This window comes from Acinetobacter pittii (assembly GCF_034064985.1).
Taxonomy (GTDB): domain Bacteria; phylum Pseudomonadota; class Gammaproteobacteria; order Pseudomonadales; family Moraxellaceae; genus Acinetobacter; species Acinetobacter pittii_H.
This window is the reverse complement of record NZ_CP139249.1, coordinates 2,701,680-2,817,022: the sequence shown is the minus strand read 5'-3', so window position 1 is coordinate 2,817,022 and position 115,343 is coordinate 2,701,680. Positions and strand designations below refer to the sequence as shown.

At 38.4% G+C, this 115,343-nt stretch carries 106 protein-coding genes, 2 tRNA genes, 1 other RNA gene and 3 pseudogenes (2 of these 112 cut by a window edge); 62 read left to right on the top strand and 50 right to left on the bottom strand.

All coding sequences use genetic code 11. The features are described from left to right. Positions 1-42: the start of an alpha/beta fold hydrolase gene (locus SOI76_RS13540; RefSeq protein ID WP_104079336.1), read on the bottom strand. The gene continues 984 nt to the left of window position 1, outside the view; only the first 42 of its 1,026 coding nucleotides appear in the window; the start codon lies at positions 40-42; its stop codon lies off the left edge, out of view. Positions 43-326: 284 nt separating this feature from the next. Here SOI76_RS13540 and cynT point away from each other — a divergent pair, with 284 nt between their 5' ends. Continuing rightward, entirely contained in the window at positions 327-941 is a 615-nt protein-coding gene (gene cynT, locus SOI76_RS13535; RefSeq protein WP_032054910.1) for a carbonic anhydrase, read from the top strand. A gap of 31 nt (positions 942-972) precedes the next feature. Here cynT and tesA read toward each other — a convergent pair whose 3' ends face one another. Beyond that, positions 973-1,596: an arylesterase gene (gene tesA, locus SOI76_RS13530; protein WP_016144624.1), complete on the bottom strand. Its 624-nt coding sequence runs from the start codon at positions 1,594-1,596 to the stop codon at positions 973-975. Positions 1,597-1,640: 44 nt separating this feature from the next. Here tesA and ybbA point away from each other — a divergent pair, with 44 nt between their 5' ends. Both ybbA and SOI76_RS13520 read left to right on the top strand, forming a co-directional pair. Next, positions 1,641-2,333: an ABC transporter ATP-binding protein gene (gene ybbA, locus SOI76_RS13525; RefSeq protein ID WP_005802976.1), complete on the top strand. Its 693-nt coding sequence runs from the start codon at positions 1,641-1,643 to the stop codon at positions 2,331-2,333. 3 nt (positions 2,334-2,336) lie between these two features. Further along, positions 2,337-4,796: an ABC transporter permease gene (locus SOI76_RS13520; protein ID WP_104079337.1), complete on the top strand. Its 2,460-nt coding sequence runs from the start codon at positions 2,337-2,339 to the stop codon at positions 4,794-4,796. 1 nt (position 4,797) lies between these two features. On the opposite strand, the gene aarA is transcribed toward SOI76_RS13520, so the two are convergent. Then, positions 4,798-5,607 (bottom strand): rhomboid family intramembrane serine protease, encoded by an 810-nt coding sequence (aarA, locus tag SOI76_RS13515; protein WP_104079338.1) that lies wholly within the window; start codon positions 5,605-5,607, stop codon positions 4,798-4,800. A gap of 76 nt (positions 5,608-5,683) precedes the next feature. On the opposite strand from aarA, the gene mtgA reads away from it, so the two are divergent. Together mtgA and ppk1 are read left to right on the top strand one after the other, a co-directional pair. After that, positions 5,684-6,361 carry a monofunctional biosynthetic peptidoglycan transglycosylase gene (gene mtgA, locus SOI76_RS13510; RefSeq protein ID WP_104079339.1) on the top strand — a complete coding sequence of 226 codons (678 nt, stop codon included), beginning with the start codon at positions 5,684-5,686 and terminating at the stop codon, positions 6,359-6,361. A 104-nt stretch (positions 6,362-6,465) separates the two neighbouring features. Further along, the gene (gene ppk1, locus SOI76_RS13505; RefSeq protein ID WP_032054904.1) at positions 6,466-8,544 is read left to right on the top strand and encodes a polyphosphate kinase 1; all 2,079 of its coding nucleotides are present in this window, start codon (positions 6,466-6,468) and stop codon (positions 8,542-8,544) included. Between the two features lie 59 nt (positions 8,545-8,603). Here the strand turns inward: ppk1 and SOI76_RS13500 are convergent. Continuing rightward, a pseudogene (locus SOI76_RS13500) lies at positions 8,604-8,732 on the bottom strand (hypothetical protein). Between the two features lie 57 nt (positions 8,733-8,789). Here SOI76_RS13500 and SOI76_RS13495 point away from each other — a divergent pair. Continuing rightward, positions 8,790-9,379: pseudogene (locus SOI76_RS13495) on the top strand (SPOR domain-containing protein). Between the two features lie 30 nt (positions 9,380-9,409). Here SOI76_RS13495 and oxyR read toward each other — a convergent pair. The 4 genes from oxyR to rubA all read right to left on the bottom strand — a co-directional run bounded on the left by oxyR (position 9,410) and on the right by rubA (position 12,762). After that, entirely contained in the window at positions 9,410-10,318 is a 909-nt protein-coding gene (oxyR, locus tag SOI76_RS13490; RefSeq protein WP_005070616.1) for a LysR family transcriptional regulator OxyR, read from the bottom strand. A 6-nt stretch (positions 10,319-10,324) separates the two neighbouring features. Further along, positions 10,325-11,269 (bottom strand): esterase EstB, encoded by a 945-nt coding sequence (gene estB, locus SOI76_RS13485; RefSeq protein ID WP_104079340.1) that lies wholly within the window; start codon positions 11,267-11,269, stop codon positions 10,325-10,327. A gap of 52 nt (positions 11,270-11,321) precedes the next feature. Next, positions 11,322-12,503: a rubredoxin reductase RubB gene (gene rubB, locus SOI76_RS13480; protein ID WP_104079341.1), complete on the bottom strand. Its 1,182-nt coding sequence runs from the start codon at positions 12,501-12,503 to the stop codon at positions 11,322-11,324. Between the two features lie 94 nt (positions 12,504-12,597). Further along, positions 12,598-12,762, bottom strand: coding sequence for a rubredoxin RubA (rubA, locus tag SOI76_RS13475; RefSeq protein WP_000760495.1), 165 nt, complete (start codon positions 12,760-12,762; stop codon positions 12,598-12,600). 444 nt (positions 12,763-13,206) lie between these two features. Between rubA and SOI76_RS13470 the strand changes: the two genes are divergently transcribed. Further along, positions 13,207-13,647, top strand: coding sequence for an SRPBCC family protein (locus tag SOI76_RS13470; protein ID WP_032054901.1), 441 nt, complete (start codon positions 13,207-13,209; stop codon positions 13,645-13,647). 15 nt (positions 13,648-13,662) lie between these two features. Here SOI76_RS13470 and SOI76_RS13465 read toward each other — a convergent pair whose 3' ends face one another. Beyond that, the gene (locus SOI76_RS13465) at positions 13,663-14,151 is read right to left on the bottom strand and encodes a YqiA/YcfP family alpha/beta fold hydrolase (RefSeq protein ID WP_032054900.1); all 489 of its coding nucleotides are present in this window, start codon (positions 14,149-14,151) and stop codon (positions 13,663-13,665) included. A 257-nt stretch (positions 14,152-14,408) separates the two neighbouring features. Between SOI76_RS13465 and lysS the strand changes: the two genes are divergently transcribed. The 5 genes from lysS (at position 14,409) to cysN (ending at position 20,497) form a co-directional block, all read left to right on the top strand. After that, positions 14,409-15,938, top strand: coding sequence for a lysine--tRNA ligase (gene lysS, locus SOI76_RS13460; RefSeq protein ID WP_002117806.1), 1,530 nt, complete (start codon positions 14,409-14,411; stop codon positions 15,936-15,938). A gap of 185 nt (positions 15,939-16,123) precedes the next feature. Further along, positions 16,124-17,566, top strand: coding sequence for a capsule assembly Wzi family protein (locus SOI76_RS13455; protein WP_104079342.1), 1,443 nt, complete (start codon positions 16,124-16,126; stop codon positions 17,564-17,566). Between the two features lie 254 nt (positions 17,567-17,820). After that, positions 17,821-17,952 (top strand): hypothetical protein, encoded by a 132-nt coding sequence (locus SOI76_RS13450; protein ID WP_002117520.1) that lies wholly within the window; start codon positions 17,821-17,823, stop codon positions 17,950-17,952. Further along, positions 17,945-18,853, top strand: a complete 909-nt coding sequence (gene cysD, locus SOI76_RS13445) for a sulfate adenylyltransferase subunit CysD (RefSeq protein ID WP_000140408.1) — start codon at positions 17,945-17,947, stop codon at positions 18,851-18,853. The genes SOI76_RS13450 and cysD overlap by 8 nt, the downstream gene beginning before the upstream one ends. Before the next feature lie 30 nt (positions 18,854-18,883). Then, positions 18,884-20,497 carry a sulfate adenylyltransferase subunit CysN gene (cysN, locus tag SOI76_RS13440; RefSeq protein ID WP_104079343.1) on the top strand — a complete coding sequence of 538 codons (1,614 nt, stop codon included), beginning with the start codon at positions 18,884-18,886 and terminating at the stop codon, positions 20,495-20,497. A gap of 51 nt (positions 20,498-20,548) precedes the next feature. On the opposite strand, the gene SOI76_RS13435 is transcribed toward cysN, so the two are convergent. Then, positions 20,549-21,097: a DUF2239 family protein gene (locus tag SOI76_RS13435; RefSeq protein WP_104079344.1), complete on the bottom strand. Its 549-nt coding sequence runs from the start codon at positions 21,095-21,097 to the stop codon at positions 20,549-20,551. A gap of 222 nt (positions 21,098-21,319) precedes the next feature. Here SOI76_RS13435 and SOI76_RS13430 point away from each other — a divergent pair, with 222 nt between their 5' ends. After that, positions 21,320-21,832: a hypothetical protein gene (locus SOI76_RS13430; RefSeq protein WP_057074120.1), complete on the top strand. Its 513-nt coding sequence runs from the start codon at positions 21,320-21,322 to the stop codon at positions 21,830-21,832. A gap of 46 nt (positions 21,833-21,878) precedes the next feature. Here SOI76_RS13430 and citN read toward each other — a convergent pair whose 3' ends face one another. The 3 genes from citN to nahR all read right to left on the bottom strand — a co-directional run bounded on the left by citN (position 21,879) and on the right by nahR (position 26,223). Beyond that, complete coding sequence (gene citN, locus SOI76_RS13425; protein WP_032054895.1) at positions 21,879-23,216, bottom strand: CitMHS family transporter; 1,338 nt, start codon at positions 23,214-23,216, stop codon at positions 21,879-21,881. Positions 23,217-23,784: 568 nt separating this feature from the next. Then, the gene (gene ytfL, locus SOI76_RS13420; RefSeq protein WP_032054894.1) at positions 23,785-25,110 is read right to left on the bottom strand and encodes a hemolysin family protein; all 1,326 of its coding nucleotides are present in this window, start codon (positions 25,108-25,110) and stop codon (positions 23,785-23,787) included. 123 nt (positions 25,111-25,233) lie between these two features. Continuing rightward, positions 25,234-26,223, bottom strand: a complete 990-nt coding sequence (gene nahR / locus SOI76_RS13415; protein WP_004703082.1) for a LysR family transcriptional regulator — start codon at positions 26,221-26,223, stop codon at positions 25,234-25,236. A 587-nt stretch (positions 26,224-26,810) separates the two neighbouring features. Here nahR and aceA point away from each other — a divergent pair. Further along, positions 26,811-28,415 (top strand): isocitrate lyase, encoded by a 1,605-nt coding sequence (gene aceA / locus SOI76_RS13410; RefSeq protein ID WP_002117581.1) that lies wholly within the window; start codon positions 26,811-26,813, stop codon positions 28,413-28,415. 57 nt (positions 28,416-28,472) lie between these two features. Here aceA and cutF read toward each other — a convergent pair whose 3' ends face one another. Then, on the bottom strand, positions 28,473-28,943 hold the full coding sequence (gene cutF, locus SOI76_RS13405; protein WP_032054893.1) for a copper resistance protein NlpE: 471 nt from the start codon (positions 28,941-28,943) through the stop codon (positions 28,473-28,475). 187 nt (positions 28,944-29,130) lie between these two features. Next, positions 29,131-29,454, bottom strand: a complete 324-nt coding sequence (locus SOI76_RS13400) for a hypothetical protein (RefSeq protein WP_005070594.1) — start codon at positions 29,452-29,454, stop codon at positions 29,131-29,133. A 201-nt stretch (positions 29,455-29,655) separates the two neighbouring features. Here SOI76_RS13400 and SOI76_RS13395 point away from each other — a divergent pair, with 201 nt between their 5' ends. From SOI76_RS13395 to ureJ, 8 genes are all read left to right on the top strand, one after another. After that, a complete protein-coding gene (locus SOI76_RS13395) occupies positions 29,656-30,531 on the top strand; it encodes an urease accessory protein UreD (RefSeq protein ID WP_205668391.1) in 876 nt (291 codons plus the stop codon). 101 nt (positions 30,532-30,632) lie between these two features. Further along, positions 30,633-30,935: an urease subunit gamma gene (ureA, locus tag SOI76_RS13390; RefSeq protein ID WP_002117495.1), complete on the top strand. Its 303-nt coding sequence runs from the start codon at positions 30,633-30,635 to the stop codon at positions 30,933-30,935. A gap of 11 nt (positions 30,936-30,946) precedes the next feature. Further along, positions 30,947-31,255 carry an urease subunit beta gene (gene ureB, locus SOI76_RS13385; protein WP_104079345.1) on the top strand — a complete coding sequence of 103 codons (309 nt, stop codon included), beginning with the start codon at positions 30,947-30,949 and terminating at the stop codon, positions 31,253-31,255. Between the two features lie 37 nt (positions 31,256-31,292). Further along, positions 31,293-32,993 (top strand): urease subunit alpha, encoded by a 1,701-nt coding sequence (ureC, locus tag SOI76_RS13380; RefSeq protein WP_104079346.1) that lies wholly within the window; start codon positions 31,293-31,295, stop codon positions 32,991-32,993. 70 nt (positions 32,994-33,063) lie between these two features. Continuing rightward, positions 33,064-33,546, top strand: coding sequence for an urease accessory protein UreE (gene ureE, locus SOI76_RS13375; protein WP_014206085.1), 483 nt, complete (start codon positions 33,064-33,066; stop codon positions 33,544-33,546). Further along, the gene (ureF, locus tag SOI76_RS13370) at positions 33,533-34,198 is read left to right on the top strand and encodes an urease accessory protein UreF (RefSeq protein ID WP_104079347.1); all 666 of its coding nucleotides are present in this window, start codon (positions 33,533-33,535) and stop codon (positions 34,196-34,198) included. The genes ureE and ureF overlap by 14 nt, the downstream gene beginning before the upstream one ends. A 24-nt stretch (positions 34,199-34,222) precedes the next feature. Then, on the top strand, positions 34,223-34,837 hold the full coding sequence (ureG, locus tag SOI76_RS13365) for an urease accessory protein UreG (RefSeq protein WP_002117800.1): 615 nt from the start codon (positions 34,223-34,225) through the stop codon (positions 34,835-34,837). 9 nt (positions 34,838-34,846) lie between these two features. Further along, on the top strand, positions 34,847-35,416 hold the full coding sequence (gene ureJ / locus SOI76_RS13360; protein WP_104079348.1) for a HupE/UreJ family protein: 570 nt from the start codon (positions 34,847-34,849) through the stop codon (positions 35,414-35,416). 41 nt (positions 35,417-35,457) lie between these two features. Here the strand turns inward: ureJ and rsmD are convergent, their stop codons facing one another. Together rsmD and mrdA are read right to left on the bottom strand one after the other, a co-directional pair. Beyond that, positions 35,458-36,009 carry a 16S rRNA (guanine(966)-N(2))-methyltransferase RsmD gene (gene rsmD / locus SOI76_RS13355; RefSeq protein WP_104079349.1) on the bottom strand — a complete coding sequence of 184 codons (552 nt, stop codon included), beginning with the start codon at positions 36,007-36,009 and terminating at the stop codon, positions 35,458-35,460. Continuing rightward, positions 36,009-38,027 carry a penicillin-binding protein 2 gene (mrdA, locus tag SOI76_RS13350; RefSeq protein WP_068529201.1) on the bottom strand — a complete coding sequence of 673 codons (2,019 nt, stop codon included), beginning with the start codon at positions 38,025-38,027 and terminating at the stop codon, positions 36,009-36,011. The genes rsmD and mrdA overlap by 1 nt, the downstream gene beginning before the upstream one ends. A 236-nt stretch (positions 38,028-38,263) precedes the next feature. Between mrdA and SOI76_RS13345 the strand changes: the two genes are divergently transcribed. The 4 genes from SOI76_RS13345 to SOI76_RS18710 all read left to right on the top strand — a co-directional run bounded on the left by SOI76_RS13345 (position 38,264) and on the right by SOI76_RS18710 (position 41,106). After that, on the top strand, positions 38,264-38,782 hold the full coding sequence (locus SOI76_RS13345) for a hypothetical protein (protein ID WP_104079350.1): 519 nt from the start codon (positions 38,264-38,266) through the stop codon (positions 38,780-38,782). Positions 38,783-38,843: 61 nt separating this feature from the next. Next, a complete protein-coding gene (locus SOI76_RS13340) occupies positions 38,844-40,157 on the top strand; it encodes a hypothetical protein (RefSeq protein WP_104079351.1) in 1,314 nt (437 codons plus the stop codon). 86 nt (positions 40,158-40,243) lie between these two features. Beyond that, positions 40,244-40,897, top strand: coding sequence for an adenylate kinase (gene adk, locus SOI76_RS13335; protein WP_002117671.1), 654 nt, complete (start codon positions 40,244-40,246; stop codon positions 40,895-40,897). A 71-nt stretch (positions 40,898-40,968) separates the two neighbouring features. Beyond that, entirely contained in the window at positions 40,969-41,106 is a 138-nt protein-coding gene (locus tag SOI76_RS18710; RefSeq protein WP_335340275.1) for a hypothetical protein, read from the top strand. 37 nt (positions 41,107-41,143) lie between these two features. Here SOI76_RS18710 and nth read toward each other — a convergent pair whose 3' ends face one another. Further along, positions 41,144-41,833: an endonuclease III gene (gene nth, locus SOI76_RS13325; protein ID WP_205668392.1), complete on the bottom strand. Its 690-nt coding sequence runs from the start codon at positions 41,831-41,833 to the stop codon at positions 41,144-41,146. Next, on the bottom strand, positions 41,834-42,625 hold the full coding sequence (gene rnfB, locus SOI76_RS13320) for an RnfABCDGE type electron transport complex subunit B (RefSeq protein ID WP_057074132.1): 792 nt from the start codon (positions 42,623-42,625) through the stop codon (positions 41,834-41,836). It abuts the gene before it with no gap. Positions 42,626-42,897: 272 nt separating this feature from the next. Here rnfB and gdhA point away from each other — a divergent pair, with 272 nt between their 5' ends. Continuing rightward, positions 42,898-44,301, top strand: coding sequence for an NADP-specific glutamate dehydrogenase (gene gdhA, locus SOI76_RS13315; protein WP_104079353.1), 1,404 nt, complete (start codon positions 42,898-42,900; stop codon positions 44,299-44,301). 53 nt (positions 44,302-44,354) lie between these two features. Here gdhA and hslJ read toward each other — a convergent pair whose 3' ends face one another. The 5 genes from hslJ to SOI76_RS13290 form a co-directional block, all read right to left on the bottom strand. Further along, positions 44,355-45,464, bottom strand: a complete 1,110-nt coding sequence (gene hslJ, locus SOI76_RS13310) for an META and DUF4377 domain-containing protein (RefSeq protein ID WP_104079354.1) — start codon at positions 45,462-45,464, stop codon at positions 44,355-44,357. Positions 45,465-45,632: 168 nt separating this feature from the next. Further along, the gene (locus SOI76_RS13305) at positions 45,633-46,409 is read right to left on the bottom strand and encodes a DODA-type extradiol aromatic ring-opening family dioxygenase (RefSeq protein WP_104079355.1); all 777 of its coding nucleotides are present in this window, start codon (positions 46,407-46,409) and stop codon (positions 45,633-45,635) included. Positions 46,410-46,521: 112 nt separating this feature from the next. After that, the gene (rlmH, locus tag SOI76_RS13300; RefSeq protein ID WP_033848647.1) at positions 46,522-47,001 is read right to left on the bottom strand and encodes a 23S rRNA (pseudouridine(1915)-N(3))-methyltransferase RlmH; all 480 of its coding nucleotides are present in this window, start codon (positions 46,999-47,001) and stop codon (positions 46,522-46,524) included. Between the two features lie 309 nt (positions 47,002-47,310). Then, positions 47,311-49,740, bottom strand: coding sequence for an endopeptidase La (lon, locus tag SOI76_RS13295; RefSeq protein ID WP_104079356.1), 2,430 nt, complete (start codon positions 49,738-49,740; stop codon positions 47,311-47,313). A gap of 442 nt (positions 49,741-50,182) precedes the next feature. After that, the gene (locus SOI76_RS13290) at positions 50,183-50,767 is read right to left on the bottom strand and encodes a 5-formyltetrahydrofolate cyclo-ligase (protein ID WP_104079357.1); all 585 of its coding nucleotides are present in this window, start codon (positions 50,765-50,767) and stop codon (positions 50,183-50,185) included. Between the two features lie 241 nt (positions 50,768-51,008). Here SOI76_RS13290 and SOI76_RS13285 point away from each other — a divergent pair, with 241 nt between their 5' ends. The 3 genes from SOI76_RS13285 to SOI76_RS13275 all read left to right on the top strand — a co-directional run bounded on the left by SOI76_RS13285 (position 51,009) and on the right by SOI76_RS13275 (position 51,992). Next, complete coding sequence (locus SOI76_RS13285) at positions 51,009-51,353, top strand: hypothetical protein (protein ID WP_032054876.1); 345 nt, start codon at positions 51,009-51,011, stop codon at positions 51,351-51,353. A 111-nt stretch (positions 51,354-51,464) separates the two neighbouring features. Then, on the top strand, positions 51,465-51,578 hold the full coding sequence (locus tag SOI76_RS13280) for a hypothetical protein (protein WP_079284308.1): 114 nt from the start codon (positions 51,465-51,467) through the stop codon (positions 51,576-51,578). 93 nt (positions 51,579-51,671) lie between these two features. Further along, complete coding sequence (locus SOI76_RS13275) at positions 51,672-51,992, top strand: hypothetical protein (RefSeq protein WP_104079358.1); 321 nt, start codon at positions 51,672-51,674, stop codon at positions 51,990-51,992. A 141-nt stretch (positions 51,993-52,133) separates the two neighbouring features. On the opposite strand, the gene ssrS is transcribed toward SOI76_RS13275, so the two are convergent. The 3 genes from ssrS to SOI76_RS13260 form a co-directional block, all read right to left on the bottom strand. After that, positions 52,134-52,318: non-coding RNA, 6S RNA (ssrS, locus tag SOI76_RS13270), on the bottom strand. Positions 52,319-52,508: 190 nt separating this feature from the next. Beyond that, positions 52,509-52,793 (bottom strand): cell division protein ZapA, encoded by a 285-nt coding sequence (locus SOI76_RS13265; protein ID WP_016141863.1) that lies wholly within the window; start codon positions 52,791-52,793, stop codon positions 52,509-52,511. Beyond that, positions 52,790-53,350, bottom strand: a complete 561-nt coding sequence (locus SOI76_RS13260) for a hypothetical protein (protein ID WP_032054874.1) — start codon at positions 53,348-53,350, stop codon at positions 52,790-52,792. Before SOI76_RS13260 ends, SOI76_RS13265 begins: the two co-directional genes overlap by 4 nt. 64 nt (positions 53,351-53,414) lie before the next feature. Between SOI76_RS13260 and SOI76_RS13255 the strand changes: the two genes are divergently transcribed. The 5 genes from SOI76_RS13255 to SOI76_RS13235 all read left to right on the top strand — a co-directional run bounded on the left by SOI76_RS13255 (position 53,415) and on the right by SOI76_RS13235 (position 58,362). After that, positions 53,415-54,044, top strand: a complete 630-nt coding sequence (locus SOI76_RS13255; RefSeq protein WP_032054873.1) for a UPF0149 family protein — start codon at positions 53,415-53,417, stop codon at positions 54,042-54,044. Positions 54,045-54,111: 67 nt separating this feature from the next. Then, positions 54,112-55,434: a Xaa-Pro aminopeptidase gene (gene pepP / locus SOI76_RS13250; RefSeq protein WP_104079359.1), complete on the top strand. Its 1,323-nt coding sequence runs from the start codon at positions 54,112-54,114 to the stop codon at positions 55,432-55,434. A gap of 31 nt (positions 55,435-55,465) precedes the next feature. Further along, positions 55,466-56,674: a 2-octaprenyl-6-methoxyphenyl hydroxylase gene (gene ubiH / locus SOI76_RS13245; RefSeq protein ID WP_104079360.1), complete on the top strand. Its 1,209-nt coding sequence runs from the start codon at positions 55,466-55,468 to the stop codon at positions 56,672-56,674. Next, positions 56,671-57,903: an FAD-dependent monooxygenase gene (gene ubiF, locus SOI76_RS13240; protein WP_104079361.1), complete on the top strand. Its 1,233-nt coding sequence runs from the start codon at positions 56,671-56,673 to the stop codon at positions 57,901-57,903. The genes ubiH and ubiF overlap by 4 nt, the downstream gene beginning before the upstream one ends. A gap of 207 nt (positions 57,904-58,110) precedes the next feature. Beyond that, a complete protein-coding gene (locus SOI76_RS13235) occupies positions 58,111-58,362 on the top strand; it encodes a hypothetical protein (RefSeq protein WP_002117665.1) in 252 nt (83 codons plus the stop codon). Positions 58,363-58,400: 38 nt separating this feature from the next. Here SOI76_RS13235 and SOI76_RS13230 read toward each other — a convergent pair whose 3' ends face one another. After that, a complete protein-coding gene (locus SOI76_RS13230; RefSeq protein ID WP_104079362.1) occupies positions 58,401-58,802 on the bottom strand; it encodes a MerR family transcriptional regulator in 402 nt (133 codons plus the stop codon). A gap of 65 nt (positions 58,803-58,867) precedes the next feature. Here SOI76_RS13230 and SOI76_RS13225 point away from each other — a divergent pair, with 65 nt between their 5' ends. Continuing rightward, positions 58,868-59,509: a cation transporter gene (locus tag SOI76_RS13225; protein WP_104079363.1), complete on the top strand. Its 642-nt coding sequence runs from the start codon at positions 58,868-58,870 to the stop codon at positions 59,507-59,509. A 55-nt stretch (positions 59,510-59,564) separates the two neighbouring features. Here the strand turns inward: SOI76_RS13225 and SOI76_RS13220 are convergent, their stop codons facing one another. Beyond that, complete coding sequence (locus tag SOI76_RS13220) at positions 59,565-60,167, bottom strand: LysE/ArgO family amino acid transporter (RefSeq protein WP_104079364.1); 603 nt, start codon at positions 60,165-60,167, stop codon at positions 59,565-59,567. Positions 60,168-60,272: 105 nt separating this feature from the next. Here SOI76_RS13220 and iciA point away from each other — a divergent pair, with 105 nt between their 5' ends. Beyond that, complete coding sequence (gene iciA, locus SOI76_RS13215; protein ID WP_104079365.1) at positions 60,273-61,163, top strand: LysR family transcriptional regulator ArgP; 891 nt, start codon at positions 60,273-60,275, stop codon at positions 61,161-61,163. A gap of 2 nt (positions 61,164-61,165) precedes the next feature. Here the strand turns inward: iciA and SOI76_RS13210 are convergent, their stop codons facing one another. Continuing rightward, the gene (locus SOI76_RS13210; RefSeq protein ID WP_104079366.1) at positions 61,166-61,552 is read right to left on the bottom strand and encodes a hemin receptor; all 387 of its coding nucleotides are present in this window, start codon (positions 61,550-61,552) and stop codon (positions 61,166-61,168) included. A 99-nt stretch (positions 61,553-61,651) separates the two neighbouring features. Then, positions 61,652-62,488 carry a 16S rRNA (cytidine(1402)-2'-O)-methyltransferase gene (rsmI, locus tag SOI76_RS13205; RefSeq protein WP_057066815.1) on the bottom strand — a complete coding sequence of 279 codons (837 nt, stop codon included), beginning with the start codon at positions 62,486-62,488 and terminating at the stop codon, positions 61,652-61,654. Positions 62,489-62,696: 208 nt separating this feature from the next. On the opposite strand from rsmI, the gene SOI76_RS13200 reads away from it, so the two are divergent. From SOI76_RS13200 to afmiD, 3 genes are all read left to right on the top strand, one after another. Beyond that, positions 62,697-63,098, top strand: a complete 402-nt coding sequence (locus tag SOI76_RS13200; protein ID WP_104079367.1) for a YraN family protein — start codon at positions 62,697-62,699, stop codon at positions 63,096-63,098. 79 nt (positions 63,099-63,177) lie between these two features. After that, positions 63,178-63,885: a BON domain-containing protein gene (locus SOI76_RS13195; RefSeq protein ID WP_002117601.1), complete on the top strand. Its 708-nt coding sequence runs from the start codon at positions 63,178-63,180 to the stop codon at positions 63,883-63,885. A gap of 3 nt (positions 63,886-63,888) precedes the next feature. After that, positions 63,889-64,752, top strand: a complete 864-nt coding sequence (gene afmiD, locus SOI76_RS13190) for an alpha/beta hydrolase (protein ID WP_104079368.1) — start codon at positions 63,889-63,891, stop codon at positions 64,750-64,752. A gap of 28 nt (positions 64,753-64,780) precedes the next feature. On the opposite strand, the gene nudC is transcribed toward afmiD, so the two are convergent. The 3 genes from nudC to dnaQ form a co-directional block, all read right to left on the bottom strand. Beyond that, the gene (gene nudC, locus SOI76_RS13185) at positions 64,781-65,524 is read right to left on the bottom strand and encodes an NAD(+) diphosphatase (protein WP_005070517.1); all 744 of its coding nucleotides are present in this window, start codon (positions 65,522-65,524) and stop codon (positions 64,781-64,783) included. Continuing rightward, positions 65,524-67,167: a chemotaxis protein gene (locus SOI76_RS13180; RefSeq protein WP_104079369.1), complete on the bottom strand. Its 1,644-nt coding sequence runs from the start codon at positions 67,165-67,167 to the stop codon at positions 65,524-65,526. The genes nudC and SOI76_RS13180 overlap by 1 nt, the downstream gene beginning before the upstream one ends. Positions 67,168-67,297: 130 nt before the next feature. Further along, positions 67,298-68,677: a DNA polymerase III subunit epsilon gene (dnaQ, locus tag SOI76_RS13175; protein ID WP_104079370.1), complete on the bottom strand. Its 1,380-nt coding sequence runs from the start codon at positions 68,675-68,677 to the stop codon at positions 67,298-67,300. Positions 68,678-68,910: 233 nt separating this feature from the next. On the opposite strand from dnaQ, the gene mltD reads away from it, so the two are divergent. The 6 genes from mltD (at position 68,911) to noxB (ending at position 79,074) form a co-directional block, all read left to right on the top strand. Further along, positions 68,911-72,126 carry a LysM peptidoglycan-binding domain-containing protein gene (mltD, locus tag SOI76_RS13170; RefSeq protein ID WP_104079371.1) on the top strand — a complete coding sequence of 1,072 codons (3,216 nt, stop codon included), beginning with the start codon at positions 68,911-68,913 and terminating at the stop codon, positions 72,124-72,126. Positions 72,127-72,141: 15 nt separating this feature from the next. Further along, positions 72,142-73,977 (top strand): extracellular solute-binding protein, encoded by a 1,836-nt coding sequence (locus SOI76_RS13165; protein ID WP_205668393.1) that lies wholly within the window; start codon positions 72,142-72,144, stop codon positions 73,975-73,977. Between the two features lie 31 nt (positions 73,978-74,008). Further along, positions 74,009-75,061, top strand: a complete 1,053-nt coding sequence (gene yejB, locus SOI76_RS13160) for a microcin C ABC transporter permease YejB (protein ID WP_205668394.1) — start codon at positions 74,009-74,011, stop codon at positions 75,059-75,061. After that, positions 75,061-76,071, top strand: a complete 1,011-nt coding sequence (gene yejE / locus SOI76_RS13155; RefSeq protein WP_104079372.1) for an ABC transporter permease — start codon at positions 75,061-75,063, stop codon at positions 76,069-76,071. The genes yejB and yejE overlap by 1 nt, the downstream gene beginning before the upstream one ends. Beyond that, positions 76,046-77,641 (top strand): ABC transporter ATP-binding protein, encoded by a 1,596-nt coding sequence (gene yejF, locus SOI76_RS13150; protein ID WP_104079373.1) that lies wholly within the window; start codon positions 76,046-76,048, stop codon positions 77,639-77,641. Before yejE ends, yejF begins: the two co-directional genes overlap by 26 nt. 188 nt (positions 77,642-77,829) lie before the next feature. After that, positions 77,830-79,074, top strand: coding sequence for an NADH:flavin oxidoreductase/NADH oxidase family protein (noxB, locus tag SOI76_RS13145; protein WP_104079374.1), 1,245 nt, complete (start codon positions 77,830-77,832; stop codon positions 79,072-79,074). A gap of 42 nt (positions 79,075-79,116) precedes the next feature. Here noxB and fhuA read toward each other — a convergent pair whose 3' ends face one another. The 4 genes from fhuA to pyrC all read right to left on the bottom strand — a co-directional run bounded on the left by fhuA (position 79,117) and on the right by pyrC (position 83,181). Next, positions 79,117-81,231 carry a TonB-dependent siderophore receptor gene (gene fhuA, locus SOI76_RS13140; protein WP_104079375.1) on the bottom strand — a complete coding sequence of 705 codons (2,115 nt, stop codon included), beginning with the start codon at positions 81,229-81,231 and terminating at the stop codon, positions 79,117-79,119. 174 nt (positions 81,232-81,405) lie between these two features. Next, positions 81,406-81,481 (bottom strand) — tRNA-Glu (locus SOI76_RS13135). Positions 81,482-81,499: 18 nt separating this feature from the next. Beyond that, positions 81,500-82,162 (bottom strand): ribonuclease T, encoded by a 663-nt coding sequence (gene rnt, locus SOI76_RS13130; protein WP_032054854.1) that lies wholly within the window; start codon positions 82,160-82,162, stop codon positions 81,500-81,502. Next, entirely contained in the window at positions 82,147-83,181 is a 1,035-nt protein-coding gene (gene pyrC / locus SOI76_RS13125; RefSeq protein WP_005070491.1) for a dihydroorotase, read from the bottom strand. The genes rnt and pyrC overlap by 16 nt, the downstream gene beginning before the upstream one ends. A gap of 149 nt (positions 83,182-83,330) precedes the next feature. On the opposite strand from pyrC, the gene SOI76_RS13120 reads away from it, so the two are divergent. Continuing rightward, entirely contained in the window at positions 83,331-84,593 is a 1,263-nt protein-coding gene (locus SOI76_RS13120) for a GGDEF domain-containing protein (RefSeq protein WP_104079376.1), read from the top strand. 59 nt (positions 84,594-84,652) lie between these two features. On the opposite strand, the gene argG is transcribed toward SOI76_RS13120, so the two are convergent. Next, positions 84,653-86,011 carry an argininosuccinate synthase gene (gene argG / locus SOI76_RS13115; protein ID WP_014206117.1) on the bottom strand — a complete coding sequence of 453 codons (1,359 nt, stop codon included), beginning with the start codon at positions 86,009-86,011 and terminating at the stop codon, positions 84,653-84,655. Positions 86,012-86,235: 224 nt separating this feature from the next. On the opposite strand from argG, the gene SOI76_RS13110 reads away from it, so the two are divergent. From SOI76_RS13110 to SOI76_RS13080, 7 genes are all read left to right on the top strand, one after another. Continuing rightward, positions 86,236-86,577, top strand: coding sequence for a hypothetical protein (locus tag SOI76_RS13110; protein ID WP_228149114.1), 342 nt, complete (start codon positions 86,236-86,238; stop codon positions 86,575-86,577). Positions 86,578-86,705: 128 nt separating this feature from the next. Continuing rightward, positions 86,706-88,736 (top strand): NADPH-dependent 2,4-dienoyl-CoA reductase, encoded by a 2,031-nt coding sequence (locus SOI76_RS13105; RefSeq protein ID WP_104079377.1) that lies wholly within the window; start codon positions 86,706-86,708, stop codon positions 88,734-88,736. An 85-nt stretch (positions 88,737-88,821) separates the two neighbouring features. After that, positions 88,822-88,911 (top strand) — tRNA-Ser (locus tag SOI76_RS13100). 443 nt (positions 88,912-89,354) lie between these two features. Then, positions 89,355-90,233, top strand: a complete 879-nt coding sequence (gene plpA / locus SOI76_RS13095; RefSeq protein ID WP_033847952.1) for a MetQ/NlpA family ABC transporter substrate-binding protein — start codon at positions 89,355-89,357, stop codon at positions 90,231-90,233. Between the two features lie 190 nt (positions 90,234-90,423). Next, on the top strand, positions 90,424-91,362 hold the full coding sequence (locus SOI76_RS13090) for a bifunctional helix-turn-helix transcriptional regulator/GNAT family N-acetyltransferase (RefSeq protein WP_104079378.1): 939 nt from the start codon (positions 90,424-90,426) through the stop codon (positions 91,360-91,362). 415 nt (positions 91,363-91,777) lie between these two features. After that, a complete protein-coding gene (locus SOI76_RS13085; protein ID WP_104079474.1) occupies positions 91,778-92,518 on the top strand; it encodes a hypothetical protein in 741 nt (246 codons plus the stop codon). Between the two features lie 586 nt (positions 92,519-93,104). Next, a complete protein-coding gene (locus SOI76_RS13080) occupies positions 93,105-93,656 on the top strand; it encodes a TetR/AcrR family transcriptional regulator (protein WP_205668395.1) in 552 nt (183 codons plus the stop codon). Positions 93,657-93,787: 131 nt separating this feature from the next. On the opposite strand, the gene SOI76_RS13075 is transcribed toward SOI76_RS13080, so the two are convergent. After that, positions 93,788-94,258 carry a hypothetical protein gene (locus SOI76_RS13075; RefSeq protein WP_000735016.1) on the bottom strand — a complete coding sequence of 157 codons (471 nt, stop codon included), beginning with the start codon at positions 94,256-94,258 and terminating at the stop codon, positions 93,788-93,790. A gap of 299 nt (positions 94,259-94,557) precedes the next feature. On the opposite strand from SOI76_RS13075, the gene SOI76_RS13070 reads away from it, so the two are divergent. The 3 genes and pseudogenes from SOI76_RS13070 (at position 94,558) to SOI76_RS13060 (ending at position 96,292) form a co-directional block, all read left to right on the top strand. Then, complete coding sequence (locus tag SOI76_RS13070) at positions 94,558-95,229, top strand: CsgG/HfaB family protein (RefSeq protein WP_104079380.1); 672 nt, start codon at positions 94,558-94,560, stop codon at positions 95,227-95,229. Positions 95,230-95,246: 17 nt separating this feature from the next. Continuing rightward, positions 95,247-95,615: pseudogene (locus tag SOI76_RS13065) on the top strand (DUF4810 domain-containing protein). Then, positions 95,612-96,292, top strand: a complete 681-nt coding sequence (locus SOI76_RS13060; protein WP_104079381.1) for a DUF799 domain-containing protein — start codon at positions 95,612-95,614, stop codon at positions 96,290-96,292. The pseudogene SOI76_RS13065 and the gene SOI76_RS13060 overlap by 4 nt, the downstream one beginning before the upstream one ends. A gap of 157 nt (positions 96,293-96,449) precedes the next feature. Here SOI76_RS13060 and SOI76_RS13055 read toward each other — a convergent pair whose 3' ends face one another. The 9 genes from SOI76_RS13055 to SOI76_RS13015 form a co-directional block, all read right to left on the bottom strand. After that, positions 96,450-96,809: a hypothetical protein gene (locus tag SOI76_RS13055; protein ID WP_002120526.1), complete on the bottom strand. Its 360-nt coding sequence runs from the start codon at positions 96,807-96,809 to the stop codon at positions 96,450-96,452. A 364-nt stretch (positions 96,810-97,173) separates the two neighbouring features. Further along, complete coding sequence (locus SOI76_RS13050; protein ID WP_104079382.1) at positions 97,174-98,532, bottom strand: amino acid permease; 1,359 nt, start codon at positions 98,530-98,532, stop codon at positions 97,174-97,176. 146 nt (positions 98,533-98,678) lie between these two features. Then, the gene (puuB, locus tag SOI76_RS13045; protein WP_104079383.1) at positions 98,679-100,124 is read right to left on the bottom strand and encodes an NAD(P)/FAD-dependent oxidoreductase; all 1,446 of its coding nucleotides are present in this window, start codon (positions 100,122-100,124) and stop codon (positions 98,679-98,681) included. Between the two features lie 18 nt (positions 100,125-100,142). Then, entirely contained in the window at positions 100,143-101,474 is a 1,332-nt protein-coding gene (gene puuP, locus SOI76_RS13040) for an APC family permease (RefSeq protein ID WP_104079384.1), read from the bottom strand. 186 nt (positions 101,475-101,660) lie between these two features. Beyond that, complete coding sequence (locus SOI76_RS13035) at positions 101,661-102,368, bottom strand: cache domain-containing protein (RefSeq protein ID WP_104079385.1); 708 nt, start codon at positions 102,366-102,368, stop codon at positions 101,661-101,663. Positions 102,369-102,433: 65 nt separating this feature from the next. Next, positions 102,434-103,153 carry a FadR/GntR family transcriptional regulator gene (gene rmpR / locus SOI76_RS13030; RefSeq protein ID WP_014206133.1) on the bottom strand — a complete coding sequence of 240 codons (720 nt, stop codon included), beginning with the start codon at positions 103,151-103,153 and terminating at the stop codon, positions 102,434-102,436. A 55-nt stretch (positions 103,154-103,208) separates the two neighbouring features. Beyond that, positions 103,209-103,979: a nuclear transport factor 2 family protein gene (locus tag SOI76_RS13025; RefSeq protein ID WP_032037932.1), complete on the bottom strand. Its 771-nt coding sequence runs from the start codon at positions 103,977-103,979 to the stop codon at positions 103,209-103,211. 28 nt (positions 103,980-104,007) lie between these two features. Further along, entirely contained in the window at positions 104,008-105,438 is a 1,431-nt protein-coding gene (locus tag SOI76_RS13020) for a gamma-aminobutyraldehyde dehydrogenase (protein WP_104079386.1), read from the bottom strand. Positions 105,439-105,766: 328 nt separating this feature from the next. Beyond that, complete coding sequence (locus SOI76_RS13015) at positions 105,767-106,189, bottom strand: Lrp/AsnC family transcriptional regulator (protein WP_002120489.1); 423 nt, start codon at positions 106,187-106,189, stop codon at positions 105,767-105,769. Positions 106,190-106,324: 135 nt separating this feature from the next. Between SOI76_RS13015 and SOI76_RS13010 the strand changes: the two genes are divergently transcribed. The 3 genes from SOI76_RS13010 (at position 106,325) to SOI76_RS13000 (ending at position 110,514) form a co-directional block, all read left to right on the top strand. Then, positions 106,325-107,560 (top strand): aspartate aminotransferase family protein, encoded by a 1,236-nt coding sequence (locus tag SOI76_RS13010; RefSeq protein WP_104079387.1) that lies wholly within the window; start codon positions 106,325-106,327, stop codon positions 107,558-107,560. Further along, a complete protein-coding gene (gene astA / locus SOI76_RS13005; RefSeq protein WP_104079388.1) occupies positions 107,557-108,651 on the top strand; it encodes an arginine N-succinyltransferase in 1,095 nt (364 codons plus the stop codon). Before SOI76_RS13010 ends, astA begins: the two co-directional genes overlap by 4 nt. A gap of 399 nt (positions 108,652-109,050) precedes the next feature. Continuing rightward, positions 109,051-110,514, top strand: a complete 1,464-nt coding sequence (locus SOI76_RS13000; RefSeq protein ID WP_205668396.1) for an amino acid permease — start codon at positions 109,051-109,053, stop codon at positions 110,512-110,514. Between the two features lie 82 nt (positions 110,515-110,596). On the opposite strand, the gene SOI76_RS12995 is transcribed toward SOI76_RS13000, so the two are convergent. Beyond that, complete coding sequence (locus SOI76_RS12995; RefSeq protein WP_104079389.1) at positions 110,597-112,057, bottom strand: coniferyl aldehyde dehydrogenase; 1,461 nt, start codon at positions 112,055-112,057, stop codon at positions 110,597-110,599. A 129-nt stretch (positions 112,058-112,186) separates the two neighbouring features. Here SOI76_RS12995 and SOI76_RS12990 point away from each other — a divergent pair, with 129 nt between their 5' ends. Then, the gene (locus SOI76_RS12990) at positions 112,187-113,257 is read left to right on the top strand and encodes an AraC family transcriptional regulator (protein WP_104079390.1); all 1,071 of its coding nucleotides are present in this window, start codon (positions 112,187-112,189) and stop codon (positions 113,255-113,257) included. 403 nt (positions 113,258-113,660) lie between these two features. After that, on the top strand, positions 113,661-115,343 hold the 5' portion of the coding sequence (locus tag SOI76_RS12985) for an RHS repeat domain-containing protein (protein WP_146065066.1). 2,736 nt of this gene lie beyond the right edge of the window; only the first 1,683 of its 4,419 coding nucleotides appear in the window; its start codon is at positions 113,661-113,663; its stop codon lies beyond the right edge, outside the window.

The window sequence follows — 115,343 nt, the reverse complement described above, 5'->3', positions numbered from 1 at the left end:
TTTTTTCATAGAGGCTTTAATTGATGTGGACAGCCTTGCCATAGATTTCATCCTTGATGCTTAAGCGAGTTTGAAAAATTATTGAAAAACTTTGCCAATGAGTCATTTGCCAAATGTTTGGAATGAAGAAAATTATAGTCAATCCAACAACCAAAGTATGTCTATTTTTTCGCTAAATAGCAGGGAATTTGCTATAAAATCTACATTAAATAAGATGACGTATTTTTCATTTTTTTCATGACAAAGGATTTATTTTTTGTCAGTGACATTCAAATTTTGACACATTAAAATGATTTCTAACCTTGAAAAAACAATGGAAATATAAAATGCCTACTGCGCAAGAAGTTTTAGATCGTCTGAAAGCTGGTAATCAACGATTTGTAAATGGAAATACTTCCCTTGCAAAAACCTTATCGCATCATGAACGTGCTGAAATGGCCAAGGATCAAAATCCGTTTGCAATTGTATTAGGCTGCTCAGATTCTCGTGTTCCAGCAGAAATGGTATTTGATCAAGGTCTTGGTGACTTATTCGTAATTCGTGTTGCAGGTAATGTGGTTGCACCTTCACAAGTCGGTAGTGTCGAGTTCGCGGCAGAGCGTTATGACTGCCCGGTTGTAGTTGTATTAGGACACAGTCATTGTGGCGCAATTCAGGCAACAATTGATACGTTAATGAACCCTGATCAACCGCCATCATCTAACTTAATGTCGATTGTGAACCGTGTTCGCCCATCAGTTGAAATTTTAATGCAGACTGATTTGAAAAATGATTTGAAAAAACTTTCATGTCATGCGGTACGTTCAAACGTTTTTGCTTCGGTCAATCAATTACGTCATGGTTCAAGTGTGCTTGAAAGCTTGATTGAAAAAGGTGAGTTGATTGTTGTTGGTGCAGAATATTCACTTGAAACTGGTGAAGTTACTTTTTTTGATTTCTGATCAAAATAAAATATTTAAAACTAAAAGGTGCCTATAGGGCACCTTTTATATATGGATAAGCTAAATTAACTAGTTTTGACTGTGCTTGAGCATTTGGATGAATTAAGTCATTTTGCATAAGCTGTTTTTGACCAGCAACACCATCTAGAAAAAACGGAAGTAATTTCACCTGATATTTTTGGCTGACAACTTTATAGTTATTTTCAAAAGCTTTGCTATACGCAGCCCCATAATTTGGCGGAATTTTCATACCAAAAAGAATAACTTTGGCTTTTTGTTTTTGGCTTAACTGAATGAGCTGATCCAAATTCTTTTGGATCATTTGAGGCGGTTGACCACGCAAGCCGTCATTCCCGCCTAATTCAATCACGACCACATTGGGCTTATAGGTCTGCAATAATTTAGGTAATCGAGCTAAAGCACCGCTAGTCGTTTCTCCACTAACACTTGCATTGACCACTTTGTGTTGTTTGGGATACTGTTGGTCTAAGCGTTTTTGCAGTAATTGTACCCAACCTTGTTTGGGATCAATTCCGTAACCGGCACTAATACTATCTCCTAAAATTAAAATAGTTTTCGCCGATACAAGCATAGGCAGCATACTTAATGAGATAAGCATGATGCTTTTAGAACCAATCAAAAAAGATTTATACATTTGTACTTCGACCCTGATTCTGAATACATAGGACTTTTCACATCATGCCACAACCCATCATTGCTGCCCATCAAGTTACACAAACTATTCAGATTAACCAAAATCAGTTTACGATTTTAAAAGATATTGATTTAGAGATTTTTGAAGGGGAACAGGTAGCAATTACGGGACGTTCCGGCTCAGGTAAATCAACCTTACTAGGAATTTTGGCGACTTTAGATCAACCGTCTGAAGGCGAAGTCTGGTTGTGTGGTCAAGCTGTTCATCAGTTAACAGAGGAACAACGTGCCCAAATCAGAATGCAGCATATTGGTTTTGTATTTCAGTCTTTTCAACTTCTGCCTCAGTTGAGTGCGCTTGAAAATGTGATGTTACCTTTACGATTACGTAAAGACTTTGATTATAAAACAGCTGAGAAAAAAGCTTTAGATTGGTTGCATCGAGTAGGGCTGAGTCGTCAAGTTGAACAAACGCCTAAAGTCTTATCTGGTGGCGAGCAACAACGTGTGGCAATTGCACGCGCTCTTATCGCAGAACCACAAATTATTTTTGCGGATGAACCGACTGGAAACCTAGATGGTCAGACGGCTCAAGAAATCGAAAGCTTACTCTTTGATTTAAACCGAGAGTTAGGTACGACTCTGATTTTGGTGACCCACGATCGTAATTTAGCAACCCTATGTCAGCGTCATGTTGAGTTAGATGATGGACGACTAAAGACAGTACAGGGTGGTTAAACTATGCGTAATCTTCTTAAGCCTCTGTTGCTACAAAGCTTTCGTACTGGTGGATTATATCTACTCATTATTGCTTTATCGCTTGCGATCAGTGCAACAACTGCCCTGAAATTTAGTAACGACCAAGTTAAAAATGCAGTAAGTCTGCAAGCTTCTCAAATGCTAGGTGCTGATTTAGTTCTGTCGAATAATGAGCCTATCGAACAGTCGTGGAAAAAAAGGGCAGAGCAGCTTGGTTTAAAACAAACTAATGTCACGATATTTAGCTCGATGGCTCATACACAAGATCAGTTTGTCATGGTGAATGTAAAGGCAATTGAGCCTTTATTTCCACTCAGAGGACAGTTGGAAATTGAACCAAACGCTAAAGCGATTCAATCTGGTGAAGTTTGGCTAAGTCAAAGAGCAGCCGATTTACTTAAAGTAAAGCGAGGAGATACTGTTTCTATTGCTGATGGCAGCTTCCATTTTAGTGGCGTGATTTTGCGTGATTCAAATCAGGAACTCGGTTTTTCAGGCTTTTCTCCAACCGTTATTATTCATCAAGCTGATATTGCTAAGACTCATGCGATTCAGACAGGGAGTAGAATTGACTATCGTTTATTGATGGCGGGTAGCCCTGAACAGGTTCAGACATTTTCAAAGCAATTTAAGCAACAGCATCAAACAGCTAAAGATGCAGATGAAACTACGGGTTTACGTTTGCGTGATGCAAGTGAATCAAACAGTAGATTATTACGTCCGCTTGAAAACCTAGATACCTTTTTGCAATTAGCTAATATTTTAACGATTTTATTATGTGGTATTGCCATCGCTCTAACGAGTCAACGTTATGTGCAACAAAACCAAGATCATATTGCGCTGATCAGATGCTTAGGAGCCAGTAAGTTCCAAATCTTGTGGGCATATATTGGATTACTTAGTGTTGTCAGTGCGATTTCAATTGTGTTGGGCAGTCTATTAGGTTTAATTATGGGTTATGGCCTGCTCCAGCTTATGCTGCAATTAATACCTCAATTAGAGCTAAGTTTTTCGGTCATACCACTTTTAGTTGGACCTTTACCAATTGCTATTTTTACGAGTGTGATCGTACTGCTTGGTTTTATTTTGCCAAGCATTTGGGAATTGTTAAATACTCCTCCCATCCGTGTTATTCGCGAGCAAGCCAAATCTCGCAAATCTTTATTCTTTATGTTTTTTGCTGGCATTAGTAGCCTGATCGTTTTTAGTTTGGTGTTGAGCGAAAACTTAATGCTCAGCATTCTGGTTTTGGCAGCCATTATTGTTCTTTGTATTTTGCTTTATACCGTTGTTTGGCTATTGCTTCGTAGCTTAAAAAAGCTGAAAAATCGTTTGTCTTTTTATATTCGTTCCCCATCACAGAGTGCCTTACAAATTACCGCATTGGCTTTAGGCTTAAGCCTCATTACGGTACTCAGTGTATTAAGAACAGATTTATTGGAGCGTTGGCAACAACAACTTCCCGAAGGAACACCGAATCAATTTGTTTATGGATTGCCTCCATTCGATTTAAAAGCCTTTGAGCAACAGTTAAAGCAACATGGTTGGCAAAGCACACCGTTATATCCAAATATTCGTGGCCGACTGGTAGCCAAGAATGATGTGCCTTTTTCAGAAGAGGCTATAAAGCAAAACAATTCTTTGCGCCGTGAACTGAATTTGACTCAATCAAATCTACTACCAAATGACAATGTCATTACAAATGGTCAAACTCAATTTAATGATGTAGGGCAAGTTTCAGTTGAAAGTAAAACTGCCGAAAGTTTAGGAATCCAAATTGGAGACAAACTTACCTTTAGTCTGCCAGAAGGGACCTTGCAGGCCAAAGTTGTGAATTTCCGGAGCGTAGAGTGGGAAAGTTTTAGCCCTAACTTTTTCTTTATTTTTTCACCTAAAACCTTAGACGAAAATGCTGGAAGTTATTTAGGTAGTTTCTATGTGCCTAAGCAAGATCAACCAAAAATGATCAATATTATTCAGCAGTTCTCAAATACCGTATTTATTGATGTTGATCGGATTTTAGATGAAGTAAAGCGCTTAATGAATGTTTTGGTCAAAATAGTAACTGTTCTAGCGGCATTAGTCGGTTTTTCTGGAATACTCGTTTTAATTGCTTGTCTAAATTTATTAATGGATGAGCGACGCCGTGAAGTTGCTTTACTACGCTCATTTGGTTTATCTAAAAATAAAATGAAGCAAATGCTCAGTTTTGAGATTGGGTTTTTAGGTCTGTTAGCAGGCATAGTTGCCTGCTGTTTTGCAGAAGTGATTAGTGCGATCGCAAGTTATAAAATGAATATGGCAATACAGTGGCATATTGAAATATGGCTGATTTTACCTCTTGGCATGATGCTGGTTTGTGCCTTGATTGGTCGTTATCGACTAGGCTATCTCTGTAATTTACCACCTTTACAAAGTTTAAGAGAATTAAACCAATTGTAGTTTAAGGAATAATATCAGGGTTCTGGATGATGATTTCATGCCATAGCGGAAGTAATGGTGAGTTGATTTGTACACAGTACATATAAAAACCACCTGTAATAATTACTGCGCCTAATAAGCCGAAAATTTTAAGTATAGTTTTTAACTTGCTGACATAGCTTAAGTACCACATTAGCGCAAGGAATGCTCCAATAATCATGCCGCCAATATGCGCGGCATTATTAATACCCGTTGCGACAAAACCAAAAACAAGGTTGATGGCCATAATCATTAATAATGCTTTTTTATCGAGTATGTAGGCTTGATGTGAAAGCGGTGGAAATAAGGAAAGAACGGTTAACGCAGCACCTAATCCCATCACGGCACCTGAAGCACCTGCACTGACATGCGGAAGTAAGCTTGGGTCAAAATGTTGCAGTAATTCATGTCCATTTTGAATCGTCATATAACTACTTAAAAGACTACCGAATAAGCCAGCAAGTAAATACATGCCTATAAAATAGAAGCGGCCAAATAGTGACTCAGCAACATTACCAAAAATATAGAGGGCCCACATGTTAAGCATGAGGTGAACAAGACCAAAATGAAAAAACATGCTGGTAAATAGGCGTTCGGGCTGCCCAGTAAAAGTAAGTGGGGTAAAATCTGCCCCCCAATGAATAGCATCTTTCATGGCTGGGTCGCTAATATCGACACCAGTTGCAATTTGCCAGACAAACAAACCTACATTAATCAAGATCAATAAGGCGGTCAGCCACCAAGTTTGTACATTGAGTTTACGATTAATGTGCGGAGGCTGATATTGAGTCATGCTATGCTTTTGTTATATATGAACATGCTTAACAGCTTAACATGAAAAAAGTTGAATACAGGAGATCAGGACGAACATGAAAGCTTTTATTGTTCGCGTGTTGTTAATTTTTATTGGGGCAATTCTCCTTATTCAACTTTGGATTTTCTCAAGTTTGGTTTGGTGGCGTACACATGAGGTTGATACCACCATGTTTATGCGATTAGATTATTGGTCAGATACCTCAGAGCCGATTATTCATGAATGGCTTGACTATGATGATATTAGTGACAATTTCAAACATGCGATTTTAGCAGGAGAGGACGCAAAGTTTATTTATCATCATGGCTTTGATTGGGATGGTATTCGTTTTGCTCTAGAGCGCAATAATGAAAAAGGTGAAGTGGTTGCTGGTGGATCTACTGTGTCTCAGCAACTTGCAAAGAACTTGTTTTTATACAACAAGCGTTCGTTTATTCGTAAAGGCCAAGAAACTATCGCAACATGGATGATGGAGCGAATGTGGTCAAAACGCCGAATTCTTGAGGTGTATATGAACTCCGTTGAATTTGGCAAAAATCGCTATGGTGTAGAAGCAGCCGCGCAATATTATTATGGTAAAAGTGCGAGAAGCTTAACACGTGAACAAGCTGCTTTTTTAGCCGCGTTATTGCCAGATCCGAAATATTACCAAGATCACCGCAACGATCGTAAACTACAATATAGAAAACGCGTTATTTTACGTTATATGAATAGCACCCAGATTCCTGAATAATGATGTTTAAAGATGTGTTAATTTTTTAGTTTTTACCAAATTGTCATATTTTTGCAGCATACTGTTTTATAGAGATTTTGGCTGGATAGAGAATTGAGTTAGACATGAATACAGCGATTACACCAACGACCCCAACAGAATATAGTTATAATGACCGTTATATAAATCGTGAATTGTCTATTCTTGACTTCCATTTGCGTGTATTGGAGCAAGCGGTAGACCCTTTACATCCATTACTTGAGCGAATGAATTTCTTGCTCATTTTTTCACGTAATCTCGATGAATTCTTTGAAATTCGTGTTGCGGGGGTAATGGAACAATTTTCTCTTGGTAATGAAAGTCGTAGCCCTGATGGATTGACGCCACGACAAGTTCTACAAAAAATCTCTGAAACTGCTCATGCTGCGATTGAACGTCAATATCGTATTTTAAATGAAGAAATCTTACCTAAGTTACGTGAAGAAGATATTTGCTTTCTCCGTCGTGGTGAGTTAACGCCAGCACAGTCGGCATGGATTAAAAAATATTTTCAAGAGCAAGTTGCACCTGTATTAACGCCAATTAGCTTAGATCCAGCGCATCCATTCCCACGTCTCGTCAATAAAAGTTTAAACTTTATTGTGACCTTAGAAGGTAAAGATGCTTTCGGTCGTCAAATTGATTTAGCCGTGGTACCAGCACCGCGTTCATTACCTCGCGTGGTTCGACTGCCAGATGAGTTAACAGGTGGTAAAGAACATCACGTTATGCTATCTGCAATTATCCATGAGCATGTGTCAGATTTATTCCCTGGAATGACTGCAACTGGATGTTATCAATTCCGTGTTACACGTAATGCTGACTTAGCATTAAATGAAGATGTTGAAGATTTAGCAAAAGCTTTAAAAGGTGAATTAAGTTCTCGACGTTTTGGTCGTGCGGTTCGCTTAGAAGTGACTCATAACTGTCCACAGCATATTTATGAGTATTTATTGGAAGAATTTGATTTAACCGATGAGCAGTTATACAAAGTTGATGGACCTGTAAACTTAGCTCGTCTGGTTTCAAATTTTAAACGCCCTCATTTGCGTTATGACTCGCATACGCCGGTTGTGCCTAAAGTGTTTAAAAAGACCGAGAACATTTTCTCTGCAATGCAGAAGCAAGACATTTTGCTTCATCATCCTTTTGAATCTTTCGCACCCGTGATTCAGCTACTTCGTGAAGCTGCTCGCGATCCACAAGTATTGGCAATTAAGCAGACGCTTTACCGTAGTGGTGCTGACTCTGAAATTGTACAGATTTTGGCAGAAGCTGCACGTAATGGAAAAGAAGTGACTGCAGTAATTGAATTACGTGCCCGCTTTGATGAAGAATCCAATATTGAAGTCGCTAACGTTTTACAAGAAGCGGGGGCTGTTGTTGTTTACGGTATTGTTGGTTATAAAACTCACGCCAAAATGATTATGGTCGTACGCCGTGAAAACAACAAACTGGTGCGTTATGTTCATTTAGGAACGGGTAACTACCATGCGATGAATGCTCGAATTTATACAGACTATGGTCTCATGACGACTGACAAGGACCTGTGTGAAGACGTGCACCGCATATTCCAAGAACTCACAGGTATGGGCAAAATGGCGAAATTGAAAAAGCTATTACATGCGCCATTTACCTTACATGCTCAGCTCATCAACTTCATTGATGAAGAAATTGCTAATGCTAAGGCTGGGCGTAAAGCTCAAATTATTGTGAAAGTGAATGCCTTAACGGAAGTTCAATTGATCAATAAATTATATGAAGCATCTCAAGCGGGTGTTCAGATTGACCTGATTATTCGTTCTATTTGCTGTTTACGTCCAGGTTTACCTAACTTATCAGAAAATATTCGGGTACGCTCAATTGTAGGACGTTTCCTTGAGCATACTCGTGTTTATTACTTTAGCAATAATGGTGATGCACGTATTTACTGCTCAAGCGCAGACTGGATGGATCGTAATTTATTTAACCGTGTTGAAGCATGTTTCCCTGTTGAAGATCCTGCATTGAAAAAGCGTATTTATCAACAAGGACTTGTGAACTATTTGCAAGATAACCAGCAAGCTTGGTTGTTACAGTCAGATGGTACTTGGGTACGTGCTGAGCCAGCAGAGGGTGAAAAACTACATAATGCTCAAAGGGCACTATTAGAAATTATTAAATAATGAACTTTTAACTCTCATTAAAAAGCCGACATTTTGTCGGCTTTTTAATTCTTTGAAATTCAAAGTAATTTCGTTAGTTTTTCTAAATGGTTGTTGGGTAAGCGATAATAATTTGAAGCATAGCAAAATGTTTTTAAAATATGTGATTTTTAGCATAAAACATTGAATTTTAAAAATATACAAATCATGTGAAATCTACTTTAATACGCCGCATTAAATATACTTAACTTTGGTAAATGAATAAGATGCAATGCTTTATTAGAAGTTTACTTTTTAAAATACTTTTGGGGATAATGCCAGTGACTGCTTACGCAGATCAGAAGTGTTATGGGGATATCATTGTCTTTCAAAGTTTTAATGACCAAGCCATATATCCTTATTTTGCGCCCGTTTCCAATGATAAAACTAAAAAAAGTGAAGTAACGAATAAAGCAATAATTATCCAGAAAAGAAAACAAAAGCAAGATGAGTTTTTAGCGCAAAAGAAAATTGAAGATGTTCACACAAAGAAGTTAGAAGAAAAGAAAAATTCTGAAAATAAAAAACAACTTGATGCTGCGATCGCTAAAGAAATTTTAGAAAATGGTGAAAAAAAGTGGATGGTACAGGTTGCACTAGCAGCTAATCAAAATAAAGCAAATCGGGTTCAATCTCAGCTTGAAGCAAAAGGCTATAAGGTCGTGACTAGTTCAACCACTAAAGGAATACGCGTCATGATAGACCCAGCCAATGACTATGCTATCGCACAAATTATTAGAGAAAAATTATTGCCGATAATAGTTTGAATATGCCGTCTGCTTGGGTGTTTAAGTGGGCATCGCTTACAGCTCAGTAAAACAAAAAGGAGTCCGAAGACTCCTTTTTTTTATTCATGTAGGTTTGTCGTGATTTTCTGCATAATTTGCAGTAATACGTCAAATTCACTTTGTAGCGGCGTACTTTTACGAGTGACTAATGCTAAAGTGCGACTCGGGGCATCTTCAATTGGTTTTGCAGTAATTTGATCATTAAACTTGATCATACTGTTATCAATTGCAATTTCTGGTAAAAGGGTAAAACCTAAATCAGAAGAAACCATTTCAACTAAAGTTGGTAAAGAGCTTGCTTTTAAACGGTTGTCGTTTTTACGTTCACCGATAGGGCATGCACTTAAAACGTGGTCACGTAAACAGTGGCCTTCTTCAAGCAAAATTAATCTCGATAAATCAAGATCATCTAGTGAGTTTGCTTGCAAAGCATTTGTATCTTGCTTACTACATACAAGGTACAAATTTTCTTTCGAGATTTCAGCGACTTTTAGGCCTCTAGTATCAAACGGTAGAGCAAGAACAATCATGTCTAGATTACCGTGCTCTAGACGCTCTACAATTTTTTCACTTTGAGCTTCATGCAGATGCAACTGAATTTTAGGTAACTGTTGATGTACTTCATCAAGTAACCGTGTCAGGATAAAAGGTGCAATGGTTGGGATAACGCCCAAATGCAAATCACCTGTTAACGGTTCACTCATTTCACGGCTCAATCGCATTAAATCTTGAGCATCTGCTAGTAATACACGGGCACGAGCAACAACTTGTTCACCCAATGGTGTTAAACGCACATTCTGACGGTCACGCTCTACCAGAACGCCACCTAACAATCGTTCAAGCTCCATGATGCCGCCTGATAACGTCGATTGCGTGACAAAAGAGCGGCGTGCTGCTTCAGTAAAATGCAAAGTTTCCGACAACGTAACTAAATATGATAGCTGTCTTAGTGAGGGTAATGCAGCCATAGTGTCCTAGTATGATGATTTAAAATGATGCGCAAATAAACCGCTAAGCTGAGGAATAAAATGTGCAGGGATATCATGCCCCATTCCATCAATTAATTCAAACTTAGCACCGGAAATTGCTTTTGCTACAGCCTTACCATGACTAGGTGGAAGTAAGCGATCACGAGAGCCATGCAAGACTAACGCAGGTTGCTTAATTTCACGGTCCAGTTGAAGTAAGGAGCCTGTACATAATATTGCTAAAAACTGTTGAAGTACACCAGCAGGATAATAGCTACGTTGATAAAGTTTGCGTGCAGTTTGCATTGCTTCAATCTGGTTGACGTAACCAGGTGAACCAATCAATTGAAATAATTTTAAACTGTGATTAACAATACCATCTTCGTCACGTGATTCGGGTTTGCCAATTAAACTCAAAAGTTGTTTCGGAAAAGGAGGAGGTAAAAAAGGCTGATTATTACTGGTAAACATGAGCCCCAATTTCTCAACCTTTTCAGGATATTTTGCTGCAAGAATTTGAGCAATCATACCGCCCATTGATGCACCAATAACATGTGTTTTAGTCACGCCTAAACGGTCAATGAGCATTGATACGTCATCTGCCATATCATGCAGTGTATACGGTGCGCCTTGATTACTTAGCCCGAGTGCAAAGCGACCCATTAATTTAACCGTATTTAATCGCTTACCTTCATGGCGTACTTTTGAAGAAAGGCCAATATCACGGTTATCAAAACGAATAACACGAAAACCTTGATCAATGAGTGATTTACAGAAGAAATCCGGCCAAAAAAGCATTTGGGCGCCAAGACCCATAATCAGCAAAATGGTTGGATGATCTGGTTTTCCACCAACTTCTACATGTAGCTCAATACCATTGCCTAAGTTGACTTTGGTCTCTTGCATGAAAGATGTATACGGCGAAACGTTAAACTGTAAGGCGCTATTCATGTTATTCATTCCTTAAAGGAATACTCATAAAAGAATATTCCTGATTCAAACCTTATGCTTGGGCTGGAATAAGATCTGGAACAAGCTTTGTTAAAGTTAAGCGTTGTTTACCTGCTGTTGCACCTAACAATACGAAACCACGCAATGTTCCTTCATTGTCAATTGCTTTAGCAAGCATACCATCGTCGAACTCTTCTGTTTCCCAGTTCACTTCTACATCAACTGGTGCCGGTAAAACGGTAAGTGGAGCGGCTGGGGTTTTTACTGCTACTGGCATAGCAGGGTAATGCACGGCAGTTTGTTGTCCACTGAGGGTTTTAGCAAGAGCACGAGCCTGTTGCATAATCGGCATTACATATGGAAGTAGGGTGCCATTTACTTCTGCACAATCGCCAATCGCATAAATATCGGCTTGATTTGTTTCAAGTAAACTATTGGTAATAATGCCACGGCTTGTTTGAATATCTGCGCTTTTAGCAAGTGAAATATTTGGCTGTAATCCAATGGCTGAAAGAACGATGTCAGCAACTAAAGTTTGGCCGTTCGCGAGCGTAACTGCATAATCTTCGCCATTATTAATTTTGCTGACTTTTTCAACGGTTGTACCTAACGCAAATTTAACACCAGCTTCTTCGAGGTTTTGCTGGAATGCAGAAGCAATATGGCTTGGCAATAAGCGACCTAATGGTTGAGGCGCTAAATCAATAACAGTAATGTCATATTCACTGTGAAGTAAGTCATTGGCGAATTCACAACCAATTAAACCGGCACCCAAAATAACAACACGTTTGTCTTTGCGTTGAGCTAGATTTTCACGGAAAGCACGGTAATCAATTAGCGAGTTCACGACATGAATGTCATCACTACCATCGCCTGCAATTGCAAGACGAATTGGGTTAGCACCAACCGCTAAAATCAGTTTTGAATAGGGTTGATTCGAAGTTACCCCATCTTTCTCAAGAACAAGCTCATGACGTTCAGCTAAAATTTCTTTTACAAAAGTGAAAGGCTCAATACGCATATTGAGTTGGGTACCCATTTTAGCAGCATCACCTAAAGCAATCTGTTCAGGTGCTTTTTTACCTGCAAATGCATTTGATAATGTTGGCTTTGCATAGTTCACTGCATCATCCGCACAAATCATCACAAGTTCTTGCTCTGGGCTAAGCTTACGAAACTCACGTGCTAAGGTATAACCCGCCATGCCTGATCCGATAATGACGATAGGATGCATTTTTCTCTCCAGAGTTAGAATTGTTTATTTAATACGGTGATTGGGAATATTCGTAAAAAAGACCATGTCAATCATGGTCTTTTGCTTTAAATCATTAGATTTCGATCATTTCGAAGTCAGCTTTTGAAACGCCGCAATCAGGGCAAGTCCAGTCATCAGGGATATCTTCCCATTTTGTTCCAGCTGCAATGCCGTCTTGTGGCCAACCTTCTGCTTCATCGTAAATCCATCCACAAACGATACATTGATATTTTTTCATGAGACTCTCCGCACTGATAAGTTTGCTCAAAGCTGCCTTTCAGTAAAACTATTCCATCTATTAATAATGTAACCACGATCCGGTCAATAATAACCAATGTGCCTTTGATCGGATATCAAATTTTTACGCAGTTCTACATTTAATGTAAAGCAAATAACGGAGTTTAATCATTCGTAAGCAAAGATGAATGGCAGGTTAGGACAAATAAGTGGTTTTTTAGGCAAAACTTGAGCATAAACTAATAATAACTAATACATTCTTAGCTTTAATTTTAAACTTAATGTTGTTCCTGAAATTATTGAGAAATAAAAAGTGCCTGATCATTTAAAAGATTTATATAATAAGAAAGCTAAATAACAACAAATAAAGATTCAACAGATGTCATCATTAAACGCGAAAATTAAAAGTCGACATCATAAAACGGCATAAATCAGGGAAGTAAATATGGAAAATTTAGAATATGAAGTAGAGATTGAAGCGCCTATAGAGAAAGTATGGGAATTACTTTGGAATAGCGAGACATATAATGCTTGGACAAAATTTTTTGCCCCAGATTCCTCAATGCGTACCGATTGGCAAATTGGTGGTAAAACTTATTTCTTAGATGGCGAAGGCAATGGTATGGTTTCCACTATTGAAGAATTGAAAAAGCCAGAAATCTTGATTTTTAAACATTTAGGAATGATTAAGGATGGTAAGGAAGATTTAGAAAGTGAAGAAGTTAAAGGCTGGAGTGGTTCATTAGAAAAATATTTTTTGAGTCAGCACGATAATGTAACTACTTTAAAAGTCGAATTAGCCACCTTACCTGAATATATGGGTATGTTGAAAAGTGGCTTCGTTCAAGGATTTGATGTAATCAAGAAATTAGCAGAAGAAAAATAGGCAATCTGCATTAATTTAAGCCAAATATTTTTTATAAATTTTCATAATCAAATCATTGATACGAGAAGGATAGGCCAAGCGATGATGTCCACCTTCAAATGTTTCAATATTCATGTAGGGTGCAAGTTTTTGTTGTACCTGATACATATCAAGTTGCTCATCTCCTAATTCTAAATAGGCCATTTTAGGATTAGAAAGGGTGAGCTCCTCTTCTGATAGTTGAGGGTAGTCAGGTCGAAAACTCGGCGTAAGACTTGGGTTGGCCACAATCACAGCTAATTTATGTTGAGCGGCGGTTTTTAAGGCCCAATAACCTCCAAGGCTGTGGCCAACCAGTAAATCCGGTTTGATGGTTTGAATAGCCTGATGATAAAAGTACTCAACAGATGCATAACTTAAGTTACGATAATCAACATCAATACAAAACTTATGTGGATGCAAAATGGCGTGGAACTTTGTCGATTCACGAGAAGAATCCAAGCCATGTAAAAATAGAATTTTCATTATTTACGACACAATCTCATTGATAAAATAAAAGGCAAATAAGGCCTTTGAATATCGAGGTTATTTGGATTTTTTTATATTTTACTAAATGCTTTAAAAAATGATCTTAGCGATTGGTCTAAGTCTATTTTGCCTTTAAAAAGTACTGCTCGTTTCCATAAATTGTCTTTTTTCATTTTTGTTTGATTGAAATCATTCGAAAAACTCCTGCAATCTGTTAAGCTATGCCACTTCATTTTTACTTAATCGAGGCAGAGATGACGCAACAAAACGCTCAATCGACTTCTGAACCAACTATTTCCGAAAACGATTTAATTGCACAGCGTCATGCCAAATTAAAGCAAATCCAAGATGTTGCGAAGGAAACTGGAAAGAGTCCTTGGCCAAATACTTTTAAGCGTGAACATTACGCAGCTGATCTACAAGAACAATTTAAAGATCAGTCAAAAGAACAAATTGAAAGCGCTGAGCATGTCTATGTAAAAGTGGCTGGCCGTGTCATGTTAAACCGTGGTTCTTTCATGGTAATTCAAGACATGACAGGTCGTATTCAGTTATATGTTGACCGTAAAGGTTTACCAAAAGATATTCTTGAGACCATTAAAGGTTTGGATCTTGGTGACATCATTGCTGCCGAAGGTTATATCGGACGTTCAGGCAAAGGGGACTTATATGTTCATCTTGAAGGTTTTGAACTTCTTACAAAATCTCTTCGTCCGTTACCAGATAAATTTCATGGCTTAAATGACACAGAAGTTAAGTACCGTAAACGCTACCTTGACTTAATTGTGAATGAAGAAACACGTAAGACTTTTGAAATCCGTGCCAAAGTTGTTGCAGGTATTCGAGCATTCTTAAACAATGAACGTTTCATGGAAGTTGAAACGCCAATGATGCATGTGATTCCAGGTGGTGCTTCTGCACGTCCATTCGAAACACATCACAATGCTTTGGATATGCCTTTATTCTTACGTATTGCGCCTGAACTTTATTTGAAGCGTTTAGTTGTTGGTGGTTTTGAGCGTGTTTTTGAAATCAACCGTAACTTCCGTAATGAAGGGGTATCAACACGTCATAACCCTGAATTCACAATGATCGAGTTTTATCAGGCATATGCTGATTATAAAGACTTAATGGCATTGACTGAAAATATGCTTGAAAAGTTGGCTTTGGATATTCTAGGTACAACTGATGTTCCTTACCAAGGTGAAGTGTTTAGCTTCAAAGGACCATTCAAAAAAATCTCTATGTTCGATGCGATTTTAGAGAATAACCCGCAGTTCACACCGGAAAATGTAGGTGATCGCGAGTTTCTTGCAAAATTTATTCGTGAAGAGTTGAAAGAAGAAGTTAAGCCTGGTTTTGGTTTAGGTAAGCTTCAAACGATTGTATTTGAAGAAACTGTTGAGACTAAACTTCGTCAACCAACATTTATTACTGATTATCCAGCGGAAACTTCTCCATTGGCGCGTCGTAATGATGACAATCCACATGTTACAGATCGTTTTGAATTCTTCATCGGTGGTCGTGAATTAGCAAATGGCTTCAGTGAGTTAAATGACCCAATCGATCAAGCTGAGCGTTTCCAAGCGCAAGTTGCTGAAAAAGATGCTGGTGATGATGAAGCAATGCATTATGATGCAGAGTTTGTAGAAGCGCTTGAATATGGTTTACCTCCAACAGCAGGTGAAGGTATCGGTATCGACCGTTTGGTTATGTTATTTGCTGACGCCCCAAGTATCCGTGATGTAATTTTATTCCCGCATATGCGCCGTAAAGAAGGTTAATCTTCTGAGGTAAAAAAGGCAGTATTTATACTGCCTTTTTTATTACCTTTTATATCTAGAAACTTACCTACTTATACGTATCTTAAAATAGCGTTAAAAAATGTAATTGCACAGTTTAACAATTGCAAATTTGTGATAAAAAATTTAAGGTGTTGCTCATAAATAACTTTGAGAATTGTGCTGGCATGTTTCTAAAAAGAACACTTTCGATCGCAATATTGGCAACCGCTTCATCCGCTATTTTTGCACAAGGTTTAGTGCTAAATAATGAAGATTTACGTACTGACTTAAATTGGTTGAACCAACAAGGTGTTATCAGTATTAGCACCTCAACTTGGCCATTAAGTGGGGATGAAATACAGCGAGCACTTTCTCAGGCAAAAGTATCTCATCCAGCTCAACAAAAAGTTATTAATTCAGTTCTTAATGCATTAAAAGCAGATAACAACACAGTTAAAGTGGGGGCTTTTGCTGAAACTGATATAAAAAATATTCCTCAAGCATTTGGGGATAATCAAAAAGCTCAATATCAAGGTTCGTTAGAGTTTAATGCTGGTGGCGAAAACTGGGATGCAAAAATCCGTGTAAATGCAGAAAAAGATCCGCAAATTGATAATGGACAAGACGTTAATGTTGAAGGTTCATATGTCGCTGGTAAACTTTGGAATCAGTGGATAGTTGCAGGTCAAATTCCAACATGGTGGGGTCCTGGCCATGATGGTAGCTTAATTCGTGGTGATGCGAGTCGCCCAGTTTATGGTGTGACTGCACAACGTGCTGTACAAAATGCTTTTGAAACAAAATGGTTGTCTTGGATTGGGCCTTGGCAATATCAAGCATTTGCTGGTCAATTAGATGATTATAAAGCAATTCCAGATGCTAAATTATTAGGTCTACGCATAACTGCACAGCCATTACCATATTTAGAGCTAGGTGCTTCTCGAACTTTACAATGGGGTGGTGAAGGTCGCTCTGAAAGTTGGGATTCTCTATGGAATGCGATCAAGGGTAATGATAATGTTTATGACGCAGCTGAAGATAGATCTAACCAAATCGCAGGTTTTGATGCTCGTTTAAATCTACAATCTCTTATAAATGCTCCTGTTGGTATTTATGGTCAATATGTAGGCGAGGATGAAGCTGGACTACTTCCTTCTAAGAAAATGTATTTAGCTGGTGTGGATTATTCATCAAGCTATAATGACATGCCATATCAACTTTATGCGGAATGGGCTGATACACGAACCAATGGTGATGTAAAAGGCATTTCTTATAATCATTACATTTATAAAGATGGTTATTATCAACATGGTTTCCCGTTAGGACACGCGATGGGTGGTGACGGACAAATGTATTCAGTGGGTGGTGATATCCGCTTTGATGTCATGAACCGTTTAAGTGGTCGTGCTATGGTAGTTAAAGTTAACCAATCTAATTTGGCAATCAATAAAGCATTTCCTAAAGATGATGAAATTAAAGCACTTGATTTAACTTGGACACATTTCATCAAACCTGATCTTCCATTAAAAATTAATGGATGGGTAAGTGATTCTGATTTGGAAGGCAATGATGCAGGTGCATCTATTGGTATTGAAATTCCATTAGAACGTAAAATGTTTGGTTTCTAAGATTAGATCATGTTTTAGAAAAGAGAAGCGATTAATGCTTCTCTTTTTTTATGGTTTTTAAAGAAATCTAAAGACTAGAACATGATTTGCTTAAGTCGACTACACAAGCTAGGATTACAAAGTTGTATAAGTGAATCAGCATATTACATGTATATGATTAAATCGAATATCAATATGAAAAAACAAGCAAAAGGAATCGGTTTTAAATCACTATAATGCATAACTAATGCTATAAGCCATATAAAGGCTTGTGGTTGGATTATCTATCACGAAAAATTGGAGTTGTTATGGCACTCGTTCCTCCACATGGTCTTCTAGGTGGTGGTTTAATACTACTTCTAGATTTTATGGGCAAAATGGATAGAGAAGGACGTGTTCATGACTGAATCAAGACTCACACATCTCAAGCAACTTGAGGCTGAAAGTATTCACATTATTCGTGAGGTTGCTGCGGAATTTGAAAATCCAGTCATGCTTTACTCGATTGGTAAAGACTCTGCTGTTATGCTTCATCTTGCGTTAAAAGCATTTTATCCAGCTAAACTTCCATTCCCATTATTACATGTAGATACGGGTTGGAAATTTAAAGACATGATCGCGTTTCGCGATAACATGGCAAAAACTCATGGTTTTGACTTAATTGTTCATCAGAACAAAGAAGGCCGTGAAGCTGGGATCAACCCATTTGATCATGGTAGTTCAAAATATACCGATATTATGAAAACCCAAGCTTTAAAACAGGCTTTGGATAAATATCAATTTGATGCTGCTTTTGGTGGTGCACGTCGTGATGAAGAAAAATCACGTGCAAAAGAGCGTGTGTATTCATTCCGCGATAGCAAACACCGTTGGGACCCTAAAAACCAGCGTCCTGAACTTTGGAATCTTTACAATGGTAAAGTGAACAAAGGTGAAAGTATTCGTGTATTCCCTTTATCTAACTGGACTGAGTTAGATATCTGGCAATATATCTATTTAGAAAATATTCAAATCGTTCCTCTTTATTTCTCTGCTGTTCGTCCAGTAGTAGAGCGTAGCGGTACGTTAATCATGGTTGATGATGAGCGTATGCGTTTAAAAGAGGGTGAAGTTCCACAGATGAAGTCTGTACGTTTCCGTACGCTTGGCTGTTACCCGTTAACTGGTGCAGTTGAGTCTGAAGCAGATACGTTACCTGAAATTATCCAAGAGATGCTTTTAGCCACGAGTTCTGAGCGTCAAGGTCGTATGATTGACCATGATGAAGCGGGCTCAATGGAAAAGAAAAAGCAAGAAGGCTATTTCTAAGACAATTTCTAAATTTGTGGAGTTTGAGCAATGTCTCATCAATCAGAATTAATCAGTCAAGATATCTTGGCCTATTTAAAGCAACATGAACAAAAAGACCTTCTACGCTTTTTGACTTGCGGTAACGTAGATGATGGTAAAAGTACGCTTATTGGGCGTTTACTTTACGATTCAAAATTGATTTATGAAGATCAGTTGCAAGCAGTGACACGTGACAGTAAAAAAGTAGGAACTACGGGTGATGCACCAGATTTGGCATTGCTGGTAGATGGACTGCAAGCGGAACGTGAACAAGGTATTACCATTGACGTAGCTTATCGTTATTTCTCAACAGAAAAACGTAAGTTTATTATTGCGGATACCCCCGGGCATGAACAATATACCCGTAACATGGCAACAGGTGCGTCAACTGCCGACTTGGCAATCATTTTGATTGATGCGCGTTATGGTGTACAAACTCAAACTCGTCGTCATACGTTTATTGCAAGTTTGCTTGGTATTAAGAATATTGTTGTTGCCATTAATAAAATGGACTTAGTTGAGTATTCGCCTGAACGTTTTACTGAAATTCAGATTGAATATGATGCTTTCGTAAGCCAATTGGGTGATCGTCGTCCAGCTAATATTCAGTTTGTACCAATCTCTGCTTTAAATGGCGATAACGTTGTAAATCCATCAGCTCATACGCCTTGGTACAAAGGTCAAACTTTAATGAGCATTCTTGAATCGGTGGAAATTAGTCGTGAATCGAATAAACACGAATTCCGTTTCCCGGTTCAGTATGTAAATCGTCCAAACCTTGATTTCCGTGGTTTTGCGGGTACGATTGCTTTAGGTGAAATCAACGTTGGTGATGAGATTGTTGCACTTCCATCAGGTAAGCGTTCAACAGTTAAAGAAATCGTTACTTTTGATGGAATCCTTGAGCAAGCTGTAGCAGGTCAAGCGGTTACATTGACTCTGAATGATGAAATTGATATTAGCCGTGGTAACGTTCTGGTACGTGCTGGTGAGCAACCATTAATTTCACGTAGTGTTCGTGCTTCAGTGGTATGGATGAATGAACATCCGCTTGTGAAAGGTAAGTTGTACAACGTTAAGATTGGTACCCAGACTGTTCCTGCTAAAGTCACTAATATCCACTACCGTGTAAATGTGAATACACTTGAACACACGCATGTGGAAGAACTTGAGCTAAATGCAATTGCAGATGTGGTGGTTGAGTTTGATGCGCCGGTTGTATTTGATCAATATCAAGATTCTCGTTATACAGGTTCATTCATTTTTATTGACCGCTTAAGCAACGTAACTGTTGGTGCAGGTATGGTGGAAGCGGCGGTAGAGTGGACGGTTCATAGCAATCCTGTTACTGCTGAAGATCGTGCTGCTCGTTTAGGTCAAAAACCTGCTGTTATTGGTGTTTCTGCACAATTAATTGAAAAAGCTCAAGCTTTAGAAAGTTTGCTGATTCAGCAAGGTGTAGTTGCGATCGCGAAAGCAAGCTTAACAGCTGAGCAAATTACTTTATTGCGTGAGACAGGCGTTGTGGTTATCACTACGGCTGTGGATGGCACAGATACAGAAGTTACTGCTGAAACGGTAGAAGAAGCAGTAGAGAAAATCGTGGAATTGGTTCGTCTTTAATAGACTGAATTGATTTTGAAAAACCCGCGTAAGCGGGTTTTTTTATTGAGTTTAGAAAACATTTTGAGCTTTTAAAGTTAAATATTCTCTTAAATCTTTAGGATAGCTCTGAATCATCTTTAAAAATATATCTCGATCGCCTTGATATAAGGCGCGTGTTGCTTCCTCATAATTTGGCATATTGCCTAACATGGCAGACATAAAACGGTCGATGGCTTGTTTGGTGAGCATAATATTACCTTCAGAATTTGGGTTATTTAACTCTCTATCAATTAACTTACGAATTACTGCTGATGCACTCGCACTTTGTTGATCTAACCAATCCCAATGTTTTTTCTGTAAAGTGATTTCACGCGAAATTACTCCAAGTTTGGGTCGTCCAACTTTTTTAATTTCTTCTGGCTCAGCATAACGTTGTTGCAATTCTTGTTCTGAGCCAGAAAGATCAAGATCAATTTGTTGACCTGTTTGATCATTAAAAATCAGAATATTTTCCGTTGTTTTCGAAAGATCTTTGAGTTTTTTTGCAAGTTCAATAAGAGATTCACTCGCAATAAGCGTGCTTCCAGTGAAAGCGGTATAGGTGATTTTAGTATTCATTTTAGCTGTATAATTCTATCAGGGTAAAATAATATTATCAGGGTAAAATTAATTTAGCAAATAGTAAACATCCTAACCAAAGAATTATCTGATTTTATGAGTGTAATTTCTGAGGTTAAACCTACAAAAATAGCCAAGATAATAGGCTATTTAAAATTTTACTCTGCTTTAGTATCGCTTTTATGAGAGAATACGCCTTTAGTTGTATGTATAAGGACTCCTATGTTTGAGCAATCTCCTGAATCTTTAAGCGATATCGAAATTTTAGACATTTTACAGTCGATGAAAAAAGATAAGCTAGATACGGAAGCAAATGAGATCATCCGTAACGGGGGAAAAGCAGGACGTCAGGAAGCACATAAACAAGCTTTAGTGGCACTAAATACAAATTTTGAAGAGAAGTTTGTAGAGGCAGTTACTCTTGCATTAGGTTTAAATCCAGCTCAAGCTAAAAAAATTCGCTATAAAAAAGATCGAATTCGTATTTTAAAAGCGCGTGGTATTGATTATTTAGCTATTGATGGTGCAGAAACAGCACAAGTTTTGGCACAGATTTCACAAGCCATTGTTCGAGAAGATGCAATAGTTACTCATGACTTACATGACATCTTTCCATTTTGGAAAGAAGGCTGGCCAATGGTACAATTTGATAATGCCTATAAAATTTTAGAAGAAGATATTAGCTTGCACTTTCATGCGTTCTTAGACGCCATGATTGAGTATATAAATAAATAAAAATAAAAGCCCCGATAGGGGCTTTTATTTTTATAGTAGAGCAGAATTACATCGTACTAAAAAGTGGGAAAACGCCAATCACTAATGCTGTCCCCATCAAAACCATACATGTTATAAATGCCCACTTGAGAGTGAATTTTTGATGGTCTGCAAAATCAACTTTTGCAAGGCCACATAACAAATAGGTTGATGGAACAAGAGGTGATAGTAAGTGTACTGGTTGGCCTACAATTGATGCACGAGCAATCGCTTCTGGACTAATACCATAATGTGAAGCAGCCTCAGCAAGAATTGGTAATACACCATAGAAGAATGCATCATTTGACATAAAGAAGGTCAAAGGCATGCTGACTAGCGCGGTAATCGGAGCCAAGTATGGACCCATGCTTGGAGGAATCATTGCGACGAACTCTTTAGACATCGCCTCAACCATACCTGTACCAGATAAAATACCTGTGAAAATCCCCGCAGCGAAAATTAAGCCTACGACAGCTAAAACACTATCTGCATGCATTGCAATACGTTTTTTCTGCATATCAACATTAGGGTAGTTAATGAGCATTGCAATACAGAACGCTAGCATGAATAACACTGACATCGGCAAAATGCCTTTGATTAATGCAATCATGAGAATAATGGTCAACACCATATTCACTTTACGTAAATGTGGGCGCGTCGCTTCAGGATCTTTAGATACTGTAATATTGTCACCATGATGAGTTTCAAGCTCGATCACGCCTAAACGTTTTTGTTCATAGCGACCATATAGGTATGCCAAGAAGAATAACCAGCCAATACTAATGACCATAGGAAGGATCATTGGTACGAAAATATGGCTCGGATCAACTTGAAGGGCACTCGCAGCACGAGCAGTCGGGCCACCCCATGGTGTTAAGTTCATCACACCACTACAGAGTAGCATAAGAGCTGTCATGATCAGGGTGTTCATACCTAAACGTTGATAAAGTGGAAGCATTGCTGCCACACAAATCATATAGGTTGTTGAACCATCACCATCTAAAGAAACCATTGTGGTTAGAAACACGGTTCCTAATGTAATTTTTAAAGGATCACCTTTAACTTTTTTCAAAATCCATTTGACTGGTGGATCGAAGAGACCTGCATCGATCATTAAGGCAAAATATAAAATTGCAAATAAAAGCATTACGCCAGTTGGCGCTAATTTTTTGATGCCATCTAGCATCATCTCACTGAGACCTTTGAGTTCAATATGACTCAAACTTTCAAAATAATGACCTAGGCCCCAGGCAATGAGAGAAAAAATAAATGGGATGAGAATTAAAGCAATAATAGGGCTTAAACGTTTGGACATGATTAAGTACATGAAGCACAAAATCATGCCAACACCAAGTAATGTCAGCATACAATCAATCCTTTGCCTATAGTTTTACTGAACAAGTTTATTCAAAACTCTGACCTTGGTTATTCTTATTAATTTTTATTAAAAAGACAAATAATATATTTAGTTTATTTGGTTAATATATATTCATTTAAAAGGGTATATATAGGCGAAATACTGAACATATATATTAACATTATAGTGGTATTATAATAAATAAATACTATTATAAAATGATATAAAGGTTATATAAATATAAAAATTATATGGCATTTTTTTTAATTATATATATTTTGATGAGTGAAATGAGAAGAAGAACCATTTAAAACTATACTTTAAGTCAAGATATATAAGCTTATTTACAATGTAAAGGGGGACTTAAGTATTTTGTAGTTATTGAGATATGTGGATTATTCTATTATTTTTCAGTATTTAAGCTTTAATAAGAGTGATAAATAAAATAATAATACTTTTAAGTTAAAAGAGCAAATTGAATAAATAGATCTAAAATAATTATTACTTATATTTAAAAAATTTATTTAGATTAAAAAAATACCCCATCTAAAATTGTGGGGTATTTAAATAATATAATTTAATTTTCATCAATTGATGAGTGTACTTCGGTTTGTTCTAAAATTCGAGTAACAAGAAGTTGGTCAATTTTAAAGTGGTCGACATCGACGACTTCAAATTTATATCCACCAAATTCTACAAAATCTGCTGGACGTGGAATTTTTCGTAGACGATACATCATGAAGCCTGCAAGCGTCTCATAGTTTTCTTCATCAGGCATTTCATCAATTTCAAGTGCATGTCTTAGGTCATCAATTGGTGTACTGCCATCAATCAACCAAGAGTTATTATCACGTTTAATGATTTGTTGCTCTTCTTCGATAGGAGTAACCCAGTCTCCCATAACTGTAATCATAATGTCACTCAAGGTGATTACCCCTACAACAAGTGCATATTCATTTATGACCACCGCAAATTTCTCTTTTGTAGAGCGGAAACGATCAAGTAATTCCGAGAGAGTTAGGGTGTCAGGAATCATCAGGACAGTACGAATGGTTGTTTCATTCAATTGTGTTGGAGATTGATTGTTTAAAATGCGCACCAAAAAATCTTTAGCATCAACATAACCAATGACCTGATCAATATTTTCATTACATACTAAAAATTTTGAATAAGGATATTCTGCTAATTTTTGACGAATACTGTCTTCATGTTCATTTAAGGTGAAATAAACGACGTTTTCGCGTGTGGTCATGCTTGATGGTACGGTACGTTCTTCTAGTTCAAAAACGTTTTCGATAAAGTGATGTTCTTGTTTTTGAAGTACGCCAGCTTGTGCACCTGCATCCATAACTGCTGAAATATCATCAAAAGTAATATTATCTTCTCGTGTTGTATTCACTTTAAATAAGCGAAATAGCAAGTTGGCAATTGCATTTATTCCCCAAGCTAAGGGCTTACACACCTTAATAAAAACTTGAATTGGGTTAATAACGCTAATCGCAATTTTTTCAGGTGCGATCATGGCCAGACGCTTTGGCATGAGATCGGCGAATAAAATAAATAGAGAAGTTACTAAGGTGAAGGAGAGGGCAAAACCAATAGTCTGTGTCCAAGGACCTTCATAAAAACGGTCGACGAGTGTGACAAAAAAGGGACGAAAAGCAGCTTCACCCAAAATACCGCCTAAAATAGCCACAGCATTTAAGCCAATTTGAGAAGCTGCAAAAAAATCAGCAGATTGTTCTTGTAGATCAAGTACTTGTTGGGCACGTTCTTCGCCAGCTTCGGCTAAAATTTTTAACTTTACTTTTCTGGCACCAGCCAATGCAATTTCAGTTAAAGATAAAAAGCCTGCTGCGATGATGAGCAGTGCGATGATAATGATATTTTGAAAGAGACTCACAAATCACCCGAGGTTCATCATTATTATGACTATGTTTTAACACAAAAAAGCGCTGAGGTAATCAGATTGATTGCTCAGCGCTTGAAGATAATGTCTAAAATCGACAATTAAATTAAAATTTATTTAATAGTGAGAAAATTGTGAATTGTTGGTTAGAAATTCACGGTTTTCTTCTTCAATCATTTGACGAGCAACAAATAGAATAAGTTGGCGTAACCAGCGATGAGCAGGATGATGATGTAATAACGGACACCAAGCCATTTTGAGTTCAAATTCTGGAATATAAAAAGGAGGATCCTTTATAACCAGTTTAGGATTTTGAGTTTGTAGGCGTGCCATTCGAGTTGGAAGGGTGGCAATCAAGTCAACATTTTGAGCAAGTAATGCTGGCATTTGGTAGTGACGGGTAAATACAGAAATTTTACGACGTTGACCAATACGTTCTAATGCCTGATCAATCCAGCCTAAACCGCCTTGTTTATCTGGATTTACACCAAAACCTACGCCCATACCTGTTTTAGAAACCCAGATATGTTGTGCATCTAAATAACTTTTGAGGTTCAAATGAGTTACAGCAGGGTGTTTGTCATTAAGGATACAGCTGAAACTATCACGCCAAACTAAAACTTGGTGGAAACTTTGCGGTATTTCATTAAATCTATTAATCGCAAGATCAACTTTACCTTGTTCCATGTCTCTATAAGACACATCACTTGGTGTAAGAAAGTCGAGTACAACATTTGGAGCTTCAGAGCGTAGAGCTTTGACAAGGCGCGGGACTAAAGTTGCCTCGGCATAGTCAGATGTCATAATGCGGAAAACGCGATTACTTGTATAAGGGCGGAATTCGGTACGGGGTTCCAAAATCATGGAAAGATCAGAAAGGGCATCACGAATACGAGGTTGTAATTCAAGTGCACGTTCTGTTGGAGTCATCCCTTCAGAAGAACGGATAAGAAGCGGATCATTAAATAAATTACGTAAACGACGTAAAATATTACTCATTGCAGGCTGAGTTACCCCAAGCTGTTCGGCTGCGCGTGTAACATTTTTTTCACGAAGAAGTACATCAAGATATATTAATAGATTAAGATCTACTCGCTCCAGATTCATAAAAAAAATACCGAAAATAAAACCCTGAAATTGTTTCAAATTATGCCATATTTAATAACTATTGTGTGAAAAAATGATGAGAAAAGCGACATTTTTTGTAGGAATTAAGTAGGAGAGAGAAGGGCTTTAAGGCCATATGTTTATTGTATTTGCCTTATTTCAAGGCGAGTAAATATAAATTCACTTTATTTATGAAAATATCTTCAATTTCTAGCATATCAATTGACTTTTTGCATTGGCAAAAATAACCTAATTTACAATTGACTTTTAGATTTAAAAATGAGTGGAAAATCTCCAAAAATTGTATAAAAATAAGACTTACTAAGTTTTTAGAATAAAACTCTATACTCCTTTAGGATAATTTTATTTTTATAAACAGAGTGTTAAGGTTTTTAGTTTTATCTATAATATCGATTTATTGGTATATTTTTTAAATAAATACTGAAGATTAACAAAGGATATTGGATTAATTGATTGGCTAAGTCTAAGCTGTGCTCATGATGAAGCAGCTGGTGTCATAAGAAATTTAAGTAACGTGACTCTAGGCTTCGATCGATGAAATCCTAAAATGAATACAGGACAATATCATGACTACATATCAAACAGCGATTGATGCAGTACGTCAATTAAAAGCAAAATTCGGCAACACTTGGGCAGACATTAGCCCAGAAGATGCTGCTCGTATGCAACTTCAAAACCGTTTCAAAACTGGTTTAGATATTGCTAAGTATACAGCTGCGATTATGCGTCGTGATATGGCTGAATACGATGCTGACTCAAGCAAATACACTCAATCATTAGGTTGCTGGCATGGTTTCATCGCACAACAAAAAATGATTGCGAACAAAAAATATTTCGGTACTACAAGCAAACGTTATATCTACCTTTCTGGTTGGATGGTTGCTGCTCTTCGTTCTGAATTTGGTCCACTTCCTGACCAATCTATGCACGAGAAAACTTCTGTTCCTGCATTGATCGAAGAAATCTATACTTTCTTACGTCAAGCTGACGCAAAAGAATTAAACGATTTATTCCGTGCACTTAAAAAAGCACAAGAAGCTGGTGATACTGCTAAAGCAGCTGAAATCACAGCTCAAATCGATAACTTTGAAACTCACGTTGTGCCAATTATTGCGGACATCGATGCTGGTTTCGGTAACGAAGAAGCAACTTACTTACTTGCTAAGAAAATGATCGAAGCTGGTGCTTGTGCGCTTCAAATCGAAAACCAAGTATCTGATGCTAAACAATGTGGTCACCAAGCTGGTAAAGTAACTGTTCCACACGAAGACTTCATCGCTAAGATCCATGCATTACGTTATGCATTCTTAGAAATGGGTCTTGAAGAAGGTATCATTGTTGCGCGTACTGACTCTGAAGGCGCTGACTTGACTCAAAAAATCCCAGTGGTTAAAGAGCCAGGTGACATCGCTTCTCAATACATCAGCTACTTAGATACTCAAGAAATTGATATTGCTGATGCTCAAGAAGATGAAATCTTAATCAAGCGTGATGGTAAATTACACCGTCCTAAGCGTTTACCTTCTGGCTTATACCAGTTCCGTGCTGACACTCAAATTGACCGTGTTGTACTTGACTGTGTGTCTAGCTTACAAAATGGTGCTGACCTTCTTTGGATCGAAACTGCGACTCCAAACGTAGAAGAAATCGCACACATGGTTAACCGTGTTAAAGAAGTTGTTCCAAATGCTAAACTTGTTTATAACAACAGCCCATCATTCAACTGGACTTTAAACTTCCGTCAACAAGCTTACGACCGTTGGGTTGCTGAAGGTAAAGACGTTTCTGCATATGACCGCGCTAAATTAATGAGTGCTGAATATGACAACACTGAATTAGCTGCTGATGCTGATGACAAGATCCGTACTTTCCAAGCAGATGCTTCTCGCGAAGCAGGTGTGTTCCATCACTTGATCACACTTCCGACTTACCACACTGCTGCTCTTTCTACTCATGAGCTTGCACAAGGTTACTTCGGTTCTGAAGGTATGTTGGCTTATGTTGCTGGCGTACAACGTAAAGAAATCCGCGGTGGTATCGCTTGTGTTAAACACCAAGCAATGGCGGGTTCAGACATCGGTGATGATCACAAAGAAATCTTCTCTGGTGACAACGCTCTTAAAGCACATGATGATGCTAAAAACACAATGAACCAATTCGCAGCTCACTAAGAATTGATTCATCAAAAAACCCGCTCAAATGAGCGGGTTTTTTTTAATTATTAAAAATTATTTTTTCAAAACATAGTGTTCAGCTAAAGAGCCTTCAACTTTTTTACCTTCCATATCTAAAGCAGTTGCAGTGTTTTCACCAATAAAGAATTTACGGTTTTGACCTTTATCATCTAAGGTAATAACTGAAGTATTATCTTTGTCAAAAGTAAAGGTACCATGGGTTTCAAATGGGTTCGTATCGCCTTTACCAATATAAGTTTCAGTCAGCTCATAGGTTTTATCATCTTTAAGTTCTAATTCGGTTTTAATACCTTCACAGTCTGCACATGGGAGAGTGCCTTTATATGTGCCGTCCCAATCGAGTGAGTTTTCCGCTGTGTGCGCGCTATCTACAGCATTATTATTCGCTTCAGTAGTTTGTGCTGGAGCGGATGCTTGAGTTGTTGTGTCGGCTTTATTTTCATTTTTGCTACAAGCGGCAAGAAGGATACTTAAGAGTGCTACTGATAATAATGTTTTTTTCATGATGATCTAAACCTCGGAAAATAAATAAAAAACAAGTAAACAGGCTATGAAATATAAGAGCCTAATAAAAGTTTAAGTATGTAATTTAATTTTAACAAAAGGTAAAGTGAGTAAAATTTAGCCAAAAGGGAGGATGTAAAAATTAAAAAAAGGTATCCATTAAAAAATTAGCGAATACCTCTATATATTAAGGTTGAGAAGAAACTCCACCCAAAGAATCACAAGCTGATTTATAAAGCTGATATTGTTGCTTTAAAACTTCATCGAGCGGCATGTCGAATAATTCTTCACCATTCTTGTAACTCTCTACATATGAAGTCGCCTTTTCTTTGCTTACTGCTAAAGACTGTTGGTAGTAAGAATTAATTGAGCTTGTTGCAATCTGACTTGTCTCAACATTTTTACATTCAAAATTATGGAGAATTTTCTCTGCACGTTTGACCTCGCTAGATTGGCCAAAAATACACCCGGTTAAAAAGACAAGTGGCGTTAACACGAAAAAAAGTTTCATGGAGAGCAAGTATGGAAGCAACGGTGGGCGCTATTGTATAAATAATTCCGTGAGTTACTGTGGTTTTATGTTAGACATTGATTGTTTTTTAACTCATTAAAATCAAAAAATTGTATCTAATTTTATCATTTTGCTTATTTTTATATTTGGTGCGTATTTTGCTTATAACTTTAAGCACTTATTTTGAACATATGAACCAGAATGAATCAGGTACAAACGTTTTCAAAAAACTCTTTAGCACCATTTTGGTATGCGCAATTAGAACTTGGATTTTGTTTTGAAAATTCGCGCACCATAATGAGTCATAGAAAGCATCAAGGCCCTGTAAGGGTGCAAAAAATGCTCTGGCCTGAAAAAACAGGCATATGTCACGCCATTATTGTACATCCTCCAGCAGGAATCGCAGGAGGAGACCATCTTACTTTTCAAATTGAAACCAAAGATCAAGCTCATGCGGTTGTAACGACTCCTGGTGCGGGGAAGTGGTACAAAACCAATGGAAAGCAAGCTTTTCAGCATATTCATCTTCATGCGCGAGATCGGTCTATTTTGGAGTGGGTTCCGCAAGAAACGATGCTGTTTGACGGAGCTCTAGCACACTCAGAAACTCATATTCATCTTGACCAGGCTGCCAGTTTTATTGGCTGGGATATGTTGGTACTCGGGCGGCAGGCACGTTCTGAACGTTTTGTGCGGGGAAGCTACCACAACCAGTTTAAGTTGTGGCGAGAACAAAAATTATTGGTTGCAGATACATTGTTTTTTGAAGGTGAAGATCGTTGGCTTGGTTCGTGTTTAGGTATGAATAATCAAGCCGTAATGGGAAGTTTTTGGGCCGTTGCACCTGAGAAATATCGGTCTTCATTTTATTTAGAACAACAGCTCGAACTCATTCGCGAATTGATGATGCGTATGCAAGCACCTGTAACTTTAACATTATTAGATGATGTAGTTTGTGCGCGTTTTTTGGGAAGTGATGTCCGACATTGCCATGATGCATTTGCGGCAATAAGAGCAAGATTAAGACGTTATTGGTTTGATTTAGATGAAGAATTCCCAAGAATCTGGAGAACCTAAGTTACGTTAAATTGCGTATTTAAAAAACGATTAAAACAAGTATGCTGCTTTTGAGCACGTATTTTGCTTAAAGAAAGTTAGATGCTATTTAGGAAAGAGATATGGAACTCAATCCAACAGAAAAAGATAAATTACTTATTTTTACCGCAGGGCTAGTCGCTGAGCGCCGTAAAGCTCGCGGCTTAAAGCTAAATTATCCGGAAGCTATTGCTTTTATTTCTGCTGCTTTGCTTGAAGGAGCGCGGGACGGTATGACGGTGAGTGACTTGATGCATTACGGAACAACTTTATTAAAGCGCGAAGATGTGATGGATGGTGTGCCAGAAATGATTGCTGAGGTTCAGGTCGAAGCAACTTTTCCTGATGGCTCGAAATTAGTCACTGTCCATCAGCCAATCGTATAAAAGGAACGCTTATGATCCCTGGTCAAATCATTACTCCAGATACAGACATTGAGCTGAATGTTGGGCGACAAACTTTAAAAATTGTAGTTGCCAACATTGGTGATCGGCCTATTCAGGTGGGTTCTCATTTTCATTTTTATGAAGCAAATGATGCATTACAGTTTGATCGTGAAATAGCTAAAGGCTTTCGATTAAATATCGCGGCGGGCACAGCGATACGTTTTGAACCGGGACAAAATCGAGAAGTAGAGCTTGTTGCTTTAGCGGGTAAGCGAGAAGTATATGGTTTTGCAGGCCGAGTCATGGGCAAGCTGGACTAGACATAACAACGATAATGAAAGAGATGAGTAATAAGTTATGAAAATGTCACGTCGTGCATATGCTGAAATGTTTGGTCCAACGGTTGGTGATCGTATTCGCTTGGCTGATACAGAGCTTTTTATTGAGGTTGAGCAAGACTTAACGACCTATGGTGAAGAAGTTAAGTTTGGTGGTGGCAAAGTCATTCGTGATGGAATGGGGCAATCTCAACTTTTAGCCGATGAAGTTGCCGACACTGTGATTACCAATGCTTTGATTGTGGACTGGTGGGGAATTGTAAAAGCTGATGTTGGCTTAAAAAATGGTCGAATTTGGAAAATAGGGAAAGCTGGAAATCCTGATATTCAACCGGACATTACTATTCCTTTAGGTGCTGCAACAGAAGTGATTGCGGGTGAAGGGCAAATTTTAACGGCAGGTGGGATTGATACTCACATTCACTGGATTTGCCCGCAGCAAGTTGAAACCGCGCTAATGTCGGGTACAACAACAATGGTGGGTGGTGGTACGGGGCCAGCGGCAGGTACTTCGGCAACGACAGTGACCCCAGGGCCTTGGCATATTGCGACCATGTTGCAGGCAATTGATGATTTGCCTATGAATATTGGACTGTTAGGCAAAGGTAATTTGAGTTTGCCAGACCCAATTCGAGAGCAAATTAAAGCTGGGGTAATTGGCTTAAAACTACACGAAGACTGGGGCTCAACACCAGCAGCCATTGATAACTGTTTGAGTGTAGCAGATGAGTTTGATGTGCAGGTCGCTATTCATACAGATACTTTAAATGAAGGTGGTTTTTTAGAAGAAACACTAGCAGCTTTTAAAGATCGTACCATTCATACGTACCATACCGAAGGTGCGGGTGGTGGGCATGCACCTGACATTTTAAAGGCAATTGGACAAAGTAATGTCTTGCCGTCCTCAACTAATCCAACACGTCCTTATACGATTAATACCATTGATGAGCATTTAGACATGCTCATGGTTTGCCACCATTTAGACCCAGCAATTGCTGAGGATATTGCATTTGCTGAAAGTCGTATTCGCCGTGAAACCATTGCCGCTGAAGATATTTTGCAAGATTTAGGTGCCATTGCCATGATGTCATCTGACTCTCAGGCGATGGGTCGTGTGGGTGAAGTAATTATACGTACTTGGCAAACTGCTCATAAAATGAAAATTCAACGTGGTCCTTTAGAGGGTGACAATGAGTTTCACGATAATAATCGCGTTAAACGCTACATTGCCAAATATACAATTAACCCAGCCATTACCCATGGTTTAAGTCATGAAATCGGTTCGATTGAAGTCGGTAAACTTGCTGATTTAGTGCTATGGAAGCCTGCTTTTTTTGGTGTAAAACCTTCCATGATTATTAAAGGTGGCATGATTGCAGCGGCACCAATGGGTGACATTAATGCTTCAATTCCGACACCTCAACCCGTGCATTATCGCCCAATGTTTGGTGCCTATCCGCGTGGTGTACATAACACCTGTATTACCTTTTTATCTCAAGTGGCAATTGATGAAAAAGTTGCTGAGAAGCTAAATCTTAAAAAGTTAATTAGCCCTTGTAAAAATACACGTCAGATTAGTAAAAGCGATATGAAACACAACACATATTGTCCAGTTATGCATGTTCATCCTGAAACTTATGAGGTGCGGGCTGATGGTGAATTATTAACGTGTGAACCTGCTGACGTGTTACCGATGGCACAGCGTTATTTCTTATTTTGATAAGTTTTATAGAGATGATTTGCCTCATTACTCTAGATATGAAAGAAATAAATAAGGAGAGAAAAGCTAAATGAAAATCTATACCCAACGTCTTGAAGATATTTCTCCTGATCAGGCATTTGAAACGGTTGAACTGACTTTTGATACCCGCCAAAAATCCCGCTTTCGAGCGGCTTTAGCGAGTGGCGTCGATATTGGTGCTGATTTACCGCGTACTGGCATTTTGCGTAGTGGCTCATATATTGCAACGCAAGAGGGTGATGTATTACGTGTCGATGCTAAGCCTGAGCGATTAATGCAAGTCACTGCTCAAACCGATTTTGATTTGCTTAAAGCTGCCTATCACTTAGGGAATAGACATGTACCATTAATGTTGACCCCTACAGCTTTGTATTTTGAGCCCGATCATGTGCTTGCAGAAATGGTGGAAGGGTTAGGGCTTACAGTTTCAGAAACTGATCATCCGTTTGAACCTGAAAGTGGTGCTTATGCGCAGCATAGTCATGATCATCGTTTAAGCCCAATCAAAGCTTTACATCATGTCCATTCATAGTGCCGCGCAATTATTGCAATTACTGACACTGTCTTCTACGGCACTGCCAGTTGGAGCGTATTGTTATTCACAAGGTGTGGAAACAGCCATTGATATTGGCCTAATACATAACGAAAGCTCAGCAATTGCTTACTTTGAAGAAGTTCTTGAAATGCTGTTAGTACGGTTTGAGTTGCCCGTATTAAGGCGTCTTATGCAGCATCATGATGACTCAGAACAGTTTCTGGTATGGGCAAATTTGTATAAGGCCAGCAGAGAAAGTAAAGAACTGCTCGCTGAATCTCAGCAACTGGCATTTTCTTTAAATGCATGGATTAAAGATGTTTTAAAAAAAACGGTTGAGGTTAAAAAGCAGTTTGGTTTTGTGCCTGTCTATGCGCAGCTTTGCGGTCGACTCGAACTCAACGACATGGATGTACTTACGGCTTATACCTTTACAGTTTTAGAAAATCAGGTTTTAGCCGCAGTAAAAACTGTTCCTTTAGGACAAATGGCTGGGCAAAGAATTTTATGGCACTTGCATGGTTTAGTACCACAAGCAGTAGAGAAAGCTTTGAAGCTTAGTGATGAACAATTGAGCAGCGCTTTACCTCGTTATGCCATGCTGAGCATGAAACACGAAACACAATATTCACGGTTATTCAGATCTTAAGTTTAGGAAAAAAGGATAAAAATCATGACAGAACGTAGTCCATTACGAGTTGGAATTGGCGGACCAGTGGGTTCGGGTAAGACAGCACTTACACTTAATTTATGTTTAGCCTTACGTAATAAATACAATATGGCTGTGGTGACAAATGACATTTACACCAAAGAAGATTCAAACTTTTTAACCCGTAATGAAGCGATGTCGCCAGATCGTATTGTGGGTGTTGAAACAGGTGGTTGTCCGCATACAGCTATTCGTGAAGATGCTTCAATTAACTTGGCTGCAATTGATGATTTGTGTGAAAAATTCGAAGGCTTAGAACTTATTATCATTGAAAGTGGTGGTGATAATTTGGCAGCGACATTTAGCCCTGAACTTTCTGATCTAACTTTATATGTTATTGATGTGGCAGGTGGTGAAAAAATTCCTCGTAAAGGTGGGCCGGGTATTACCAAGTCAGATTTACTCATTATTAATAAAACTGACCTTGCGCCAATGGTAGGTGCAAACCTTGATGTAATGGACCAAGATGCGAAACGCATGCGCGGAGAAAAGCCATTCTTATTTTCAAACATGAAAACACAAGATGGTCTTGAAGAAATTATCCAATTTATTGAGAAACAAGGCCTGTTTAAAGCTTAAGGAGACATTATGGACTTCATGAAAAAATGGAGTGTGGCACTCCTTTCATTATTGCCGGCTCTTGCAATGGCCCATCCGGGACATGACCATGCACATTCTGGTTTTATGGCAGGCTTTATTCATCCCTTTACTGGGTTAGACCATTTAGTCATGGCCTTGGGTTTCGGTGTCTTATTATGGTCAGCTGCTAAACAGTGGAAAATTGTTGGAGTTATTGCCTTAAGTATTACCTTAATTATAGGCTTTTTAGTAGGTGCTCAAGGTTTGGTACCAGTTAATATGGCTGAATACGGCATTGTTGCTTCTTTAGTTATTACAGCAATTGCCCTATGGGCAAAATCGAATAAGGTTTTACCTGTAGCGGCGGCATTACTTGCAAGCTTCCATGGTATGGCTCATGGGGTTGAGTTAGCACACGCAGGTCATATCGTTGCGTTAGTAACTGGTATGGTTACTGGTATGGCACTCATCTATTTTGGTGGATTGGTGTTGGGTATTGTGCTTACCCGATATGTGCCATATGGCAAAAAAATTGTTGGCGCCTGTGCAGCAGTTGTTGCAGTGATTGGCTTAAGCTAACTAAAACTTTGCAAAGAAAAAGGTAGCTTTAAGCTACCTTTTTATTCGTTTACTTTCTGGTAAAGCCCCGCGTGAACTGTACCCGCTTTAGTGGTTTTAATTTGTTGCCATGTTGCTGGAAGATGAAGCTGAGATAAATCTCGGTCAGCTTCAACATAAATATATCCATTTTTTTTAATATGAAGCTCCGCCAAGTTCGAGAGTTCTTGCCATAAATCAAGACTATAAGGTGGATCTAAAAAAACCACATCGAACTGTTCTTTTAAGCGGGGTAGAGCTTGTTGAGCCGTTGTATTAATTAGATGACAGTTTTGGGCTTTTAATAGTTCAATATTATCTTTTAAAAATCGTGCCTGAGTTTTGTCAGGCTCAATCATATAGACAGATGCCGCACCACGTGACAGAGCCTCAAAACCTAATGCACCAGAGCCTGTACAGATGTCGAGAACTTGAGCATTTTGAATATCCCACATGAGCCAGTTAAATAGAGTTTCGCGTACTCTATCTGGGGTTGGGCGTAAGCCATCAATGCTAGCGAAAGGCAGTACTCGTCTTTTCCATTCGCCGCCAATTATACGTAGTTGATTTCTCATTATTCATCGACCTCATTGGTAGCAGGGCGAGCAGGAGCAGCTTGCGGTGTTGATGCTGCTGGTTTGTTGGTGGTAGCTGTAGCCGATGCTGGACCAGAACTTTCACCGCCGCTTGGAAGTTCACCTGGTTTAATACCTGCTGTCATTAACCCGCCATTGACTTGGTGATTTGCTGGACGAATCGGGTTTTTCTTACGCGTTAATAGCCAGTAATCAAAGACAGGTCTTGCAAGTTGAGCAGCTGAACCACCATGACGACCATTTTCCCAAATGACTGCAATCGCAATTTCAGGTTTTTCAGCAGGGGCAAATCCAACGAATAAACCATGGTCAAGTTGACGTTCACTCAAGGCTGCTTCGTTATAGCGTTTACCCTGTGCAATACTCTTAACCTGTGCTGTACCTGTTTTCCCTGCAATTTGGTAGAGGGGAGTACGAATACCGCGGCCAGTACCTGATTGAATTACATCAATCATGGCATCACGCATTTGAATCCAGTCTTCATCAGTGCCGTTGAATTTGATTTTGCCATCAGGCGCATTACGTACTGTAAATGGTTTTGCACCATGCGTTGCGCGTAAAACATGAGGCGTTACATGAGAACCATGATTTGCCGTAATTGCTGTTGCCATCGCAAGCTGTAATGGAGTGGCTGTAAACGCGCCTTGACCAATACTGACAGAAATAGTTTCACCCTTCATCCATTTCGCTTTACGCGTACGCATTTTCCATTCAGGACTTGGATAAAGGCCTTCACTTTCACTTGGTAAATCGACACCTGTTTTTTGACCAAATCCAAATTGGCGCATCCATTGGTTCATTTGATCAATACCCATTTGATGGGCAAGAATATAAAAATAGGTATCACATGACATAATGATGGCTTTATGCATGTTCACGATGCCATGACCAGATTTTTTCCAGTCACGGAACTTATGTGAATCACCTGGTAGATGGAAATAACCAGGGTCAGAAATTGCCGTTGACCAGTCTACAATACCGTAGTGTAGGCCACCCATTGCTTCCATTGGTTTAATGGTAGAACCAGGGGGATATACACCCTGCACAGCACGGTTATAAAGAGGTTGGTCTAAATTATCGCGGAGTGAACTGTAGTCAGTATGACTAATGCCTGTCACAAACAAATTAGGGTTGAAGCTTGGGCTAGACACTAAAGCTAGAATTTCACCTGTACGAGGATCAATAGCGACAATAGCTCCACGACGACCTGCGAGCTGCTGAGAAGCGACAACTTGTAAACCGTAATCTAAAGATAAATAGAGATCATTACCGCGAGTAGGGTCTTTACGACCTAAATGACGTAATACATTACTATGTGCATCTGCTTCAACAGATTCATAACCTGGTGTACCATGCAGTAAATCTTCATAGCTTTTCTCTACGCCAATCTTTCCAATAAGGTTGGTCCCGGCATATAAGTCTTTATCAATACTTTTTAATTCTTTATCGTTGATACGCCCGACATAACCAATCACATGAGCAAATAACTCACCGTGTGGATAATAGCGAGTCATTTGTGTCTCGATTCTTACACCGGGAAACTTATATTTGGCTTCACTAAACTTAGCAATATTGGCTTCCGTTAAATTAAGTTTAATTGCAACACGTTCAGTCTTACGGGCAGTTTTTATACGGCTTTTAAAACGGTCAATATCTTCTTGCGTTAAATCTAAAATAGGCTGTAATTGCTCAATGACACTATCAACATCTTCTACATCTGTTTTACTTAAAGTTGCTGTAAAAACAGGATAGTTATCTGCTAGTAATACACCGTTTCTGTCGTAGATATAGCCACGAGCAGGTGGAAGGGGCTGCAAACGAATTCGGTTTTTGTCAGATGCAGTCGAGAATTCGTCGTAGTGAAAAATTTGTAGATAAGCGTATCGGCTAATTAAGACTAATAAACAGATGGTCACGATCCCTACGGCAAAAAAGATACGACCTCGATAAATGCGCTTTTCTTGCTGGATATCTTTTAAAGGAAAGTGCTGTTTCATAAGGATCGACTTAATGACATAGGGTAAGAAAAATAGCTGCTTATTCTAACGCAAGAGCGTTTAAAATATTGCATAATTTTCAAAGTTTCATTGCATTTTAATAAGATACTTTTTGACTTTGCAGACAACAAAATTCTAGATACTTGTATATAAGAAGCAAAATAATTCTGTTAAAGTCTCTCATTCAATAGAATAGGGTTGTTCTCACCATACGATTAGGGAAAATGGAGAAAATAATGAGAAAAATTTATCCCTTACTTGCAGTTTTGACGGTAAGTAGTTGGGCCCATGCTCAAGACTACTCGTTTCTTCCAGAAGCAAAATTAGCAGATCATAAAGCATCTACTTGGAATGTGGGTGCAGGCGTTACTCAAAAATTATTACATCTTAACGGTGAATGGGTAAACCCGTATGGGATTGCTTATGCGAAAGCCGGCGCATTTTTGAATGGTGACAAAACCGCTGGTGGTCAAGTTGGCTTCCGATACCCTTATTATCTTACTGGCACAGACAAAAATGGTTACTATATCGGTTTCTATGCTGGGCATCTTGATAGTAAAGAGGTTGATGGTGATTTTAAATCCCGTTTAGGTGCGGGTGTTGATTTGGCCTATGTGTGGTTAAATTCAGAAAGAATTAGCACTTTTAGTGTGGGTATCGGTGCGGCTGAAAAATTAACTGACCAGAACGGAAATGTTGCTGCAGATACTAAACCACAAATTCAATTTTCTTATTCTCTAAGTTTTGGTTTATAAAACAAAGCAGTTTATCTTTAACTCGCCATAAGCAGAGCACAAATAAATACGAGAGTCTTACATGTTAGAGTACGTCAGTGGATTGTGGCAGATCTTTTTACACAGACCTGATTTTTGGGCCGTTTTGAGTATTATTCCCGTAACGGCTTTTGTCACATGGGCACATGTGTGGATGGCTTTAAAAATGGTATTTTACCCAATTAAATTTTGGGGATTCCATTTAGGGCCCTTGCCAGTAGGTTGGCAAGGTATTGTGCCACGTAAAGCAGGACGTATCTCAGGTATTATTACCGATAACACTTTATCTAAATTAGGTTCATTGCGTGAATTTTTAGAAGCAATGGATCCGGAAGATATGGCACGCATTATTGGTGAACAAGTTGGTTTTGAGCTTGAACATCTTATTGATGAAGTCATGATTGATCGTAATGCCGTACTTTGGGAAAATCTACCTTATTCAATTAAACGCCGTATTTATGCTCAAGCACATAAGCAATTGCCGGGTGTGTTAAAAGAATTAGTGACTGAGCTGACCATGAACGTTGAGTCACTGGTTAACATGCGTGAAATGGTGGTGAGCCAGATGGAAGGTGATCGCCGTTTAATGGTACGTATGTTCTTAAAGGTTGGTCAAAAAGAAATTAACTTTATTTGGCATATTAGTGCATTAATTGGGATGTTCTTTGGTATTTTCCAAATGGTGGTTTGGTTTGTAGTACCATGGCACTGGACAGTACCATTTTGGGCTGCAATTTGGGGCTTTTTAACTAACTGGATCGCAATCTGGATGGTATTTAACCCAATTGAGCCGCATTATATTCGTTATCCACAGATTTTTAGATTAACAAAAGATCGTAAGTTTCCATGGATTGTACCAGTTCTTCGAATTGGGACCTATAATGTCCAAGGCGCTTTTATGAAGCGTCAAGAGGAAGTCTCAGATGTGTTTTCTAGCGTGGTTACAGAAGATCTGATTACGTTAAAATCAATTATGACCGAAATGATGTACGGGCCGAGTAAAGATAAAACGCGCCGCATTGTTAAGCGTCATATTAACGAAATCATGGAAACGCCATTAGTTCGCACCTCTTTACAGCTTTCTTTAGGGCCAAGAGAGTACGCAAGATTAAAGACGGACTTGATTGATCGTTCAATTGAAATTACGATGGGACCCGTATGTGACCCAGCACTGAACGCAAGCCGGGCACAGAAGATTTTTCAAATGTTTAAAGAGCGTATTCGCGAACTGACACCAAAAGAATTTCAGAATTTATTGCGTCCTGCATTTCAGGAGGATGAATGGATTCTTATTGTACTAGGTGGGGTAACCGGATTTATTGCTGGTACAATACATTTGTTTGTGGCTTTCTTATAATTCGATGTCAGGCAGGATCTATTGAAGATTAACGAGACTTTTTCTGCCGGACTTCATATTCATTGTTTTAAATGAGGATGTTTTTTATGCGCATTATTTTACTCGGACCACCTGGAGCAGGCAAAGGGACTCAGGCTCAGTTGATCTGTAAGCGCTACAATGTCCCACAAATTTCAACCGGTGATATGCTCCGTGCTGCGATTCGTGAAGGTACTGAATTAGGTCTAAAAGCTAAAAGTGTAATGGAATCTGGTGGTTTGGTTTCAGATGAACTTATTATCGGTTTAGTAAAAGAACGTATTGCTCAACCTGACTGTGCAAATGGCTGCATTTTCGATGGTTTCCCACGTACTATTCCACAAGCTGAAGCTCTGGAAAAAGAAGGGATTAGCATCGATCACGTGATTGAAATTGATGTTCCTGATGAAGAAATCGTAAAACGTCTTTCTGGTCGTCGTCAGCATCCAGCTTCTGGTCGTGTTTATCACACTGTATATAATCCACCTAAAGTGGAAGGTAAAGATGATGAAACTGGTGAAGACCTTGTTCAACGTCCAGATGACCAAGAAGAAACAATCCGTAAGCGTTTAGCGTCTTATCACACTGAAACAGAGCAATTGGTTGGTTTCTACCAAGGTCGTGCTGCTTCTGGTGAAAATGCTCCAACTTATGACAAGCTTGATGGCTTGCGTACAATTGAAGATGTACAAAAAGATTTGTTCAACATCTTAGACAAATAATTTAATATTGTTTGTGATAATGAGCCCTCTTTGTGAGGGCTCTTTTCTTTCATTCAGTGCAGGAGAACAATATGAAAATCATATTGATTTTGGTGGTATTGCTGAGTCTAGCACTATTAATATTTTTGGCTTTTCAAAGCTATAAAATGCTAAGACAGGTACAAAAACAAGCAAAAGAAGAGCGTAATGAAAAAAAGCGTCTAAAGTAAGTTTGATTGGGTATGATCCCTATACCCAACCATATTTTTAAGCTTCAATACTTTTAATGGCAATTTGCTTTTGTGCGCCAAATTCAAAGCGATCAGGCCAGTTACACACATCTGCAACAACACATTCCGCACATTTAGGTTTACGGGCAATACAACAGTAACGACCATGTAATATCAGCCAGTGGTGTGCATCTATAATAAATTCTTTAGGAATGACCTTTACTAAACGGTGCTCAACCTCAAGAACATTTTTACCTACGGCTAAGCCAGTTCGATTACTCACTCGGAAAATATGGGTATCGACAGCCATAGTTGGTTGTCCGAATGCCGTATTTAAAACAACATTAGCAGTTTTACGTCCGACACCCGGTAAAGCTTCCAAGTCTTTTCTGTTGCTTGGAACTTCGCCGTTAAATTGTTCCATTAAAATCTTGCAGGTCTTAATGACATTTTCGGCTTTTGCGTTATAGAGACCAATTGTCTTGATATATTCCTTTAACCCATCTACGCCTAAGTTATAGATTTTTTCGGCTGTATTCGCCACAGGGTAGAGCTTATCAGTTGCTTTATTAACACTTACGTCGGTCGCTTGAGCTGACAACATAACTGCAATAAGTAGCTCAAATGGAGATGAATATTTTAACTCGGTTTGAGGTGATGGTCGTTGTTCGCGAAGACGTTCAAAGAAAATTTGAATCTGCTTTTTCGTCATATTCTTGACAGCCATTCAGACCTCCTGTACTTGCATGAGTTGCTGTTGCAGTTCTTCAAGTTGAAGACGCTTTTTAGCATCTTCACGAACACTGAGCTGTTTTTCCAGTTTCTTAATTTGCGTACGAATTTTCGCTAACTCAATTGTAGTTTTTGCATCAGTTGGCACAACCTCTTTGGGTTTCTCGATGAGTTCAATTGAAGGTACTTCATCAAGTGCCTGAGAGAACTGGGCAAACAGTTGGGTATCAATTTCAGCGCGTACTACAGGCCCTTTACGGTGAGTACGACGCTTTTCTTCGCGCTGAATGTGAGCGTAATAACGTTGTCTTAAATCATTTTGTTCAGCAATACGCTGTTGCTCATTTGGTAATGCTTGCGTGTCTTCGACCAAATCAATGCAATCTACCGGACAAGGTGGAATACATAGCTCACAACCCGTACATAAGTCAGTCAAGATGGTGTGCATGAGCTTACCACTTCCAATAATAGCATCTACAGGGCAAGCACTAATACATTTGGTGCAACCAATACATTCATCTTCCCGAATAATCGCTTTCATTCGCTGAGGACGCCCATCGGCCTGTACAGGCCATACGCTAGTTTCAGCGGTTAATACAGGACGATTTAATAGATTTGCAAGTGCATCGGCTACAGGCTGACCACCTGGAACACATTTATTTGCTTCTTCACCTTCAGCAATCGACTTTGCGTAGGGTAGACATCCATCACGATGTCCACATAAACCACACTGAGTCTGTGGTAATAACGCATCAATCTCGCGTATGAGAGAAATAGATGAATTCATAGGGGACAAATAGCTTGGTTAAAACGATGCGATAATGAAGAAAAACCTAAGTAAGGTCAATGGATTTTAACGAATTTATTGGCTTTTTGATTGACCTAAAATGTAGCCAATATTGCACAATAATAGATCAATAAAAATGAAAAGATAAATTAATATTTCTTATTTTTAAGTAGTTTTTCTAAAAATAACTTTTTGATAATTAAGGTAAATAAAATAATTTAAAATAAGTATTGTTAAAATTGATGGAAAGGGATTTAATATTTTGCTGCTAAATGATGCATTTAAAAATGTATTGCACCAATTTAATTCATTACTATGCTGAGGACCGTGCATTGAAATACAACAACCTGAATGAATTCCTGAATTACGTGCAAGCGCGTGATCCGCATCAACCTGAGTTCTTACAAGCTGTCGAAGAAGTTATGACGAGTTTGTGGCCATTTATTGAAAAAAATCCGGAATATGCAGAGCAGGGATTGCTAGAACGTTTGGTTGAACCTGAGCGTGTGATTCAATTCCGTGTTTCATGGATGGATGATCAAGGCCAGACTCAAGTTAACCGTGCTTTTCGCGTTCAATACAATTCAGCAATTGGTCCATTCAAAGGTGGAATGCGTTTCCATCCATCGGTCAATCTATCAATTTTAAAATTTTTAGGTTTTGAGCAGACTTTTAAAAACTCACTTACTACTTTACCAATGGGTGGGGGGAAAGGTGGTTCAGATTTTGATCCTAAAGGTAAATCTGATGCTGAAATTATGCGCTTCTGCCAGGCATTAATCATTGAGCTTTATCGCCATTTAGGACCCAATACGGATATTCCAGCTGGGGATATTGGCGTGGGGGCACGTGAAGTTGGTTATATGGCAGGCATGATGAAAAAGCTGAGTAACGACACCGCTTGTGTCTTTACCGGTAAAGGAATTTCATTCGGTGGTAGCTTAATGCGTCCTGAAGCAACTGGTTATGGTACGGTTTATTTTGCAGAAGAAATGCTAAAAGCCCGTGGACAATCTTTTGCTGGTAAAACTGTTTCTGTTTCAGGCTCTGGTAACGTCGCACAATATGCGGCAGAAAAGGCGATGTTCTTAGGAGCAAAAGTTGTTACCTTGTCGGACTCAAACGGTACAGTTTATTTAAAAAATGGTTTTACAGATGATTTGCTTGCTGAAGTAATGGAACTGAAAAACGTTAAACGTGGTCGTATTTCCGAGTTTGCTTCTAAACATGGTTTTGAATATTTTGAAGGAAAAACGCCTTGGCATATTCCTGTCGATATTGCTTTACCATGTGCTACGCAAAATGAATTAACAGGTGAGGACGCGAAAATACTTATTTCTAACGGTGTCATTTGTGTAGCTGAAGGCGCTAATATGCCATCTACACTTGAAGCAGTTGAACACTTTATCGAAGCTAAAATTTTGTATGCGCCAGGTAAAGCATCTAATGCGGGTGGGGTGGCAACTTCTGGTTTAGAAATGTCTCAAAATGCAATTCGTTTAGGCTGGACCCATGCTGAGGTCGATGAACGCTTACATGCAATCATGAAAGACATTCATGCCAACTGTGTAAGATATGGTACTAAAGAAGACGGCACTGTGAACTACGTAGACGGTGCCAATATTGCAGGTTTTGTAAAAGTTGCTGATGCAATGCTTGCTCAAGGTATTTTCTAAGATAGAAATAAAAAATCCGATGCATAAGCATCGGATTTTTTTAGTCTAAAAACTTATTTTTTCGGTTTTTTAACTAACTCTTGTTCTACAACCATATCTAATACATCTGCTTGACTAGATTGGTCTGCAGCCGGGTTTTTCACTTCAAAACGTTTTACACGTAAAATTACGCGTTGGTCTGGTTTGTGTTCAAAACCTTCGATTTGACCGTAATATAATGACCAGTTTTTGTCAGCGTAAGTTTTAACGCCTTTCTCGTCATATTTAATTTCACGAACTTGCATACAAGTTTGTGGCGCAACACCAGTACAAGATTTAGTTTCTGGAGCTACTTCAAGGAAAACAGTTTTTCCTTCAGATTGATATTTCGCTTCAGGTGTCATTTTACCAGTGAAAGTATATTTCTGGCCTTGAGCATCAGATACAGTCAATGTTGGTTGATCAACATTTGTAGTATTGAGTTCAAATGGAATTGCACGTTTTTGGAAGAGGCTGCTAGAAAATTGTTCCTGTTTCATTAAAGCAGGTTCACACGCCATCATAGTCGACATTACGTCAGCTGTTACGATGGCGTTGTTTTCAACTTTCCAAGTTGTGCCTTGGCGGTTACAACCTGTTGCGATAGATAAACGATCATTTGTAAAATTAAGAACGATTGGTTTTTTAGTATTTTCAGGCTGATATGACCAAGAGTAGTCTGTTAAAGCTTGAGTATTAACTGCTTTTTGACCTTGGAAAATATGTTTTTGACCAGTTTTATCTGTCACCGTTAAAATCACCTGACCATTAGTGTTGCTAATTTCAATTGGTAATTTTGCTTCATTAAAGATGCTATTCGACAATTGTTCTTGTTTCATTAAATCATCTTGGCAAGCCATCATCGTTGAAACAAGATTAGAAGTAACAAGTTGGTTACCTTCAACTTTCCAAGTACCGCCTTGGCCATTACAACCTGTATTGATTGCTAATTTACCATCTGCATTAAAGTTAAGAATAAGTGGTTTAGAAGCTTTTACATTTTGATAAGTCCATGCATATTCACCTAAAGTGGTTGCAAGGTTTTGTTGTTGCTCAGAAACAATTGGAGCAGGAGTATTAGTAACTGTTTGACACGCCATCAAAGAAAAAGGTAATAACGCAAGAATTAAATATTTAATTTTCATTTAAAAACTTCAAGTAAAAAAACAACAGTAATAAGCTTAAAACATTCTTAAAAAAAGAAAATGTAAACATTTGATTGTTTCGGTTTTTAAAATGTATAAGTTTGTAAATTATTCGAAATTTCAACAAAAATAATGGTATACCCCGCAAACCGGGGTATTTGTTAATAATTAATCAAAACGATAAATGTCCATTCCTAATGAACCCATTGTGAAGCTACTGTGAACAATCGTAAAACGGTTACCAGTACCCATAGCGAAAAACAAAGGGGCAAAATGTTCAAGGCTAGGGTGATTACGTTTCACATAAGGCAGTGATTGCCAATCCAAAACGCCCTCATAATCTTGATGGGAAAGTTTATTAACGACAGTATTTCTAAAAGTTGAAGCCCATTCAGGAACTTTAGAGTTGTCTCCTTGCCAAGATAACTCTGCTAGATTATGAGTAATACTTCCTGAACCAATGAGTAAAATTTGTTTGTCACGTAAAGGCGCGAGTGTTTGTCCTATACGATAAATTTCTTGTGCACTTAAATTTGATGGCAAAGAAATTTCGACTACAGGAATGTCTGCATCTGGGTACATATGCAATAAAGGCATCCATACGCCATGATCACGAGGACGTGTACTATTGGCATGTGCAACAAAATGAGCATCTGCCAATAATTTTAAAATTTCTTCTGCTAATGCTGGTTCGCCAGGCGCACTGTAGCGAATTTCATATAACTCTTTAGGAAAACCACGGAAGTCATGCCACGTTTCAGGACGAGTCGAAATGCTTACTTCAAGTGCTTTACTTTCCCAGTGCGCAGACATCACAATGATTGCCTTAGGTATAGGAAGATTTGTACCTAAACGATGTAGAGCAGGTCCCACTTGTTCCGGATCAAGCGCAAGCATGGGCGAGCCATGGGAAATAAACAGTCCGGGAAGCGTTTGTAGTTCCATTTCATTACACCTGATTTGAAAAGCAGAATAATAGTTATTATGCCAAAATCAGGACATGTTAAAAGTATCCAGATTTCAACGGATTGTTCTTAAAATGAAACGTTTGTTCCATTTATGCACGGTGATAGGGATGATTGTGATTAATACTCATCGCCCGATATAGTTGCTCGATTAATAAAACACGTACCAAAGGGTGAGGCATCGTGAGTTTTGAAAGTGACCAATGCCAAGCGGCAGCTTTACGTACCTGATCTGACAAACCATCTGGACCACCAATAGCAAGTGCTACATCATTACCTTCGAGCATCCACTGCTTCATTGTATCAGCTAATTTTTCTGTGCTGAGTTCCCGACCACCAACTTCAAGAGCAATTAGGGTTTCATTCGGTTTTAAAGTATTTAAAATACTTTCGCCTTCAATTTGGCAATACTTTAAAATATCCGCTTCTGAATCATTTTTACCACGTTTGGCCATAGGCAGTTCAATGACTTGGGTTTGAACAAAAGGTTGGATACGTTTGAAATAATCTTCAAAACCAGTGAGAACCCAAGCAGGCATTTTTTGACCAATGGTCAGAATACGAATTTTCATATTATCTATTCATTCAAAAACAGCTGGCGCATTATACCTGAGGAATGAAAGCATCTGATGATCTTAAAAGACAGGCATAAAAAACGCAGTCCAAAAAACTGTGTTGGACTGCGATCAAATGATCATCTGTCTGGAGTTCAGATGATCATAGAGAATAAAAACAAGGTTATCTATAAAAGAAGAGATAACGAAGAATATTTAAAGTAATTAAATACTCTTAATACCTATTATGAGGATGGTTGGATATTTTTCAATCAAATTGTGTAACAAAAAAAAGAGAGCCGAAGCTCTCTCTTTTTTATTTTTTCATTAGTGGCGTGCTGCTTTTGAACCTTCCACCGGTTTTACAATCGGTGTTTTAGGCAAAGGCTTTGGCATCGAAACTAATGCTAAAGGTAAGATGTCATCAATACTTTTCACAGCTTTGATTTCCAAACCTTCTTTAACATTCGCAGGAATTTCTGCCAAGTCACGAACGTTGTCTTGAGGAATGAAGACGAGCTTGATTCCACCGCGGTGTGCTGCAAGAAGTTTTTCTTTTAAGCCACCAATACGCATTGCACGACCACCTAAGCTTGTTTCACCCGTCATTGCAATATCTGGACGAATCGCAATACCTGTAAATGCTGATACAAGGGCAGTTGTTAACGCTAAACCAGCAGATGGGCCATCTTTTGGTGTTGCACCTTCTGGTAAGTGAACGTGTACATCAGTTTCTTCAAAACGAGAAGCTTCAATACCTAGCTCATCGGCACGGGTACGTACTAAAGTCATTGCTGTAGTAATAGACTCTTTCATTACATCGCCGAGTGAACCAGTTGTAATGAATTTACCTTTACCTTTAACCGCTGCAACTTCAATAGTAAGTAACTCACCACCTACAGATGTCCAAGCTAGACCATTTACGCGTCCCACTTGTGCCTCATCTTCTGCAATACCAAAATCAAACTTATGTGGACCTAAGTATTCTGGAAGATTGGCAGAAGTCACATCAAGTTGTAAGTTTTTAGACTTTTTACTTACTGCTTCTTTTACCACTTTACGTGCAATTTTAGAAACTTCACGTTCTAAATTACGTACACCAGCTTCACGTGTATAGCGCTGAACAATGTCACGAATCGCTTCTTCATGGATTGTTAACTCTTTTGCACGTAGGCCATTGTTCTTAATTGCTTTTGGAACAAGGTAACGTTCAGCAATGTTAACTTTTTCATCTTCGGTATAACCCGGTAGACGAATAACTTCCATACGGTCAAGCAATGCTTCTGGAATATTCATACTGTTTGCAGTACAGATGAACATCACTTCAGATAGGTCAAGATCAAGATCTAAATAGTGATCGTTGAACTTGCTGTTTTGTGATGGATCTAATACTTCAAGCAATGCAGAAGCAGGATCGCCACGGTAGTCTTGTGCCATCTTGTCAATTTCGTCGAGTAAGAACAATGGGTTCTTCACGCCAACTTTTGTTAAAGATTGCACGATTTTACCTGGCATCGCACCAATATAAGTACGACGGTGACCACGAATTTCAGCCTCGTCTCGTACACCACCAAGTGCCATACGAACAAACTCACGACCTGTTGCTTTCGCGACAGACTCACCAAGTGAAGTTTTACCTACACCAGGAGGGCCTACTAAACATAGAATCGGACCTTTGAGCTTTTTAACACGTGACTGAACAGCTAAGTATTCAACAATACGATCTTTTACGTCATCTAAGCCGTAGTGATCGGTATCGAGAATTTCCTGTGCTTTCGCAAGGTTAATACTTACTTTGCTCGCTTTATTCCACGGCGTATCTAAAATTACTTCTAGATAGTTACGTACAACAGCAGCTTCACTAGAGGCAGGTTGCATTGCTTTAAGCTTACGGAACTCAGCTTCAGCTTTTTTACGTACGTGTTCAGGTAAATCAGCCTCAGCAAGACGTTTCTCTATTTCAGCAACGTCATCTTCAGCACCGCCATTCATGTCAGAAAGTTCACGTTGAATGACTTTCATTTTTTCATTTAGAAAGTATTCACGTTGGTTTTTTTCCATTTGACGTTTTACGCTGTCATGCAAAGTTTGTTCAATTTGCTGTTCTGCAGATTGATTTACCAAGTAGCTCATCAGCTCTTGTAAATGTGCTTCAAACTCATCGTACTCTAAAAATTTCTGTTTAATTTCAATATTTAGAGGCACGCGTGTTGCTACGAAGAACATGAGTTGTAGCAAGTCTTCAATTTTATTAGCCGCAGCAACAAGTTCACGTGCATTACGTAATTTTGCTTCAGCATATTGAGCAAATAAAGTACGTAACTCTTGCAAACGAGTTTCTTGAGTAGCTTTATCGACGTTAATTGTCATTGGACTTAAGCTGTGCTCAGCAGTCAAATGACTATCTTCATCGATAATCTTTTCAAGTTTAGAGCGATGTAAACCTTCAATAAGTACTTTAATGCAGTTTTCATCATTCTCATGATTTACGACTTGAACAATCTTAGCGACAGTTCCGTACTGATAAAGGTTATCGTGATCAATTTCTTCTGTAAGCGAATCTTTTTGCGCAACTACAAATACTAAATTGTCACTGTTACGAGCCACATCAACTGCATTGATCGATTTTTCACGACCCACAAATAACGCAATTTGCATGTGTGGATAAACCACGACATCACGCAACGCTAAAAGTGGTAATACACTTGGAACCTGAGGCTCTAAGTCAGTTTTTTCATTCATAATAAGTTCAGACATGGGCACTCCTAATGAGTGACAACGAGGTTGCCATGTTTTTTATAGTGATGTGTATTTTAAAAATTACAAGGGCCTCACTAGAGAAAATGTGGAAAAAAGGACTAATTTAGTCAACTTTTTTTTAAAAATGTTATGAATCAAGAGATTAAATCTTAAGAAGAATAAAAATTTGTATAAATCATAATTAATTTAGCTTAATAATTATAAATTTTTATATAACAAAAAGAATTATGATAGGAAAATAACCACTTTATTGTGCGATTTATAAACTGCATTTAATTAACAATAATGCAAAACTCATTCAGTGTTTAGCATTAAATAGGCGTGTTAATATAAGTTGGTATAGCGGTCTGTCACGTAAAAGTAATCATCCTTAGGGTGGTTACTTTTATGATTTTAGGAACACGAAAAATTAAGACTGTTTTTAATTTTCACATAAATATTATCTTTTAAAATAATAAACACGTTGTGGTGTGAGTAAGGCATCTAAGGGCTGATCCCAACTTTGGCGTTCTAGAGTATGTTCAATAAATTGAAATTGATGAGCTAACCCTAAACGATAAGGCTGGTGTTTTGCAGTAGCCAAGGTACGATCATAATAACCACCTCCCATACCAATACGCGTACCATATTGATCGCATGCTAAAAGTGGCATGAGTAACAAATCAAGAGAAGCCACATGCTTTGCTCTGCTTGCCATAGGTTCTTTCATACCTAATGGATGGTGTGAAAACCGTCGATTTATATATTGGTTTTTAGATATTTTTACCCAAACTAATTTTTGATTCATAGAACAAATCATCGGTAAATAAACTTGTTTATTCTTTTTAAAACATAGGGCTATGAGAAGCTCTGTGTGAACTTCACCAAAGGCATGTAAATATAAGCCAATTTTTTTTGAAGAATGAAAAATAGGAAGGGTATTGAGATGATGAAGAACATCAAGCTGAGCTTGTTTTTGTTCAAATGAAGTTAAAGAACGTCTTTTAGATCTTAAATTTTTTCTAATAAAGCTGAGTTCATTCATGAGGTAAATCTAACGAAAATTAGAGATCAGTCGTGCAAAATTATACCTATTTTTCGACAGATTTATGGAAATAGAAGAGTAATTAGAAAAGCACCATAAATTCATTGGATTAATAATCATAAAGTAATCTGATATATTTTATTTAAAGATAAAATTTCTATTTCTTTACGTATTACCAGTATTTCTTTACATTTAATAAGGTTAAGTATATTTAAAAGATTGATGCAGCATTACTAAGCCTATGAAGTTAAAAATTCTAACCCTTACTCTGAGCACTTTAACGCTACTTAGTGGCTGCACAAAACAAGCAGAACCTGAAGCAGCGGAAGTTGATTATAAAGCTCAATTTGAAGAGTCAGATCGTAAAATCGGAGAGTTTTTAGATCAGTTAGATAACCCAAATACACCTCAAGACGTTAAGGTCAAAATTTTATGTCATGACTATCCTGAGGTCTATAAAACTCAATACATGCCCGCTTTAATAAAAATTTCGCCTAAACCTTATACTGAAGAAAAGTTGTTATCTGATCTAAAAAGTGCAACTGACTACTATAAGGACGCTTTTGGGATTAGATGTAATCAATAAATTTAATTGTGTTTTGTCTCAAAAAATCCGATAAGTGTGAATTGATTGGCATTATTGACTTGTGATAAATTTTCTTCTGTCTTAAATAAGTAATAGTTTGGGGATCAAGATATGGAAATCTTAAAATTTTTACAAAGTTTTAATACGGTTGGAACTTACTTAACAATTGCATCAACTGTTTTAGTGGGTCTTGTTATTTATTTTTATGTGATTAATCCCGCATAGAACCCTTTCAAAGAAATAGTGATTAAATCACTATTTCTTTTTTATTAATAAGATTCTCTAATTCATTTAAAGCCATAAAAATAAGGTAGGTGTATGAAATTTAAATTATTTTTTCTTGGTTTTTTAGCTTTTGGCTGTTATGCCGATGAAAGTGTAAATGACCCCGAAATTTGTAATGTGGTGAAGAAAGTTTCTTATACTGTCATGGAAGCGCGTCAACAAAAGGTCCCATCTGAAGACTTGCAGCATATAGCGAATAGTCTTGAAGATCCAAAGGCAAAACAACTTTATCAAGATTTAATTACTTCTGCTTACTCAACCAAAGTATTCAAGACCAGCTTTTTTAAACAAAAAGCGATAGAAGATTTTCAAACAGCTTGGTATCAAGAATGCCTGAGTAGAAAAGAAAAGTAATTTTGAATGCAGAGATTCATTCATCTCTAAAATAATAACGTTATGCATTATTGAATGCTTGAGAAAAAGATCGTACCGACAGGCCTGTATTGAAAAGTTAATTGAAATAAATTTTTGGAATTTTATTATTTAATTAAAAATAAATGCTCCGAAGATGCCGCTGCATGTGTCGTTACCCTGAACCCGATGAGTTCAAGGTGGACGCGACGTATACTTGCTGGGTTTCCTACTCGAAGGTAGGCATACACTCTAAATATACAGAACGCAATCCATAAGTTTAAGTATCGGCAGGGGAATAGACCCGCTGGCGAACATCCCAGAGATAGCTTAAGTATAACCGATCTGACCCTGATGGCAATCACTTGAGTTTATGGAACTGTAAACTTAGTTTGCGTTTGATGAAGCTTTGTACATTAGAGTACAGAAAATAATATTCAACTGGAGTTTTACTCTCAATAAAAATGCCTTGCATCTATGTTTTAGAATACAAGGCATTTTTGTATTGATAGAAGTTGATTAAACCACTTGTTCAACTTCTTCTAAAATTGTTTGCAGTAGACGTTCGCAGTGAGTGTATTCCTGCAAAGATTTATTAAGGCTCAGCACTTCTTGAGTTAATTGTAAAGCGACCATAATGACCAGTTTATTGTGCTCAACACGTGGAGCACTACGGCGCATGTCATTAAACTTCTCATTGAGAAGCTGTGCTGCACGTTCAAGTTCATCTTTTTTATCTGCGGTAGTAGCGAGTCTAAAAGTCTGCTCAATCAGCCTAAGCTCTACCATGACTTGTTCACTCATGATTGGGTCTCCTCACCAGTTTCAGCATTAGGATGGGCAAGCTGCTGGATTTCTTGGGCATGTTGATCTTGAGCAGTGCCTAAAATTCCTAAACGTTGAATAATCGCTTCAACTTTTGATTTGGCAAGCTCATTTTTTTGTAACAAACGATCACGATCTTGTTGTAAATCATGCAGCTCTTGCTGAGTTTGACGCTGGTGGGCTTGTAACTTTTCTTTTGCAACACGTAATTCATTTCGTTCTGCAAGGATTTCCTGAAAACGATTTTTTAAATCAGTCGTACTCTTTTCTAATCGGCTATAACGTTCAGCAAGTGTGTTAGCATCTTGATTCAACTGTTGAAATTGGCCTTTTAACTGAGTGAGTTGCTCAGTTACTGCCTCAATTTCCTCTTGTTTTTTAGTGATAATACTATTTTTTTGCACAACTTGTGCGTGATGCTCTGTTTCAGCCAGTTCTTTAGCTTCTGAGAGGGCCGCATGTTCACTCTCTAAATGATGTAAGCGTGTTTTTAAAACGCTAATATGCGCTTGTAGCCGCTGTAATTGTTCTAACATAACGAGGTCGCACAGAATTGCAATCAAAGGTAATATATACAAAGTATAGAGATTGGATAAACGAATGCAAGACGATATTTCAGGCTGGACAGATTGGAACGCTCATTTTGAAGGAATTGAAGAAATTTCAAGCCCTAGTGAGTTACATGGTCTGTTAACAGGTATTGTTTGTGTGACAGAAGCGCCTACGCGTGAAGAATGGTCACAAATTTTAACAACCCTTAATGTGCCAGAGTTAAGTGAAGATGCTTTAGTGCTTTTAACTGACGAAGCAGAAGATGTGGTTCATGCTTTATCTGAAGACGAACTAGATTATCTACCAATGCTTCCAGATGATGAACATCTACTTCAAGAGCGTGTGCAAGCACTATCTGATTGGTGTGCGGGTGTTGTGTTAGGTTTCGGTTTGGCATCGGGTCATGTTCGTGGTGATGAGCGCGAATTGATTGAACACCTTCAAGATGTTGCAGCAGTCGAATTTGAAGATTCTGACAATGATGAGGAAGGCGAAAGCAGCTACGAAGAATTGTATGAATTTGTACGCTTAATTCCTGTAAGCTTGTCGATTGGTAGAAAAAAAATCACTGTAGCTGAAAGTTCTTTATTGAAAAACTTTCATGCAAAAAGTAAAACTGCTGCTCTAGGTACAGATCAGAATATTGTTGAAATGTTTACACCACATCGCCCAAGCTAATTGAGGCGATGTGTTATTGGTTGTATTTTATTTTTTGACTTTAAAATTCTAAATCAAGTAGATCATTATGAAATTGCCTCAAGCTGATTTTCAACATCGTAGAGACCGTTTAGCAGAAAAAATGGGTCCTAACAGTATTGCAATTATTGCAACGCGTGAGGAGATGTACCGTAATCGTGATGCGGATTATAAATTCCGTGCCGATAGTAGCTTTTTCTATTTGACGGGCTTTGCTGAGCCTGAAGCAGTTGCAGTTATTGAAACCTTTGAGGATGTAACTGACTATAGTTATAGTCTTTTTTGTCGTGAACGTAACCGCGAGATGGAAATCTGGAATGGTTACCGTGCCGGAATTGATGGCGCGATTGAAGACTATGATGCAGATGAAGCCTATGCAATTGATCTGCTTGATGAAGAAATTATTGAAAAGTTATTAAATAAAGAACGCCTTTATTATCGGATTGGGCAAAATGCTGCGTTTGATGCAAGAGTGAGCCAGTGGATTAAAAAAGCAGATGCTGAGCATCGACATCAAGGTGCTCCAGCTCAACTGGTACAGCTCGACCGTATTGTCGATGAAATGCGGTTAATCAAGTCACCACAAGAACTTGAGCTGATGCAAATTGCTTCAAAAATTAGTGCTAAGGCACATACTCGTGCAATGCAAACTGTTCGCCCTGGCATGATGGAATATGCACTAGAAGCCGAGCTCAATTATATATTTGGGCAAAACGGCTGTGTGCCTTCTTACAACAGTATTGTTGGTGGTGGGGCTAATGCCTGTATTTTGCACTATGTTGAAAATAACCAACCTCTTAAAGACGGTGATTTAGTCTTAATTGATGCTGCATGTGAATATGAGTTCTATGCATCAGATATTACCCGTACTTTTCCGGTCAATGGTAAATTTAGTGCTGAGCAAAAAGCATTATATGAAGTTGTTTTGGCTTCTCAATATGCGGCAATTGATGCAGTACGCATTGGTAATTCGTACCGTGAGCCTCATGAAGTAGCAGTTAAAATTTTAACCGAAGGCTTAGTGGATTTAGGTCTGCTCAACGGGGATATTAACGAACTTATCGAAACCGAAGCATACCGTCAATTTTATATGCATGGTACAGGTCATTGGTTAGGAATGGATGTACATGATGTCGGGTCTTACAAAAAAGGTGAAGACTGGCGTCAATATGAAGAAGGTATGGTCGTTACCGTTGAACCAGGCCTATACATTGCACCAGACGATGAAAGTGTAGATAAAAAATGGCGTGGTATTGGTATTCGTATTGAAGATGATGTGGTCGCAACCTCGAAAGGACCACGAGTTTTAACTGCAGATGTGGTTAAAAATATTGCAGATATTGAACATTTAATGGCGCAAGCTAAATCATAATTAAACGTATTCGCCAAAGGAGCACAACTCGATGCAACAACAAGTGATTATTGTAGGTGGGGGAATGGTTGGACTTAGCCTTTCGCTCATGCTGGCGAAGGCTAATATTGCAGTAAAGCTGTTAGAAGCTGTGAAATACCCAAACTATGATGATCAAAATGTTGCCCCTTATCATTCCAGTTTCGATGCGCGTAATACGGCTTTATCGCGTCGTAGCGTCCAGATTTATCAGAAGCTGGGGTTATGGGATGCATTACAGCAACACGCGACTCCAATTCTACAAGTTCACATTACTGAACAAGGCAGTTTTGGTAAGGCACGATTAATTGCAGAACAAGAAAAAGTCGAAAGCTTTGGGCAGGTGATTGAAAATGCTTGGTTGGGTCGTGTTTTATTGACTCAAGTACGTCAGCAGCCTTTGATTGAGCTGATTGATGGCGTTCAAGTGACTGCTTTAACTCAAGATACTGAACAAGTACATATTGAGGCCAAGCGTGGTGATGAAGTTTTAAAACTTGAGTCAAAGCTATTAATTGCCGCAGATGGACGTGACTCTTTCTGTCGTCAGGCAATCGGCGTTGATGTTGATGTTCATGACTATGATCAGGTTGCAATTGTCACTACCGTTCAGACTTCAAAACCACATGAACAAGTCGGTTTTGAGCGTTTTAGTGCATTAGGTCCTTTAGCTTTATTGCCTTTACCGGGCGAATATCGCCGTTCGGTTGTATGGCCTGTTAAAAAAGGCACTGAAGGTGAGTGGTTAGGTGAAGAAAATGACCAACACTTTTTAGATGCTTTGCAAAAAACTTATGGTGACAGAGCGGGTAAATTTGAAAAAACCGGCAGACGTTTTAGCTATCCACTTTCACAAGTGCTTGCACATAAACAAGCAGTCGGACGCGTTATTTTAATGGGGAATGCGGCGCATACAATCCATCCTGTTGCAGGACAGGGCTTTAACCTATGTCTACGTGATGCGGATGTTTTAGTGCGTTATTTAGTAAACCAGCTAACCGCTTCTGACGATATCGGTAACCCAAATAATTTACTGGCCTATGAACAAGCCCGTTTGTCAGATCAACAGCGAGTGATTAAGTTCTGTGACACAGTGGTTCGTGGTTTTAGTAATCAAAATCCATTATTAAAATTAATTCGTAATACGGGATTAATTGCATTTGATGTCATTCCAGGTGTTAAACCACTGGTAGCGAACTATGCAATGGGGTTAAAAGCATGAGTGAAGTATTAGATGTTGTCATTGTGGGTGGTGGGTTGGTTGGTGGTTTAACAGCTTTATTACTTGCACAAGGTGGTGTACAGCCTACTGTGCTTGATGCTGCTCCTGTACTGGATGTTGAAAAAACACTAAGTGTGATGAACCCACGTGTTTTAGCACTGAGCCAAGCGACCATTCATTTACTTAAAACTGTCAATGTTTGGGATGATCTAGCACGTCAAATGCCTTATACGGGCATGCAAGTGTGGAACCTGAATGGCTATGGTGAGATTAATTTTGGCCATGAATCTGTACAAAGACCAATGCCAGAACAGTCCTTGGGTTCTATGGTTGAGCCAAGTGTATTGAATGTTGCCATTCAACAAAAAATGCTTGAGCAACTAACAGACTATCGTACTCAAGTTCGTGTGACTCGCATTGAGCAGGGTGTTGGTTGTTGGCATATTCAATTGGCAGATGGTACGACACTTAAAACAAAACTGCTGATTGGTGCAGATGGTGCCAATTCATTTGTACGAGAACAGGCCTTTATTGACCTAGATGTCTTAGATTACAAGCAAGCAGCGATTAGTTGTGCTATTAAAACATCTAAACCCCACAATCATGTTGCTCGTCAAATTTTCTTACCTACAGGGCCTTTAGCCTATTTACCGATGGCTAGTCTTGAAGAAAGTGAAAATGGCTACTGGCAGTCAATTGTCTGGACACTACCTGATGATTATGCCGATGAATATTCTGCTTTAACCGATCATGAATTTATGCAGCTTTTAACTCGTGAAAGCCAACATATGTTGGGTGAAGTGTTAGATGTACGTTCAAGAGCCCAATTCCCGCTCAAAGCGCGCGCCGCAAAACAGTATGTGAAAGCTGGTTTAGCTTTAATTGGGGATGCTGCACATGTTATCCATCCACTTGCTGGACAAGGGGTAAATATTGGTTGTTTAGATGCGGCTGTACTCTGTGATGCATTACTACATAATTTAGCGCGTGGCGTATGGGCAAATGAACAGACATTGTTGCGTTATGAGCATCGCCGTAAAGGCCAGAATGATGCAATGATGCATAGCATGTCGGCAATTGGCTGGTTGGAAAGTAGTGAGCTATTTCCATTTATCTGGGCTCGGAATGTGGGACTCAAGCAGGTTGAACAAATTTCCTTCTTAAAAGAGCGTTTTATGCAACAAGCAAACGGTTTAGGGTCTTTACAAAACACCCAGTATAGTCGTTAAAATAATTACGAAGTTTATGCTCTACTGGTCTAAATAAATATCAGTAGATATTTTTTAAGCAATCATTTATATATCATTACCAATTGGGTTGAAAAAGATACACATTTGACCAATTTGGCTCTTTGCTAAATGCAAAGAGATTGCTAAATTTCTGAGGTCTTGGGACCATAGCGATGATGCAATAGAAATCATTCTGGGGAGTGAAAAATGTCAGATATCAATGATTATGAAGATGCAGAAGATTCTGCTGTAGATGAAGATGAAGCGAAAGCAGCTGAAAGCGGTGCAGCTGATGAAGAAGCAAGCAGTATTAATGATACTGATATTGCTGAGGCAGAAACACTGACTGTGACTGCTAAGCAAAAACAGCGCCAAGCGCTGGAAGATGAAGTTGCCGCATTTTTAGCTCGAGGGGGGAGAATTACTGAAGTTCCTCCAGATGAACATAGCGACCATTAATCCTAAAAAGCATCACATGAGTGATGCTTTTTTTATTTTTAAGGTGCATTTTGAAGTTCTTTCAAAATCCCGCATTCATCTACTGTTCGATTGGTAGAGCAATGCTGTTTTAAATCAATTAAAGATTCTTTTAAAAGTAATAATCGTTCGATTTTTTCAGATACTTCTTTTAAGTATTTATCGACTAAATTATCAATTTCTGTGCAGGCCTGTTTAGGCTGAGTTTTCATTTCTTTTAACGTTTTAATATCACTCAGTGAAATATTTAATTCACGGCAATGCTTAATAAATAAAAGGTCTGCAAGTGTTTGTTCGTTGTAAACACGATAATTATTTTCTGAGCGCTGAATACGGTCCAGCACACCTACTTTTTCGTAATAACGGATCGTATCAATTGGAATATCCGCTTTTTTTGATAATTGACCAATAGAAAGACTCATAAGACTTGACTCTGGAGCTACTCGAGGGTTTTTAATCACTATAAAAGAGTTTTTGAGGAAATAAAATGGCTGGATGTGGTTGTGCTTCAACATGTTCTCCTTCAAAGAAGGTGAGTCCACGTTTTAGAAAAGCATTATGGATTGCGCTTGTGATCAATGCCTTAATGTTCGTGGTGGAAATATTGGGAGGTTATAAGGCCCAATCCGTTTCACTTTGGGCAGATGCATTAGATTTTGCCGGAGATGCAGCAAACTATGCATTATCTTTAGTCGTTCTTTCGATGAGTTTATATTGGCGTGCAACAGCTGCATTAGTTAAAGGAATAACGATGGCGACTTTCGGCTTTTTTGTCATTGCGAAAGTGGTCTGGTCGTATTTTTATGGTGTTTCACCCGAACCAATGGTGATGGGAGCAATTGGTGTAATGGCTTTAACTGCTAACGTTTCTGTCGCGCTTATGCTCTATGCATTTCGTGATGGGGATGCCAATATGCGCTCTGTGTGGCTGTGCAGTAGAAATGACTCAATTGCTAATATTGCTGTAATTTTAGCGGCGGTTGGGGTATTTGGAACAGGCAGTGTATTTCCTGATTTGATTGTTGCCTTTGTCATTGCATACTTGGGTGTATCTTCTGGCTATGCTGTTATAAAACAGTCACAACAAGAAAGAAAACAGGCAAGAGTTATAGTTGCCAGTGAAGCATAACACTAAAGAGTAATAAAAAAGGATCTTTTATATGATCCTTTTTTATTTTAAGCCGTTAAAACAAGAGGGTAATAGCGATACTCCACATAACGCAACCAATAATGAAATCTAAAATTTTCCAAGCTTTGGGATTGGTAAATAGTGGCTTTAATAATCTTGCACCATAACCCAGACTAAAAAAGAAAATCCAAGAGGCAAGAATGCTGCCCAAAGCAAAACTCACTTTGTCTTCAAGCTGAGTTGCAACTGAACCAATCAAAACAATAGTGTCTAAATAGACATGAGGATTAAGCCAAGTAAAGGCAAGACAGGTCACTAATGCTTGAGTTAATGTTTGTTTTTGACTGCTATCAAGGTCCATACTTTGCGTGGTCTTAAATGCAGCATAGAATGCTTTGGCACCGTAAACTAATAAAAACGTTGCCCCTAAATATTTAGCCAAGGTAATTAAGATGGGTGATGCAGTCATGATTTCTGCAAAACCTAATACACCACATGCAATTAAAATTGAGTCGGACAGGGCACAGATTAAACACAACCAAAATACATATTGCTGTTTAAGTCCCTGTTTTAGGACAAAAGCATTTTGAGCTCCAATTGCTACGATAAGCCCGCTACCAATACCGAAACCTTTAAAAAATATACTAAGAGAGAACATAACAATAAGGTGGAAAAATCAGATGTGGGAATTATCTGACTTTTTATTAAGAAATAAGTAAAATTAAGAATATTTAGGTTTAGCTAAAAAAAATTTAGGTTTGATATGTTAGATAGCAAACAATGTGAAGCCTTTCTTGCAGTCGCAGAATTGGGAAGTTTTGATGCGGCAGGGGAGCATTTATATATTACGCCCTCGGCAGTGTCCTTACGCGTACAGGCTTTAGAAAAGTATTTAGGACAAATTCTAATTATACGAGGCCGCCCGTGTGTGCTCACTCAAGCAGGGCAAACTTTATTACAACATTTACGTCATACGAGGTTAATGGAGCAAAATTTATTACAAGGTTTGATGGGAAAATCATCAGAATCTGAATTTTATAAAATTGCTCTAGCTTCAAATGCAGATTCATTAGCTACTTGGCTTTTACCGAACATTCAGCAAACGCTTTTTAAAGAAAAAATAGTATTAGAACTAAAAATTGATGATCAATCTCACACGCACACTTTATTAGAGACAGGACAAGTCAATGCCTGTATTTCGGCAGAAGAGCAGGTCATGTCAGGTTGTTTAGCTCAACCACTAGGAAAAATGCGTTATAAAATGTTGGCCTCTGCTGAATTTGTAAATAAGTGGTTCAGTGCTGGAGTGAATAGAGACACATTAAGAAAAACACCAGCAGTTATTTTTAATCATAAAGACTTAATGCATTCAGAGGTTTTATTAAAAGGATACGGTTTACCGATGCAAAGTTATCCTTATAGTTTTATTCCAGCAACTGATGCTTTCGTCAAAGCAATTCAATTAGGTTTAGGTTATGGCATGGTTCCCGAGTTGCAGGTTCAGCCACTACTCGAAAATGGAACACTTGTTGATATTATGCCTGAAGCCCAACTTGATGTTCCTTTATATTGGCACCACTGGAAAAGACAGTCGCAGCAACTTGATGCACTGACTGAGACGATTGTTCAGTCAGCAAAACATATCTTGAGATAAATTTAAGTCCGTGAGCGGGCATAAAAATTTGAAACATGCTGAATATAAAACTCTATATCTTGTGTTGAGTAACCTAAAAGTTGTCCGATTCTACGGTCAAGCTCTAAGCGATCTTCGAGTTGAGTTTCCTTTAGTGATTTTTCAATACATAACACAAGTTCATTTAAATCTGCTAAAGGTGCATTTTTATAGATCAGCATAATTGAAAATGGTGAAGATAAAGAGGTTTCAATATCTTTACTCAGCATAGATAAAGTACCTTGCTCGAGATGCTCTAAAAACTCGGTAGGTAATAGATCATAAAACAAAGCGATAGGTTTCTCGCCTGAAAGTAATAATTCTAGTTCACACTCTTCATGCGGCCCAAGTTTTCCAAGCTGTACAGTCATGTAAATACTCTTATTTTTATCTTTAATATTATTATGCAAAATTCATGCACAGTGATGATGAATGCTATTTATTGTTCATCACTGTGCTTAATCAAAAGATTACGATTGGGTTAACTCAAGCGCACGTTGATAAGCAACTTTTTTCTTAACTCCTGTTAGATCAGCAGCAAGTTGAGATGCTGCTTTAACAGATAAATCTTGAAGTAAGCGCTTTAAAAGCTCATCTAATTTCTCTTGTTCCAGATCTGTTTTTTCTGGTGCACCGCCAACTACAAGAACAATTTCGCCTTTTTCTTGGTTGTGATCATTTTCAATGAAACTGACCAAATCTTTTAAAGTCATTTTTTTGATAGTTTCAAAGGTTTTGGTAATTTCGCGTGCGAAACCTACAGGTCGGTTTTCTCCAAATACCTCAGCCATATTTTTTACACATTCTAAAATACGATGTGGTGCTTCATAGAAAATTAAGGTCTGAGTCTCATTTTTGAGTTTTTCTAATTGAGAAATACGTTGAGAAGCTTTTGATGGCAAAAATCCTTCAAAACTAAAACGATCGCTCGGTAGACCTACTGCACTTAGAGCAGCAATCGCAGCACATGCACCAGGCACAGGAACAACCTTAATGCCATGTTCTTGAGCAGCTCGAACTAATTTAAAACCAGGGTCGCTAATAAGTGGTGTACCTGCATCACTAATTAAAGCAACATTGTCGCCAGCAAGTAATTTTTGAACTAACTGCTCAATTTTATTACTTTCGTTATGATCATGACATGCAGTAAGTTGGGTCGATATATTATAGTGCTTAAATAATTGTGCTGATTGACGAGTATCTTCGGCAGCTACGATAGAAACTGATTTTAAAATATCAATTGCACGGAAAGTCATATCATCTAAGTGCCCGATTGGGGTGGCTACAACGAATAACTGAGCACTCATTTGGTTTTACTCCGTACAGATAAACAATTTTAATGGGGTAGTTTACCCGAAATTATGATTTGGGCGTGAACAATGTCTGCTAGCTTGAGCTTTTCGAAAATGATCTGATTTTCATTTGTTCGATTTAGATCTGATATGACAGATAAATTTAAGAAAATAACTTATTTATAAAAACATCTAGAGATGCTTTTCATTGGGGAAGATAAAAATGCTATTAGCGCAGCAGTTGGGTAAATGGGCAGAGCAAACGGCTTTAAACCTGTTACAAAAGCAAAACTATGTATGGGTAACCAGTAATTACCATTCACGCCGTGGTGAAGTGGATTTGATTGTTAAAAGAGGGCAAGAGCTGGTTTTTGTTGAGGTAAAGGCGCGTACTATAGGAAATTATGGACAGGCTTGCGAAATGGTGACAAGAGCAAAGCAGAAGAAAATTATTAAAACCGCGATGCGTTTTTTACAGCGCTACCCATCTTATCAGGATTTTTATTGTCGTTTTGATGTGATTTGTTTTGATTTTCCACAGAAAATTGCAAAAACAGTACAGCAAGACTTTTCAAATTTCCATTATGATCTGCAATGGATCGAAAATGCATTTACTTTGGATTAAGAGTTCATTACTCTTTTGAGCAAATTAAAACCGATGTTTTATGATCAAGCCAAGAAGAGATTGATAGGAGTCTGGTGGAGTGTTGAAACGTATTGCTGTAACAGCGCTTTGTGTCGCAAGTTTGTCAGGTTGCGCAAGTTTTATTTCTGGTGGAACAGGTACAGCTCCAGTCGGAACAGATAGTGGTGTACGTAGCTTAGGTCAGGTATTCATTGATTCTTCAATTAAACGTACAGCGAATATTAATCTCTATAAGCTTGATCAGCGTTTTAAACAATCACGTATTAATATCGAAAGTTTCCACAGTACTGTTTTATTAACAGGACAAGTGCCAGACCCATACTTGAAACAATTGGCAGAAGACAATCTTAAAGCCATGAGTGATGTAAAAGCTGTACATAACTACATTACCGTGGGTAATAAGGTCAGCTATAACACGATTATGCAAGACGCGGGTGTAACTGCAAATACACGTGCTCTATTAATGAAAGCGCCAGTTGTATCGGACAGTAAAGTACTTGTCCATACTGAAGATGGTGTTTTATATGTGATGGGCCGTTTAAATACAGCTGAAATTAATGATTTAAATAATGTGCTTCAAAATGTGGGTAACGTGACCAAAATTGTGACACTCATTGATAACGTTGATTTAGCACCTGCGCCAGCGGCGAGTACGGCTAGTGCAACGACTACACCAATTATTAATAACGTCATTGCTCAACCAACAGTTCAAACTCCTGTTGCAATTGATCCTGACCAAACAGATCCAGCTTCGAATGCACAGTAATATATGAATCTGATTGAACAACTACAAAGCAAAATTGAACAGGCGCGAACTCTTTATAAAGAGTTCCGCCTTTATGATTTGGGGAGTTTTGCTTTAAACCGTTTCACGCCTAAAGATGGTTTTGAACAGGTTGCCAATGTCCGTTATGGTTTAAAACCGCGTCACCGTTTGGATATTTACCGATCTGTTAAAAAACTAGCACATCAGCCCCTTATTGTTTTTGTACATGGTGGTGCTTGGCAACATGGTAATAAGCGAGATTATCTTTTTATTGGCGAGACATTTGCTAAAGAAGGCTATGACGTTGCGGTTATTAACTATCAATTAGCGCCTAAAAATATTTTTCCAAGTTTTGTTGATGACCTGACTCAGGCATTGAATTATTTACATCAAAACCAAGAAAAGCTGGAAATCTCTACAGAAAATATTGTACTTATGGGGCACTCGGCTGGGGCATTTAATGTCATGTCTGCTGTTTATCATCCAAAACCAAACCCTATTCAGTGTTTAAGCAATATTAAGGCAATTTTTGGTTTAGCTGGACCTTATCATTTTGATTATAAGGGTGATCCACTAGCTGAAGATGCTTTTGATCAAAGTATTTCTTATCAAGAAGTGATGCCATACTATTTTGTCAATCAAAATAGTATTAAACATTACTTGCTCATGGCTGAAAATGATCAGCTTGTCGGCAAAGAGAATACATTGGATTTGGATCGGGCTTTAAGACAGAGTGGAAATCACAGTCATATCGCTGTGATTCCCAAAACTGGCCATATTACAATTTTGGCCAGTCTTTCTAGCTTTATTAGCCACTATTTCAGAACGAAAAGAACGATCTTACATTTTCTTGAAGAAGTTTTTTAAACGAAAGTCTCGTTTAAAACACAGCAGATTACCCAGCTTGGGTAATCTGCATAATCATTGAATGAGCAATACTTCCTTTAAATGGAATCTCAGGTAATTGATCAATTTTGAAGAATTGTGCATCTGCAATTTCTTCTTCTTGAAGCTTAATTTCACCCGACTCATATTCTGCCCGAAAAGCTACCATAAGGTTACTTGGGAATGGCCAAGGCTGACTTGACATATATTGAATATTTTTGAGTTTTAAACCGACTTCTTCGAAGGCTTCACGTTGTACTGCTTCTTCAAGTGTTTCACCCACCTCAACAAAACCTGCAATCAAACCATACATGTTGGTTTTATTGTGAACTGACTTCGCTAGTAAGATTTCATCATCACCTCGAGTAATGACGGTAATAATGCAAGGGTTTACACGAGGATATTGATGGTAGCGACAAGAAGGGCACACCATTGCATATTCGGTTGGATGAACTTCTGTCGGATGTCCACAGTGGCTACAAAATTTATGGTTACGTCGCCATTCAAGTAATTGGACGGCTCGGCTCGCTTGCAAAAATTGTTCTTTCGACCAACTGGTAATAAGCTGGCGAATTGGAACAAGTTGTAAGCCTTCGGGGATAGGTTCCTCAGCAAGCAAGTCACGTGCAATGACTTGCTCATCATGAGTGAAAAGTAAATCACTTGCTAACTTTTCGACTTTGGGTAGTTGGAGATTCTGGTCAACCAGTAATTGTTGATGATGGAAAATATAAGCAAGTGATAATTCAGACATTAAGCTGCCTTTTTTTGAAGTTGTTGACTACTCGACAATGCTACATTAAACATGGATTGTAGAACAGGTTGTTTATTTTTTAAATTGTCAACTAACATGTCAATGCCTGCCAATACGTTAAAAATACAGTGAATTTGGTCTGTATTAAAAGGCTGGCTTTGTTCAAGTTGCTCTTGAACAAATTGGGCAGTTTGGAGTAAAGCATGTTGTTGAGTCGTGCTTCCTAAAAATTCGGCTGCACCCGCTAACTCTTTTAATGAACCTGCAATGGCTTCAATATTTTGTGTCTGATCATTGGCATACAAAGTAAGACTCTGACAGATAAAATCAATTAAATTTTTTGTCTCGGTAAGCAAAGCTTGATGAGCTTCATCAAGACGGTCTAAAGAAATCGCCGTATTATTCACGCTAAGTTGTAGACGATTTGACGTGTAATTGCGTACCAAAATACCAATTGAGTTCATGGCAGATAAAATGCTGTTCATCAGCTGCTGAGCATAGTTTTCGTCACTTAAAATGTTAAGTTGACTTAAACTGCTGGCTTGTTGAGAAAGAGCAGATGCGGCTTCATCAAGGTTTAGAAGTTTAAAGGTATGAGCCAGTTGTAAAAGGCTCGCTTGTAGTTGCTGTGCTTTTTCAGGTGACATATTTTGGTAGTTGTATTCAATATCGTTCCGTACCTTATTCATTTCATCCAAGATTAATTGGCTGACAGTGTGCATCGTGTCAAAGTCAGGACCAAAGAGATGGCGACTTAAAACGAGTAATTGAGTATCAGTCGGTGTTTCATCACCAATATGAAGTTGGTTGCGAATATGGTGGGCAATCTCATCTTCTTGAGCGATGACAATACTTAAAATATCTGCGAATGCCGCTAAATTAGGTTCAAAACTTTCGGGTGCTGTCAAAAATAGAGCAATATGATTTTCAATATTAATCAGTACACGTAGGCGTGAATCATTTAAAAGAAGGTGATCAATATGGTTAAAAGCATAATTGACGAGCTGCCAATATTGTTGGCTTGGCTGATGGTTTGCCATGCTAACTAAATAGGTAGCAATAAGTTTAAAGGCTTGAAAATTCTGAGCTGATGCTGTCTTTTTTAAAAATTGATTTAGAGATAATTTATAGAGTTGATGGATGAACTGAGTTTTTTCACTAATTAATATTTCAGGCAAAGGCAGTTCGAGCGAAGTATTTGCAAGTAAAGGAACAAGAGCCTGTCCTGATGTAGTTAGAGGCTTATTTAAAGCCAATTCTAAATTATTTAAGGTTGTAAGAAGAAACTGTGGAACTTGTATTTCGCGCAAACAGATAAATTCAATATAACGTTTTACCATGGTTGTGCCTTCGCTTAAGGCAATGACATCATCAGTATTAATTTGTGCTGGATTCGCAATAATTTTTTGCATCAACTCAGTTGAATACTGAGTGATTTTTGCAAGATAGGGGATATCAATTAAGCGTAGTACTTGAGTGCATTGCTTAAACTGTTCTAATGCATCATCAATACCAAAAGGGAGAGTTTGTTCTTCAATTAAGGTACTTACAGCACCTTCAACCAGTTTTATTGAACGATCAATTTCATGTTTAATGATGAGTAAGGCTGTTGGATCGAAATGAATCGACGTATGCTCAGACATAAACGTTCCCCTTTGCAAAAAAATCAATTGTTATATTCGTAGTGCTCAATAATTTGAGCTAAAAATCTATGCGACTAATATAACTTAACTTACAAAGGGGAAAAGCTAAAAACACTAAAGAATCAAAAATTTATTTTGCAAAAAGGCAAGGTTCTCCGTGTTTTTCCTCATATTCTTTGACCCAAGTCTCATGTATATTTAACTCTTCATCTGAAGGGTAAATTACAGGGAGGTCAATTTGAACTCTGCTTCTATTGGTTGTTTGCTGGCTATTTTCACTCTGAGATAAGGCATCTATATCAAAAGAAACCTGACCACCAGTCATTGCCAAGTAAACATCAGCAAGAATTTCAGCATCGAGTAATGCGCCATGGAAAGTACGGTCACGTGCTGGAATTTCATAACGTCTTACAAGCGCATCAAGGGAGTTTTTTTGTCCCGGATGTTTGTTTTTCGCTAAAGCTAAAGTATCTGTTACCTCACATACTTCAGAAAGTGCAGGAAGTCCTACGCGCTTAAACTCCATATCAAGGAAGTTCATATCGAAGGTCGCGTTATGGGCAATAATCTCTGCACCTTTAAGATAGTCAAATAAGGTGTCAGCAATATCCGCATAGAGCGGTTTATCTTTTAAGAAATCATCACTGATACCGTGGATGTTTTCTGAGTCTCCCACTGGTTTTTGTGGGTTAATATAAATATGAATCGAGCTACCCGTAAGCTTACGGTTAATCATCTCAATCGCACCCACTTCAATAATGCGGTCGCCATCTTGGAAATAAAAACCAGTGGTTTCCGTATCGAGAATCAGTTGTCGAGGACCCTGTAATTTTAATTTGGCTTCGGTCACAACGATTTGAGGATGAAGATTTTTGGTTGGCTGCTTACTTTCTTGTTCAGCACTTTCAACTTCAATAACTTTTTCATCTTCAATAATCATCTCAACTTCTTCATTTACTTCAAGATGAATATTTTCTTCTTCAGTTGCTTCTGCCATATCAAATCCGAAAGGGTCATCTAGTAACCAGTCCTGTTCAGGCTTTTTTATATCTTGCGGTACAGTAGTCGACTGTGGTTGCTTGAGTTCTTTAGCAGTTTTGTCTGCACCTAAATTCGCCAGCTGGTCTGCCATTTCATTGCCAGGGTGTCCTGCATGGCCTTTAATCCAGTTCCACTCAATATTTCTACCTGCACAGACAGCATCTAATTTCTGCCAAAGGTCAGGATTTTTTACATCTTTCCAGTTTTTCTTTTTCCAGCCATGAATCCACTCAGTAATACCTTGCTTCACATAATTTGAATCTGTCCAGATAATCAAATGTGCATCGGCTGGGCAAAATGAAACACCTTCAATGGCAGCAGTAAGTTCCATACGGTTATTGGTCGTATCAGGTTCACCGCCAAATAATTTATGTTCACCCTGCTCAGTAATGACATATGCGCCCCAACCACCTAAACCCGGATTGCCACGACATGCACCATCAACATACAGTGTGATTGTTTGAGACATAAATCGAAACCTAAACTAAAAGAAAAAGAACTGAATATGGTGTATTGTATACGCAAAAAGTTCGGTTCCATCGTATCAAAGCAAGGTTTTTTTAATTTCTTGTAACATTTCCGTGCAAATGACATTAAATTATTGCCTTGTCTATCTTGCATGCTTTACTACAATGGCATCGAAGACCCAGGGTTTGTGGGCAGACCCCAAAAAAATATTACGCGAGTTGTTTGGAAGTTTTTATGTATAAACCAACCACATTTGTGTGGCAGCCATCTGCAGCATCATTGTTCAAAATTACCGTACTTAGCTCTGCGTTAGCTGCGTTGGGTATTACAACAGGCTGTTCATCGACTCCGCAATCTGCAAAAACCTCAAAATCAAAACAGGTCAGTGGTGCAGGTTATTTAGATGCGAGTAGCCTTGATTCATTGGAAGACTTACTTTCAGCAACTGATATGCGTGCTGTAGAGGGTGACCGTCTGCTTATTTTAAAGCACGGTGATGTCTGGAAGCGTATGTCTGTGGGTTTCAAAATGGATCTGAACCATTGGGATTCACGTATTGAAGCTCAGCGTAGTTGGTTTATTTCTCGTCAGCCTTACCTTGATCGTTTAAGTGCCCGCGCAAGTCGTTATTTATATCATACAGTTAAAGAAGCTGAACGCCGCGGATTGCCGACAGAACTTGCATTATTACCTGTAATTGAAAGTTCATATGACCCAGCTGCAACAAGTAGTGCAGCCGCAGCAGGTCTATGGCAATTTATTCCGAGTACTGGTCGTATTTATGGTTTAAAGCAAACAGGTACGTATGATGGTCGTCGAGATGTTGTTGAGTCGACCCGTGCAGCGTATGAATTTTTAGGAAGCTTATATAACCAATTCGGTTCTTGGGAACTCGCTTTAGCAGCCTATAACGCAGGTCCTGGACGTATTCAACAGGCGATTAACCGAAATCAGGCAGCTGGACTACCAACTGATTATTGGTCTTTAAAATTACCTCAGGAAACCATGAACTATGTTCCGCGTTTCTTGGCTGTTGCCCAAATTATTAAAAACCCAAAAGCTTACGGTATTTCTTTACCACCAATTGCAAATAGACCCCATTTCCGTGAAGTGACTTTATCTGCACCTTTATCTTTAAGCGAAATTGCTTCTGTAGCTGGATTAAGCCGTTCGGAACTCTATGCATTAAACCCAGGATATCGTGGTGAAATGGTGGACCCTGCAAGTCCAATGCGTATCTTGATTCCAGCAGATTTAAGCCCTTCAATTGACAATAAATTAAAACGTCTTAAATCGGGTGGTGGTTCAGGTTGGTGGGCAAATGCGACTTCACCATCTAAACCAGATGCAAGTGCTTCAACTTCGGTAACAATTAAGACAACACCTGCAAATCAGGTTCAACCAGTTAAGCCGTCAACACCTACTAAAACAACGAGCAGCTCTAGTACGGTAAAAACTTCAACACCTCGCGGGTCTGATGCTTTAGCCGCGTTTGCAGCTTCGGCTGATGTCCCGAGTGCTCCACGTATTCCGGTCGCTGTGACACCAGCGGCAAACATTAAGCAAGTGAAGACAGAGCCACCAATCTCAGCTGCAGAGCGTGAGAAGATTTTAGCGGCAGTTCGAGCTGAAGGTGAGAAAGAAACAGTTCAACAAGCTTTAGAGCCACAGCCAACGCAGGCTGAAAAAGACCAAGTAGTTGCTGAGTTAAAAGCTATTGCACCACAAGGAACAGAAATTGTTGATCCTTATGACGGCAAAATTAAGTTAACTGCGATTCAAACAAGCCAGTCAGTTGCAGAGCAACAAGGTAAAGAAGTAAGTAAAGGTTTTGCATATCCAAAAACTTTAGCTGAAGACGTGACTGTTGCTAACTCTGAAGATGGTCGTCGCAATAAAGACAAACCTTATATTAAAACAGATACAGATGTAGTGGTTGTGCAGCCAAAAGGCAAACGTAGTACCTATACAGTACAACCTGGTGATACTTTAGCCGTTATTGCGATGAAAAACGGCGTAAACTGGCGCGATGTTGCTAAGTGGAACCAGATTGATCCAGAAAAGACGTTATATGTTGGTTCAACGCTTTACCTTTATGACGCTAAGCCACAAGAAACTCAAACGACTTCAAAAAGCACAGCTAAACCAGATGTATATATCGTTCAGGCTAACGATAGCTTAAGTGGTGTAGCGAATCAGTTTAATTTGTCAGTAAGACAATTGGCTGAATATAACGATTTATCAGTGACAGATGGCTTATTTGTAGGGCAAAAACTACAGTTAAAAGAACCAAAGAATAGCCGCTCAAGTGCTAAAGCCGAGCCAAAAGCTGTTCAGGCAAGTGCAAAACGTATAGCAACTAAGAGCTATACTGTGAAGCGTGGTGAATACCTGAAATTAATTGCAGATCGTTATGCGCTCTCGAATCAGGAACTTGCTGAGTTAACCCCAGGTTTAACGGCGGGCAGTAATTTGTTGGTAGGCCAAAAAATTAATGTGCCTACACAAGATATTACTGTAGATGAAGTTGCTGAAACTAAGACTTCTAGTAAATCTGAGAAAGCGACGTTAAGTGTTTCTTATAAAACAGAAGGCTATAAAGTACAGCGTGGTGATACTTTATCGAGTATTGCAACTAAATCAAAAATTAGTCTAGCTGAGTTAGCCGAGTTAAATAACTTAAAAGCAAATAGCCATGTACAGCTTGGTCAAACGTTAAAAGTACCGGCAGGCTTAAGTGTTCCTGAACAATACGTTGTACAGTCTGGTGATAGCTTAAATGCGATTGCGAGTAAATATAATTTGCAAACTAGCTATTTAGCTGACCTAAACGGTTTGTCTCGCACTGCTGGTTTGCGTGCTGGTCAACGCTTAAAACTAACAGGAACGATTGAAGAAGCGCCAACTAAATCTTCTAAAAATACTAAAGAAGAAACACCAGAAACTTATACGGTTAAGTCCGGTGATAGCTTAGGTAATATCGCTAACCGCTACCATTTACAGCTGGACTACCTTGCTTCATTAAATGGTCTTTCACGTACCAGTAGCGTTCGTGTCGGGCAACGTTTAAAGCTAACAGGTGATGTACCTACAGTAGAAACAGCTAAAGTAGATACTAAGTCTTCAACTAAAACAGTTGCGGCTGGTAAAAACACTGAAAGATATACTGTGAAATCTGGTGAGTCATTAAATAGTATTGCGAGCCGTGCAGGCATTTCAGTGCGTGAACTTGCTGAAATGAATGCATTAAAAGCGAGTGCTAATTTACAGCGCGGCCAAAATATTGTAATTCCAAAAACTGTTGTGGAATACAAAGTGAAGCGTGGTGATACATTAATTGGCCTTGCTAGCAAATATGGTTTAGAAACCAATTTTTTGGCTGAGCTAAATAATTTAACACCTTCTACTCAGCTTCGCATTGGTGATGTGATTAAAGTGCCTAATTTATAAAATAATTAGCAATTTATGCATAAATCATCTTTTCAACTGAGCCTGCTAGTCGGGCTCAGTGTCGTTTCACATACAGTTTTTTCTGCACAGCAAACCACTTCATATATAGCGATTCATTCCAAACCTAAATATTTAGGAATGATGGCTATGCCATATGCAAACCCGAATGCCCCTAAAGGTGGCCTGTTAAGTCAGGCCGCTCAAGGAACTTTTGATAACCTCAATAGTATGAATGGTAAGGGGAATGCTACTGAGGGCGTTAATTATCTTTTTGATACCTTAATGACGCAGTCGTTAGATGAGGTTGGAGTTTTATATCCTCTTTTGGCAGAAAAAGTGAGTTATGACCCAGAAAAAACGCAGTCTGTTACTTTCTATTTAAACCCTAAAGCGCGTTTTAGTAATGGACAGCCAGTCACTGCGACGGATGTTAAATTTAGTTTTGATGCCTATCAGACTAAGTCTAATTTAGGTTTGCAAATGTACCTTGCCGATTTGGCTAAAACAGAAGTAATAAATACTCATCAAGTAAAGTTTAGTTTTAAGTCTACACATAATCCTAAAATGCCATTCATTTTGGCAACCTTACCGATTTATTCAAAAGCAGATTGGCAAAAAAGAGATTTTAGCCGAATTACCCTACAACCGATTATTGGTTCGGGACCGTATGTAGTTGAACGAATCGATCCGGGTAGAAGCATTAGTTATAAACGAAACCCGAATTATTGGGCAAAAGATTTACCTATTAATAAGGGACGTTATAATTTTGACCGCTTGAGATATGTTTATTATCGAAATTGGGATATTGCTTTTGAAGGATTTAAATCTGGGCAATACACTTTGCATGAAGAAACTAATCCTAAAAAATGGGTAACAGATTATCGTTTTCCAGCTGTAAAAGCAGGGTTGGTTTCTCAATATAAGTTTCGTCACCATAATCCTATCGCCACTGAAAGCTATGTTTTTAATACGCGACGAAAACCTTTAAATGATATTCGTTTTAGACAAGCTTTAACCTATGCCTATGACTTTGAATGGCAGAATAAAGCTTTGTTTTATGGCCAATATCAGCGCCTACAAAGTTATTTTGAAAATAGTGAATTAGCAGCAACAGGTCGACCTTCAAAAACTGAATTAGAGTTGTTAAAACCGTTATTACCTAAGTTATCTCCACTCATGCAACAAGGTGTTTTAGCCGACTGGAAATATCCAGTGTCGGATGCAAGTGGGTTCAACCGTCAGAACTTGTTAACTGCACGGCAATTACTCATACAGGCGGGTTATAAAGTTAAAGAAGGGCGATTATTTACGCCAGAAGGCAAAAAAGTTCAGCTTGAGTTCTTAATTCAGCAAGATGGTAAACAACGAACACTTTTACCTTTTATTCGTAACCTAAAAAAGTTAGGTATTGCAGTTAATTTGCGTCAGATCGATGCTCCGCAATATTTAGAAAGGACTCGTCGTTATGATTTTGATATGACCACAATGAATCTGCCGCAATCTCTCAACCCGGGCAATGAACAAACTCAGTTTTGGGGGAGTATCGCCGCAGCGCAAGATGGAAATTATAATTATGCAGGGATTCGCAACCCCGTAATTGATCAAGTGATTTCAAAACTCGTTGCAAGTAAAAGCCGTGAACAACAGATTATTTATACTCGCATTCTCGATCGATTGCTTAGAGCTGGTTATTATCAAATTCCGACCTATGGTAAAGGTGAAAACTGGTATGCTTATTGGAATATGTATCAACAACCTAAAGTTAAACCAGCACTTTCTTCTGGGATAGAATATTGGTGGAGTGATGTAAACAAAGCCAAAACAGTTGCCAAATATTTACATCAACAATAAAAAGCACCTGCCATAAAGGAAATCCTGTTATATGGGTTCATATATTCTCAAGCGACTTCTTTTAATGATTCCCACATTGTTTGTCATTTTATTGATTAACTTTGTGGTTGTGCAAATTGCACCGGGTGGGCCAGTTGAGCAAGCAATACATCAGGCACAAAGCGATTTGGGAATTGGACGTGCATTAAGTGCAGAAACTTATTATCAAGGTGCTCAAGGTTTAAGCCCTGAAATGGTTGAGCAAATTAAGGCTCAGTACGGCTTTGATCGTTCTGCCCCTGAACGTTTTTTTCTAATGTTAAAAGGCTATTTAACTTTAGATTTTGGACAAAGTTTCTTTAAAGATAAACCAGTCGTGCAATTGTTGTGGGAAAAAATGCCTGTTTCCATTTCACTTGGGCTGGTGAGTACATTACTCATTTATCTCATTTCTATTCCACTGGGAATTAAAAAGGCAAGACAACAAGGTTCGTGGTTTGATCGGTCCACTTCGTTAGTTCTTGTGGTGGGATATGCTGTACCAAGTTTTGTATTTGCCATTTTATTAGTTGTTTTTTTTGCGGGTGGCTCTTATTTTCAATGGTTTCCCTTACAAAATTTAGTATCAGATAACTTCCATCAACTTAGTCTTTGGGGCAAAGTTACCGATTATTTATGGCATATGAGTTTGCCACTGATTACCATGGTATTAGGCGGTTTTGCCAGTTTAACTTATTTAACTAAATACTCATTTTTAGAAGAACTCAATAAACCCTACGTTTTGTCAGCCTATGCAAAAGGTTTAAACAGCCAACAAGTTTTATATAAACATGTATTTCGTAATGCTATTTTAGTTGTGCTCGCAGGCTTGCCAGAAGTGTTAGCGGGTATTTTCTTTGTGGGTAATCTGTTTGTAGAAATTATTTTTCATTTAGATGGGGTGGGCTTGTTGGGCTTTGAAGCAATTGTCCAGCGTGACTATCCAGTTATTTTTGGGGTTTTATTTTTCTTTACTTTATTTAGCCTAATTTTACGTCTCATATGTGATGTGTTGTACCAGTGGATTGATCCCCGAATTCACTTTGATGCACAAGGAGGCAAATAATGTCCTTGATTGTGCGGACACGATTACAGCGTTTTAGACAGCATAAATTGGGCTGGGCCAGCTTTATTTTATTTAGTCTAATTTTGCTTTTGTCATTAGCCGCGGAGTTGATTGCTAACGATAAACCATTGTTAGTGAAGTATGAAGATTCTTACTATTTGCCAGTGTTTAAAACATATCCGGAAACGACGTTTGGTGGAGTGTTTGAAACAGAAGCTGATTATAAAGACCCCGCCGTACAATCGCTTATTGAGGCTAAAGGATGGGCAGTTTGGCCCCTCATTCAGCTTTCATATCAAACGCCCAATTTAGATTTGGCAGTTCCTGTGCCGTCACCGCCTTCCAAGCAAAACTGGTTGGGAACAGATGATCAAGGAAGGGATGTTTTTGCCCGCATTCTTTATGGCTTAAGAGTATCGTTACTTTTTGGTTTAGCTTTAACCTTTTGTTCCTCTTTATTTGGAATTACTGTAGGCGCCATTCAAGGTTACTATGGCGGTTGGGTAGATTTATTAGGACAACGTTTGGTTGAGGTCTGGAATGGCTTACCCATGCTTTTTATGGTCATGATTTTAGTCAGCATGTTTGTTCCAAATGTATATTGGCTATTTTTTATTATGCTCTTTTTTGGCTGGACCATTTTGGTGGGAATTGTCAGAGCAGAATTTTTGAAAGCTCGCCAGTTAGATTATGTTCGTGCAGCCCAAGTTTTGGGAGTGACCGATCGCGCGATTATTTTTAGGCATATTTTGCCTAATGCGATCAGTTCGAGTTTGTCTCAGTTACCTTTTATTTTAACAACTAACATTAGCGCTTTAACTGCTCTTGATTTTTTAGGTTATGGTCTGCCGCCAGATGCTGCCTCTTTAGGTGAATTATTGCTACAAGGTAAAAATAATTTAGATGCGCCATGGCTAGCAATTTCAGGCTTTTTTAGTCTGGCGATTGTTCTTTCACTTTTAATTTATATTGGGGAGGCGGCTCGTGATGCTTTTGACCCAAGAAAATAATTTAAATCCCGCTTTAGCATTATTAAAAGTAGAGCAGCTTTCAGTTCAAACCAAAGACCAAAAGGTTTTATTGGAAGATCTGAATTTTTACTTAAGCGAAGGGGAAACACTCGCTATTGTGGGCGAAAGTGGTTCTGGTAAATCGATGAGTTGCTTAGCAATAATGGGTTTGCTACAAGAAAAATTAGAAATAACGGGTCAGGTCTGGATTGATTCACAAAATATGCTTGAGCTAGATGAAAGAGCTCAATCAAATTTACGCGGTCGACAAATCGCTATGATTTTTCAGGAGCCTGCTACTGCGTTAAATCCGTTACATCGGGTTGAAAAAATTATAGGGGAAAATCTTCTTTTATCAGGTTTTTCAAAAATTGAGGTCCAAAAGAAAATAGTTGAGCTACTAAAAGATGTGGGAATTGTTGAACCAGAACAAATTTTAAAACGCTATCCAAATGAACTCTCTGGTGGACAAAAACAACGTGTCATGATCGCGATGATATTGGCGCTTCGGCCTAAAATTTTGATTGCTGATGAACCTACTACTGCGTTGGATGTGGTTTTGCAGATACAAATTTTAGAGCTATTAAAATCTTTGCAAGCAAAATATGGAATGGCACTTATTTTAATTAGCCATGACCTCAATTTAGTGTATCGCTATGCTGAAAAACTTATTGTATTGCAAAGTGGGTGTGTAGTAGAGCAAGGTGAACTGAGCCAAATTTTTACAAACCCTAAAACAAGTTATACAGCACAATTATTAGATCATGATTTTGGAAAAGTAGAGTCTAGACCCGCTCAACAGAATGTTTTATCAGTTCGACAGCTTAGCGTGCAGTTTCCTATAAGAAAAGGAATTTTAAATCGCATTCAAGGGTATTTCACCGCAATAGAAGATTTGAGTTTTGATCTTGCTCAAGGTGAATCGCTTGGGTTGGTTGGTGAAAGTGGTGCGGGTAAGTCATCTCTGGCGATGGCTTTGGTCCGACTTATTAAAAGTGAAGGGCAGATTGTTTTTTTAGGGCAAGATTTGAATCAGCTACAGCGCAAAGTCCTACGTTTGATGAGATCTGATTTTCAACTTGTATTCCAAGACCCATTTGGAAGTTTAAACCCGCGTATGACAGTAGGGCAGATTATTGCTGAAGGATTGAAAGTGAAAGCAGTAGCTGATAACGAGATCAAACAGCAAGTTGAATCTGTATTGGTAAAAGTTGAATTGGCTGAAGATTTTCAACACCGTTATCCTCATGAGCTTTCAGGTGGCCAACGTCAACGTGTGGCCTTAGCTAGAGCTTTAGTGGTTCAGCCTAAACTTTTAATTTTGGATGAACCTACCTCTGCCTTAGATCGGACCACGCAAAAAGCCATGATCAAGTTGTTGCGACAATTACAGCAAAGCGAGCAGTTAAGTTATATTTTTATTAGTCATGATCTCAATATAGTGAAAGCACTGTGCCATAAAGTGATGGTATTACGTCATGCCAAAGTTGTTGAATATCAGGAAACTGAACTTCTATTTTCTAAGCCTCAGACTGAATATACCAGACAGTTAATTAGAGCATCTTTTTAAAATAAAGATCTTAATTACTTGTTTTTTAATAAAATAATTAAAATTTTTATTTTATGCAAAAAGTTGCATATTTTTATATTCTTTAAAATTGACATGTGCTATTGTCAGTTATCGATTATGCCTTGACATGCACAATAACTTATTTAAATTAGAGTAATTGCTCTAAAAATCAAAAAAAGAGGTTAACCATGAACCAGATTGCTCAACCCATCACAATTCGTAATACCACCTTTAAAAATCGAATTATTAAAGGCGCAATGAGTGAAGCGCTTGCAAATTATGAAGGCCAACCAAATGACTTACATTTGGGTCTATATGGTGCATGGGCAAAAGGTGAGCTTGGCTGTGCAATTACGGGTAATGTCATGGTAAATGCCGGAGCAAAAAATGAACCAGGTGTTGTAGTTATTGAAACTGAACGTGACCTAGAGCGCTTAAAAGAGTGGGCGGCATTAGGTAAAAAATATGGCATGGTTCAGTTGATTCAATTATCGCATCCAGGTCGCCAGTGTCCAAAAGGTTTAAATAAAGAAACCGTAGCACCATCAGCAGTACCTTTTAGTCCAGCATTAGCAACCATGTTTGGAACACCACGTGAACTTACTCATGAAGAGATTCTAGATATTATTAAACGCTTTGCCACATCAGCTCAAATCTGTGAAAAAGCAGGTTTTGAAGGGGTGCAATTACACGGCGCACATGGTTATTTAATTAGCCAGTTTTTATCGCCATTAACCAATAAGCGTACAGATCAGTGGGGCGGTTCAGTTGAGAATCGTACTCGTTTTTTACTAGAAGTTTATAAAGCGGTACGTGAAGCGACTTCAGATAATTTTATCATTTCAGTGAAGCTTAACTCGGCTGATTTCCAGCGTGGTGGTATTAGCGAAGAAGACGTGATTTCAGTGTTTAAAGCAGTGGATGAAGCTGGTATTGATTTAATTGAAATTTCAGGTGGAACTTATGAGGCACCAGCAATGGCTGGAGCTAAGGCTGACAAACGTAAAGCAAGTACGATTGCACGTGAAGCATACTTTTTAGATTTTGCTGAAAAAATTCGCCAGCATGTTAAGTGTAAACTTATGGTGACAGGCGGTTTTCGTACTGTAGAAGGCATGAACGCTGCACTTGAAAGTGGAACATGTGACTTTATTGGTATTGCTCGTCCATTTGCTGTGGAAACTGATTTAACAGAACGTTTAATTGCAGGGCAAGACGTGCGTTATGCCGTAAAGCCGATTAAAACAGGTTTACCTTTTGTCGATAAAATGGCAATTATGGAAATTATTTGGTATGCCGCTCAATTTAAAACCATTGGTAAGGGTAAAAAACCAAATCCAAAACTTTCACCACTAGTGGTGTTTTTAAATTATGCCAAAGGCAATATTAAAGCGGTGATTCAAGGACAAGTGAATTCACGTAAGTCTGCGTAAACCAGATGCGCCATTTCAACAATTGAAAATGGCGCATTTGTTTTAGAACATATAGCTCATACCCAATTGAACCGTACGTGATTCACCCGGATAAGCATAGGAACGAAAAGCACTTTCATCATAAACTTTATCAAAAATATTCTTCACATCTAAGTTAAGACGAAGTTTTGGTGTTGCCTGATAATAAGAAACTAAATCTGTAACTGCATAACCTTTCATGGTGTAAGTACTATTAGCTGTTTGTCCTGCACGTTTATCAATGTATTTTTGATTGATGCCTAGACCTAAGCCTTGTAAAGGACCGTCCTGAAATTCATAGATATTTAAAAGATTAAAACTATTCTTTGGAATATTGGCTAAAGCGGTTCCTTTTTGCAAAGTATTGTCTTTAGTTACTTCCGCATCTGTATAGGCATATCCGCCAATAATTTTCCAAGCTGGAGTAATTTGTCCCGCAACGTTTAGCTCAATGCCTTGGCTACGAACTTCACCAGCAGCCACTTTATAATTTGAGAATAAAGGATCATTTGTTAAAACGTTTTCTTTATTAGCATAGAAAATAGCTGAGTCGACTGAAAGCATATTATTGAGAGCTAACCATTTAAATCCTAACTCGTAAGCTATACCTTCTTCTGGATCAAAACCTTCGCCACTATGACTTCCACCAGTATTTGGTTTAAAAGATTTTGCAGCATTACCATAGAGTGAAAGGTCATCACTGGCTTTATAAACTAAACCTAAACGTGGAATAAATGCATCATGACTAGTGTTCCAATTGGGTTTACTCGGGCGCAAATCCTGATAGTCATGTTCATAGTGCTCAAAACGTAAACCTAATAGTGCACTTAAACGTTCATTTAATTCGATTTGATCTTGTACAAAAACGGCTGTTGTTTTTAAGTTTTCACGGTCATGTGTAGTAACTGTATTAAGTTCAGGTAGTGGTTGCCCTAAAACCGGATTATAAATATTAATAAGGTAGCTATCGATATCTTCGCTTGAGCGAATAATGTATGACTTATAATCATAATTTTCATATTCAAGCCCAGTCACTAAGGTATGTGCTAATCCTAAAAGCTGGAAATTACCTGTTAGATTAATTTGGGCGTCTGTATCTTGCCATTTTAATTCGCGATAGTTGTAATTCCGGCCTAAAGTTTCGCCGTCATTTTGAATGCCATTTGCTTCTACTGCATAGCCATACAATTTGCCATTTAAATATTGCACACCAGCATTAAGCTTCCAGTCATTTCCAAAGTCGTGTTCGACTCGTAATTGAGTCATGTCATTATCATTATAGAGTCGGTTGTTGTATTTACCTGTTTCCCATAAATAGGTTTCGGGTGAACTGTTAAATGATTTCTGACCTCCATAGCGTGTTTGGCCACGATCAAGTGGATGCTGATTTCGTAATATATCTGCTTCAAAAGTAACTTTGGTTGCATCAGAAGCTTGCCATTGGATGACTGGTGCAATTCCATATCGTTTGGACTCGACATGATCGCGGTAACTATCACCACCTTCTGCAATCACATTGAGGCGATAACCAATGTTTTCTGCATTTGGAATAGTGCCTGTAGTGTCTATAGTAGTACGATATAAACCTTCACTGCTAAGCTGGGCACCTAAAATGGTTTGTTGCTCAGACTTCGGTGTTTTAGAAATTAGATTAAACGTACCACCTGGATCACCACGGCCATATAAGCTAGAAGAGGGACCACGTAAAACGTCTACACGTTCAATAGTATTGCTATCTGGCGCATTTGGATAACCACGGTTAATCGGGAATCCATTACGGTAAAACTCACCGCTGGTGAAACCACGAAGGTTAAACCCTGTTAAGCCTTGGCCACCAAAGTTATTAGCACGAGTAACGCCGCCAGCCAAATCAAGCGCTTCGATTAAACGTGTCGCACCAATATCTTCAATTACTTTTTGAGTCACCACGCTGACAGATTGTGGCGTATCTTTTAATGCGACTTCGCTACGTGTTGCGCTAGTTGAGCTATCGACTTTATAGGCTTGGTCGGCAGCTTGTTGGGCTTTAATCTTAATGGTAGCAAGCGTCGTTGAGGAACCATTGGTTTCTGCGAAAGCACTTGAAATACAGCAGAGTTGAGCGATGCTCAGGGAGAGAAGGCGAAGCTTAAGATCCATTTAAAACCTTGTTGATAATAAATATCAGTATAAAAATAAGAATTATTATATTGTAAATCTATGTAAAGGAAATACTGGATTGTTGATATATGTGTACAAGTGTATTTTATTAGGAAATACAGAAAATTAGAAATATAAAAATAAAATAGAAAGGAATTTTATAAGAAGAGAATATGGCGTCCCTACGGGGATTCGAACCCCGGTTACCGCCGTGAAAGGGCGATGTCCTAGGCCTCTAGACGATAGGGACGTTGAGGATGGCGGTATCTTAAGAAGCCGCCACCAAACTGTCAAGGAGGTAAGGTGACAGTTTGTTCAAAATATAGCAAAACAGTTCAGCAGTCTTCTGAGTATCGTACAAAGCAGAGTGTGCTTCTTTGCCATCGAACTCAATTCCAGCTTGAATACACGCTTTCGCAAGTACAGTTTGTCCAAACATAACAGCACTTAAAGTAACCGTATCCATCACTGAAAAGCTATGGAATGGATTTTGATTTTTTGTGCTTGTACGTGCAATTGCTGCTTGTAAAAAGCCAAGATCAAAATGCGCATTATGACCAACTAGCACTGCATGGGTACAATGTTGCTGTTTACGGACTTCATTCACCGATTTAAAGATACGGCGTAATGCGGTGCGCTCATCTTCAGCCATTGCCATACGCATTGGATTGAATGGATCAATACCAATAAAGTCTAGAGAACGGCGGTCGAGATTAGCCCCTTCAAATGGGTTAATATGCGCATGAAATGCTGGACCAGGGACAAATTGTCCCTGAGCATCATACACAATTGGAATGCACGCAATTTCTAGCAATGCATCTGTCTGGGCATTAAAACCTGCCGTTTCAACGTCAACAACAACAGGTAAGAAGCCACGAAAACGTTGGCCAATGACCGGGACAGAGGTTTCTTGTGTCACACTTTTCTCCATTGCAGCGTTTTCCCGGCATGCAGCGGGATGATTTTTTGATCATCTAAATAATCAAAAGATTCTGGAACGAGGTTATCTTCTTTTACCAAAGTAATCGTAGAAGTATTACGTGGTAGACCGTAGAAGTCTGCACCAAAGTGGCTAGCAAAGCCTTCTAGGCGCTCTAATTTACCCACTTGATCAAATGCTTGAGCATAAAGTTCAATTGCATTAGGTGCACTATAACAGCCTGCACAGCCACACGCATTTTCTTTTGCATTTTGCGAGTGAGGTGCGCTATCTGTACCCAAGAAAAATTTAGGGTTACCGCTCGTTGCAACTTCAAGCAAAGTGGTCTGGTGAGTTTGACGCTTTAAAATTGGTAAACAATAGAAATGCGGTTTAATACCACCCACCAACATATCATTACGGTTAAATAATAAATGCTGAGGCGTGATTGTTGCAGCGACATTACGATCTTGTTCTAAAACAAAGTGTGCAGCATCGCTTGTTGTGATGTGCTCAAGTACCACTTTAAGTTTTGGAAACTGTTTTAATAACGGTGATAAAACTTCATCTAGGAAGCGTTTTTCACGGTCAAAAATATCAACATGGTTATGAGTCACTTCACCATGAAGTAATAACGGAACTTGGTGCTCTTCTAGTTGCTCAATGACTGCATAAACTTTACGAATATCACTTACACCGTTATCAGAGTTGGTGGTCGCGCCTGCTGGGTAAAGTTTAATAGCATTTACATGTCCAGATTCTTTAATTTTACGAACTTCGTCTGGTGAGGTGAAATCAGTAAAATAAAGCACCATACGCGGGTCAAAATTAAGACCTTCTGGAACATGTGCAAGAATACGTTCACGGTAAGCCAATGCTTCTTCCACAGTTTTTACAGGTGGAACAAGGTTTGGCATACAGATCGCACGAGCAAATTGTTTGGCCAAATCAGGTACAGTACGTTTTAATGCTAAACCATCACGTAAATGTGCATGCCAATCATCTGGCTGGAGCAGGGTAATAGAGTCCAAGGCAGTTCAAACTTCGAAATAAAACAAATGATAATCGATAAAGTGTGAAAATGGTAACGAGAATTACGGACAAATGGCAAAATAAAGCGCCAGACGCATTAAAAAATAATGTTATATTTTGTTAATGTGTAAGAAGCAGGAATCAAGTAGTGGCGAATAGGGGAAATGTACATGAATTACTCAAAGCAAAAGAAGAAATAGAATATTTGGTAACTCTACATACCCATCGTTATGCCAATACGCCTTTGCCACATCAATTAGAAAAAAAATTCTGGTGCCTAAACCTTGAGCGAACTAAACAGAATATCTCAAAATTTTTAGCAAGTGGCATTTTAACCTACCTTATTTTTATTTTACTTGCTTTACCAACTGACTACTTGGTAATCGGGGTGCCTAATATTACTTGGGACTTCATCTATTGCTTACTGAGTGCAATGAATATTGCTTGTGCGCTACTACTATTTTGGGTTTTTGCAAAGTTTAAAGGCCTCAGTGAATATTTTTATATCGCTGCCTGTGGCATTGTATTTCTGACCATTATTATCAATGCAATGCTGCTTCTTAGCGTAGAAAATGTCGCCCTTAAAAACCAGTCGATGTTACTAATTTCCTTCTTATATATGCTGGGGTTTATTTTAAGCGGAATAAAGCCTCTGCATATGCTTTATGTGGGTTTGATCGCAGCGATTTGTGTTTTTTCTCTACTGATTTTATTGCAAGCAAATTGTGATTATATTGCTTTGGGAAGAGCGCTGTTTGGAAGCTGTATTTTAGGTTTTTCAATTAGCACGATGCTCACCTCTAGAGAAAGAAGTCTTTTTTTAAATAACCAGCTTGCTGAACTTAATGAACAGATTTTAAGAATTGAGGCATCTGAGTTGCTTCATTTAAGTCAGCAGGATGCACTGACCAATATCTCAAATCGACGTACTTTTGATGAGATGTTCGACTTTTTTTACTATCGCGCAAAGCAAGAAAAGCGTCCATTGGCTGTTTTATTTATTGATATCGATTTTTTTAAAAATTATAACGATTTTTATGGGCATCAAATGGGCGATAAGGTCATCTCATCTATTGCCTCTGCAATTAAAAATTCGATACGCCATGTTGATTTTGTGGCCCGTTATGGCGGAGAAGAGTTTGTCGTGCTGTTGCCGAAAACACCTGCACAAGGTGCTTATGCGGTCGCTGCAAATATTTATAAAGCGATTGAGCGACAAGCGATTCCTCATGCTGCATCTTTAGTTTCTAAGCAGGTCACCATTAGTTTAGGTTTTACTGTTTATACAGAAGGTTTTAAAGTAAATCAGGAAAAGTTAATTCATGCTGCGGATCAAGCTTTGTATCGGGCTAAACAGCTTGGACGTAACCAGATTTATTATCAGCCTCTAGAAGTAGTGGAACCTGCTTAAACAGAGACTTAAAATAAAAAAGCCACCTTTGTCGGTGGCTTTTTTATTAAGTAAGAAAATTATTTTTTCTTGCTATCGAGTTGTGGCACAGCAGAACCTTGACCGATTGAAAGCAAACCAGCATCTGTATAGATACCAAGTTTTGCACGTGTATCGGTAATGTCGAGGTTACGCATAGTCAACTGACCAATACGGTCCATTGGCGTAAACATTGAATCGCCTTTTTCCATTGTTAAACGTTCAGCTTCGTACGTTAAGTTCGGAGATTCAGTGTTCATGATGGTGTAGTCATTACCACGACGAAGTTCAAGAGTTACTTCACCAGTAATTGCTTTAGCTACCCAACGCTGTGCAGTTTCACGTAACATAAGCGCTTGAGAGTCGAACCAGCGGCCTTGGTAAAGTAAACGACCTAAACGTAAACCGTTAATGCGGTATTGTTCGATCGTATCTTCGTTATGAATACCAGTAACTAAACGCTCGTAAGCAATATGAAGAAGAGCCATACCCGGTGCTTCATAAATACCACGAGATTTTGCTTCGATAATACGGTTTTCGATTTGGTCAGACATACCTAAACCATGACGGCCACCAATACGGTTTGCTTCAAGAATAAGCTCAACCGGATTGTCAAAAGTTTGACCGTTTAATGCAACAGGTACACCTTCTTCAAAACGTACAGTCACTTCTTCTGGAGTAATTTCAACTTCATCTTTCCAGAAAGCAACACCCATAATTGGGTCAACGATTTTGATACCGGCATTTAAGTATTCAAGATCTTTTGCTTCGTGAGTCGCGCCCAACATGTTTGAGTCAGTTGAGTACGCTTTTTCTTTTGACATTTTGTAGTCAAAACCGTTGTCGATGAGGAACTGTGACATTTCAGCACGGCCACCGAGTTCATCGATGAAGTTTTGATCTAACCAAGGCTTATAAATTTTAAGATTTGGGTTAGTCAACAAACCATAACGATAGAAACGTTCAATATCGTTACCTTTATAAGTTGAGCCGTCACCCCAGATGTTTACGTCATCTTCTTTCATTGCAGTAACTAACATAGTACCTGTTACTGCACGACCGAGTGGAGTCGTATTGAAATATGGAACGCCACCTGTACTGATATGGAATGCACCACACTGAATCGCAGCAATACCTTCAAGCGCAAGTTGTAAGCGGCAGTCAATTAAGCGAGCTTTTACAGCGCCGTATTGTTCTGCTTTCTTTGGAATTGCATCGTAGTCATCTTCATCTGGCTGGCCTAAGTTTGCAGTATATGCATAAGGTTCTGCGCCTTTTTGTTTCATCCACAATAAGGCAGCTGAAGTGTCTAGGCCTCCGGAGAAGGCAATCCCAACTTTTTTGCCTACTGGTACATGCTGCAAGATAGTTGCATTATCAGTCATTGCTAATCCTAACATTTATGAAAAAGACCCCATATAGGCGGTCTTGAGAATTCTGAATGGCGGCTATTGTAGCACTATTCATGGTGCTTTTTTTCGCAAAAAAAGCATTAATTCACTAGTTCTGATTTGAAGTTTTAATTTGATAAAAAATATAAGGCTATTTATAGAATAAGAAGAGTTAAATGAAGTATGGTTGTCCAAATAAGAAAAGACTTTTAATAACTTAAAAAGAAAACAGGATGAATATGAAGAAAAATATTGGCTTATCACGTGCACACTATGTTGTGGCTGCGATCACGGTACTCGACGCGATTTATATGATTTACCATTACATGGCATTAAATGACCCTATTCCTACATATTTACTTGGTGGAATTATTGGAAAAGGGGTAGTTATTGGACTCCATATATACGCTGCTAAAAGAGTTTTAGATGGCACAAAAAATTCTAGATATATTTCTCTTTTTCTAACGATATTTTTACTTTTTGCATTTCCTATTGGAACCATTCTTGGCGTGATTATGCTGTTTTTATTATATAAATGGGAGAAAGAGTTAGATTTCATTAGCGTCATTAAATAAAAGCAATAGGAGCTGTTTTACTGGATTGACCATAAGCTCCGATAAATTTCTTTGCATGGTCATCCAAAATTATCAGAAAAGTATTAAAGTACTATGCAACAAGTTGCAAAAAATTATTGGGACGCAGCATGACAAGTTACGCCAATTTATTAAAACCATTACATTTAGGCTTTACCACCATTAAAAACCGTGTGGTGATGGGATCCATGCATACGGGGCTTGAAGACCGTTTTTACAATTACCCAAAACTGGCAGCTTATTTTGAAGAGCGTGCAAAAGGTGGGGTTGGCCTGATTGTGACTGGGGGGATTTCTCCAAACCGTCAAGGTTGGCTACTACCCATGGGTGGAACCATGAATGGTTTAACCGATATTCCACAGCACCGTCTGGTTACACATGCTGTGCATAAGCACGGTTCAAAAATTTTAATGCAAATTTTGCATGCTGGCCGTTATGGTTATCAACCTTTTGCAGTGTCTTCTAGTCCGATCAAATCGCCAATTTCACCATTTAAACCGCGTCAGCTTTCTGAAAAAAATATTTTAAGTACGATTGATGACTATGCACATTGTGCTGACATTGCCAAAAAAGCGGGCTATGACGGCGTTGAAATTATGGGCTCGGAAGGTTATCTGATTAACCAGTTTTTAAGCAGCCATGTGAACCAGCGTACTGACCGTTGGGGCGGTGATATTGAAAACCGTATGCGCTTTCCGGTCGAAGTCGTAAAGGCGATTCGTGCAAAAGTTGGTGAAAAATTTATTATCTGTTTCCGCTTGTCGTTGCTCGATTTAGTTCATGACGGTAACACCATGCAAGAGGTGGTGACTGTAGCCAAAGCTTTAGAAAAAGCAGGGGTGACTTTATTAAATACCGGCATTGGCTGGCATGAAGCTCGTGTTCCGACCATTGTAACGTCAGTGCCTCGAGCAGCTTTTGTCGATTACACGGCTCATGTAAAACAACATATTTCTATTCCGATTATTGCGTCAAACCGAATTAACATGCCTGAAACTGCCGAAGAAATTTTGGCAAGTGGCAAAGCAGATATGGTTCAAATGGCGCGTCCATTATTAGCCGATGCATTTTGGGTAAATAAAACTGCGACTAACCGTGTTGATGAAATTAATACCTGTATTGCGTGTAACCAAGCCTGTTTAGACCACGCCTTTAAAAATAAGCGTGTGTCTTGTTTGGTTAACCCACGTGCAGGCCATGAAACTGAACTGGTCTATTTAAAGACTAAACAGCCTAAGCGAATTGCAGTTGTGGGCGGTGGAGTAGCGGGTATGTCGGCGGCAACTGTTGCGGCAAGCCGTGGCCATGCAGTGACGCTATTTGAAGCAACTTCAGATGTAGGTGGTCAATTTAACTTTGCAAAGGTGGTGCCGGGTAAAGAGGAATTCCACGAAACGATTCGCTACTTTAAAGTACAACTTCAAAAAACTGGCGTAGATGTTCGTTTAAATACTCGTGTTAATCGTGAACAACTTGAACGTGAAGGTTTTGATGAGGTGATTGTGGCGACTGGAGTCGTGCCGCGTGCATTAAAGATTGAAGGAAGTAATTCACCTCAAGTTCTTTCTTATGCTCAAGTTTTACAGGGTGCTGAAGTTGGACGAAAAGTTGCAGTGATTGGCGCGGGCGGTATTGGGTTTGATGTATCTGAATTTTTGCTTAAACCCCCACATCAACCACAGCCTCAACCTTTAGCCGAGTGGCAACGTGAATGGGGTGTTGACCCAGATCCAAACTACATTTCTGAAGGGGGAATGCAGCCGCCAGTTGTTGAGCCGGCAATCCGTGAAATTTATTTATTGCAACGTAAAACAACACCACTTGGTATTGGTCTTGGCAAAACTTCGGGTTGGGTCCATCGTGCACAGCTTAAAAAGCATGGTGTGCGTATGCTACGTGGTGTGCAATATAAAGCAGTTACCGAAGAAGGGCTTTGGATTGAGCACAATGGTCAAGACCAGCTTTTACGTGTAGACACGGTAGTGGTGTGTGCAGGGCAAGAGTCGGTAAAAAACTTAATGCCAAAAGAAGGTGAGTCGACGATCGCGAACTACCATATTATTGGTGGTGCAAAGCTCGCAGCAGAGCTAGATGCCAAGCGTGCGATCAAAGAAGGAGCAGAATTGGCTGCCCAACTGTAAAATTGATGAAACAATATGCACTTGAACACAAAGCGGTGATTTTTTTCTTGAATAAAATGAATAAGCTTTGTATTCTTACGCACATGGAAGCGTGGCAGAGCGGTTTAATGCACCGGTCTTGAAAACCGACGAGGGTGTGAGTCCTCCGTGAGTTCGAATCTCACCGCTTCCGCCAAATTCGAAAAGCCCCTGTGAAAGTAGGGGCTTTTTTTTATGCTTAAAATAAAAACTACAACTCTATTTAGCTTAAATATTGCTAATAAATGCCGAAAATTTCATATAAATCAATTGAGTATAAATTTTAATCAAAAATACTATCTTTATATAATATATTTTATGTTTTCAATATCTTAGTTATAAGAGGTCTATATATTAGAATCGTACAAGTTATTTGTAGAATATTCATTTATTGATATATGATGAGCCAATATTTAGAAACTGTTTCAAAACATAATTCTATTGTTCAGCGAGCAAGTTCAAGGAAGGAATGATGCTGAATTCAGTTTTCTAAACCCGATATCTGGAAATTATTTCCGCCCCAAAATTGTATTTTGACCCATTGGTTGGCAATGCCTGACTCTTTTATAAGATAGGCGTTTCCTATTTTAGGATGTATCTATGAAAAAATTATTTAGTGTTCTGTTCAGCGCATCTGTTCTAACACTGACTGCATGTAATAAAGAACCTGCAAAAACTGAAAATACAGCATCAGCTAAAGACAAAACTGAGTCAGTTCGAACAATTAAACTAGTTTCTACAGGTTCAGACACTGACGTATGGAAATACGTGGCGACGCTGCCTGAAACTGCTCAAGCGGGCATTAAACTCGAAGTTACTAACCTGACTGACTACGTTGTGCTTAACACATCTGTAGCAAGTGGCGAACAAGACGTAAATGCGTTCCAGTCATTTAACTATTTGGCAGCTTATAATTCTTCAAATACAGCTAAAGTTGCTGCTGTTGCGACAACTTACCTAGAGCCAATGGGTATTTATGCAAATAAAGTTAAATCTGTTGAAGAGTTCCCACAAGGCGCGACCATCGCAATTCCAAACGATACTGCTAACGAAGCGCGTGCTTTAACATTATTACAGTCTGCTAAATTGATTAAACTAAAACCAGACTTTGACCCTGTAAAAGGGACGACCAATGACGTCGTTGAAAACCCTAAAAACTTACAATTAAAACCAATTCAAATGACTACAGCAGTTCGTGTTAAAAACGATGTAGATGCGATTGTGTTGGGTAATACATTGGCGCTTGAAGGCGGCTTAAATGTAATGAAAGATGCGATCTTCCGGGAGCCTATTGATCAGTCTACAAAGCTTTATGTGAATTTGTTGGGTGTTGCTGAAGCGAACAAAAACGATCCGATCTATACAAAACTTGGTGAACTTTACCACTTACCTAAAGTTCAAAAGTTTGTGAGCGAAAAATTTGGTGGCACAAAAGTTGAAGTGAACAAACCTGTTTCTGAATTTGCAGACATCAAATAAGTAATTTTTTAATTTAAAATTATTTTTAAAGCTAAGCCTCGGTAATAGGGGCTTAGCTTTTTTTATTTGGAAGGTCTTATTTGTACTAACTCATAATTAAAGTCCTTATCTACTTTATCGATAGTAATAAATAATTGACTCATATCTCCAAATATAGTTGTATGATACAACTATATTTGGAGGTGTTTGTATGATAGATAGTAAATTAATTGAAGAAATTCGTAGATCTTCACGAATCATGGTTCGTGAGCTGGGATTTATGAATGCTACTCTGGCTGCTACAGACTATTCACCTTCAGCGGTTCATACACTATTAGAGATTGAAAATTATGGCTCTATGACGGCTATCCAATTAGCACAAATCTTGGGCTTGGAAAAATCTAGTGTAAGTAGAATGCTAAGTAAATTAATAGAAGCTGACGAAATTAAAGAAGTACAAGCAATAAATGATGGAAGATCTAAATCGCTACAACTTACTGATAAAGGACGTAATACGGTTAAAAAAATAAATGCATATGGTGAAATGAGGGTAATTCGCGCTATAGAAAATTCAGAACCATTTGAACAGAAACAAATTGCTCAAGGTCTTACATCTTATGCAAAAGCTTTAGTTGCTTGTAGAACCAACCCAATTGTTGAGGTAAGTAAAAATATTGAAATAGTATCTGGATATCGTGCTGGAATGATTGGTCGCATCGCAGAAATGCATGGAAGATATTATGCAAAAAACTATGGGTTTGGATATTTCTTTGAAGGTAAAGTTGCATCCGGCCTTGCTGAGTTTTCGGAACGACTACATGATGAAAATAATAACATTTGGCTTGCTATACATAATGATCAGATTATTGGATCTGTAGCCATAGATGGTCAAGATTTAGGAAATAATGAAGCTCATTTACGTTGGTTTATTCTTGAGGATGGATATCAAGGTAGTGGTATCGGGAAAAAATTATTAGCAGAAGCTATAGATTTTTGTGATCAAAAAGGATTCTCTGCTGTGCAATTATGGACATTTAGTGGTCTTGACGCAGCTCGTAAACTTTATGAGTCGTTTGGTTTTAAACTGACGAAAGAATGGGAAGGAAATCAATGGGGGAAAACAATGCTTGAGCAGCAATTTACCCGATAGATACTTTTAAAGTTGTCTAAAATTAGTACACAGGATTTTCAGTAAAATATTTATATTGATCTAAGCTTAAATAGTCTACCTTAGGATGGCTGTTTAATTTATTTTCCAAAGCTAAGCCTCGGTAATCGGGGCTTAGCTTTTTTATTTAGATTAGCGTTATTTGGCTAGTTTAATTTTTATACTTCATAGCAGGCCAATCATATTAAATTGAGAAAAGGCATATATTTTTAAAAAATCATAAGTAAAAATGGAAGCAACTATTCCTATTTTGTAATGTAAGCACTAAATAGCAATGCCTATTTTTTTATATACATATATATAATTTTCTTAGCGGCCCGCCTTAGAAAAATATGAAGTTAAAGATTTAAAAATTATGATACCAGTACAGCCATTCTCTTTTTTCGCAATTTTTCTGTTGTTTATTACTCCATTAATTGGTGCTGTTCTAACAATAGGCTTGTTGGTGAAAGTAATACTCTTTTGGCGAAATAAGGCGCAAAAGCCTGTAAGGTTTTTTTCTAAAAAGACATTATTCATTACGGTATTGGCATTGATATGTGACCTGTGGGCAGGTTATTTATTTTATATGATTGCATCGGTAGGGTATGATTTTGCGCTTAAAGAGCATTATAAAGAAAGTCGCAGTCATTTCGTTTTATCTCAAGATGCCCAATATGGTGAACTGTTGATTCCCAAAGGGAGCTTAATCAGTCGTTATGATGCTTTTGATAATGGTGAGCCACAATTACCCCTGAGTTTACGGGGATTACAAGCTGTACGTTTCCCTCATCCTGTACAAGTCGCAGGAATGTGGGTAACTGCGATGGAGCCTCCTCGAATGGAGCTGGCGTGGGATCAGCAAATAGGTCCAGTTATGCGCTTTGATCCTAAGGAGGAAAATGGTTACGGTAAATGGGTTTACGACACAAAGCGTCCTACCATCGCCTGTTCTCGTGGGGACATTGTGTTACATGAAATTCCAGTAATTGATCACGATATTGCAAAAGAATTTGGTAAACCTGAACCCGATGGACCTAATGCGCGTTTTCGCCCGAGTGAGTGGGGCGTGCAAGAATGTGAAAAAGGTCAGGGGCCAATTAAAGTTAGCCCAGCATATACTGGGACTAAGCCCAAAAAACCTTGGTTTCGACTTTAATGATTTCTTTTTATAAACCCCACTTTAACAATAACTCACTCATTATTTATCCTTACTTTTTAATGATCTAATTTAAAACAAATGTCATTTTGTGTGCTTGACTGTAAAAGGGTAGAGCACTATTCTTTGCCTGCTGGCCCCATTGCCAGCCGGCTTTGACAGGCTGATTCAAACGAACACTAAAGGTTTTATACTTTTAGTGTGTGCACCCTCGTGCCCCCTCTGCGGCGGAACGGGAGGGGGACACCTGTGGGTGTGCTGGCCTCGTTTGACCAGTCTGTCAACCTTCTTCCGTTCTGCCACCATAATTTTAATGACTTGGCAGAACTCCCAATAAAAAGGAGTTGGCTTTGCACATCCATTATTTCTTGGCAGTCTTTGCCAAAGTCTGTATCGACACGACTTAAATTTATAAGCTGCTTGATAGCGATTAGCGCTTTCAGGCTTTAATTCGTCGCGACCAAAAAATTAATTAACAATAAAACTTGAGATGTGCAAAACACAGTCTTTATGGCTTTGCTATGCCTTTTTTTCTCCCAAAAAAGTATCTCATTTAGAAACAACAAGAATTTATAACGGTAAAACTATGCCAAATTTAGAAACCTCTTCCAAAAAATTACACGTTATTCGTACGGCTATAAACTTATTTACTACCTATGGATTTCACACCACTGGTGTAGATCTGATTGTTAAAAAATCCGGAATTCAAAAAGCGACGTTTTATAACTACTTTCACTCGAAAGAACGCCTTGTTGAAATATGCTTAATCCTTCAAAAAAGCCGACTCAAAGAAGAAGTACTGGTAATTGTCTATTCACACCGCTACCCAACCGCAGCCGATAAACTCAAAGAAATTGTCCGTTTACATGTTGATGTAAATAGCTTTTACCATCTTTTGTTTAAAGCTATTTTTGAATTAAAACTGCTTTACCCAAGGGCTTACCGCATGGCGATTGAATATAGAAAATGGCTACTTAAAGAACTTTTTGACCTAATTTTTAGTTTGGAAACTCGTGCCTTAAAACCTGATGCCGATATGGTTTTAAATCTAATAGATGGTTTGATGTTTGGGTTTTTAAGTACCAATAGTTTGAGTGAGAGGGATGAGGTGTTGGAGCGGTTTTTTAAAATAACTTGATGAATAGTGCTTTGGAACAAGATGCTTTTGAAAAGGTAGTTCAAAAGCATCTTGCTCACTTAGTTTATATGGGTCTGATATTTTAAGTTAAACAGGAATATTGGCTCTTATTTTCAGAGTTTAATTTTGACTTATTGAGACTCATCTAAATCACGTTCGCGGCAGGATAATTCATAGTAATTACCTTTTGGCAGAGAACTAATTTTAAACCCATAGTAAGTGCTATCGGTTTCTATCGGAGCGATATTACATTGATTCTTTTTTGCAAATTTTTCAATTAATTTTAAATTGGTGGTTTGCTTAAATACAGCTCCCCAACCTTCACTCACACAACAGCCCACATATTCAGACATATATTCATCTGAAATAAGCACAACGTTTTGTCCCATAAATTCATAAGGTTTTTTGAGTTTGTATATATCGTTATAGTCTGCTCTTGAAATATTAGGTTTTTTGGCTAGGAAACCTTTTTGTTTAAGAATTTGAAACTTTAAAAAATCTTCAGGACCAGTACCAAGTCCCCGATAAATCGAGCTATTGTCCTCTGCAAAACTATATGAGCTGAAAATGCTAACTAAGCTTAAAAGTAATAATTTTTTCATTTGTAATTTCAGAAGTTGTATTAGGGCATAATTGTTTCATATCTTCTTTAAAGCGTAAAGTAAGTAGCTGATTTTTATATCATAGATAGATTTTTCTATACCACGGCAAACCATAATTAATTTACTAATAATAGGTTTCATATAATTAATTATCTATAGAATAAATTTTTTGCTTCTTTAAAAATTATTTAAACGAATTAAGTAAATTTTTTATTAGAGTCCTAATTTATTCGCTTATTTGATAGTCTTTTTGTATATAATATGTATTCTTTGTATTTATTTATCTTTATAGAGTAAACATGAAAAAAATATTAATCATTACTACTTTGAGTTCTTTCGGTTTAATTGCTTGTTCAGCTACTGAAACTTCAAGAACGATACAAAGCCCGCAAGTAACTGTAGCTACATCACAAATTAAATATACGGGAGTAAAGGCTCCTGTTTCTATTGGTAAGTTTGATAACCGCTCTAGTTATATGAGAGGCGTTTTCTCTGACAATGTAGACCGTCTAGGCGGACAGGCAAAAACTATTCTTGAGACACATTTACAGCAAACTGGTTATTTTACAGTTTTAAATCGAGACAATTTATCTGAGATTAAACAAGAAGTTGGGTATAGCAATACGAGCCAATCTATTAAAGGTGCTCGTTATGTCATCACAGGTGACGTATCTGAGTTTGGTCGCAAAGAAGTAGGTGATCAGCAATTATTTGGTATTTTAGGTCGCGGTAAACAGCAAGTTGCTTATGCAAAAGTTAATCTAAATGTCGTTGATGTAAAAACATCTGAAGTCGTGCATTCCGTACAAGGTGCGGGTGAATATGCCTTAGGTGCTCGTGAAGTATTAGGTTTTGGCTCTACAGCTTCTTATGATTCGACTTTAAATGGCAAAGTACTTGATTTAGCTGTTCGTGAAGCAGTTAATAATCTTGTAACAGATATTCAAAATAACCGTTGGTCAATTCAATAATTTTGGATATGTGTTAAATGAAAAAAATTCTTTTAAGCAGTTTTCTTGCTATGGGATTGGTTGGGTGTGCCGCTGGTCCTCAACCTTTATATAATTGGGGAACTTATACTCATCAAACCTATTTGATGTATAACTCACCTGAGAAAGCGACACCAAGTACGCAAATCACAAAATTAGAAGCTGAAATTGAGAAAACTAAAGGCAAGGGCTTAGCCGTTCCGCCAGGTTTATATGCGCATTTAGGATTGTTGTATTTGTAAGAAAATAATTCTCAAAAAGCAATTGAGTATTTCCAGCTTGAACGACAAGTATATCCAGAATCTACAGTTTTAATGGATCGCTTATTGCAAAAAATGAATGCGAATGGTGGGAATGCAAAATCATGATGAAGAAATTTCTAATTGCTGGTTTGGTTATCTCTAGCCTTGCATTTACTGGATGTGCTGTTACTCCACAACCTAATAAAGATATTACAGCTTATAAAGCTCATATGCCAAAATCGATTTTGGTATTGCCTCCAGTCAATGATTCGCCTGATGTAAAAGCGACTTATAGTTATTGGCCTACTGTGGTGGCACCTGTGGCAGAAGCGGGTTATTACGTTTTCCCAATCTCTGTCGTAGACAATATGTTTAAAGAGAATGGGGTTACTAATGGCAGTGATGCTCAGTCTATTGCACCCCAGAAATTACAAGAGATTTTTGGTGCAGACGCAGCTTTATATATTCGAATTAAAGAATATGGTTCTAAATACCAAGTGATTCAGAGTGTCGCGACAGTAAGTGCTGATGCAAAGCTTGTTGATTTAAAAACTGGAGATGTGATTTGGACAGGTGAGAAAAAACTTGTTCAAGCAAGTAATGATGGTAATGCGGGTTTAATCGGAATGGTCGTCGGTGCTTTAGTTGAACAGATTGCTGGCAGCTTTACTGATCGGGCTTATCCATTAGCGAGTATGGTAAATACTCAACTTTTTACCCCGACGACTTATAATCCGGGTATGGGGTTGTTATATGGTCCACGTTCACCAAAATATCAACAAGATGGAGTAGCAGCTAAGTAAATTAAAGTCTTAACTAAAGTTTTACTTTATTAAAAATAGGCTGCTATCTAGATTAATTATATGAAATGCTAGATAAAAATTTATTATTCCAGATGGTTTATAAATTTTTTGATTAGGTAGGAGAGCTAGAGCAACTAGTTCTCCTATTTAATTTAAATTACTTCTTTTGCTTAAAACGGTATTTACATTTTAGACAGCGATAATCTTGAAAAATATTCTTGTCGATTATTACGCCCGCTTTTTTACCAAAAATGTTACCAACTACACCGCCAGTAATTCCTGCACTAATGGCACCAACAAAAGTCCCTACAGTTCCGCCAACAATTACACCTAAAGGACCAGCAACAGTACCAATAGCTGCTCCAACAGTAGCACCAGTCGCAGCGCCACCTACAGTGCCTGCCGTTGTACCGGCAGCTGTGAGTAAAACACCGCCAGTTGTTCTAAGTAATTTGTCATGGTCACGTGCTTCAATTTCTGTAGAACCACACTTAGGACATTGCAGAGCTTTTTCCATAAAATTTCCTGTCTTTCATCATTGAGTGACACAGTTGACGGCTAAATCAGTGCAGTGGGTAAAGAACCTGTCTTACGATGGAGTATCTTTTGCCTGTTGAGTGATTGCAACGATAACTGGTCTGCTTTGATTTTAGCTGAACATTGACACAAATATTTATAGATCATGTAAACACTTGTACTTTAATAATTATCTCATTAAATACCAATGTTTAGAATGACTAAGGCTTACATATCCATGTGTCTAGTAGAGAACAATTTAATAATGATGAATAGAATGTGAATGGTTTTTCTAAAGTTACTTAGAGTGACAAGCTGATAAATGATAAAAGGCCTATTCTGTTTGAATAAGCCTTTTTTGAATATTAGAGTGCTTTTTTCCAACTCAGAAATTTATATAATCCAAACATGAATGTAATCCAGATTGGAATTAAAATCACCGATTTTTCAAAGCCTTGAGTCCACATGATATATAAAATCATGCCAATAAAAATCAAAACAATATAGTTACTTAAAGGTGAAAATAATGCAGGGAACTTGGCAACTTTATTTTCAAGTTTCATAGCGCGTTTAAACTTTAAATGCGTAAAGCTAATAATTGCCCAGTTTAAAACCAGCGCAGCCACAGCCATGTACATGAGATAGCTTAAAGCTTCTTCTGGAATAAAGTAGTTCAGCAATACACAACCGAAAATCAGAATAGAAGAAAAGATAACAGCAGGTGTTGGAACCCCTTGTTTGCTGACTTTTGTAAAAAATTTGGATGCGTGGCCTTGTACTGCGAGTCCATATAACATGCGACTGTTTGCATACATACCGCTGTTATAAACAGACAGTGCAGCCGTCAAAATAATAAAGTTAAGCAAATGCGCTGCCCAGCCAATCCCAAGCTGGCTAAAAATCATCACAAATGGACTTTTATCTAAACCACCGAGGTCAAGCTGATTCCATGGAATGAGCGACATAATAATAGCAAGCGAAGCCACATAGAAAACCAAGATTCGAAATATGACTTGGTTAATAGCTTGTGGAATGCTTTTTTCAGGATTTTCGGCTTCAGCAGCAGTCATCCCAATCAGTTCAATACCGCCAAAGGCAAACATTAAAAAGGCGAGCATATAAAATAGGCCCGAGAACCCATGCGGGAAAAATCCGCCATGTTGCCATAAATTTGCAAAGCTAGCGATAGAGTCACTACCTGCGGTGAGCAATAAATATAAGCCAAACACGATCATGGCAATGACTGCTGCAACTTTAATAATGGCTAACCAAAACTCAGATTCACCATAAAATTTAACGTTGCCTAAGTTCAAACAGGTGACCAAAACAAAGAAAAATAAGGCTGATATCCAAGCAGGAATATGGGGCCACCAGTAATGCACATATTTAGCAACTGCTGTTAATTCGGTCATTGCGACCAGAATATAAACCACCCAATAGTTCCAGCCCGATAAAAAACCGGGGAATTTCCCCCAATATTTTTGTGCAAAGTAACTAAAGGAACCAACCACAGGTTCTTCTACGATCATTTCACCCATTTGGCGCATAATTAAAAATGCGACCAAACCGACAATGGCATAACCTAAAATAATAGAAGGACCAGCAGACTGGATGACTTGTGCAGAGCCTAAAAATAAACCTGTCCCGACAGCACCACCCATGGCAATTAACTGGATATGGCGATTTTTAAGTCCGCGTTTTAATTGGGAAGATGGATTGCTCAAAATATATGCGCTGAATAAAAAAGCTGGTGCTATTGTAATAGATTGGTTAGGGATAACCTAGTTTGAAAAGGATTTTACTCAGCTAAATAAAAAGGATCCGTACAAAGCTATACGAATCCTTTTTTGAAAATTGGTTATTTTATAAATTAGAACGATACCATTTTGCCCGGATTAATCATTGCGCCAATGCCATACATGCTTTTAGCGAGTGGAATAACAAGGGGTGCAAGGGTACGACCAAAGATAATATTTTGATGATCAATTTTAGATAACATTTCAAAGTCGTTAGATTGCCCAACAAAGTCATTTGCAATGGCTTTACCAATGCGTACCGTCTGGGCAACGCCGTGACCACTCCAGCCATGAACAGCATAAATTGGGAATTTATTGCCAAATTTACGGCTATCGACTGCACCATTTACGGTTAAATCAGTGGTGCCACTCCAGACAAAATCCATCTCTAGATTTTTAATTTGAGGGAAAACTGTATGAATTCGATGCTCTAGATAATTTAAAGTTTTTTCTGGCCCCCAGCATGTTCCTGTGCCTTGGCCACCAAACAATAAGCGGTTGTTAAACACGGGACGGTAGTAATCAATTTGGAACTGTGTGTCATAAACTGGATGCCCAAACGGTAAAATCTCTTTCGTATCAAACTCGAGCGGGGCTGTTGTTGCAACATAAGTATAGAACGGAATAGTAGTATTGTTTTGCTCTGATAAAAGTTTAAAAGAAGCATGGTGTACGGCTAACACCACAGACTTTTTAGCTTTCACGACAGCATTTGCAGTTTGAACATAAATACCATCTGCTTTTTCTTCTATTGAAAGAACTTCTGTTTGTTCATAAACAGTACCGCCATTTTGGCAAAAGCCATAAATTAAGCCACGGTTTAAAGCTAAAGGATGAATTTGTCCCCCTAACTCATCAATTAAACCACCTGTGTAATAATCAGACTTAATAAAGTCCATGAGTTCGTGTTTACCTACAATGCGCGTATGGTCTTCACCTAAGTATTTTCGTGCATCGGCGCCTTGTGTTAAACCAACTAAATGTCCTTCATGAACAGCGGCAGTAATGTGGCCGTATTTGCGGTCAAAGTTGAGTTGGTATTTTTCCGAGATATCATCAATAAGTTGCATGGCTTCTGTAGAGGTAAAATGCCAGAGTTTTTTGGCATCTTCATAACTCAAGCGATCGGCCATTTCTTGAGCTTCCCAGCGAGCTAAACCAGGGGTGAGTTGTCCCCCATTGCGTCCAGAAGCTGCGCTACCTACACGGTTTTTTTCTAATAAAACAGTCTCTACACCTTGTTCAGCTAAATGTAAGGCCGTAGATGAACCCAATAAACCACCGCCAATAACCACCACATCGCATTCAATATCAGCTTTTAAGCTTTCAAAGGTATGCCAATCAGAAAGTGAGCTTTCATAGTAGTTCGCTGGGTTATCTACCGATGTGCCTTCTATAGTGGTTGCGTCAAATTTTGCATGTTTCGGATTTAACCAGCTCCACTCTTTGCCCACTTGTAGAGATTTACTTGGTTTATATTCCACGTCTTTTAAAAGTTGAGGTTTAGAAATAATTTTCATGACAAAGTTCCTTAAAAATTAATAAGCATTACTAATCGCAATACTTTGTTTTTTAATCGTTTTATAGATAAATAGGAGAATACCTAAAGCTAACCAGAAACATCCGAAAGTGAGCGAAGATGAATCAAGGTTGAGCCAGAGGCAAATAATGCTGATGACCGATAAAAGCGGTAAAAAGAGGTTTAGAAATTTATTTTTAAACCCTGAGCGCTGTTTATCTTTAATATAAAACTTCATAAAAACTGAGAAATTTACGGCTGTAAAAGCGACTAGGGCACCAAAGCTAATTAGGCTTACGACTTGCGCTAAGTCTAGAAAAACCGCGGACATTGAAATAAGACCAACAAATAAAACCGAAAAAAATGGTGTACCTAATGAAATATGAATTGTCCCAAAATACTTTTTAGGGAAAATATTATCGGTGCCCATTATATACAGTAAACGTGAAGCGCTGGCATGTGAGGCAAGGCCAGAGGCGACTGTGTTCATAATTTGTCCGCATAAAAATACGGATTGAAAAAAAGCGCCGCCGACGTAAAGTACAATTTCAGGTAATGCTTCTGAAGGGTGTTGAAAGCGTAGATTATTTGGAAAATATAGCTGAATAAACCAAGCGGCTGTGAAAAAAATAAGTCCGCCAGCGAGAGTCGTTAACATGACTGCACGGGGAATATTTTTGGTGGGTTGTTTGGTTTCATTTGAAAGCGTGGTAACCGCATCAAAGCCCAAAAATGAAAAGCACAAAACTGAGGCACCTGCAACGAGGGGGAGTAAAGATTGGTGCTCATGCCAGAGTGGAGCCAAAGTAAGCACATGCTCATAACCTTGAGCCGAGCCAATACCCTTAATCACTAAATAAACAAAAATGACCATAAGTATGATGGGGGCAAATACAAACAACAGGCTTAAATTGGCGAGTAACCGAATGCGGAAACAATTCACTAAAGTGACTAGGCTCGCTGACACAATTACCCAGAACCAGTAAGGCAGACTTGGAATAAGTGCGGTGAGATAAATTGCGGCTAGCAAAACATTAATGAGAGGCAGTAATAAATAGTCGAGTAGGGAACACCAACCGACAAAAAAACCACTTTTGGGACCTAAACTTTCAGCGGTATAACTGTATGCCGAGCCTGATTTTTCTGAATTTTGACTAAATCTTGCATAGCTCCAAGCAGTGAGTAGCATGGCACCAAGTGCGAGCAAATATGCCAGTGGCACATGTCCATTGGTAATTCCAGAGACAATACCGAAAGTATCAAACACCGTCATGGGAGTCATATAGGCAATACCAATAATGGTAACTTGCCAAAGAGACAGTTTTTTTAAGGAAGACGTTTTATTTTCCATGTCATTTCAACCTCAAATTCGTTGTTTTGCTTTTCATCCGGAAAAGCGATGCTATTTTTGAGCCAAAACTTCCCCTAGACTTGAATAAACACGTCTATTTGGAGAAAGTTTGTACAAAAGTGGGTGGCTGTTTCGCCTTGGTGATGCCCTAAAGCAAGATCAAATACTTATATCTTTGATATAACTCTAGATCACGACCAGTTGAAAAGATTGACACGGTCGTGCCAGAAACTGCTCGGGGCTTTGGCCTTTAAATAATGTGCCTGTTCTGATGGTGATGTCATTTGAAGTAATCACTCGAGAAGAGTCGTTAATCACAATTGCTTTTTGTTTTATATTTTTAAGTTTCGGCATAAGAATTTTTTCCAGTGCGGAAACTAAAATATCGGTAGCAATGACACCGATAAATTGATCACGAATCATGACTGGATGGGCAAGGGTGATGGTGTATGCACCATTGCAAATGTAGTCAACATAAGGCCCATGAATGCACGGACTCTTATTTTGAGCAGGTTTATGGAACCATTCAAAAGAGCGAAAATCTAAAAATCGCTGAGCATTTTGATAGTTTTCAAGTTTAGCTTGTTGTAACTGATCTTCTTTTTTATACCACCATTCGAGTGTCCAATAATCTTGTTCTTCTTGCGTTGCAGGGCTATAACTTGCAAAGCCGATGCCTTGACTGTAATGGCTTTCCTGTAAGGCTTTTTTAATTTCTTTTTGCAAAGCTGAACGCTCTGAACCTGAAAGCTTAACGTCTTTTGTTTTTTCAGGTTCATGTTTTGAGAGAATTTTGCTCGCTTTGGTCGCCAGCTTTTCTGTAATGGCTGTCGTTTCCTCAACCACCGTCTTTAACAAATTTTGAAGCTCTTCTATATCTAAATGTTGGGTCATTCCTATAACTCCTAAAATTCCGTATTTCTCACTTGATACTTTATAAGCGCTCTACTTTATTGTTTTTATTCGATAGATAACTTATATCGAAGCATTTGGTCTGTTAGCATCGAAATGATTTTTCGTGCTTGAATAACAGCATCATCTTCATTGCCTTGAACAAAAGATGATAAAAGTTGGTGGTATTGAGCGACGACCAGTTGATGGAACTGATCATCTTGGTAAAGCACAGCAATGAGCGGTGCCCATTCGGCTTGTATGGTTAACTCTTGATTTGCCAGTCGAGCTGATTGAGCAAAAGAGGTGAGTGTTAACAAGCAACGTAAATCAAGTTGGGCACGTGTGTCTGCTTCAACGGCCTGTTCAAATTGATCAATAAGCTCTTTAATTTTGCCTAATTCATATTCAGTGGTTCTCTGTGCTGCCAAATATGCACCATGGCTTAAAATTGCACTGTGAAATTCGCCTAAATCAGCTAGATATTCATTGGACGCTTGACGCAGAGGGTGCTTGTTTAAGAGTAAATCGGAAGGTAACTCACAAACAAAGCTTCCGCCGTTTCGCCCGCGTCGTGTATCAATCAGACCTTTTACGCGTAAAGTATTTAAAGCTTCACGGACCGTAATGGGTGACACTCCCATTAAGCGAGCTAGATCCGCCTCGTTAGGAAGCTGTTCATTGCTTTTGAGCAATCCAGAGATAATTGCATTTTCCAAGCGTTCTACAACTTGTTCCGATCGAGTTGCCTGAGCGATAGGTGCAAAAATTATCGTATATGCTGACATGGCGAATTCTCTAAAAGCTAAGTCAGAGACTTAGCTTAATGAAACGGATAAATGATTAAAACACGCCATATTGATGGACGGCCTGTTCATCTTCAGGCACAGCTGGTATTGCATCCCAAAGTTCAACAATTTTGCCATTATCGACTCGCCATAATTCAAAATAGGCATGTCGATTTCCGGCAATACTTCCTTCGGAATGTGTCAAGACAAATTGACCATCAGCAATGGAGCGATGCGTTTTGGAGTATACCAAACCTTGTCCTTCATTACGGATATTGTTCAAAAAATCAATGACTGCTTTAACACCATCGCCAATGTCTGGACTATGTTGAATGAACTGATCATTGTGAGTGTATTCTTTAAATGCCTCATAATTGCCATCAATTAATGACTTCTTAAAGAACGAGGTCACAATCTCACGATTTTTCTCTGGATCATGGTGAGTGACGATTTCAGTCGGACCATCTAATTGTGTTCTACCACTCACATTTGGCGCGGCTTCTGCTACCAGTCCATCCCAATGTTCCACAATTTTGCCATCTTTCACTCGGTAAATATCAAAACCGACTAAAGGGTTTTCATCTAATCCTTGAAAGCGGCCATGAATTGCAACCAAGTCACCATCTGCCAATACACGCACAGCTTCATGTTGCATGTCGGGGCAGTCTTCTACCAATTGGCGAAGGCCTGAAATGCCATTTGCAACGAGTGGTGAGTGCTCTATAAAGTCTTCAGAAAAATAACGGTCCAAAGCAGTGGTGTCGTGCAAATTAAAGAGCTCGTGATGGGCTTTAGTCACCAAGTCTTTCATTTCTTGTTTATTCATTTTGATCTCCTTTCAAAACTCATTGTTATTATTCATTTGAACTCATCACATGTTTAACGCGAGTATATTCTTCAAAACCGTAGCCAGATAAATCTTTACCGTAACCTGATTTTTTGAAACCGCCGTGTGGCATTTCTGCGGTTAAAGGAATATGGGTGTTAATCCAAACTGTACCGAAATCGAGTTCACGAGAAAGACGAGTTGCGCGGGCATGGTCTTTGGTCCAAACACTTGAAGCTAGGCCATATTCAACATCGTTGGCTTTTTCAATCGCATCATTTTCATCTGTAAATTTTTGAACGGTAATCACTGGTCCAAAAATTTCATTTTGAATTGCTTCGTCGTGTTGTTTTAAGCCACTAATAACAGTCGGTTCAAAATAGAAGCCTGGACGGTCTGCCTGTTTCCCGCCCGTTTCAACTTTAGCGTGAGCAGGTAAGTTGTCGATAAAGGCTTTAACATTTTTCAATTGGTTGGCATTGTTAAGTGGGCCATAAAGCGCGTCTTGATCATCAGGTTCCCCAAAACGGGTATTTTTTGCAGCTTCAACAAGTTTAGCTAAAAATTCGTCATGAACAGATTCAGCCACAATCACACGCGTTGCCGCAGTACAGTCTTGCCCTGCGTTGAAATAGCCCGTTAAAGCAATCATTTCAACTGCTTTGTCGAGGTCAGCATCTTCAAAAACCACTACAGGTGCTTTACCACCAAGCTCCAGATGCGCTTTCGCTAGATTTGCTGCGGCAGAAGCTGCAACTTGTAATCCGGCACGAACTGAGCCTGTAATAGAAACGAGTGCAGGAGTCTTATGTGATACAACTTTTGAACCGACTTGCGCTTGGCCTAACACCACGTTAAATGCACCTTTCGGGAAAAATGGTGCAGCAATTTCAGCAAGTAAAAGCGTACTTTCAGGCGTCGTATCACTTGGTTTAAGTACCACGGTATTACCTGCGGCTAAAGCTGGAGCAATTTTCCAGACAGCCATCATGAGTGGATAGTTCCAAGGTGTAACTTGTCCAACTACACCGACTGGTTCGCGGCGAATAGAAGAGGTTAAACCTTCTAAATATTCACCTGAAGCAGTGCCATTGAGTAGGCGGGCAGCACCTGCAAAGAAACGAACCTGATCTGCTGATGCCCCCACTTCTTCCGATGCAATTAAATGTTTTAACTGACCCGTATTACGACTTTGAGCCTCAATTAAACGCTCCGCATTTGCTTCAATAGCATCTGCTAAATTCAGTAATGCTTTTTGACGAGTCGAAGGTGTACTGCGTCCCCAAATTTTAAATGCCTCTTTAGCAGCGGCATAAGCAGCATCAACTTCTGCCTCGGTTGCATTCGGTGATTGTGCATAAACTTCACCAGTCACTGGGCTTACCAAGTCGAAATAATCATTTCCTTTGCTAGTAACATATTCGCCGTTAATAAAGTGTTGTAGTTGAGTTTTAGCCATTTTTTATACCTTGTCCTTAGGTTTTAACATATAACATATAATACTATATGTATTATGTTTTAAATTTTCTGTCAAATGCTTTGATGAGAGGAGTGAGTGAAAAAAGTGAAAATTTAAATCAAATTAGATTTTAAGTCTTTGATTTTGATTATTTAAAAAAATTAAAAATTTATTGACGATTTTTAGGAGAAGTTGATTGTCGTACTAGTTCAGTAGATTTGATGAAAGACAATTGAAGAATTTTCTAATCGAGAGCAGTTTGATGAGCCAAACCTTATGCTTAGCCCATCAATTTTTCGTTCTTATTATTTGAAATTAAAGTGAATGATTAGGTCTTATGACTCGCAAGCAGAATACTGGTTTCACTATTATAAATACCTGAAATATTTCTAATTCTTTCTAATACTTTATCGAAGTTTTCTAAAGTGTCAGAGCGTAGCTCAACCAAAATGTCCCATTTGCCATTGGTTTTATGCAAACATTCCACGGCACTTTCTAGGCGTAGTTCTTTAATCACAGACTGCGCTTTAGTGCCTTCAACCATAATGCTCATCCATGCACGGATGACGTTGCGTTCTGCATTGGGTTTAAACCGTACTGTATATCCAGTAATGATGCCCGAAGACTCCAAATATTCGATTCTCTTTTTTACCGTTGCCCGTGAAACGTGAACTTTTTCGGCTAACTCGGTAACAGACATCCGTGCGTTATCTTTAAGTAAACCTAAAATAATTTGATCAATGTTATCCATATTGTAATTGTCAATTATCAAATTGGTAAAAAATAATTCATTTTTTACTGAATTACAAATTTTGTGAATCAATTTGATTTTGAATAATAGGGGCATCGGTTAAGCCTAATAATTCAATTTAATGGACTAGATAAGATGAATAATTTTGCAGTTTCTCGTAATGACTTTAACGAGTGGATGGTTCCAGTTTTTGCACCGGCAAATTTCATTCCGGTACGTGGCGAAGGTTCACGTATTTGGGATCAAGAAAATAAAGAATATATCGATTTTGCAGGCGGGATTGCAGTAAACGCATTAGGTCATGTGCATCCAGTGGCAGTAAATGCTTTAACAGAACAAGCAACAAAACTTTGGCATGTAGGCAATGGTTATACAAATGAACCTGTTCTACGCCTTGCTAAACAACTTACCGAAAATACATTTGCAGACAAGGTTTTCTTCTGTAACTCAGGTGCAGAAGCGAATGAAGCAGCGCTCAAACTAGCTCGTAAAGTTGGTCTAGACAGTGGCATTGCTGGAAAAAGTGGCATTGTGGCATTTAATAATGCGTTCCATGGCCGTACTTTATTTACCGTTTCGGCGGGTGGTCAACCTAAATATTCACAAGACTTTGCACCACTTCCAAATGGCATTAACCATGTTGCTTTTAACGATTTAGAAGCTGCAAAAGCGGTCATTAATGAGCAAACTTGTGCAGTTATTGTTGAGCCGATCCAAGGTGAAGGCGGTGTTATTCCTGCTGACATCGAATTTTTAAAAGGTTTGCGTGCACTGTGTGATGAGTTCGGCGCCTTACTGATTTTTGATGAAGTACAAACTGGTGTTGGTCGTACAGGTGCACTTTATGCCTACATGAACTCTGGTGTTATTCCAGATGTATTAACGACTGCCAAAGCATTAGGTGGTGGTTTCCCAGTCGGTGCAATGTTAACAACCGATAAGTTTGCTCCGCATTTTTCTGTCGGTACACATGGTACGACTTATGGTGGTAACCCGTTAGCAAGTGCGGTGGCAGGTGCAGTGTTTGAGTTTATTAATACGCCTGAAGTACTGAAGGGTGTTAAAGAGCGTCATGACTACTATAAAAACGCTTTAAATAAATTAAATGAAAAATATGAAGTCTTTAAAACGATTCGCGGTGAAGGCTTATTGATTGGTTGTGCGTTAAAAGATGAATTCGCTGGTAAAGCAAAAGACATCAATAACCTTGCGGGCGAAGAAGGTTTGCTGAGTCTTATTGCAGGTCCAAATGTTGTACGTTTTACACCGTCTTTAATCATCCCATTTGCTGATATTGATGAAGGCCTAAAACGCTTTGAACGTGCGCTTGCTCGCTTTGTGGAAATTCAAAAGGATGAACAAGCAGCATGATGATTATTCGTTACATCGAATCTAAAGATGTTAATGACCTTTACCTGTTGGCGCAAAAAGCAGGTTTTGGTTTGACATCTTTGCAGCCAAATATGGAAAAACTTGCTGCTCGTATTGAGAGGGCGTGTAAGACAGTCGCAGGCGAACTCCCAAAGGCAGATCAGGTTTACCTATTTGTTTTAGAAGATACTGAACTCAACAAAGTTGTCGGTGTTTGCGGTATTGAAGTCGCACTTGGTTTAAAAGAACCTTGGTATAACTTTCATGTTGGGACACAAGTACATGCGTCAGAACCATTAAGTGTTTATAACGCTTTACCTACTTTGTATTTGAGTAATGACCATACCAATTGTAGTGAGCTTTGTACTTTATTTTTAGACCCTGACTATCGCTTAAATAAAAATGGCAAATTTTTATCTAAAGTCCGTTTCTTATTTCTTTCAGCATTTCGTCAATATTTTGAAGAAACGATTGTTGCCGAAATGCGCGGATATTCTGACGCCAATGGGCAGTCACCATTTTGGAATGCCGTAGGTCATAAGTTTTTTAATATCGAATTTACCAAGGCCGATTATTTAAGTGGAGTCGGGCAAAAGGCTTTTATTGCTGAGCTGATGCCAAGACATCCCCTCTATGTCGATATGTTACCTGACGATGCTAAAGCTGCGATTGGCATTGTGCACCCGAATACTCGACCAGCCTATAATCTCTTGCTTGAAGAGGGGCTACGCTATAAAGGCTATATAGATATTTTTGATGGTGGTGCAACGCTGCAAGCGGATATCGAAAATTTACGGGCGATTAAAGAAAGCCAGTCTGTAACGGTTCAAATCGAACAGCCTCAAAATATCGCTGTAGGGGATGAGTCTTACATTGTGGCCAATGATGATTATGAAAATTATCGCGCCATTCTTGTGTATAGCCAGCCTCATCAGAACATATTGCAGTTAACAAAAGAACAGGCAAACCAATTGAATGTTGAAAATGGCTCTTTAGTTCGCGTGCTAAGTGTTCATGTTAAACAAGTTTCGAGTCCAGAAGTGGTCAATAAACTCAAAGCCACTGAATATTTGCGAATGGCTGTTAATTAAGCGGAAATTACTATACATTTCACCAAATTTAAGAAGGAATAATATATTATCGCTAGCGCAAGATGGGTATATGGATAAATACAATCTTGCTCGCTGAGCTGGAATTAATTAGCCTGTTTTTCTATATAAAAGGTAAATCAATAAAATATTTAATTAATCTATATATTTTAAATGTTTATTGAAATTATATTTTGGAAATCAGGCTAATATAATAATGAAGGAAAGGAATGATGAATAATTTTTATTGTTATAGGTGATGGCTTTTAAAAAGGAATTTATAAGGTCTTAAGTGATTTAATAATATTTTTAGAATGGTTTAATGGACTAAATTAATAATCATATAATCTGTTTATTATTAAAGCATTTACGACGGTTGCTATAAATTGGAGTAAATATTACATGAGTAAGAATAACGGAAAGCAGTTCCTGGAAGGAGATCTTCTTGGTAGTCAACATATGACTGAGCAAGAAGAAGAGAAATTGCAGCGCTCATTGACAAATCGTCATATTCAAATGATCGCAATCGGTGGTGCAATTGGTACCGGATTATTTATGGGTTCCGGGAAAACATTAAGTGTTTCGGGTACTTCAATTGTTTTAACCTATTTAATTATTGGTTTCTTCTTTTTCTTCGTGATGCGGGCAATGGGTGAATTGTTGCTTGCAAATACTAATTTTAAAACCTTCGCCGATTTTGCAACGGCTTATCTCGGCCCATGGGCTGGATTTTTCCTTGGCTGGTCCTACTGGTGTAACTGGATTATTACTGCGATTGCCGATGTGATTGTGATCGGAGGGTACATGCAGTTTTGGTATCCCGATTTACCCGTCTGGATTCCAGCATTTACATCATTAGCGATCTTGACCATACTCAATTTTGTGGCCGTTCGATTGTTCGGTGAACTTGAGTTTTGGTTCTCACTCATCAAAATTACTGCAATTATTCTATTTATTCTGGCTGGTATTTATTTAATTGGGACCGGGTTTACTTCACCAAATGGTGTTAAGGCTTCAATGAGCCATTTGTTTGAAACAGAATCAATGTTTCCTTATGGTGTAACCGGTTTCTTGGCAGGTTTTCAAATTGCCATATTTGCATTTGTGGGTATTGAGCTTGTCGGTACGACTGCTGCTGAAACTAAAGATCCGCATACTTCACTTCCAAAAGCGATTAACTCTATTCCTTTACGTATTTTATTATTCTATGTGGGCGCGTTGGTTTGTATTATTGCAGTCACATCTTGGGCAAAAGTTTCACCAGAAAAGAGCCCATTTGTGGAAATGTTTACTTTGGTCGGGTTACCAATTGCGGCAGGTTTAATCAACTTTGTTGTTGCGACTTCAGCTTTATCTTCTGCAAACAGTGGAATCTTTGCGACCAGCCGTATGTTATACGGTTTGGCTTTAGACAACGATGCCCCTAAAAGCTTTAGTAAGCTGTCAAAAAGAAAAGTTCCAATTCGCGGACTTATATTTTCAATGGCGTGCGTAACGGTTGGAACATCTATTTTATTTATTGTGCCTAATGTTATGACTGCATTTACGATTATTTCAGCGCTCACTTCAATTTTATGTATTTTTACGTTTATGTTGATAGTACTTTCATATATTTATTATCGTAAGAAAAGCCCTGAATTACATGCCCAGTCAAAATATAAAATGCCGGGTGGATTATTTATGGCTTGGATGACCATGTTATTTTTAGTGTTTACTATCGTAATTTTGGCTTTAGACCATGATACTTTAATTGCACTTGAGTGTTCACCAATCTGGTTTATTGGTTTATTTATTGCCTATAAATATAAAAAGAAAAAGATGTTGCAGCTTGATATCTTAAAAGCTCAAAAGGTTGATTATATTTAAATAAATTTTAGTGATCTTATTAGAAATCTTATTATTTAAAAACCCAATAAAAAAGCCTCATTACGAGGCTTTTTTATCATCCTTATTTAATATTTGGATCGCCTTTCTTCAAGAAAAAGCGAATCGCTAATTTTTGAAGGAATGTTCCATAAGGAGGGTGGAAAAGCTGAGTCGGGAAAAACCGATGGCGAATAAAAACCGTTTTTGCATGTGAAAGTTCGCGGAAACCTTCCTCACCATGATATGACCCCATACCTGAGTTGCCGATACCCCCGAAAGGAGCATCATGGTTAACTACATGCCAGCCCCAGTCATTAATGGTCACACCACCCGAATGAGTCTCACGCAAAATACGATCACGTTCTATTGAACTATGCGTAAAGCAATAAAGGGCTAAAGGCCGTTCGTCCGATTTCACATAGGTAATTGCATCATCTAAAGAATCATAAGCCACTACAGGTAAAATAGGACCAAAGAGTTCTTCTTTCATAATCCGCATGTCTGGCGTGCAATTCAGCACAATGTGCACAGGCATCCTGCGACCTTGTTGGTCAAAGCTATAAGTATCGCAAGGAATAATAAGGGCACCTTTTTCTTGCGCATCGGTCAAAATATCTTGAATACGTTTTAAATGGCGGTCGTTCACAATGGATGTGTAATTCTCATTATTTTCAATGTTTTGACCAAACATTTTTATAAAGCTTGATTTCGCAGCTTCAACAAATTCATCAATACTTTCTTTGGGAACCAACGCGTAGTCAGGTGCTACACAGATTTGACCACTATTTGTTGCTTTACCATGTGTAATACGTTTTGCAGCATCGGCAAGCGGGTAGTTGCGGCTTACAATTGCAGGTGATTTACCACCTAACTCAAGTGTAACAGGTGTTAAGTTTTCAGCTGCTGCTCGCATGACGACTTTGCCAATAGCTGGGGAGCCAGTAAAGACAATATGGTTAAATGGCAAAGAGGTAAATCTTGCTGGGTCTGTAATTTCTTCACCAAACACGGCCACTTCATCTTCATTAAAAACTTCTGCCAGCATGCGTCGAAGCATTGCATTAGTATTCGGGGTAATTTCAGGCAGCTTAATCATGACTCGGTTGCCTGCAGCTAATGCGGCAATGAGTGGGCCAAGTGCTAAATAAACGGGGAAGTTCCAAGGAACAATCACACCAACCACGCCTTTAGGTTGGTATTGCACACTTAAACGGTTTGATAAAAATAAAAGCTCGGTACGGCGTTTACTTGGGCGCATCCAGCGGCGTAAATGATGAATCGCATGATCAGCTTCCAATACAGAACCAAGCAAATCTAGTAGTTTAGATTCATCAAGTGATCTTGAACTAAAGTCAGCATTAATCGCGGCAGCCAAAGCATCTTGATAACGGATAATTTGTTTTTTAAGTTGATGCAGTTTTGTGCGGCGTGCTTCAAGACTTGGGTAAGGATCTGCTTCAAAATTGGCACGTTGTTTGGAAAAAATAAGTTCCATATGTTCAGTGGCAGAGCCGCTATATTCTTTTAAAGTGGAGCGTTCCATTATTGTTCCTTCCATACTTTTGCTTATCATACTTTATGCTTGAAGCGTTGTATGGTCGATGTTAAATTGAGACAACAAGAGGTAGTTTAGTGCCATTATGCATGTCACTCTAGGGATGGTGTGAATTAAATGCCTAAAAATATTTATAAAAATGCAAATAGTGTTATCGAAGGAAATTATGATAATACACCCTTAGGTGCCAATACGTATTTGCTGGGTTTAACCAGTTTATTTGATGAAATGGGTTTGCAAGGCCATTCAATATCAGATGTTTTATCTGGCACAAATATTTCGCCAGATGCGATGAATCAATCATCTTTATATATTTCCCAAGTCCAAAAAATTCAGCTATTTCAAAATATTCAAAAGCTATCAAATGATCCACTCATTGGTCTGCGCGCAGGGCAAAAGCAGCGATTGTCAGATTTTGGAGTGTATGGCTATGCGTTATATTCCTCACGTAATTTTAGACAAGCGGTAGAGCTAGGCATCCGACACGTTAAGCTTGCAGGGCCTATTTTAAAGAAGTCTTTTTATATTCGAGATGATGTTGCCGTTTTTGAAGGGCAGGACATTATTGCACTGGGTAAGCTTTTACCTTTAGTGTGCGAGTTTTGGTTTAGCTCCATGCAAACTTTAGTTGAACGGGTACTTGAAGGACCATTTCAAGCGAAGAAGCTTTTATTACCATACCCAGCGCCTGACTATGCAGAAGAATATGAAAAAGTTTTTCATTGTCCTGTTCAGTTTAATGCTGGGATAATGCAATGGCACTTTGATTTAAAATGGCTCGATGTACCTTGTCCAAATGCCAACCCGATTACTGCGGACATGTGTAAGTCGTTTTGTGAGCGGATGCTAGGTGCTGCTGAACTTGAGGAGCCTGAGTTGGTGAAAACGATTCGTTTAATACTATTGGATGGAACAGGGCTTTTTCCATCAGCTCAAGAAATGGCTGAACGTTTACATATCTCAAAGCGTACTTTACACCGGCGCTTGGCAGGTTTTGATTTAACCTATCAAGAATTGTTAGATGAGACTCGGCGCCGTCTTGCTGATGAATATTTGCGAGAGACAACTTTAACCATAGATGAAATTGCTGAGAGAATTGGCTTTTCAGATACTTCTTACTTCCGAAAAGCCTACCGTCACTGGACAGGTATTTCACCAAATGAGTATCGTGAGAAATTAATTTCATAAATTAAATATTTGAAATAATTTAATCATTTTCTTAATAGTGATGGGTTGAATTGTATGGATGAAAAAGATGGCGATTTAAGTTCTGGAAGTTTTAAAACTACAAATAAACCAAACTTTTTTGGCGATATTGATTATATTTACTCAATTTTTAAAATTAAATAATTACCTGGAGATTTATTTTTTAATATTCTAAATTTAGTTTTTTCTGATTTCTTTATAATCGAAAATCATTTTTTTTGCGAGTGAGTTTTGATCAAGAAAAATTTAATAATGTGCAAAAAGTAGAAGAGAAAAATAGAATTCAGTGCTTCACTTTATAAGTCAGATATTGCTTATTGTTTATTGTTTATTTATGTGGGATTGAGTAATATTTGGCTACATAAATGATACTTAACCTTATACAATGAAATACAAAATACTTTTTATATCAATTTTTCTAGCAATTCATCATTCTCATGCAGCAGATATAGAACTCGCAGAAACTTTAAATGGTAAAACCTCTGTTAGTCCAGTGGGTGTACTCAATCATAATATTCCGCTGAATATTCCTCCTTCTCTTAATGGCTTTGTTCCGCCATTATCCCTTAATTATAGCGGAGAGAGCCCTGATGGTATTCTAGGTTTTGGATGGAGTGTTGGGGGGATTTCTGCTGTATCTCGTTGCGATAATATTAGCGATAAGACTGATATATACCAAACTGTAGATGATAGTCTATTTATAGAGGCTATTAATTATGGAACTACTAATCCACCTAATACATCAATTTTTAATCAATCCTGTTTTTCTTTAGATGGTAAAAAACTGATAAAAATAAGTCCAGATACTGCGGCTGCGGCTTCTACAGAGTTCCGGTTTGAAGATGATGATTTTTCAAAAATTACGCTTGAGCTTGAATCTGGTAAAGCTAATATTAAAAAATTTATTGTTAAAACTAAAGATGGCATAACAAAAGAATATGCTACCCCACTTAAATTTAATCATAAAGACTTAGTGACTGGACAGTACGAAACTGCCGAAAATATTACAGATTGGGCACTTACAACTGTAAAAGATAATAATGGTAACTATTGGACAGTTGAATATGATGACTTAAAAAAGGGTTTTTTATATCCTAAATCAATTAAATATACTGGTAATGGTACTGCTGTTCCTCTCAATTCAATTGACTTCGAATATACTCCTCGATTAGATATTGAAAAACGAGTCATTACTTCAGAAAGTGTTTCTGCACATGTATTAGATAAAAAGCTCTCAAAAATAAATCTTAAAGTAAATAATGCTTTAAAGGGAGAATATAGTTTTCAGTATGAAGATATCAATGATACGGCTGCAAAGAAAACCAGATTAAAGTCAATCAACTATTGCTCAATTAATGGAAGCGATAGATTATGTACTATTCCAACTAAATTAACTTGGAGTTCATTCGGTAAAGAACGGATGAATAAACCTGCAAGGGCGGGAATAGCCCCGATTCCATCAATTTCAGACAAAAGCAATGTACGCTATGTTTCACTAAAAGTGAATAAAAATCAAAATAAACTCCAGACAATTATTTCAAAAAATGTTGATGGTTTAAGTATATTTCCTCTTGGTAGTGACTATTCTACTAAAATTACACATAGTTTATTGAGTGGTTTTAAAGAGTGGTATCCAATTGTTATGGATATTAATGGGGATCAAATTGAGGATCTAGTTATTTATGGAAAGGATAGTTCTAATAATGTCTCAATTTTAGAGTTTTCTTCTTCTTTTAATGTTAAGGGCGATAAAGAGTTTAAGCTCTATAAAGAAGTTCTAAATATTAATGTGGTTCCATTGCCATTGGTAAATATAAAGGTAATGGATGGAAGTCGAGATGGTATTAATGATCTTATTATAACATATGCTGATGATAACAATATTCGTTTTGATGGCATTAAGCTCGATGGTACGGGAGCGAAGCTTTCTATTAAAACCTCTACAGTAGATCCTGCAATTATAACTAAATTAAAAAATAGTACCGGAAGCTCTAAAATATCTTCAAGAATACTATCTGGAAATTTCAATAGAGGAAAAATAAATGATGTAATTCTTTATTATACTGAT

What these genes read in the sequence shown, in the direction of transcription:
- SOI76_RS13010 (WP_104079387.1), top strand. Translation starts at nt 106,325, where the DNA reads ATGAATAATTTTGCAGTTTCTCGTAATGACTTTAACGAGTGGATGGTT.
- SOI76_RS13465 (WP_032054900.1), bottom strand. Translation starts at nt 14,151, where the DNA reads ATGAAAATTCTATTTTTACATGGCTTGGATTCTTCTCGTGAATCGACA.
- cysN (WP_104079343.1), top strand. Translation starts at nt 18,884, where the DNA reads ATGTCTCATCAATCAGAATTAATCAGTCAAGATATCTTGGCCTATTTA.
- SOI76_RS12990 (WP_104079390.1), top strand. Translation starts at nt 112,187, where the DNA reads ATGCCTAAAAATATTTATAAAAATGCAAATAGTGTTATCGAAGGAAAT.
- lon (WP_104079356.1), bottom strand. Translation starts at nt 49,740, where the DNA reads ATGTCTGAACTTATTATGAATGAAAAAACTGACTTAGAGCCTCAGGTT.
- citN (WP_032054895.1), bottom strand. Translation starts at nt 23,216, where the DNA reads ATGCTGACATTACTTGGTGTTGGCATGATTTTGTGCTTCATGTACTTA.
- SOI76_RS13225 (WP_104079363.1), top strand. Translation starts at nt 58,868, where the DNA reads ATGGCTGGATGTGGTTGTGCTTCAACATGTTCTCCTTCAAAGAAGGTG.
- cynT (WP_032054910.1), top strand. Translation starts at nt 327, where the DNA reads ATGCCTACTGCGCAAGAAGTTTTAGATCGTCTGAAAGCTGGTAATCAA.
- SOI76_RS13200 (WP_104079367.1), top strand. Translation starts at nt 62,697, where the DNA reads ATGCTATTAGCGCAGCAGTTGGGTAAATGGGCAGAGCAAACGGCTTTA.
- SOI76_RS13265 (WP_016141863.1), bottom strand. Translation starts at nt 52,793, where the DNA reads ATGAGTGAACAAGTCATGGTAGAGCTTAGGCTGATTGAGCAGACTTTT.
- mltD (WP_104079371.1), top strand. Translation starts at nt 68,911, where the DNA reads ATGTATAAACCAACCACATTTGTGTGGCAGCCATCTGCAGCATCATTG.
- SOI76_RS13015 (WP_002120489.1), bottom strand. Translation starts at nt 106,189, where the DNA reads ATGGATAACATTGATCAAATTATTTTAGGTTTACTTAAAGATAACGCA.
- SOI76_RS13435 (WP_104079344.1), bottom strand. Translation starts at nt 21,097, where the DNA reads ATGAATACTAAAATCACCTATACCGCTTTCACTGGAAGCACGCTTATT.
- SOI76_RS13305 (WP_104079355.1), bottom strand. Translation starts at nt 46,409, where the DNA reads ATGGAACTACAAACGCTTCCCGGACTGTTTATTTCCCATGGCTCGCCC.
- fhuA (WP_104079375.1), bottom strand. Translation starts at nt 81,231, where the DNA reads ATGGATCTTAAGCTTCGCCTTCTCTCCCTGAGCATCGCTCAACTCTGC.
- SOI76_RS13105 (WP_104079377.1), top strand. Translation starts at nt 86,706, where the DNA reads ATGACAAGTTACGCCAATTTATTAAAACCATTACATTTAGGCTTTACC.
- SOI76_RS13455 (WP_104079342.1), top strand. Translation starts at nt 16,124, where the DNA reads ATGTTTCTAAAAAGAACACTTTCGATCGCAATATTGGCAACCGCTTCA.
- lysS (WP_002117806.1), top strand. Translation starts at nt 14,409, where the DNA reads ATGACGCAACAAAACGCTCAATCGACTTCTGAACCAACTATTTCCGAA.
- SOI76_RS13220 (WP_104079364.1), bottom strand. Translation starts at nt 60,167, where the DNA reads ATGTTCTCTCTTAGTATATTTTTTAAAGGTTTCGGTATTGGTAGCGGG.
- SOI76_RS13400 (WP_005070594.1), bottom strand. Translation starts at nt 29,454, where the DNA reads ATGAAACTTTTTTTCGTGTTAACGCCACTTGTCTTTTTAACCGGGTGT.
- SOI76_RS18710 (WP_335340275.1), top strand. Translation starts at nt 40,969, where the DNA reads ATGAAAATCATATTGATTTTGGTGGTATTGCTGAGTCTAGCACTATTA.
- SOI76_RS13055 (WP_002120526.1), bottom strand. Translation starts at nt 96,809, where the DNA reads ATGGAAAAAGCTCTGCAATGTCCTAAGTGTGGTTCTACAGAAATTGAA.
- argG (WP_014206117.1), bottom strand. Translation starts at nt 86,011, where the DNA reads ATGTTAGGATTAGCAATGACTGATAATGCAACTATCTTGCAGCATGTA.
- SOI76_RS13275 (WP_104079358.1), top strand. Translation starts at nt 51,672, where the DNA reads ATGAAATTTAAATTATTTTTTCTTGGTTTTTTAGCTTTTGGCTGTTAT.
- aceA (WP_002117581.1), top strand. Translation starts at nt 26,811, where the DNA reads ATGACTACATATCAAACAGCGATTGATGCAGTACGTCAATTAAAAGCA.
- oxyR (WP_005070616.1), bottom strand. Translation starts at nt 10,318, where the DNA reads ATGGCTGCATTACCCTCACTAAGACAGCTATCATATTTAGTTACGTTG.
- nahR (WP_004703082.1), bottom strand. Translation starts at nt 26,223, where the DNA reads ATGAATCTGGAGCGAGTAGATCTTAATCTATTAATATATCTTGATGTA.
- SOI76_RS13090 (WP_104079378.1), top strand. Translation starts at nt 90,424, where the DNA reads ATGATAGATAGTAAATTAATTGAAGAAATTCGTAGATCTTCACGAATC.
- SOI76_RS13070 (WP_104079380.1), top strand. Translation starts at nt 94,558, where the DNA reads ATGAAAAAAATATTAATCATTACTACTTTGAGTTCTTTCGGTTTAATT.
- gdhA (WP_104079353.1), top strand. Translation starts at nt 42,898, where the DNA reads ATGATGCATTTAAAAATGTATTGCACCAATTTAATTCATTACTATGCT.
- nudC (WP_005070517.1), bottom strand. Translation starts at nt 65,524, where the DNA reads ATGTCTGAATTATCACTTGCTTATATTTTCCATCATCAACAATTACTG.
- SOI76_RS13230 (WP_104079362.1), bottom strand. Translation starts at nt 58,802, where the DNA reads ATGAGTCTTTCTATTGGTCAATTATCAAAAAAAGCGGATATTCCAATT.
- SOI76_RS13340 (WP_104079351.1), top strand. Translation starts at nt 38,844, where the DNA reads ATGTTAGAGTACGTCAGTGGATTGTGGCAGATCTTTTTACACAGACCT.
- ureA (WP_002117495.1), top strand. Translation starts at nt 30,633, where the DNA reads ATGGAACTCAATCCAACAGAAAAAGATAAATTACTTATTTTTACCGCA.
- tesA (WP_016144624.1), bottom strand. Translation starts at nt 1,596, where the DNA reads ATGTATAAATCTTTTTTGATTGGTTCTAAAAGCATCATGCTTATCTCA.
- rnt (WP_032054854.1), bottom strand. Translation starts at nt 82,162, where the DNA reads ATGGAGAAAAGTGTGACACAAGAAACCTCTGTCCCGGTCATTGGCCAA.
- dnaQ (WP_104079370.1), bottom strand. Translation starts at nt 68,677, where the DNA reads ATGTCTCAAACAATCACACTGTATGTTGATGGTGCATGTCGTGGCAAT.
- SOI76_RS13000 (WP_205668396.1), top strand. Translation starts at nt 109,051, where the DNA reads ATGAGTAAGAATAACGGAAAGCAGTTCCTGGAAGGAGATCTTCTTGGT.
- SOI76_RS13345 (WP_104079350.1), top strand. Translation starts at nt 38,264, where the DNA reads ATGAGAAAAATTTATCCCTTACTTGCAGTTTTGACGGTAAGTAGTTGG.
- SOI76_RS13210 (WP_104079366.1), bottom strand. Translation starts at nt 61,552, where the DNA reads ATGACTGTACAGCTTGGAAAACTTGGGCCGCATGAAGAGTGTGAACTA.
- nth (WP_205668392.1), bottom strand. Translation starts at nt 41,833, where the DNA reads ATGGCTGTCAAGAATATGACGAAAAAGCAGATTCAAATTTTCTTTGAA.
- rubB (WP_104079341.1), bottom strand. Translation starts at nt 12,503, where the DNA reads ATGCATCCTATCGTCATTATCGGATCAGGCATGGCGGGTTATACCTTA.
- yejE (WP_104079372.1), top strand. Translation starts at nt 75,061, where the DNA reads ATGTCCTTGATTGTGCGGACACGATTACAGCGTTTTAGACAGCATAAA.
- puuB (WP_104079383.1), bottom strand. Translation starts at nt 100,124, where the DNA reads ATGAAAATTATTTCTAAACCTCAACTTTTAAAAGACGTGGAATATAAA.
- SOI76_RS13060 (WP_104079381.1), top strand. Translation starts at nt 95,612, where the DNA reads ATGATGAAGAAATTTCTAATTGCTGGTTTGGTTATCTCTAGCCTTGCA.
- SOI76_RS13520 (WP_104079337.1), top strand. Translation starts at nt 2,337, where the DNA reads ATGCGTAATCTTCTTAAGCCTCTGTTGCTACAAAGCTTTCGTACTGGT.
- SOI76_RS13285 (WP_032054876.1), top strand. Translation starts at nt 51,009, where the DNA reads ATGAAGTTAAAAATTCTAACCCTTACTCTGAGCACTTTAACGCTACTT.
- noxB (WP_104079374.1), top strand. Translation starts at nt 77,830, where the DNA reads ATGAACCAGATTGCTCAACCCATCACAATTCGTAATACCACCTTTAAA.
- rlmH (WP_033848647.1), bottom strand. Translation starts at nt 47,001, where the DNA reads ATGAAAATTCGTATTCTGACCATTGGTCAAAAAATGCCTGCTTGGGTT.
- SOI76_RS13290 (WP_104079357.1), bottom strand. Translation starts at nt 50,767, where the DNA reads ATGAATGAACTCAGCTTTATTAGAAAAAATTTAAGATCTAAAAGACGT.
- SOI76_RS13180 (WP_104079369.1), bottom strand. Translation starts at nt 67,167, where the DNA reads ATGTCTGAGCATACGTCGATTCATTTCGATCCAACAGCCTTACTCATC.
- ureG (WP_002117800.1), top strand. Translation starts at nt 34,223, where the DNA reads ATGACAGAACGTAGTCCATTACGAGTTGGAATTGGCGGACCAGTGGGT.
- SOI76_RS13025 (WP_032037932.1), bottom strand. Translation starts at nt 103,979, where the DNA reads ATGAATAAACAAGAAATGAAAGACTTGGTGACTAAAGCCCATCACGAG.
- rubA (WP_000760495.1), bottom strand. Translation starts at nt 12,762, where the DNA reads ATGAAAAAATATCAATGTATCGTTTGTGGATGGATTTACGATGAAGCA.
- ureB (WP_104079345.1), top strand. Translation starts at nt 30,947, where the DNA reads ATGATCCCTGGTCAAATCATTACTCCAGATACAGACATTGAGCTGAAT.
- SOI76_RS13255 (WP_032054873.1), top strand. Translation starts at nt 53,415, where the DNA reads ATGCAAGACGATATTTCAGGCTGGACAGATTGGAACGCTCATTTTGAA.
- SOI76_RS13020 (WP_104079386.1), bottom strand. Translation starts at nt 105,438, where the DNA reads ATGGCTAAAACTCAACTACAACACTTTATTAACGGCGAATATGTTACT.
- astA (WP_104079388.1), top strand. Translation starts at nt 107,557, where the DNA reads ATGATGATTATTCGTTACATCGAATCTAAAGATGTTAATGACCTTTAC.
- mtgA (WP_104079339.1), top strand. Translation starts at nt 5,684, where the DNA reads ATGAAAGCTTTTATTGTTCGCGTGTTGTTAATTTTTATTGGGGCAATT.
- ppk1 (WP_032054904.1), top strand. Translation starts at nt 6,466, where the DNA reads ATGAATACAGCGATTACACCAACGACCCCAACAGAATATAGTTATAAT.
- ureJ (WP_104079348.1), top strand. Translation starts at nt 34,847, where the DNA reads ATGGACTTCATGAAAAAATGGAGTGTGGCACTCCTTTCATTATTGCCG.
- ubiH (WP_104079360.1), top strand. Translation starts at nt 55,466, where the DNA reads ATGCAACAACAAGTGATTATTGTAGGTGGGGGAATGGTTGGACTTAGC.
- ureE (WP_014206085.1), top strand. Translation starts at nt 33,064, where the DNA reads ATGAAAATCTATACCCAACGTCTTGAAGATATTTCTCCTGATCAGGCA.
- ybbA (WP_005802976.1), top strand. Translation starts at nt 1,641, where the DNA reads ATGCCACAACCCATCATTGCTGCCCATCAAGTTACACAAACTATTCAG.
- SOI76_RS13260 (WP_032054874.1), bottom strand. Translation starts at nt 53,350, where the DNA reads ATGTTAGAACAATTACAGCGGCTACAAGCGCATATTAGCGTTTTAAAA.
- mrdA (WP_068529201.1), bottom strand. Translation starts at nt 38,027, where the DNA reads ATGAAACAGCACTTTCCTTTAAAAGATATCCAGCAAGAAAAGCGCATT.
- SOI76_RS12995 (WP_104079389.1), bottom strand. Translation starts at nt 112,057, where the DNA reads ATGGAACGCTCCACTTTAAAAGAATATAGCGGCTCTGCCACTGAACAT.
- afmiD (WP_104079368.1), top strand. Translation starts at nt 63,889, where the DNA reads ATGAATCTGATTGAACAACTACAAAGCAAAATTGAACAGGCGCGAACT.
- ureC (WP_104079346.1), top strand. Translation starts at nt 31,293, where the DNA reads ATGAAAATGTCACGTCGTGCATATGCTGAAATGTTTGGTCCAACGGTT.
- puuP (WP_104079384.1), bottom strand. Translation starts at nt 101,474, where the DNA reads ATGGAAAATAAAACGTCTTCCTTAAAAAAACTGTCTCTTTGGCAAGTT.
- SOI76_RS13235 (WP_002117665.1), top strand. Translation starts at nt 58,111, where the DNA reads ATGTCAGATATCAATGATTATGAAGATGCAGAAGATTCTGCTGTAGAT.
- cutF (WP_032054893.1), bottom strand. Translation starts at nt 28,943, where the DNA reads ATGAAAAAAACATTATTATCAGTAGCACTCTTAAGTATCCTTCTTGCC.
- SOI76_RS13430 (WP_057074120.1), top strand. Translation starts at nt 21,320, where the DNA reads ATGTTTGAGCAATCTCCTGAATCTTTAAGCGATATCGAAATTTTAGAC.
- SOI76_RS13110 (WP_228149114.1), top strand. Translation starts at nt 86,236, where the DNA reads ATGAATATGAAGAAAAATATTGGCTTATCACGTGCACACTATGTTGTG.
- rsmD (WP_104079349.1), bottom strand. Translation starts at nt 36,009, where the DNA reads ATGAGAAATCAACTACGTATAATTGGCGGCGAATGGAAAAGACGAGTA.
- estB (WP_104079340.1), bottom strand. Translation starts at nt 11,269, where the DNA reads ATGAATAGCGCCTTACAGTTTAACGTTTCGCCGTATACATCTTTCATG.
- rsmI (WP_057066815.1), bottom strand. Translation starts at nt 62,488, where the DNA reads ATGAGTGCTCAGTTATTCGTTGTAGCCACCCCAATCGGGCACTTAGAT.
- ureF (WP_104079347.1), top strand. Translation starts at nt 33,533, where the DNA reads ATGTCCATTCATAGTGCCGCGCAATTATTGCAATTACTGACACTGTCT.
- ubiF (WP_104079361.1), top strand. Translation starts at nt 56,671, where the DNA reads ATGAGTGAAGTATTAGATGTTGTCATTGTGGGTGGTGGGTTGGTTGGT.
- pepP (WP_104079359.1), top strand. Translation starts at nt 54,112, where the DNA reads ATGAAATTGCCTCAAGCTGATTTTCAACATCGTAGAGACCGTTTAGCA.
- hslJ (WP_104079354.1), bottom strand. Translation starts at nt 45,464, where the DNA reads ATGAAAATTAAATATTTAATTCTTGCGTTATTACCTTTTTCTTTGATG.
- SOI76_RS13165 (WP_205668393.1), top strand. Translation starts at nt 72,142, where the DNA reads ATGCATAAATCATCTTTTCAACTGAGCCTGCTAGTCGGGCTCAGTGTC.
- rnfB (WP_057074132.1), bottom strand. Translation starts at nt 42,625, where the DNA reads ATGAATTCATCTATTTCTCTCATACGCGAGATTGATGCGTTATTACCA.
- adk (WP_002117671.1), top strand. Translation starts at nt 40,244, where the DNA reads ATGCGCATTATTTTACTCGGACCACCTGGAGCAGGCAAAGGGACTCAG.
- SOI76_RS13035 (WP_104079385.1), bottom strand. Translation starts at nt 102,368, where the DNA reads ATGACCCAACATTTAGATATAGAAGAGCTTCAAAATTTGTTAAAGACG.
- rmpR (WP_014206133.1), bottom strand. Translation starts at nt 103,153, where the DNA reads ATGTCAGCATATACGATAATTTTTGCACCTATCGCTCAGGCAACTCGA.
- plpA (WP_033847952.1), top strand. Translation starts at nt 89,355, where the DNA reads ATGAAAAAATTATTTAGTGTTCTGTTCAGCGCATCTGTTCTAACACTG.
- cysD (WP_000140408.1), top strand. Translation starts at nt 17,945, where the DNA reads ATGACTGAATCAAGACTCACACATCTCAAGCAACTTGAGGCTGAAAGT.
- SOI76_RS13080 (WP_205668395.1), top strand. Translation starts at nt 93,105, where the DNA reads ATGCCAAATTTAGAAACCTCTTCCAAAAAATTACACGTTATTCGTACG.
- iciA (WP_104079365.1), top strand. Translation starts at nt 60,273, where the DNA reads ATGTTAGATAGCAAACAATGTGAAGCCTTTCTTGCAGTCGCAGAATTG.
- SOI76_RS13075 (WP_000735016.1), bottom strand. Translation starts at nt 94,258, where the DNA reads ATGAAAAAATTATTACTTTTAAGCTTAGTTAGCATTTTCAGCTCATAT.
- aarA (WP_104079338.1), bottom strand. Translation starts at nt 5,607, where the DNA reads ATGACTCAATATCAGCCTCCGCACATTAATCGTAAACTCAATGTACAA.
- SOI76_RS13470 (WP_032054901.1), top strand. Translation starts at nt 13,207, where the DNA reads ATGGAAAATTTAGAATATGAAGTAGAGATTGAAGCGCCTATAGAGAAA.
- SOI76_RS13395 (WP_205668391.1), top strand. Translation starts at nt 29,656, where the DNA reads ATGAATCAGGTACAAACGTTTTCAAAAAACTCTTTAGCACCATTTTGG.
- SOI76_RS13280 (WP_079284308.1), top strand. Translation starts at nt 51,465, where the DNA reads ATGGAAATCTTAAAATTTTTACAAAGTTTTAATACGGTTGGAACTTAC.
- yejB (WP_205668394.1), top strand. Translation starts at nt 74,009, where the DNA reads ATGGGTTCATATATTCTCAAGCGACTTCTTTTAATGATTCCCACATTG.